This is a genomic window from Microbacterium sp. TS-1, from assembly GCF_000509385.1.
GTDB classification, from domain to species: domain Bacteria; phylum Actinomycetota; class Actinomycetes; order Actinomycetales; family Microbacteriaceae; genus Microbacterium; species Microbacterium arborescens.
Genome location: NZ_BASQ01000002.1, coordinates 337436 through 446516, shown reverse-complemented (window position 1 = coordinate 446516; position 109081 = coordinate 337436). Strand labels below are relative to the sequence as shown.

Sequence of the window (109081 nt, the reverse complement as noted above, 5' to 3'; positions counted from 1 at the left end):
TGCGCTCGCAGTAGGTCCCCGCGACCATGTCGCCCAGTCGAGTCGAACGCGGGGTGAAGGCCGCGACCACGCCCGCGAGCGCGCCGAAGGTGAACCAGATCTCCAGGACGCCGACAAGAGCGCGGATGAACGCCTGGCGGAATCCGGTCGCCCCGCCGTCGGTGCGCACGATGCGGCCACCGACCGCGAGCTTGCCCAGGCTGCGGCCGTGAGAGAGGGTCTCGACGGCGGTCGGGATGACGACGAGCACCAGGACGAGTGCCGACACGACGAGAATCCCCGACAAGCTCTCGAGGCCGAGCCCTCCGACCACGAAGCCTCCGACGAAGAAGAACAGCAGCAGAAGCGCGATGCCGCAGAGGACGTCGATGAGCGCGCCGAGGGCGCGGAGGAAGAAGCCCAGCGGTTGAACGTCGAGCGCCACCGCCTCGCCGGTGAGGATCTCGTCCTGGCGGATCTGCACCGGGGGAGCGGGCGTGGTCATGGGTACAGTTAAGCAAATGGACCTCGACGCCCTGGTCGCCGCGCGTCGCGCCGAGTGGGATCGGCTCGACGCGCTCGGTCGCGCACGCCGCCTGTCGAGCGACGAGGTCGACGAGCTGGTCACGCGCTACCGCGCCGCATCCGCCGACCTCGCCGATATCAAGACCTCCGCGGGACGCAGCGTCGAGGGCGACCGGCTCTCGATGATCCTGTCGCGCGCCCGGCTACGGCTCACCGGAGCCCCCGAGAACGTGCTCCGGCAGCTGCCCCGCTTCTTCGTGCACCAGTTGCCGGCTGCGCTGTATCGCGTCCGCTGGACGACGCTCGCCGTCGCCGTCGCCTTCGTCGTGATCAGCTCGCTCGTCGCGTTCTGGGTCTCGGGCGACCCCGCCGCAGTGGCGGCGCTGGGATCGCAGGCGCAGCTCGAGCAGTACGCGAAGAACGACTTCACCGCCTACTACAGCGAGAATCCCGCCGCGGTGTTCGCGGGCACCGTGTGGACGAACAACGCCTGGATCGCTGCCCAGTGCGTGCTGTTCGGGATCACCGGCCTGTGGCCCGTGATGGTGCTCATGCAGAACGCGGTGAGCATCGGTCAGGCGGCGGCGATCCTCATCTCCTTCGACCGCGGTGACGTCTTCCTTCTGCATATCGCACCGCATGGCCTGCTCGAGCTCACCTGCATCTTCGTGGCCGGGGCGACGGGACTCCACATCTTCTGGGCGTGGATCGCCCCCGGCAGGCGCAGTCGCGGCGAGGCGCTCGCCGCCGCAGGGCGCTCGCTCGCGACGGTGGCGATCGGCCTGATTCTCGCTCTCGCGCTCTCCGGTCTCGTCGAGGGGTTCGTGACGCGTCAGCCCTGGCCGTGGCCGATCAAGATCGGTATCGGCGCGCTGGCCCTCGCGGTGTTCCTCGCTTACATGCTGGTGCTCGGCCGCGCGGCGGCACGTCGGGGGGAGACCGGCGACCTCACCGAGTACGAGGCCGGAACCCCGCGTCTCGTTGCGGGCTGACGTAGCCGTTCACCACTGCTTAATTTGATCTGATCAAAAATGCGGGATACGATCGAGGCATGACGATCGCGACCGCTCCCGAGGCCATCCGCGCCTCCGGTCTGCGTGTGACCGAGTCCCGCTCCGCCGTCTACGCCGCTCTGCGCGCGCGGCCTCACGCCAGTGCCGACGAGGTCTACGCGGCTGTCGCGGAACGGATGCCCCAGACCAGTCGACAGTCGGTGTACAACGCCCTCAACGACTTCGCCGACGCCGGCCTCGCACGCCGCATCGAGCCCGCCGGTCGCCCCATGCTGTTCGAGCTGCGCGTCGGCGACAACCACCACCACCTCGTCTGCACCGCGTGCGGGCGTGTCGAAGACGTCGACTGCGCCGTCGGGCACACGCCGTGCCTGCACCCGTCCGACGACCACGGCTTCGAGGTCGCCTCGGCCGAGGTGACCTACTGGGGGCGGTGTGCGGCGTGCGCCGCATCCGCGGCCCCGGCGGCATCCTGACCTTCTCTCTCTCCCGAAAACCCCCAACGGAAGGATCCCCATGAGCGATCGCGACCAGCAGTCCGCGCCCATCGGCGAGGACGTGACCGACACCGACCAGGCGGTCACCCCCATCGACACACCCGAGGACGAGCGCGCCGACGGCGAGACCCGGCCGCGTTCCAACGACGCCGGCGGCTGCCCCGTCATCCACGGCGGCGAGCAGGGACAGGGGCATGGCCACGGCTCGCACGGCGGACAGCCCCACCCGACGGTCGGCAACGCCAACCACGTCTGGTGGCCGAACCAGCTCAACCTGCGCATCCTGAAGAAGAACCCCGCCGTGGCCAACCCCGTCGGCGAGGACTTCGACTACAAGGCCGCTTTCGAGTCGCTCGATCTCGCCGCCGTGAAGAAGGACATCGAAGAGGTCCTCACCACGTCGCAGGACTGGTGGCCGGCGGACTTCGGTCACTACGGTCCGCTCATGATCCGCATGGCCTGGCACTCGGCCGGCACGTACCGCGTCACCGACGGCCGCGGCGGCGGCGGGGCCGGCCAGCAGCGCTTCGCCCCCCTCAACAGCTGGCCCGACAACGTCAACCTCGACAAGGCCCGGCGCCTGCTGTGGCCCGTCAAGAAGAAGTACGGCCAGTCGATCTCGTGGGCCGACCTCATGATCCTCGCCGGAAACGTCGCGCTGGAGTCCATGGGCTTCTCGACCTTCGGATACGCCGGTGGCCGTCCCGATGTCTGGGAGCCGGACGACGACGTGTACTGGGGCCCGGAGACGACGTGGCTCGCCGACGAGCGCTACTCCGGCGACCGTGACCTCGAGAAGCCCCTCGCCGCCGTGCAGATGGGCCTCATCTACGTCAACCCCGAGGGCCCGAACGGCGAGCCCGACCCGCTGAAGTCGGCGCGCGACATCCGTGAGACGTTCGGTCGCATGGGCATGAACGACGAGGAGACCGTCGCCCTCATCGCCGGTGGTCATACCTTCGGCAAGACCCACGGCGCAGCTCCCGACTCGAACCTCGAGGACAACCCCGAGGCCGCGGGCGTCGAGATGCAGGGCCTGGGGTGGAAGAACAACTTCGGCACCGGCCATGGCGACGACACCATCACGTCGGGCCTCGAGGTCACCTGGACCTACCACCCCACCCGCTGGGACAACGAGTTCTTCCACATCCTCTACGCCTACGACTGGGAGCTGATGCGCAGCCCCGGCGGCGGACACCAGTGGCGTCCCGTCAACGGTGCCGGCGCCGACATGGTGCCGCTCGCGCACTCGAACGGCCGCCGCGAGCCGCGCATGCTCACGAGCGACCTGGCTCTGCGCATGGATCCCGCCTACGACGCGGTCTCGCGTCGCTTCAAGGACGACCCGGTCGCCTTCGGCGACGCGTTCGCCCGCGCCTGGTTCAAGCTCACGCACCGTGACATGGGCCCGATCGCGCGCTACCTCGGCCCCGAGGTTCCGCAGGAGGAGCTCATCTGGCAGGACCCGCTGCCTGCCGTCGACCACGAGCTGATCGACGACGCGGATGCCGCCGACCTGAAGGCCCGCATCCTCGCCACCGACCTGACCGTGAGCGAGCTCGTCTCGACGACGTGGGCCGCGGCCTCGACGTTCCGAGGCAGCGACAAGCGCGGCGGCGTCAACGGCGCCCGCATCCGTCTCGCCCCGCAGAAGGACTGGGAGGCCAACAACCCGGCCCAGCTGCAGCGCGTGCTCGGCGTGCTCGAGAGCGTGCAGGCGTCGTTCAACGACGGCCGTACCGACGGCAAGAAGGTGTCGCTGGCCGACCTCCTCGTGCTGGCGGGCAACGCCGGTGTCGAGAAGGCCGCGCGCGACGGCGGCGTCGAGGTGACGGTTCCCTTCCGTCCCGGCCGCACCGACGCCACCGCGGAGCAGACCGACGAGCTGTCGTTCAGCCACCTCGAGCCGGTCGCGGACGGGTTCCGCAACTACTACGGCCCGAACGCGTTCCTGCCGGCTGAGCACCACCTCATCGACAAGGCGAACCTGCTGACGCTGAGCGCCCCCGAGATGACCGTGCTCGTCGGCGGCCTCCGCGCCCTGGGAACGAACTACGACGGATCGTCGTTCGGCGTGTTCACCGAGCGCCCGGGCGTGCTGACGAACGAGGTGTTCGTGAAGCTGCTCGACCTCGGCGCCACGTGGAAGCCGCTCGACCCCGGCTCGCACGCCTTCCGCGGCGTGAACGCCGAGGGGTCGGAGATCGGCATCGGCACGCGCGTCGACCTGCTGTTCAGCTCCAACTCCGAGCTGCGCGCCATCGCCGAGGTGTACGCCTCGGATGACGCGAGCGAGAAGTTCGTGCGCGACTTCGTCGCCGCCTGGACCAAGGTCACCGAGCTCGACCGCTTCGACCTGCGCTGACCCGCAGCATCCGTGCGAAGGCCCGTCCCGATACCCGGGGCGGGCCTTCGCCGTTGCTGGTGGGATGGGCGCTGTGCTGCGGGGCTCGGGTGGGCGGGCCTTCGAGTTGGCGGGCCTTTGGGTTGGCGGGCCTTGGGGTGGCAGTTGTGGCCCCTTTTTGTGCTGGGTGGGGGCGCGAGCTGCCAGGTGAGTGTGACGCGCGGGTTTGGGTGGGCAGTTGTGGCCCCTTGCAGGCCGGGGTGGGGGCGTGAGCTGCCAGGTGAGCGTGGGGTGCTGCGGCCCGGACTGGGCGAGGGCTGCGGGCCTTTGGGTTGGTTGTTCTGGCCCCTTCGGGGGAGGTGGGGGCGCGAGCTGCCAGGTGAGCGTGAGGCGCGGGTTTGGGTGGGCAGTTGTGGCCCCTTGCAGGCCGGGGTGGGGGCGTGAGCTGCCAGGTGAGCGTGGGGTGCTGCGGCCCGGGCTGGGCGAGGGTTGCGGGCCTTTGGGTTGGTTGTTGTGGCCTCTTTTGGTGCTGGGTGGGGGCGCGAGCTGCCGGGTGAGTGTGAGGCGCGGGTTTGGGTGGGCAGTTGTGGCCCCTTGCGGGCCGGGGTGGGGGCGCGAGCTGCCAGGTGAGCGTGGGGCGCGGGTTTGGATGGGCACTTATGGCCCGTTGCGGGCTGGGGTGGGGGCGCGAGCTGCCAGGTGAGCGTGAGGCGCGGGTTTGGATGGGCAGTTGTGGCCCCTTGCGGGCCGGGTGGGGGCGTGAGCTGCCAGGTGAGCGTGGGGTGCTGGGGTGCTGTGGTGCTGGGGTGCTGCGGTGCTGGGGTGCGAAGTCGGGTCGGCAGCCGCCGGCGCTCACGGCGGAGTCAGAGGCGGCCGGCGGCCTTCAGCGCGAGGTAGTGGTCGGCGACGGCGGGCGGCAGAGCATCGGGGGTCGCGCTGAGAGCTTCGCCCCCGGCCCGGCGGATCGCCCCGGCGACCAGTTCGGCGTCGCGGGTGGCGTGCGCGATGGCGGCCTCGCGGTAGACGTCCTCCGCGGTGCGCTGCACGGGCGCCGGCTCGGGTGCGTCCTGCGCCGAGCCGACGAGCACGGTGGCGCGTTCGGTGAGCGAGGGAAGGGCTCCGAGGAAGCCGCGGGCCGCGTCGGGGGCGTCCTGCGCCGTCAGCAGCACCACGAGCGAGGGCCGCGAGGTCAGGGCACGGACCTCCGTGAGGACGGCGTTCCAATCGGTGTCGATGAGTGTCGGCTCGACCGGCGCCATCGCATCGACGAGGGCGGGCAGCAGCCGCGGCCCGTCGATGCCCGTGACCCGCGCGCGACGCGCACGGTCGAACATGAGCAGATGCACGTGGTCGCCGGCGCGCGCGGCGAGAGCACTGAGCAGCAGCGCCGACTCCATCGCGGCATCCAGGCGCACACCATCCCCCACGCGCGACGCGCTCGTGCGGCCCGTGTCGATGACGATCACGACGTGGCGGTCGCGCTCCGGGCGCCAGGTGCGCAGCATCGTCGTTCCCGCGCGGGCGGTCGCGCGCCAGTCGATGGAGCGGACGTCGTCGCCCCGCACGTACTCGCGGAGGCTGTCGAACTCGGTCCCACGCCCGCGCACCTGAACGCTCGTGTTGCCGTCGAGCTCGCGCAGGCGCGCGAGCCGCGAGGGAAGATGCCGACGCGAGGCGAACGGGGGTAGGACGCGCAGGGCGCCCGGGGCGGGGATGACGCGCTGTCTCCCGGCCAGCCCCAGGGGTCCGCGGCTGCGCAGCGCGACGAACGCCGAGCGCAGCTCGCCCCGGCGCCGCGGGAGGAGCGGCATCGGTACGGCTCGGCGCTCGCCGGCCGGGATGTCGACGGCGGCACGCGCTTCGCCGGCCCCCGCGGTCGGCTGCCACCCGTCGCGGAGGCTCCCGCGGATGCGGCGGCCGCCGCGATTGCGCAGCAGGAGCGTCGTCTCGACCGATTCGCCGGCCCGTGCGCGGGAGGGTATGCGCCGCTCGATCTCGGCGGCGCGCAGCGGCCCCGCGAACACGAGGTCGACGGCGGCGAGGATGAGGCACAGCCCGAGCCACGCGAGCGCCGTCCACGCCGCGTTCAGTCCCGCGGCGGGAGCGAGCACGACGGGCACGACGCCGACGGCGACGAGCAGCACGAACAGGCCGGAGAGGTACACGGCGGCTCAGATCGGGACGCGCGTCTGCTGCAGTACCGAGGTCAGGATCGTGTCGGCGGAGACGCCCTCGATCTCGGCATCCGGGCGCAGCTGCAGCCGATGGCGCCACGCGGGCACGAGCATCGTCTGGACGTGGTCCGGTGTGATCGCCGGGTAGCCGCCGAGCCACGCCCACGCCTTGGCGGCCGCGAGCAGGGCGGTGGCGGCGCGCGGGCTCGCGCCGAGCTGGACGGACGGGGACTGGCGGGTCGCCCGGGCCAGATCCACGACGTAGCCGAGGACGTCGTCCGAGACCTCCACGGCGGCGGCGGCCTGCTGGGCGGCGCGGATCTCGGCCACCGTCACCACCGCCGATACGCCCGCGGTCTCGAGCGCGCCGGGCCGGAAGCCGTCTGCGTGGCGACGCAGCACGGAGATCTCGTCGTCCCGGGCGGGGAGGTCGATGACGAGCTTCAGCAGGAAGCGGTCGAGCTGCGCCTCGGGGAGGGTGTAGGTGCCCTCGTGCTCGACCGGGTTCTGCGTCGCCGCCACGAGGAACGGGTCGGGCAGCGGTCGGGAGACGCCGTCCGCCGAGACCTGGCGCTCCTCCATGGCCTCCAGGAGAGCGGCCTGGGTCTTCGGCGGCGTCCGATTGATCTCGTCGGCGAGCAGCACGTTGGTGAAGACCGGCCCGGAACGGAACTCGAACTCTCCGGTGCGAGCGTCGTAGACCAGCGATCCGGTGACGTCGCCCGGCATGAGGTCGGGAGTGAACTGGATGCGGGCGGTGTCGAGTCCCACCGCCCGGCTGAAGGTGCGCACGAGCAGGGTCTTCGCGACGCCGGGCACGCCCTCGAGCAGCACGTGCCCGCGGCCGAGGAGCGCGATCAGAAGGCCGGTGACAGCGCCGTCCTGGCCGACGACGGCCTTGCCGACCTCGAGCCGGACACGGTTCATCGCCTCGCGCAGGTCGCCGGGTGCGGTCTCGCTCATGGGGTGTTCCTTTCGGGACGGACGGATCGGAGGACGGCGGCTTCCACATCGCGCAGCCGGTCGGCGGCGTCGACGAGGTCGCGGTCGTTTCGGGGGAGGTCGTCGATCAGGATGCCGCGAACGCGTGTGCGATCGTCGCCGATGCGGCTCGCCGCGGCATCGGCGATGGCCCCGGCATCGGCGGAGCCGAGCCCGAGCGCCCGCGAGATGCGGCGCAGAGTCTCACGCCGGAGCTGGTCGAGCGCGTGCACGGGGTCGGCCGACGCCGCGTACAGGCGCGCCCGGCCCTCGGTGGTCTCCGAAGCGCGGACGGTCACCGGCAGGTTCTCCGCCACGAGCGGACCGAAGCGGCGGCCGCGCCAGATCCCGGCGGCCACGGCCGAGCCGAGCAGGAGCAGGATCGCGGGGGTCACCCATGGGGGAGTGAGCTCGCCCAGCGAGGGTGTGCCGGTGAGCGAGCCGTCGCCGATCGACGGCAGGTACCAGACGACGGTGTCGCGAGAGCCCAGCAGGTTGAGCCCGAGCGCGGCGTTCCCGTCGTCGGCGAGCCGCTGATTGACCAGTAGCGCGGTCGCGTCCAGGGCGACGACCCGGTCGGCTCCCTCGCCGGAGGCGACGAGCCCGTACCCCGCTGCGGCCGGATAGCACGCGTGGTCGGCGCCGTCGGCGGTGAACACCTCGCCGGGGCCGACGGGCCCGCTGACGGCGGCGGCGGGCAGGTCGCAGTCGGGCTCCACCGTGGCGCCGTCGGCGAAGCCCGCGCTGCGCGGGGCGCCGAGCAGCAGCCGCAGATCGCGCGTGCGCGGCTCGAGCAGGACGACGCCGGAGGCGGCATCCCGCAGGCCCACGAGGTCGTCGTCGTCGAGCGGTGCGGTGTCGGCGATCGCGAGCGTCGCGTCGCTGCCGTCGAGGGCACGCAGTGCCGCCGAGCGGTCACGGGCGATCTCGACCTCGACGCCTCGGTCGCGCAGCAGCTCGGCCAGCGCCCGCGATCCCTCGGGGCCGGCGGCCTCCGGGTCGAGGAGCCCCTGCGCCGGCATCGTGTTGATGCCGGCGATCGCTGCGACCGCGATGCCCGCGACGAGGAGGCCGGCGCCCACTCCCGCCCAGCCGAGTACCGAGCGCGATCGTCGACGGGCAGCCGATGGTGCGGGGGCCGTGCTCATGCCGGCACCTCCGCTCGCGCTGCCGCAAGCCGCTCGTCGAGAGCCCGCACGGTGGCGTATGCCTCAGCCGTGCCCGGTCGCCGCAGATAGCGCACGTCGTCGAACACGCGGGCCACGCGGTCGAGTTCCTCGCTCTCCGCGGGAAAGATGCGTCCGGCGTCGGCGGCGAACCGATGCACCGTCGTGCCCGGGGCGGGGTCGACGATCGTGCGCTCCGCGAGGCCGCGGGCGAGCGCCCGCACACGCAGGACGATCGCCTCGTCCCAGGCGCCCCGGCCCGCGGCATCCGCCGCTTCCGCGCGCATCTGGTCGGCGCTGCGTGTCTCGTCCTCGCCGAAGAGCGGCACGCTCGCCCGCGAGCGCACGACGGTGCGCGGACGCCCCCAGATGAGGATCGCCACGGCGACCAGCACCAGCAGCACCACGATCGCTCCGACCGCGAGCCAAGGGCCGAGCGTCGCCGGAACCTGCCCGTTGAACAGAGCCGCCAGGAAGTCGACCACGCCACGCGCGAAGCGGTCGATGGGCGTCGGCTCGGCCTCTCGGTAGGCGGCCTTCGAGAGCTCTTCCTCAGCCCAGCGACGGGCTTCGTCGGGGTCGGGGGCGACCGGAGTGGCGAGCAACCTCATGCGCGGTCAGCGCCCGGAGCGGTCCAGTCGGTCGATGACGGGCGATCCGCCGGGGCTGCGGGGGTCTCCCCGGAGGTTTCAGCCGGAGCCGGAGCCGGAGCCGGAGCCGGAGCCGGAGCCGGAGGTTCGCCGGGCGACGGCGGCTGATACCCGGCCGGCGCGGCGTACCCGGGCTGGGTCGCGTACCCCGACGGCGCCGCATACCCCGCCGGTGCTGCGTAGCCCGCCGGTCCGGCGTAACCCGGCTGCCCGGGGTAGGCGGCACCGGACTGTGCGCCGGCGTACGCCGGGGGCTGCTGCCAGCGGCCGTCCAGCACGCGCCCCACATTGCGTCGATAGGGGTCGGGGGCTGCGATTCCGGCGTCCCGCTGGTCGATGTACGACGACAGGTCGAGGTCGAGCCCTTCGCGCCGCATGCGGCAGTCGATGTAGACCAGCGCTCCCGCGGTCGACTGCACGATGACGGCGATGGTCTGGATGAGGGTGACGAACGCCTGCGCCAGAAGAGTGCCGACGAGCAGCGCGATGATCTGGCCGGGTTCGGGGTCGCCGGTCGGCGTGATGACGGATGTCAGGCCCATCGTGACGAACGAGAAGGGAACGCTGATCACCTGGGCCAGGATGCCGAAGCTCATCGAGATGATGACGATGATGCCGAGCGTCGGCCAGAACCGGCCGCGCGTGAGTCGCCACGATCGCGCGACGGCCCCGAAGACCGTCGCCTGCTCGAGCACGATGACGGACGGCACCAGCAGGAGCTTCGTGCTCAGCCACAGGCTCAACGGAATCGCCGACAGTCCCAGGATGATGGCGAGCACGATGGCCGCGGGACCGACGCTCATCGCAAGCCCGACGACACCCGCGGTGAGGATGCCGATGACGACCACGACGATGAGGAACACCAGGGCGGAATACCCGATGAGGCGCCAGGCCACCGGCTTCACGCGATGCCACAGACCGCCGAGGGTGTGCTTCTCGGCGACGACGGCGTGCGCGACCTCACTGACCACGACCCCCTGAACGACGACGCCCAGCGCCCCCGCGGCCAGGGACAGCACGAGCGCCGTCGCCCCGCTGATCGCGATCGAGCCGGCCAGGACGGTCTCAAACTCGTCGGTGCCGGGCCGGAGCGACGCGAGCCGGCCGAATGTGGCGAAGCCGACGGCCACGATGCCCGCGGTCGCGACGAGGATGGCGACGGTCTGCACGACGAGGGCGAAGCCCAGCAGCACCTTCGGATTCTGGCGCAGGGCCGAGAACGAACGCCCCAGGATCACTCCGAACGAGAGCGGGTGAAGCGGGATGATGCCGGGACGCGGCGCCGGCGTCCACGCGGGGTATGACGTCACGATGCACTCCTGGAACAGTCGGCTCGGTCGAACCCATCGTGTCACACGAGCGCGCGGCGTCCGGAGTCGACGGTGCGTGGGTCGGGTACGGTGAGTACGCGCACGTCGCGCGCGAGCCCGAGCCGAAAGACGAACGCCGCCCATGACTTCTCGCATCCTGGTGGTCGATGACGACACCGCCCTGGCGGAGATGATCGGCATCGTGCTGCGCACCGAGGGGTTCGACACCGTGTTCTGCGCCGATGGCGCGGCGGCCGTCGAGACCTGGCGCAGCGAGAAGCCCGACCTGATCCTCCTCGACCTGATGCTGCCCGGCGTGGACGGCATCGAGATCTGCACGCAAGTGCGCGCCGAGTCCGGCGTGCCGATCATCATGCTGACCGCGCGTACCGACACCGCGGATGTCGTGCGCGGGCTGGAGTCGGGAGCCGACGACTACATCGTCAAGCCGTTCAACCCCAAGGAGCTCGTCGCTCGGATCCGCACCCGCCTGCGTCCCGCGGTCGCGTCGGCATCGGAGTCGCTGCGCATCGGCGATCTCGTCGTCGACGTCGAGGGCCACGAGGTGCGTCGCGGAGCCGACGTGATCGCGCTGACGCCGCTGGAGTTCGAGCTGCTCGTCGCGCTCGCATCGAAGCCGCAGCAGGTCTTCTCGCGCGAGATGCTCCTCGAGCAGGTCTGGGGCTACCACTACAAGGCCGACACGCGTCTGGTGAACGTGCACGTGCAGCGGCTGCGGGCGAAGGTCGAGATCGACCCCGACAACCCGCGCATCGTGACGACCGTCCGCGGCGTCGGCTATCGCGCCGGCGCCGTCATCTGACGCTCCGATGCCCATCCGCACCGTCACGACGGCGACGGTCGCGACGCGCGGGTGGCGATCGTGGGGGCGTCGGCTCGCCCGCACCTGGCGGCGATCGCTGCGGTTCCGCACCGTCGCGATCACGCTCGGCGCGACCGCGCTGACGATCACCGTGGCACTGGTGTGGATGTCGCTGGCGATTCAGAACGACCTCTTCGAGTCGCGCACCTCCCAGCTGCTCGCCGAGGCGCAGCGGGCGACGCAGTCGGCGCAGGCGACGCTGGATGCCGCCGAGGTCGGGGGCGACGTGGTCGCCGTCGACAACCTCATGGAGAGCGTGCGCACTTCTATTCAGCGCCAGTCCTCGACCGACCGCATCGCCGCGTTCCGGATTTCGTCGGAACCGTCGGCCATCGCGCCGCAGGACTTCGACTCGGCGGGTCTCCCCGCAGACCGGATCAGCGACGAGCTGCGCGCGCAGGTGCAGAGCGATGACGAGCTGCAGTGGTGGCAGCCCGTCGGCTTCGCCGCGTCAGCAGGAGGTCAGGTGCCGGGCATCGTCGTGGGGCAGCAGATCGTCCTCCCCGAGGTGGGGGCCTACGAGCTCTACCTCGGCTACGACCTGGCCAGTGAGGCGCAGACCCTCGCCTTCGTCCAGATCACGTTGTGGATCGTCGGCGTCGGGCTGGTCGTCCTCATCGGCGCGATCTCGTGGATCGTGCTGCGCTCGGTGACCGAGCCGATCGCGCAGGCGGCCGAAAGCAGCTCGCGGCTGGCGGCGGGCGACCTCGCGGTGCGGCTGCAGGTGCGCGGCGAGGACGAGTTCGCCACCCTCGGACGGTCGTTCAACGCGATGGCCGACAGCATCGAGGCGCAGATCAAGGAGCTCGCCGAGCTGTCGCAGGTCCAGCAGCGATTCGTCTCCGACGTCTCGCACGAGCTGCGGACGCCGCTGACGACGATCCGGCTCGCCTCCGACATGCTCAACGACCGGCGTGAGGACTTCGATCCCGTGGCCGCACGCGCGGCGGAGCTGCTGCACGACCAGGTGCACCGGTTCGAGGTGCTCCTCACCGACCTGCTCGAGATCAGCCGCTACGATGCCGGCTCGGTGCAGCTCGAGAGCGAGCCGACGAGTATGACCCAGCTCGCCGAGGACGTCATCGCCTCGATGGCTCAGCTCGCCGAGCAGCACGGCAGCGATGTGCGACTCGTCGCTCCGGGTGGCTATTCGCCCGTGGAGATGGACCCGCGGCGCGTGCGCCGGATCGTCCGCAACCTGCTGGGCAACGCGATCGAGCACGGCGAGGGACGGCCCATCGTGGTCAGCGTCGACAGCGACGCGCGGGCGGTCGCGATCGGCGTGCGCGACTACGGTCTGGGGATGCGGCCGGCCGACGCCGAGCGCGTCTTCGATCGCTTCTGGCGCGCCGACCCCTCGCGCAAGCGCACCATCGGTGGCACGGGGCTCGGACTCTCGATCGCCCTCGGCGACGCGCGGTTGCACGGCGGCACCCTCGCGGTGTGGTCCGAGCTCGGGCGGGGAACCAACTTCGTGCTCACGATTCCCCGGCGCAGCGAGCCGCTCGACGGTCACTCGCCCCTTCCGGTGGACCCGGGGGAGGATGGCGTACCCTTCGACGATCTGGGGCTGACCCAGCCGATCTCCCTTCCCCGTCCCGCGAAAGGCTCGTCGTGAAGCGTCTGCGCTCGGTCGCCGCCGTCCTCGGGATGCTGTTCGCCCTGCTGCTGGCCGGCTGCACGGGGCTGCCGACCTCGGGCCCCGTCGTCGCGGGAGCGCCGATCGACCAGGAGGCCGGCGCGGTCGACTTCTCCTTCCTCCCCGACGATCCGCCGCCGGGGGCGACACCGCAGCAGATCGTGGCAGGATTCCTCGCGGCGGGGTCGGGACCCCGTGACGACTGGGGGACGGCTCGGCAGTTCCTCGCGCCGGACTTCCGCTCGTCGTGGCAGCCGACGGCCCGGGCCACCATCGACCTCCCGGGCGAACGCGTGTACACCGTCGCGGGCGACGGGACCGTCACCGTCGCCATCACCCCCGAAGCAGCCGTCGACGCCACAGGGGCGATGTCGGTGACCGACGGCGGCTCGATGCCGCTCGACTTCTCCCTCGTCGAGGTCGAGGGCGAGTGGCGGATCTCGAACGCGCCCGACGGCGTCGTGCTCGACCGCGCCCGGTTCCAGGCGGTCTTCCGCGAGTACTCGGTCATGTACTTCGACCGGTCCTGGACCTACCTCGTTCCCGACCGTCGCTGGTTCCCCGCGACCAACGCCGCCACCCACATCACCGAGGCCCTCATCGACGGCGACCCCAGCCCCTGGCTGTCGGGCGCGGTCTACTCGGCGTTTCCCGAGAGTCTCGAGCTCGCGACGCGCGCGGTTCCGCTCGAGGGGGGAGTGGCCCAGGTGCCGCTGTCGCAGTCGGCGCTGGCGATCGTGCCCGAGACCCGCAACCGGATGCAGGCGCAGCTGGACGCGAGCCTGCAGTCAGCCGGTATCCGCGGCGCCCAGATGTCGGTCGACGGCGAGCCGGTCGCCGCCCAGGCGGTCGACGTCCGACCGATCCGCGTCGATGTCCGGCCGGCGGTCCTGACCGAGGACGCCTTCGGATTCCTCTCCGGCTCCGAGATCGAGCCGCTGCCGGGGCTGTCCGCCGTCCTCCCCGATCTCGGGCCGGAGTCGATCCAGCTGGGGGCGGATCGCAGCACGGCCGCCATTCGGACGTCAGCGGGCGCTGTCGTGCGCGTGCGCGACGACGCGACTTTCGAGATCGTCGATGAGCGGACGGGCCTGATCGACCCGACCATCGATCCGCAGGGATTCATCTGGAGTGTGCCGTCCGGTGAGCCGTCGGGCCTGACGGCGACGGGCCCCGACGGCACCGTCGTCTCGATCGCCAATGCGTGGCCCGGGGCATCGCAGATCTCGAGCATCGAGGTGTCGCGCGACGGCACGCGCATCGCCGCCCTGGTGCGCGACGGCTCGCGTCCGGCGCTGTGGATCGCGGGCATCCTCCGCGACGACGACGGTGCTCCGGCGGGACTGGGGGATCGCGAGACCGTGGCGCTGCTTCCCGGCACGGGCATCGACGCGAGCTGGGTCGACGGATCGACCATCGCGGTCCTCGCGGAGGACGGCGATGCCGATGTCGTCATCTCGCAGTCGGTCGGCGGCTTCGGCGAAGAGATCGTCGCGCCGGCCGGTCCCGTCGCGATCGCCGCCACGAACCAGCTGCGTGCCGTCCGTCTCCTCGACGGCGAGGGCGTCCTCTACGCGCAGAAGGGGCAGGCCTGGCCGACGGTCGCGGGCGGCATCCGCGTGCTCGCCACCCAGCAGGGCGCGCCGCGCTGACCTCTCCCCGGCGATGGGCCCGACGCCGTCGTCCACAGTGGCGGGATGACGCTGCCGCTGACGGCGACGTGTCGACAGCATGGGGGCGTGCACCCGGATCCCCTTCGTCGCGGGCCGTGGCGTGAGCACCTCGCCGACGCGCTCGATCTGCTCATGCCCGTCTGGTGCGCGGGATGCGACGCGCCGGGCCGACCGCTCTGCGAGATCTGCGCCGCGGAGATCGCTCGACCGCACCGGCACGATGCCGACGGGCTCGAGGTCCGCAGCGTCGCGCGCTACGAGGGCACGGCCGCCCGTGTCGTCCGTGCTCTCAAAGAAGACGGCCGCACCGGCCTGGCCCGCCCGCTCGGCGCCCTGATGGCGGACCTGGTCCGCCAAGCGGGGTGGGCGGATGCCGTGCTGGTCCCGGTTCCGCCGTCACGGGCGGCGCTGCGCCGTCGGGGGTACGCCGTGCCCGAGCTGCTCGCGCGGCGCTGCGAGGCCCGTGTCGGGCGGTGGCTCCGCTCGCGTGGCCGCGCTCTCGACCAGCGTCTGCTCGGCCGCGCGGAGCGAGAGCGCAACGTCGCGGGCGCGTTCCTCGCGCGTCCGGGAGCGGGCGCCGTCGTCATCGTCGACGACGTGATGACCACGGGAGCGACGCTGCGTGCGGCGCGAAACGCGCTCAGCGCCGCCGGCCGGCGGGTCGTGGGCGCCGTCGTGCTGGCCGACACCCCGCTCCGGGTGAGCGCTGAAGGTATTCCCGGCGGTTCATGAGTGACAATGCTCGCTCACCCCACTAGCGTGGGGGAGACCAAGGCGAACGAAGGTCCGCCCTTGAACCGGGCGGACCGGAGCAAGGAGGTCAGGATGGAAACCAGCATCGTCGGCGTGGGAGTCGGGATCACGGATCGCTTCCGCACGGTGGCTGAAGAGAAGTCCAGTCGCATCGAGACGCTCGCACCTCGTGCGCAGCGCCTCGACATCAAGGTCACGCATCATGCCTACCGCAACGGGCGCATGGATGACGAGACCGTCGAACTGACCCTCACCGGAAAGGGACCGATCGTCCGGGCCGAGGCCACGGACGGCGACAAGTTCGTCGCGCTCGATCTCGCGGTCGACAAGCTCGTCGAGCAGGTTCGCCGCGCCAAGGACAAGCGCGTCGATGCGCGGAACCACCCTCGAGGAGCCAAGCTCGACAAGGGAACCGGCGCTCTCGAGGGCATCGACGTCGAACCCGCATCGGTCGAGGTCCTGCGTGCCGTCGCGACGGGCGAAGTGCCCGTTGTCGGCGACTCCGCCGATGAGGACGACTACACGCCCGTCGTCATCCGAACCAAGGAGTTCGGCGCAGAGTGGATGACCGTCGAGGAAGCCGTCGACCGGATGGAGCTCGTCGGACACGACTTCTTCCTGTTCATCAACGCCCGCACCGACCACCCGAGTGTCGTGTACCGCCGCAAGGGGTGGGACTACGGTGTCATCTCGCTGACCGCGGCCGCTCCGCCGGAGGCCGAGCTCGCGTCCTGATCTGACGACGACGACGGGGGCGGGTGCCATCACGGCATCCGCCCCCGTCGTGTGCCGGCCGAAGCCGGGGCTGTCAGTCGAACATGCCGTCGAGCATGCTGCCGATCACGAGACCACCCAGGATGCCGCCCACCATGTTGCCGCCGTTGCCGCGGCCGCCCCAGCCGCCGCCGTATCCGCCGGGGCCGCCCCAGCCGTCGTTCGGACGCGAGCCGTCGATGTCGCGCTGGGCGAGCTGCAAGGCCTCGCCCGCGAGGGCGGCGCACCGCCGCGCATCGGCGAGTGCCTTCTCTCGGTCGTCTTCGGGGATCGGGCCGACGGGAGCGAGCCCGAGGCGCAGACTCTCGGCCTCGGCGAGCCGCGTGCGCGCGTCGGCGCCGATCCACCCGCGGTGACCGGCGATGACGCTCCGCGCGACGGACAGCTGGCGATCGGCGTCGTCGATCGCGTGCCGGACGTGGCTCTCGGGCGGGATCGGGCGGGCAGCGCGCTCGCGGGCGGTGTCGACGGCGACGTCGAGTGCCGCGTTCTTCTCGCGGAGCATCGACAGCTCCGCGAACGGGTCGCCCGGAGTGCCGGCGGGGCTGACGCGCGTCAGCGCCTGCTGGAGTTCCGCCATCGCCGTGGTGACCGCCGGGGTCTGCGGAGCCGTGCGCGCCGCGACGAGGTCGTCGCGCGAGTCGGCGACGACGTCGGCGAGCGTGGACTGCGCCCGTAGAGCCTCGACCTCGAAGTCGTCGACCGCGTCGAGCAGGGTGCGCGCGCGGCGCACCGCTTCGGTGGCGGTCTCGAGCGCGATGTTCGCGGGACCGCGCTCGCCGGCAGCGCGCCGGCGCTCGGCGACATCCGCCCCGTGCTCAGCGAACTCGAGCAGTCCCGCGGCCTCATCCGCGTTCCCGCTGACCCGGTTGAGCGCGTCGGGGTGGTAGCGGCTCGAGACCCGGTCGATGACGGCGCGGGCGGGGGCGATGCGCTCGCGCAGGGCCGCGACGTCGGCCCGGATGCCGGCGAGGATCTCGGGTGCCCGCCGGGCGCGCTCGATCGCCTCGGACAGGGCCGAGACGCGGTCGTCGAGCAGGTCCTGGGCCCATTCGCACAGCTGGACGATGCGCGCGTTCCGCGTGCGCACCTCTTCAGGTGTGTCGGGGATCTCGTCGTGGTTGAGCTGCTTGAGGTGGAACGCCTCGCCGAGGTGGTGGCGCACTGCGGCGATCGCCTCGCGCAGCGGAGCAGTGGCCTCGTCGCCGAGCTCGGCCTCGGCGAACACCATCTCGTCGCTCGTGACACGCAGGCGCTCGTCCGCTCCGACGAGGGCGATGTCCGCCTCGCGTGCGAGGTTCGCGTCCGCGTCCGCGACATCCTGCTGTTCCCGCTTGCGTCTGCCCCAGAATCCAGCCATGCTCCGATCCTAGGTCTCGCGGTCGTCGCCGGACGGGAGGTCGTCGTCTCTCGCAGGCGACGCCAAGGTCACGGGCCGATAACATGGGCTCCATATGCCCGTGCGCACGCGCGGGCGCGGCCGACGTGGCGTCGGCGCACCCGACAGATGGAGATCCGCTGTGGCCAACCCTCTCGAGAAACTGCTCCGCGCCGGTGAGGGCCGCGTGCTGCGCCGTCTGCAGCAGATCGTCAAGGCCGTGGGCGCGCTCGAAGAGGACTACGCCCGGCTCACCGACGACGAGCTGCGGAACGAGACCGCCGAGCTGCGCACGCGCTACGAGGCCGGCGAGACGCTGGACCGCCTGATGCCGGAGGCGTTCGCCGCCGTTCGCGAAGCTGCGAAGCGCACGCTCGGTCAGCGTCCCTACGACGTGCAGGTCATGGGCGGCGCGGCCCTTCACCTCGGGAACATCGCCGAGATGAAGACCGGTGAAGGAAAGACGCTGACGGCGACTTTCGCGGCCTACCTCAACGCCATCGCGGGCAAGGGCGTCCACGTCATCACCGTCAACGACTTCCTCGCCTCGTACCAGTCCGAGCTCATGGGCCGCGTCTATCGCGCGCTCGGCATGACCACCGGAACGATCGTCTCGGGTCAGACCCCCGAGGTCCGCCGTGAGCAGTACGCCGCCGACATCACGTATGGCACGAACAACGAGTTCGGCTTCGACTACCTGCGCGACAACATGGCCTGGCGGCGCGAGGACCTCGTGCAGCGCGGCCACTTCTTCGCCGTCGTCGACGAGGTCGACTCGATCCTCATCGACGAGGCCCGCACCCCCCTCATCATCTCGGGGCCGTCGTCGGGCGAGGCGAACCGCTGGTTCGTCGAGTTCGCGCGCGTCGCCCTCACCCTCGAACCGGGTGTCGACTACGAGGTCGACGAGAAGAAGCGCACTGTCGGTGTGCTCGAGCCCGGCATCGAGAAGGTCGAGGACTACCTCGGCATCGACAACCTCTACGAGTCGGCGAACACCCCGCTCATCTCGTTCCTGAACAACTCGATCAAGGCGCGTGCCCTGTTCAAGCGCGACACCGACTACGTCGTCATGAACGACGAGGTCATGATCGTCGACGAGCACACGGGTCGTATCCTCGTCGGCCGTCGCTACAACGAAGGCATCCACCAGGCCATCGAGGCGAAGGAAGGCGTTCCGGTCAAGGCCGAGAACCAGACCCTCGCCACCGTCACGCTGCAGAACTACTTCCGCCTCTACGACAAGCTCTCGGGTATGACCGGTACCGCCGAGACCGAGGCGGCCGAGTTCATGTCGACCTACAAGCTCGGCGTCGTCCCGATTCCGACGAACAAGCCGATGATCCGCAAGGACCAGCCCGATCTCGTCTACAAGAACGAGACCGCGAAGTTCGCGCAGGTCGTCGAAGACATCGTCGAGCGCCACGCGACGGGCCAGCCGGTGCTCGTGGGCACGACGAGCGTCGAGAAGAGCGAGTACCTCTCGCGTCTGCTCGCGAAGAAGGGCGTCAAGCACGAGGTCCTCAACGCCAAGAACCACGCCCGGGAGGCCGAGGTCGTCGCGCGTGCCGGTCGCGTGGGCGCCGTGACGGTCGCGACCAACATGGCCGGTCGCGGTACCGACGTCATGCTCGGCGGCAACGCCGAGTTCCTCGCCGTCCAGGAGATGAAGTCGCGCGGGCTCGACCCCGTCGAGACGCCGGACGAGTACGAGGCCGCGTGGGACGAGGTCTTCGCATCGGTCCGCGAGACCGTGGCCGAAGAGGCCGAGAAGGTCGTCGCAGCCGGCGGACTCTACGTGCTCGGCACCGAGCGTCACGAGTCGCGCCGCATCGACAACCAGCTGCGCGGACGTTCGGGTCGTCAGGGCGACCCCGGTGAGAGCCGGTTCTACCTGTCGCTGACCGACGACCTCATGCGCCTGTTCCAGTCGGGCGCGGCCGAGGCGATCCTCGCGCGGACGAACTTCCCCGAGGACGTTGCGATCGAGTCGTCGATGGTCTCGCGGGCGATCAAGAGCGCGCAGGCGCAGGTCGAGGCGCGCAACGCCGAGATACGCAAGAACGTCCTCAAGTACGACGACGTGCTCAACCGCCAGCGCGAGGCGATCTACGCCGACCGCCGCCAGGTGCTCCACGGCGACGACCTGTCGGAGCGCGTGCAGCACTTCATCGAGGATGCCATCAGCGCCGTCATCGACGACCACACGTCGTCGGGTCACACCGAGAGCTGGGACTTCGACGCCCTCTGGACCGAGCTGAAGACGCTCTACCCCGTGGGCGTCACGATCGACGAGGTCGTGGCCGAGGCCGGGAACAAGGGACGCATCACCGCCGACGTGCTCAAGCGCGAGCTGCTCTCCGACGCGAAGATCGCCTACCAGAAGCGCGAGGAGACGCTCGGTGAGCCGGCCATGCGCGAACTCGAGCGCCGCGTCGTGCTCCAGGTGCTCGACCGCCGCTGGCGCGACCACCTCTACGAGATGGACTACCTCAAGGACGGCATCGGCCTGCGTGCGATGGCACAGCGCGATCCGCTCATCGAGTACCAGCGCGAGGGGTACGAGATGTTCCAGTCGATGATGAGCCAGATCAAGGAGGAGTCGGTCGGTTTCCTCTACAACCTCGAGGTCGAGGTCCGCTCCGCCGAAAGCGGCGACGTCGACGCCAAGGGGCTCACCCCGACGCCCGTCGAGACGCAGAAGCTCGAGTACTCCGCCCCGAGCGACACCGGGTCGGGCGAGGTCGAGGTGCGCAACGATCGCGGTCAGGTTCAGAAGACCGCGACCGCGAAGGCGCGTCAGCAGGCGGCCGAGCAGGAGGCCCCCGCCGACGCACCGCGCGGTGCGTTCGGGCAGAAGATGGGCGCGAACGAGGATGCCGGCGACGCGGGCAACCGTGCGGCGCGGCGGGCCGCGGGCAAGAAGAAGTGATCCGGCGAGCGGGCCACGCATCGTCGATCGGCCCGCTCGACCGCCGGATATCCTGATCGGATGAACCGCCGAATCCTCGATCAGTCATCGAAGCTCAAGGACGTCCTCTACGAAATTCGTGGCAGCGCCCTGGCCGAGGCCGACCGACTCGAGGCCGACGGGCATCGCGTGCTGAAGCTCAACACCGGCAACCCCGCCATCTTCGGGTTCGAGGCGCCCTTCCAGATCGTCCGCGACATGATCGAGTCGGTGCCGAACGCGCACGGCTACAGCGACAGTCGGGGCATCCTCTCCGCACGGCGCGCCGTCGTGTCGCGCTACGAGGAGGTTCCGGGGTTCCCTCACGTCGACCCCGACGACGTCTACCTCGGCAACGGTGTATCCGAGCTGATCACGATGACGATGCAGGCTCTCCTCGACGAGGGCGACGAGGTGCTGATCCCTGCGCCCGACTATCCGCTGTGGACGGCGATGACGAGCCTCGGCGGCGGCAAGCCCGTGCACTACCTGTGCGATGCGACGCAGGGCTGGGAGCCCGACCTCGAGGACATCCGCTCGAAGGTGACTCCGCAGACGAAGGCCATCGTCGTCATCAACCCGAACAATCCCACGGGCGCGGTGTACAGCCGCGAGGTTCTCGAGGGCATCGTGCAGATCGCCCGCGAGAACTCGCTCCTCCTGCTCTCGGACGAGATCTACGACCGGATCCTCTACGACGAGGCGACCCACATCCCGTTGGCGACCCTCGCGCCCGACCTCCTCTGTCTGACGTTCAACGGCCTCTCCAAGACGTACCGCGTCGCGGGGTACCGCTCGGGCTGGCTCGTCATCACGGGGCCCAAGGCGCACGCGAAGGGCTTCCTAGAGGGCATCCAGCTGCTGGCCTCGACCCGCCTGTGCCCGAACGTGCCCGCGCAGTTCGCGGTGCAGGCCGCGCTGTCGGGCGTGCAGTCGATCGAAGCGCTGATCGCGCCGACGGGGCGGCTGCACGAGCAGCGGGATGCCGCATGGGAGGGGCTCGAGAGCATCCCGGGCGTGACGTGTCACAAGCCCGAGGGGGCGCTGTACGCGTTTCCACGCCTCGATCCCGAGGTCTACGACATCCACGACGACGGCAAGCTCGTCTACGACTTCCTCGTGGCCGAGCACGTGCTGCTGGTGCAGGGGACCGGGTTCAACTGGCCCGACCCCGACCACCTGCGCATCGTCACGCTGCCCGAGGCGCGCGTGCTGACCGAGGCGATCGAGCGCCTGGGCAACTTCCTGTCGTCGTACAAGCAGTAGGAGCCGGTCACAGCAGGGCGAGCGAGGTCGCCCGCCATCGGCCGTCGAGGCCCTCGAGCCGGAGCGCCACCGCGCGCGTGCGGTGCGGGGTGGTGACGATCACCGTTCCCTCGACGACGCCGTCGGCCGGTTCGCACATCCGGACCCTGACGATCGAGTAGACAGGTCGCGCCGGGGTGACCTGCCGGGCGCTGCGTGCGCGCGCCGCGAGGTTCGCGCGTGTCACCAGCACCCGGAAGGCATCCTCGCTCAGCCACCGGGCGAGCTGCTCGACTTCACGGACTCCGGCGAGAACCTCGAGGACACCGCGGGTCAGGTTGCGCACCAACGGCTCGGGATCCGGGAGATCGGCCGTCGAGGTCGGCTGCGCGGCGAAGTACTCCGCGATGTCGAGCGAGGACCCGATGCGGGGGTACCGGCGGGGTTCACCGGCGCTCATCGACGTCATCGCGCGAACCTCCTTCCATCGGCTCTGTCAACGCCGATGAGTACAGCACACTGCCGAATCCGGCCGGATGAGAATTCTCCAACCTGTGGACAGGCTGCTTCGGGCCGGTGCGCTGCCGATAACCTCGCGGGGTGCGATGGCAGCGCCTCTTCGAAGATCTCGAACACCAGCTCGACTCCGAGTGGGAGGCCGAGCGTGCCGCGCTCGACACCGAGGCCGAACGATTGCGCCTCTCGCGGCTCACACTCCGCGAGCGCCTCGTGGAGCTGGTCGGCCTCGAGATCGCGGTCGATGTCATCGCCGCGGATGCCGTTCGCGGTCGCCTGACCGGCGTCGGATCTGACTGGATCGCTGTCGAGAACACCGCCGGGTCCCGAGCCGCGGTGGTCCCCCTCGACGCCGTGGCCTCGATCGCCGCGGCAGAACCCGATCTGCTCCGCAGCGCTCGCCCCACCCGGAGCCACTCCGCGCTCGCCGAACGCATGACCTTCGGTTTCATGCTGCGCGATCTCGCGCGTCGTCGCGTCGGCGTCCGCGTCGTGGTGGCCGGGGGGACGAGCTGGACGGGCACCATCGACCGTGCGGGCGCGGACCACGTCGATTTCGCCCTCCACGACGCGGGGGAGCCCCGCCGCGCGAGCGCCGTGACCGGGCACCGGATCATCGGCTATCGGGCGCTGCGGACCGTGCACCTCGACGGATCCGCCGGGTGAGGGGTCACTCCGGCCGTCGCTGCCGCGCCCAGAGCTCGGGGAAGCTGGCGACTTGCGATTGCTGCCACAGCGCGGCGCGACGAGCATCCTCGACCTGGGCATCGAGGTAATCCTCGACGCTCGCCGATTCGATGCGCCAGCGGGCGGGCGTTCCCACCTTGGCCCCGACGAGCCGGCCCTCGTGGACGAGCGCGATCACCTCGTCGACCTCGATCTGCAGCGTCTCGGCGACCTGGGACGGGGTCAGGAAGCGCGCGCTGTCGGGGATGGCGGGCATGCCTCCATTATCCGCGCGCGCTCGTTCCTCTGCCCGGCCCTTGACACCCCTGTGGACAACGGCGGGCGTCGTCTCCTCCGCTCGCGCACGATGGGGGTATGGCCGTACGCACCTCCCTCCGCAGCCGCATCCGACGGGCCGACGCACGCGTCATCATCGGCGTCGTTCTCGTGCTGGTCTCCATCGCCGGAGTCTGGTCCGTCGTGTCTGCGGCACGGCAGACCTCGACCGTTCTCAGCGCGGCCCGGACGATCGTCGTCGGCGAACCGGTCGACGCCGCGGATCTGCGGGTCGTCGAGGTGGTGCTGGGGCCGGCAGGCGATCTCTACGCCGCGCCGGGGACCCTCGAGCCGGGCGGGGTCGCGTCGCGGACGATTCCGGCCGGCGAACTGGTGCCGCGCGCCGCGGTGGCCTCTCCCGCGGAGGTGGACGCCACGACGGTCGTCGTGCAGACGACGAATGCCGTACCCGGTTCGGTGACGGCGGGTACCCGCGTCGAGGTGTGGAGCGCACCCCGGCGTGAACGCGACGTGTTCGCCGACCCCCGCATCCTCGTCCCCGACGCGACGGTGCGAGCTCTGCAGAGCAGCGAAGGGATCGTCGCGCAGCAGCGCTCCGCTGCGGTCGAGCTGGTGGTTCCGCGTGATGACGTCGCCGCCGTGCTCGCGGCGATCGGCTCGGGGGATGCCATCTCCGTGATCCCCGCCACGGGCGGCGGACGCTGATGCGCGTCGTGGTGGCGATCCCGGAGCACGCGCCGTTCGTCGAGCGACTGCGCGCGGGCGGCCTCGCGGACGTGGCGGTGCTGGCCGCCGACGACGTGGCCGTTGCAGCACGCGGCCTCTCGGGTGCCGGAGCGGTGAAGGGGTCGGTCCAACGGCCGGGCGCGGCGGACACCGTGGCGAGGGCCGACGTGCTGATCCTGGCCGCATCCCGATCGTGGCTCACGCGCGAGGTCGTGGAACTGTGCGACCGAACGGCGACCCGGATCGTCGCCTGGGCGCGAGGTCCCGCCGAGCGCCGCGCCGCGGAGATCCTCGGGATCGCGGTCGTCGATGCGGGGACGGATGCCCTGGATGCCGTCACAGCGGTGCCTGCCGCGGGGCAGGCCCGCTCGTCGCGCGGACGGGTAATCGTGGTGTGGGGCGCGTTCGGCGCGCCGGGGCGGACGACGCTGGCGATCGAGCTCGCTCGCGAGACCGCACGCGACGGCCGCCGTGTCGCGCTCGCCGATGCCGACACCCACGCACCCGCGATCGCCATCGCGCTCGGCGTCCCCGACGAGGGACCAGGCCTCGCGGCCGCGTGCCGCCGGGCATCGCGGGGCGAGCTGACGCCCGGCGAGTTGGCGCGCATCGCCGAGCCTGCCGGCGCCGTCGAGGTGCTCGCCGGCATCAACCGCCCGTCACGCTGGCCGGAACTCGGGTTCGACCGGGTCGCCCGCGTGCTCGAGACGTGCCGTGACTGGGTCGATGACGTCTTCGTCGATGTCTCCGCCTCTCTCGAGCGCGACGAAGAGATCGTGAGCGATCTCGACGGACCCCGCCGCAACGGGGCCACGCTCGCCGCGCTCGAAGCGGCCGACGCGGTCGTTGCCGTCGCTGCCGCCGACCCGGTGGGACTCTCGCGCTTCCTGCGGGTGTATCCGGACCTGCGGTCGATCGTGGGGGCGGTGCCCGTGCACGTGGTGGTCAACAAGCTCCGCGGCGGCCCGCTCGGGATCGACCCGCGAGGTCAGATCCGTCGCAGCTTCGAGCGCTACGCGGGCATCGAGCGATGCTGGTTCGTCCCCTGGGACCCCCGCGCCACCGACGCCGCGCTTCTCGCAGCCCGGCCCGTCGGGGAAGGCAACGGACGGGGATCGATCCCGGCTGCCGTCCGTCGCTTCGTCGGCGAGGTGATCTCGCCACCCGCCCGCCCGGCCGAGGAGGCCCGCCGGCGGCAGCGTGTGACGGCGGGCGCCGCGGCGGCGGGGCCGGCCCCCTAGTCTGGGATGGTGTCGACCCTCAGCGATCTCGTCCATGCTCAAGGACTGTCCACCGACGCCGATGTCGAGTGGCTGCACCGCCTCGCCGGTGACGGCCAGCTGCTGGCCGATCTCGCGTTCGCGGACATCGTCATCTGGGTGCCCACGGCGGACGACTCGTTCATCGCGGTCGCGCACACCCGGCCCGGGGGAGCGGCGACGCTGTTCTACCGCGACATCGTCGGCGATCGGGTGCGGCCGCAGTGGCGTACGCAGGTGAAGGACGCCTTCACCCAGGCGCGCATCGTCGACTCCGCCTCGCCCGACTGGTTCGAAGAGACTCCGACGCGCGTGCGAGCGGTGCCCATCGTGCGGGAACGGGCCGCCGAGGGGCGCCCCGCGCACGTCGTCGGTGTGCTCACGCGGCACACGAACCTCGGTGAGGCGCGGACGCCGTCGCGTCAGCAGATCACGTTCAACGACTGCGCCGACGACCTGTTCGGAATGGTCGCCTCGTCCGATTTCCCCGACCTCAATGCCCCGACCGCGCCGCGTCGCGGTGCGCCGCGCGCATCCGACGGACTCATCCGGCTCGACGTCGACGGCATGACGACCTTCGCCAGCCCGAACGCGCTGTCGGCCTTCAACCGGCTGGGCTTCGAGGACGAGCTCGAGGGGGAGCCCCTCATCGAGGTCGCGACGGCCATCCTCCCCAGCAAACGCGAGTTCGACGAGTCGCTGCCGATCGTGATGGCCGGCCGTGCACCATGGCGCGCGGACATCGAGGCGCGCGGAGTGACCGTCTCGCTGCGGACGATCCCGCTGCGCGACCACGGGACCCGCATCGGTGCGATCGTGCTGTGCCGTGACGTCAGCGAGATCCGTCATCAGGAGCAGGAGCTCATCACCAAGGACGCGACGATCCGCGAGATCCACCACCGGGTGAAGAACAACCTGCAGACCGTCGCGTCGCTCCTGCGCATCCAGGCCCGCCGGACGCATTCGGAGGAGGCGCGCGACGCGCTGACACAGGCCATGCGTCGCGTCTCGGCCATCGCCGTCGTGCACGACACCCTCTCAGAGGGACTCGCGCAGAACGTCGATTTCGACGAGGTCTTCGCACGGGTGCTCAAGCTCGTCGCCGAGGTGGCCGCAGCCCCCAACACCCGCGCCCGGACCCGGTCGACCGGCCGCTTCGGGACCCTGCCCAGCGAGTACGCCACACCTCTCGCTCTCGCGCTCACCGAGCTCGTGACGAACGCCGTCGAGCACGGGCTCGCCGGCACCGAGGGCGACGTCGAGATCGTCGCGGAACGTTCGGCGGAGCGCCTCGAGGTCAAGGTACGCGACTCGGGAAGCGGACTGCCGGAGGGTCAGGTCGGGCGCGGCCTTGGCACGCAGATCGTTCGCACGCTGATCCAGGGCGAGCTCAGCGGGACGATCGACTGGCACACGCTCGTCGGGAGCGGCACCGAGGTGACCATCGACATCCCGCTGCGTTACATCGAGCGAGACGCGAGCTGAGCGGGGCGGTCGGTCTCGCCGACCGCGGTGTCTCGGCGCCGCGTCGGCGACGCCGAGAGCGGAGAGCGCCTCAGGAGGCGCGGCGTGCGCGTGCGGCGCGGCGCTTCAGTGCGCGGCGCTCGTCTTCGGAGAGGCCTCCCCAGACGCCCGAGTCCTGGCCGGTCTCGAGGGCGTACTGCAGGCAGATCTCGGTGACCGTGCAACGGGCGCAGACGGCCTTCGCCTTCTCGATCTGGTCGACGGCGGGGCCGGTGTTGCCCACGGGGAAGAAGAGTTCGGGGTCGACGGTCAGGCAGGCAGACTTATCGCGCCAATCCATGTGGTGCTCCTTGGGGTGGTGATTCTGTCAGGCCGGACTCGGGTAGTCCGGTACCCTGGTTAAGTGTGCGAGCGGATGCTCGCCCCACTTCGCTGTGGGAGCACACGGCTTGGTCTATCGTCCCATAGCCCGGACAGATGAATCAAGGGTGAACTGCGTATTTGCTCGCCGCCGGGCCGTGAATATCGGTTTCGTGCGGCCCGGACCGAAGGTCGGATGCCATGGCCCCTTCTGCTGTCGAACGCATCGCGGGAGCTGTGCTCGCCGCCGAGGCCGTCGCGCTGCTGGCGGTCGTCGGATGGGAGATCGTCGCTCTCGTCGGCGGCGACACGATCGACGTGCCGAGCTCGGTGGCGCTCATCGTCCTGACGGCGATCGGTGCGGCCGCCCTCGTCGCCTTCGCCGTCTCCGTCTGGCGCCGGGTCTCGTGGGGCCGATCCGGAGGCATCGTGGCGCAGCTGCTCATCCTGGCTGTCGCTCTCGGAGCTGCCACGGGACAGTACGCCGACGCCGGTACCGCTGTGCTCATCGCGGTACCGGGCATCGTCGGCTTCGTGCTCCTCGTGGCCGCCACGCGGCGCGCGGCGCGCGATCGCGGCGAAGCCTGAGGCCGGCCCGCCTCCGTCAGGCCAGGCCGAGCAGCGTCCGGACGCGGGCGACGTGGCCCGTGGCCTTGACGTTGTAGAGCGCGTGCTCGATCCGGCCGTCGGCGTCGATGACGAAGGTCGAGCGGATCACGCCTTCGACGGTCTTGCCGTAGTTCATCTTCTCGCCCCACGCGCCGTACGCCTCGTGGACCGCGTGGTCGGGGTCACTCAGCAGCGGGTAGGTCAGCTGTTCCTGCTCGCGGAAGCGCCGCAGCTTCGCCTCGTCATCGCGCGAGATCCCGATGACCTCGATGCCCGCGGCTCGCAGCGACTCGACGCTGTCGCGGAAGTCGCAGGCCTCGCGCGTGCAGCCCGGGGTCATCGCCGCGGGGTAGAAGAAGACGACCGTGCGCCGTCCGCGCAGGTCCGCCAGCGACAGCGCCGATCCGTCCTGGTCGTCGAGGGTGAATGCGGGGGCGAGGTCGCCCGGTTCCAGACGCGTCATGAATCCAGCCTAGAACGACGTACGGCTGGGTCGACACCGGCCGAGAACGTGCCGAGCAGACGCTGCAGCGAATCGAGGCGGGCCGGTCCGCGTTCTCCGAGCCGCCCCGCTGCGACCGCCTCGATGATGGCGCAGTCGGGTGCGTCGGACAGGTGGGTGCATCCGCGCGGACACTCCTCGGCGACGGCGGCGAGGTCGGTGAAGGCGGCGAGGATGTTGGCCGGATCGACGTGTCCGAGGCCGAACGAGCGCACGCCCGGCGTGTCGATGACCCACCCGCGTCCCTCCGGCCCGCGGTAGCGTAGCGACACCGTCGAGCTCGACGTGTGCCGGCCGCGCCCGGTGACCTCGTTGACGTGCCCGGTCGCCCGAGCCGCGGTCGGCACCAGGGCATTGACGAGCGTGGACTTGCCGACGCCGGAGTGGCCGACGAACACCGTCGCATGGCCCACGAGCCTCGCCCCGAGCTCGGCCACCGGCATCCGGCCCCGTCCGCTCGTGAGGACCTCGAGGTCGTCGACGCCCTCGAAGTGCGCGAGGAACGCCGAGGGGTCGGCGAGGTCGGTCTTCGTCACCACGAGCAGGGGGTGGATGCCGGCATCGAGCGCAGCGATGAGGTAGCGGTCGACCAGTCGCGGGCGCGGCTCGGGGTCGGCTGCGGCCACGACGATGACCATCTGGTCGGCGTTGGCCACGACGATCCGCTCGACCTGGTCGGTGTCGTCCGCGCTGCGCCGCAGCAGCGTCGTGCGTGGTTCGATGCCGACGATGCGGCCGAGGGTGCCTTCGTCTCCCGAGACGTCGCCGACGACTCGTGCCCGGTCGCCGCTGACGATCGGCTGCTTGCGCAGCTCACGCGCGCGCACCGCGAGAGCGGTGTGCTCGTCGTCGCCGTCTTCGTCGATGAGCACGGTGTAGCGGCCGCGGTCGACGCCCACGACGCGAGCCACCTGCGCGTCGCTATGGGCAGGGCGCCGCTTCGTGCGGGGTCGGTTCGCTTTCGGATTCGGACGCATCCGGATATCGGACTCGTCGTACTCCTCGTCGAGGTCGTCGTCGCCGCCGAGCCAGCTCACCCGTCGACCCGCACGTCGTCCGCGAGCATCTCGGCCCACAGCTCGGGGAACTCGGGCATCGTCTTGGCGGTCGTGCCGATGTCGTCGACCTCGACCCCCGGCACGCGCAGTCCGATGATGGCACCGGCGGTCGCCATCCGGTGGTCGTGGTGAGCCCGCCAGAGTCCGCCGCGCAGGGGCGCCGGCGTGATCCGGATGCCGTCTTCGAGCTCTTCAGCCGAACCGCCGAGCGCACGCAGATTGCCGACGAGGGCGGCGATGCGGTCGGTCTCGTGGCCGCGGATGTGCCCGATGCCGTGAAGCGTGCTCGGCGAATCCGCGAACGCTGCCAGGGCGAACAGCGACGGGGTCAGCTCGCTCGCGGCGGACAGGTCGAGATCGACTCCTCGGATCTCGCCGGTTCCGGTGACGGCGAGCACGCCGCTGCGTCGCGTGACGCGCGCCCCCATCTCGGTGAGGATGTCGGCCAGCAGGGCACCCGGCTGGGTCGAGTGCACGGGCCAGTGCGGCACGGTGACACGGCCGCCGGTGAGGACGGCGGCGGCCAGGAACGGAGCCGCATTGGAAAGGTCGGGCTCGATCGTGAGCTCCTTGCCGCGCAGCGGACCGGCCGGCACGAGCCACTCCCGCTCGCTCGGTCGCTCGACGACGACCCCGCGGTGGCCGAGGGCCTCGACCGTCATGTCGATGTGGGGAAGACTCGGCAGGCGGTGGCCGTCGTGCACGAGCCGCAGGCCGACGTCGAAGCGAGGCGCGGCCAGCAGGAGGCCCGAGACGAACTGGCTCGACCCGCTCGCGTCGATCGTGACCTCGCCGCCGCGGACGTGGCCGTGGCCGTGGACAAGGAAGGGCAGTGTCCACCGGCCGCCGTCGTCGATGTCGACGCCGAGCTCGCGAAGGCTGCGGATCATCTCGGCCATCGGGCGGTGCAGCGCGCTCTCGTGAGCGGTGACGGTGACCTCACCGCGGGCGAGGCCCGCCAGGGGAGTGACGAAGCGCATGACGGTGCCGGCCTGACCGCAGTCGACGACGGCGTCGCTGACCTCCTCGCCGAACGGCGTCACGACGAGGTCGGGGCCGAATCGGCCATCGCCGGGCACGGCCTCGATGTGGGCTCCCAGAGCCCGCAGGGCGTCGATCATGCGTGCGGAGTCGTCGGAGTGCAGCGGCGCGATCAGGCGGGAGGGCGTCTCGGCCAGGGCGGAGAGCACCAGCTCGCGGTTGGTGATCGACTTGGACCCGGGGACGGCGACCTCGGCTCGGACGGGGGCATCGGCGACGGGAGCGCGCCACGGCGCGCCGATGTCGGCGGGACGGGGGGAATACGCGGCGGGGGTCATGGGTTTCCACAGTATCGAACCCGTTCGTCCTGTCGAGGATGTTCGAAACACGGAGGAAGGGAGTCCATGATCGCACTCGCCGATCCCACAGTCGTGCCGTGGGACGCCCACGTAGACTGGCCGCTGATGGAAGAGCAAGCGGTCACGGATCCGAGCGCCCAATTCGAGGAGCAGGCGCTCCCGTTCATGGACCAGCTGTACGCGGCGGCCATGCGGATGACCCGCAACCCGGCCGACGCGGCAGACCTGGTCCAAGAGACGTTCGTGAAGGCCTTCGCTTCGTGGTCCTCCTTCACGCAAGGGACGAACCTCAAGGCGTGGCTGTACCGGATCCTGACGAACACCTACATCAACACCTACCGCAAGAAGCAGCGGGAGCCCTATCAGGGCACCATCGACGACCTCGAGGACTGGCAGCTGGGCGGTGCGGAATCGACCACCGCATCCAGCAGTCGCTCCGCCGAGGCCGAAGCGATCGACCACATGCCGGCATCCGCGGTGAAGGATGCTCTGCAGTCGATCCCCGAGGATTTCCGGCTGGCGGTGTACCTCGCCGACGTCGAGGGCTTCGCCTACCAGGAGATCGCCGACATCATGAAAACCCCGATCGGCACGGTCATGAGCCGTCTGCACCGTGGCAGACGCCTCCTACGTGACCTGCTGGCCGACTACGCGAAGGAGCGGGGCATCGCGACGCCCCCCACGAGGAGCAAGAAATGAGTGACTGCGGCTGCGACAAGGCGCGACGCGACCTGGAAGAGTACCTGCGCAACGAGGTCTGCAAGACCGAGCACGCCGACATCCGTGAGCACCTCGAGTCGTGCCCGGCATGTCGTGACGAGGCTCTGGTCTCGCGCACGCTCACCGAGGTCGTCGCCCGCGCCTGCCGGGAATCGGCCCCCGAAGAGCTCCGCGACCAGGTGCTGGCACGCCTCCGGCAGGCCCAGGAGGCCGCGCACGTCTGAGCGGCGCTGACCCCGCCCGATCGGCCGATCACGCCGCCACGGGCAACGTGAAAGGGGCGGACGTTCTTCGCACGTCCGCCCCTTTCGTCAACCCCTGAGTCAGAGGGTGAGCGCCTGCTCGATGAGCTTGGCCTGCTCGACCGCGTGCACCTTGGGCGAACCGGTCGCCGTCGATGCCGCTGCGGGCCGGGTGATGCCGCGCACCGCGCGGCCGTCGAGCTTCGCGGCGGCCTCGAGCGCGATGAAGGGCCACGCTCCCTGGTTCTCGGGCTCGTCCTGAACCCACACGACCTCGGCGTTCGGGTAGCCCGCGAGGACCGCCTTCAGCTCGTCGATCGGCGCCGGGTAGAACTGCTCGAGACGCACCAGGGCGATGGCGGGGTTCGGCTTCTTGTCGAGCTCGGACTTCAGGTCCCAGTGGATCTTGCCCGAGTGCAGCAGCACCCGCTTCACCGCGCTCTTGTCGGAGATCGCGGTGTCGTCGATCACGGGCTCGAACTTGCCCTTCTGGAAGTCCTCGACGGGGCTCGTGGCGCCGCGCAGGCGCAGCATCGCCTTCGGGGTGAACACCACGAGCGGGCGACGCGGACGCGCGTACGCCTGGCGGCGCAAGAGGTGGAAGTACGACGCCGGCGTCGAGGGCCGAGCGACGGTCATGTTGTCCTGCGCGCACATCTGCAGGTAGCGCTCGATGCGAGCGGACGAGTGGTCCGGTCCCTGGCCCTCGTAGCCGTGGGGGAGCAGCAGGACGACGCCCGACTGCTGCGCCCACTTCTGCTCGGCCGAGGAGATGAACTCGTCGATAACCGACTGGGCGCCGTTGGCGAAGTCGCCGAACTGCGCCTCCCACAGCACCAGCGAATCCGCGCGCTCGACCGAGTAGCCGTACTCGAACGCCATGGCCGCGTACTCGCTCAGCAGGGAGTCGTAGACGTAGAAGCGGCCCTGGTTCTCGGACAGGTTCGCGAGCGGGAGCCACTCCTGGCCGTTCGCACGGTCGTGCAGGACGGCGTGGCGCTGCACGAACGTGCCGCGACGCGCATCCTGCCCGGCGAGGCGGACGTTGGTGCCCTCCATCAGCAGCGATCCGAACGCGAAGAGCTCGCCCATCGCCCAGTCGATGTTGCCGTTGCGGCTCATGTCGTGGCGCTTGTCGAGCAGCTGCTTGAGCTTGCCGTGCACGGTGAAGTTCTCGGGGGCGTTGACGAACGCGTCGCCGATCTGCCGGATGACGTCTTCGCCGACACCCGTCGTCTCGGGGGCGCCGACGGCCTGGTCGATCGGGCCCGACAGACCCACCGGGCCGGACGCGCCGGTCTCGGCGGCGTGCGTCTCGGCGAAGGCGACCTCGAGGCGATCCTGGAAGTCGCGCTTGGCCTGCTCGTACTCCTCCTCGGTGATGTCGCCGCGTCCGACGAGCGACTCGGTGTAGAGCCGGCGGACCGACCGCTTCGCCTCGATGAGGTTCGTCATGAGGGGCTGCGTCATCGAGGGGTCGTCGCCCTCGTTGTGGCCGCGGCGGCGGTAGCAGACGAGGTCGATCACGACGTCGCGCTTGAACTCCTGGCGGTAGCGGAACGCCAGCTGGGCGACGTGGACGACGGCCTCGGGGTCGTCGCCGTTGACGTGGAAGATCGGCGCCTGGATGGTCTTGGCCACGTCGGTCGCGTACACCGAGGTGCGGGCGTCGAGGGGGAGCGTCGTGAAGCCGACCTGGTTGTTGACCACGACGTGGACGGTGCCGCCGGTGCGGTAGCCCCGCAGCTGCGACATCTGCAGGGTCTCGACGACGACCCCCTGGCCGGCGAACGCCGCGTCGCCGTGCACGAGGATCGGGAGCCACGAGAACGACCCGATCGGACCGCGGTCCTGCTTGGCGCGGACGATGCCCTCGAGGACGCCGTCGACGGTCTCGAGGTGCGACGGGTTCGCGGCGAGGTACACCGGCAGTTCGTCGCCCTCGTCGCCCACGAAGGTGCCCTCGGTGCCGAGGTGGTACTTGACGTCGCCGGAGCCGCTCTTCGAGCCGATCGCGACGGAGCCCTCGAACTCGCGGAAGACCTGTCCGTACGTCTTGCCGGCGATGTTCGTCAGGACGTTGAGGCGGCCGCGGTGGGCCATGCCGATCGCGGCCCCTTCGAGTCCGGTGCGCGCCGCGCCCTGGAGGACCTCGTCGAGCAGCGGGATGAGCGACTCGCCGCCTTCGAGGCTGAAGCGCTTCTGACCGACGTACTTGGTCTGCAGGAACGTCTCGAACGCTTCGGCCTGGTTGAGCTTGCCGAGGATGCGCAGCTGCTCGTCGTGACCGGGCTTCTGGTACTTGACCTCGACGTTGTCCTGGAACCACTTGCGCTGCTCGGGGTCCTGGATGTGCATGTACTCGATGCCGATCGTGCGGCAGTACGAGTCGCGCAGGACGCCCAGGATCTCGCGGAGCTTCATGACGCGCTTGCTGCCGAACCCGCCGGTGACGAACTCGCGGTCGAGGTCCCAGAAGGTCAGCCCGTGCTGCTCGATCTCGAGGTCGGGGTGCGTGCGCTGGCGGTACTCGAGCGGGTCGATGTCGGCCATGAGGTGGCCCCGCACGCGGTAGGAGTTGATGAGCTCCTGCACACGCGCGGTCTTGTCGACGCGCTCGGCGAGGTCGACGTTGATGTCGGTCGACCACTGGATGGGCGCGTAGGGGATGCGCAGCGCGGCGAAGATCTCGTCGTAGAAGCCGTTCTTGCCGATGAGCAGCTCGTGGACGGTCTTGAGGAACTCACCCGAGCCCGCGCCCTGGATGACGCGGTGGTCGTAGGTGCTCGTCAGCGTGATCGTCTTGCCGATACCGAGGTTGACGAGCGTCTTCTCGCTCGAGCCCTGGAACTCGGCAGGGTAGTCGAGCGCGCCGGCGCCGATGATGCTGCCCTGACCGCGCATGAGCCGCGGAACCGAGTGCACCGTGCCGATGCCGCCGGGGTTGGTCAGCGAGATCGTGGTGCCCTGGAAGTCGGCCGCGGTCAGCTTGTTCTTGCGGGCCCGGCTGACGAGGTCCTCGTAGGCGGCCAGGTACTCGCCGAAGCTGAGCGATTCGGCGCGCTTGATGCTCGGCACCATGAGCGCGCGGGTGCCGTCGGGCTTGGGGAGGTCGATCGCGATGCCGAGGCCGACGTGCGCGTGCGCGATGACCGACGGCTTGCCGTCGACCTCGGCGTAGGAGACGTTCTGGCTCGGGAAGGCCTTGAGCGCTTGGATCAGCGCCCAGCCGATGAGGTGGGTGAAGCTGATCTTGCCGCCGCGCGTGCGCGCCATGTGGTTGTTGATGACGATGCGGTTGTCGATCATCAGCTTCGCGGGGATCGTGCGCACACTCGTCGCGGTGGGGACCGTGAGCGAGTCGTCCATGTTGGCGGCGAGAGTCTTCGGCATACCGCGCAGCGGGGTGACGACATCCTCGCGCTGCTCCACCTCGGCGGCGGGCGTCGTGGGAGCCTGGGCGGGCACCGGCTGGGCGGCGGCGGGACGGGCCGTCGTGCGCGCGACCGGCTGCGAGCCGACCGTCGGCACGGGCGCCGTCACGGGATGGGAGGCCGCGGCGGGCTGCGCGGGGGCCGATTGCGCGGGAGCGGCCTCGGCGGGCTTCGCCGGTGCGGATGCGGCGGGCTGGGAGGCGGCGCCGTTCATGTGAGCCGCGTAGGCCTCGAGCGTCGGCCACCACTCCTTGTCCACCGAGTTCTTGTCTTCGCGGAACTGTTCATACAGTTCCGCGACGAGCCATTCGTTCGCCCCGAACTCTCCGTCGTTCGAGGTTCCGATTCCGGTCGCCTGGCTGGACACGGCAGATCGCCTGCTTTCATCGGTGAAGATCAGTTCTCACGGCGGTGGTCCGCCGCCGCGCACAGTCTCCTAGGGTAGCCCAGATCAACGGGCCGGATGCCGCGACGGCGCCCGTGGTATCGCATCGTGATCGAGCCCGCCGACGACCGGCCGCGGCCGCCCCGGCGCATGCCCGGCTGTCTGCCGGGTCAGCGGCGTAGCGTAGGGAGCATGCGTTTCTCCGGTGCTGAGCCCACGGTCGACCTGACGTACTCCGACGTCTTCCTCGTGCCCCGCCGATCGGCGATCACGAGTCGGCTCGACGTCGACCTCGCTCCCGGCGACGGCACCGCCGCCACACTGCCGATCGTGTCGGCGAACATGAACTCCGTCACCGGTCCCCGCCTGGCCGCCACGCTCGCGCGCCGGGGCGGGCTCGGCGTCCTGCCGCAGGACATGCCGCTGCAGGACCTCGATGCCGCCATCCGCTGGGTCAAGGACCAGCCGGTCGCCTGGGACACCCCGATCGTGCTCTCACCGGATGCCACGGTCGCCGAGGCATCCCGCATCCTTCCCGCGCTGGACGGGCACGGGATCGTCGTCGCGGACCCGTCGGCGGCGACGCTGCGCATCGACGACATCACCGGGATCGTTCCCGCCGCCCGCCTCGCCACCGCGCTGCCGGACGCCCGCCTGGGCGACCTCGTTCGCGGGCGCGCCACCGCGATCGATGCCGACGACGTCTCCGATCCTCGCGCCGCCTTCGACCTCATCGACGCGGCGGACGTCCCCGTCGTCGCGATGCTCCACCAGGGAGCGCTCGTGGGCACGCTGTCGCGCCGCAGCGCACTGCGCACCGCGATCTACCGCCCCGCCGTCGACGGCGACGGGCGTCTCATCGTCGCGGCGGCGATCGGCATCAACGGTGACGCGGCGGCCAAGGCACAGGCGCTCGCCGCCGCGGGCGTGGACGTGCTCGTGGTCGACACCGCCCACGGGCATCAAGAGGGGATGCTGCGCGCGCTGCGCGAGGTCGCAGCGCTCGACCTCGGTCTGCCGATCGTCGCGGGGAACATCGTCACGGCCGACGGCGTCGCCGACCTCGTCGAGGCGGGAGCGACGATCCTCAAGGTCGGCGTCGGGCCCGGGGCGATGTGCACGACGCGCATGATGACGGCTGTCGGGCGGCCGCAGTTCTCCGCCGTGCTCGAGACCGCCCAGGCGGCCGCGGAGCGCGGGGCCCACGTCTGGGCCGACGGGGGAGTCCGCTATCCCCGAGACGTGGCGCTGGCGCTCGCCGCGGGTGCGGCATCCGTCATGATCGGCTCGTGGTTCGCCGGCACGATCGAGTCGCCCGGCGAGGTGCAGCTCGACGAGGAGGGGCGCGCGTTCAAGGAATCGTGGGGCATGGCCTCGACGAAGGCCGTCGTCGGCCGGTTCGGACGCCTCGACGCCTACGAGCGAGCCCGCAAGGAGCTGTTCGCCGAGGGCATCTCGTCGTCGCGGATCTACCTCGACCCGCTGCGCCCGGGCGTCGAGGATCTGCTCGACATGATCACCTCGGGCGTGCGCTCGTCGTTCACCTACGCGGGAGCCGCGACGGTCGCAGAGTTCCACGAGCGCGCGACGGTCGGCCTCCAGTCGGCCGCCGGCTACGAAGAGGGCAAGGCGCTCCCCGTCAGCTGGTAGGGCTCGCCGCCCGCGACGGCCCGCGGCCGGACGACTCCCATTCGTCGCGCAGCACACCCATGACCACCGAGTCGTAACGTCGGCCGCGCACCTCGCGGGCGTCGCGGAAGCGCGCCTCCTCGGCGAAACCGAGACGACGGCCGACAGCGAGCATCCGCTCGTTCCCCGACCAGGTCGCGTAGTCGAGCCGGACCACGGAGGTGGTGCGGAAGAGGTAGTCGGTCCAGATGCGCAGGGCCGCGGTACCCACCCCGCGGCCGCGCTGCCCCGGGTCGTAGACCGTCAGGCCCATCCGACGCCAATCCGAGGCTTCCGACTCCCAGTGCCACGAGACGGTGCCGAGCATCGTCGCCGGATCGTCCGTCGTGACGATGACCGCCCGCGTCAACGGGGCGTGCGCGGCGTACGATCCGTCGGCGATGCTGGATGCGAGCCGCGCGCACGCGGCATCCACCCCCGCGCCGTCGAGCTTGGGGAAGTAGGGGCCGTCCCAGCGATGCCAGTCCTGATCGGGCTGGAGCCATCTCCGGTACGACTCGACATCGGCTGGCACGAACGGACGCACACGGATGCCGCGGCTCTCGCCGATACCCGTCGTTCGGTCTTCCACGTTCCCCAGCGCGCTCGTCGAATCCGTCATGGGTCGATTCTCGCGGCTGCGCCCGGCAGGCCCGACAGGCGTAAGATCGGGCGCACGATGGACGACCCTCCCAGTTGCCGACCCTCGCCCCGCCGACCCCGACCGATCGGGGGTGACGCCTGATGGATTTCGTCATGCTGGGCGTGGGGCTCCTGCTGACCGTCGGCACCGGTCTGTTCGTCGCGAGCGAGTTCGCGCTCGTCAACCTCGATCGAGCTGATCTCGAGGCGCGCCAGGCGGCGGGTGAATCGCGCCTGTCGATGACGATCGCGGCGCTGCGGATCACCTCGACGCACCTGTCGAGCGCGCAGCTCGGCATCACCCTGACGACGCTGCTCACCGGTTACACGATGGAACCGGCGATCTCGAACCTGCTGTCACCCGTGTTCGAGGCGTGGGGCTGGCCCGAGACCGTGTCGCGCCCCGTCGCCGCCGTCGTCGGCGTCTCGATCGCGACGATCTTTTCGATGATCCTCGGCGAGCTCGTCCCGAAGAACTTCGCCCTGGCGATCCCGCGACAGACGGCGAAGCTCGTCATCCCGTTCCAGACCCTTTTCACGACCGTGTTCCGTCCGGCCGTCACGGTGCTCAACGGAAGCGCGAACGGGGTGCTCCGCTCGATGGGCGTCGAGCCCAAGGAGGAGCTGTCGGGTGCCCGTTCGGCGGAGGAGCTGTCGAGCCTCGTGCGCCGGTCGGCGAGTGCGGGCGTCCTCGAGAAGGACACCGCCTCGTTGCTCGATCGCTCGCTCACCTTCGCCCGGCTGACGACGGCCGACGTCATGACGCCGCGTCCGAGCCTGCATGCGGTCGCCGCGGGAGACAGCGTCGAGGACGTCATCCAGCTCGCGCGGCGCACGGGCCACAGCCGATTCCCGGTGTTCGGCGACTCGATGGACGACATCACCGGCATCGTCCACGTCAAGCAGGCGGTCAGCGTCCCGCGCGAGCGCCGCGCCGACGTCCCTGCCGCCGCCATCGCGGAGGAGCCGCTGCGGGTGCCCGAGGCCGTGCACCTCGACGCCGTCCTCGGCGAACTGCGCGCCCGGGGCTACCAGATGGCGATCGTCGTGGACGAGTACGGCGGCACAGCCGGTGTGGTGACCCTCGAGGATCTCGTGGAGGAGATCGTCGGCGAGGTGCTCGACGAGCACGACCGCAACCGCGCCGGCGTCCTGCGGGTCGCCGGAGGCATCGTCTTCCCCGCGGAGCTGCGTCCCGATGAGGTGCTCGACCGCACCGGCATCCGGGTTCCCGAGGGCGACGTCTACGACACCGTCGGCGGCTTCGTCATGAGCGTGCTCGAGCGGATCCCGGTCGTCGGCGACACCGTCGATATCGACGACGGCACGCTCACCGTGCAGCGGATGGACGGCAGACGGGTGGACCGCGTGCGTTTCGAGCCCACCCCCGTGTCCGAGGAAGCACCGACCGCCTCCGCGGTCGAGCCGATGCGGCCGGCCCCGCGCCGCGAGGACGGTGATCGTCGATGAACGATTGGGCGGGACTGGCCTGGCTCGTCGTGCTGCTGGCCTTCAACGCGTTCTTCGTCGCGAGCGAGTTCGCGGTCATCTCGGCGCGCCGCTCGCAGATCGAGCCCCTCGCCGACAAGGGGTCGCGCTCGGCGAAGACCGCGCTGTGGGCGATGGAGCACGCGACCCTCATGCTCGCGACGTGCCAGCTGGGCATCACGATCTGCTCGCTGGTGATCCTCAACGTCTCGGAGCCGGCGATCCACCACCTGCTGGCGGTGCCGCTCGGGCTCACCGGGTGGGGCGAGGCCGTCGTCGACGTCGTCGCCTTCGCCGTGGCCCTCATCGTCGTGTCGTACCTGCACGTCGTGTTCGGCGAGATGGTTCCGAAGAACCTGGCCTTCTCGCTGCCCGACCGTGCCGTGCTGCTGCTGGCGACGCCGCTGCGTTGGGTCTCGCGGGTCTTCTACCCGATCATCGTCGCCTTGAACTGGATCGCCAATCACGCCGTGCGGCTGTTCCGGGTCGAGCCGAAGGACGAGGCGACCTCGACGTACACGCTCGACGAGGTCGCCACCATCGTGGCGACATCCCGGATCGAAGGCGTGCTCGACGATGCGTCGGGAACGGTCGCAGCCGTCGTGGAGTTCACCGATAAGAAGGCGGCGGATGTCGCCGTGCCGTTCGGTGAGCTAGTCACGCTGCCCGAAACGGCGACCCCCGAGGACGTCGAGCGTGCTGTCGCGCGGCACGGCTTCTCGCGCTACGTCATCGTCGATGACACCGACCAGCCGGTCGGGTACGTGCACCTCAAGGACGTGCTGCGAGAGGCGGAGGATGCCGACGGCGCGGCGTCGCGGCCGATCAAGTCCAAGCGCATCCACCTCATGGTGCCGGTCGCCGAGACGACCGACCTCGAGGACGCACTGGCCCTCATGCGTCGGTCGAGCCGCCACCTCGCGCAGGTTCGGGATGCCGAGGGGCGGACGACCGCGGTGCTGTTCCTCGAGGACATCATCGAGGAGCTCATCGGCGAGGTGCACGACGCCACGCGCCGCGCACCTCGCTGGGCCTGAGCCGGGAGGGGTCGGCGACGCGAGCTCAGCGGCGCCGTGCGCGGACGTACTGCGGCGGCCAGATCGCGGCGTCCTCGCCCAGCTCGTCGGCTGCGCGGAGCCCGAAGTGCGGATCGCGCAGCCACTCGCGGCCGGCCATGATCGCATCGGCCGCTCCGGCGGCGAGGATCTCCTCGGCCTGGGTCCCGGTCGTGATCTCGCCGACCGCGCTGACGGGGAGGCCGGTGGTCTCGCGGATCTCTCGGGCGAAGGGCACCTGGTAGCCGGGCCCCGTCGTGATGCGCTGGTGCGCGACGAGCCCTCCGCTCGAGACGTCGACGAGGTCGGCGCCGCGCACGTGCGCCCAGGCCGCGACCGTCGCCGTGCCGGAGACATCCCAGCCGCCCTCGGCCCAGTCGGTCGCCGAGAAGCGCACGAACAGCGGAGCGTCGGGTGCCGCGGCGCGGACCGCCTCGACGATGCGCAGCAGGAGCCGTGCGCGGTTCTCGAGCGAGCCGCCGTACTCGTCGGTGCGCCGGTTCGACAACGGCGACAGGAACTCGTGCAGCAGGTAGCCGTGCGCGGCGTGGATCTCGAGCACGTCGAAGCCGGCCTCGATCGAACGGCGTGCTCCGTCGGCGAACGCGGTGACGAGGGTGTCGATCTCGGCGCGCTCGAGCTCGTCGGGCCGGGCGTAGCCGTCGAAGGCGACGGCCGAGGGGGCGAGCGCCTGCCAGCCGCCCTCCGCCTCCGGCACGGTCCCGCGCTCGGCGGCGAACGGCGAATAGGTCGACGCCTTGCGGCCCGCGTGCGCGAGCTGGATCGCGGCCACCGCCCCGCGGTCGTGGATCGCCGTCACGATCGGGCGCCAGGCGTCGCGCTGCTCGTCGTTCCAGATGCCGGTGTCCTCCGGGGTGATGCGCCCCTCGGGCACGACCGCGGTGGCCTCGGCCATGACGAGTCCGGCACCGCCCGACGCGAACTGCGCGAGGTGGACGTGATGCCAGTCGTTCGGGATGCCGTCCTCAGCCGAGTACTGGCACATGGGGGCGACCCAGAGGCGGTTGCGCACCTCGACGGTTCGGATGGTCAGGGGGCTGAACAACTGGCTCACGCCGGGCTCCTTCGGGGCGCCGATAGGGTGGCGCCATGGTCGAGATCCACGAATGGGATGCGCGCGACACGGTCGCGCTCCTGCGCAAGCCAACTGCCGACGACCACAAGTATTCCCGCGGGGTGCTCGGTGTGCGAACCGGATCGCAGGAGTATCCGGGAGCCGCCGTGCTCGGCGTCGAGGCCGCGTGGCGGACCGGCATCGGGATGGTCCGCTACCTGGGCCCCGAGCGTCCCGCCGACCTCGTGCTGCAGCGCCGACCCGAGACCGTGACCGCGCCCGGACGCGTGCAGGCGTGGCTGATCGGTTCGGGGACGGATGCCGCGACCCGGCCCGCCGCCGAGACCGCACGGCTGGGGGAGCTGCTGCAGGGCGACCTCCCCGTCGTCGTCGACGCCGGGGCCCTCGACCTGGTCCCGGGCGCGACCGCCCCGCTCGTGGTCACCCCGCACCAGAGCGAGCACGCGCGCCTGCGTGCGCTGCTCGGCCTCGACGAGGTGACACCGACGTCACTCGCCGACCGCATCGCTGCCGCCCGCGAGACTGCGGCCGCGGCGGGCATCGCCGTGCTGCTCAAGGGGGCCGAGACCGTCGTCGCGGCTCCCGACGGATGGACCGCCGTCGTCCGGGCCGGCACGGGGTGGCTCGCCACCGCGGGCACCGGTGACGTGCTCGGCGGCATCCTGGGAGCGGTCGTGGCGGCCCGGGGTGCTCAGCACGATCTGGATGCCGCCGCCCTGGGTCCGCTCGCCGCCGCGGCAGCGTACATCCACGGGCATGCCGGTCGCGGTGCCGGTCCCGGCCCCATCACAGCGCTGGACGTCGCTGAGGCCGTACCCGCCGTGATCGACGAGCTGCTCTCCGGAGGAGACCCGGCCGCGCGCTGACGCCACCGGCGGGCTGCGAGGCGCTCACCGTAGGATGTGACGGTGTCGAGACGGGGAACGCTGTGGGTCGCGTTCGCGCTCGTCCACGTCGTGGTCTCGGTGCTCGGGTTCGTGCTGCCGAACCAGCCGATGGGGGATGTCTACCTCGTCTACGAACCCTGGTCCCAGCGGGCGCTCTCCGGTGAGGGCATCGTCGGGATCGACGATGACTGGGTCTATCCCCAGCTCGCGCTCATCCCGCTCGTCCTGGCCCACGGGTTCGCCTGGATCGCCGGTTACACGGTCGGCTGGGCGATCTTCGTCACGGCGCTGGACGCCCTCGCCTTCGCGGTTCTCGTGGGGCGCGCGCGGTCGCGCGGACGCGTGACGGCGGCGTGGTTCTGGCTCGCCGCCATCCTGCTCCTCGGCCCGGTCGGCCTCTACCGGCTCGATGCCGTCACCGTCGCGCTCGCCGTCATGGGCTGCCTGTGGCTACGCGGCCGGCCGTGGCTGGCCGGCATCCTGCTGGCGGTCGCGACGTGGATCAAGGTCTGGCCGGCGGCGATCATCGCGGCCGCCGTCGTGGCGCTCCGGCAGCGGTGGGCGCTCGTCGGTGCCGGGCTCGTCGTCTCGGTCGCGACGCTCGCGGCCGTCGTCGTCGCCGGTGGGCTCGACCATGCGCTCGGGTTCATCGGCGATCAGACCGGGCGCGGGCTGCAGGTCGAGGCGCCCGTGAGCATGTTCTACCTGTGGGGGCAGATGCTCGGCATCCCGGGCTTCTTCGTCTACTACTCGACGGAGATCCTGACGTTCCAGGTGACCGGCACCGAGATCGATCCGGTCATCGCGGCGATGACTCCGATCCTCATGATCGGCGTGGGGGCCGTGGCGGTCGTCGCCGCCGTCAAGGTGCGCCGCGGCGCCGCGGTGAAGGATCTTCTGCCCGTCGCGGCGCTCGCGATCGTCACCGTGTTCATCGTGCTGAACAAGGTCGGGTCGCCGCAGTACCTGTGCTGGCTCGTCCCGCCCGTCGTGCTCGGGCTCGTCGTCGCGCGCCGCGATTGGGCGCGCCCGGCGATCCTGGTGCTCGTCCTCAGTGCGCTCACGCAGCTCGTCTACCCGGTGTTCTACGGGGAGGTGCTGTCGGCGCATCTCCTGGGTGTGGGCATCCTCACCGTGCGCAACGTCCTGCTCGTCGTCCTCGGCGTCTGGATGGTGGTGCGGCTCGTCCGCGTTCCCGTCCGAACGCCCTCGTCCGTTCCCGCCTGATCCGGAGGTCCATCATGCTCATCGCCTTCTCCGTCGCTCCCAGTGGCACCGGCAGCAATCCCGACGGCTCGGTGCACGATGCCGTCGCCGCGGCCGTGGCCGTCGTGCGGGCATCCGGCCTGCCGCACCGCACCACCTCGATGTTCACCGAGGTCGAGGGGGAGTGGGACGAGGTGATGGATGTCGTCAAGCGGGCCACCGAGGCGGTGCTCCCGTTCGGGTCGCGTGTCTCGCTCGTGCTGAAGGCCGACATCCGGCCGGGATACAGCGGCGAGCTCGACGGCAAGATCGAGCGCCTCGAGGGCGCACTCGAATCGATTCGACGCGAGGGCGAGGGCGGCGCTACGCTCCCGGAGTGACGACGCCCGCCATTTCTCGCCCGACCGCCCGCCGGGCCCTGCTCTCGCTCGCGATCGGCAGCTTCGGCATCGGGATGACCGAGTTCGTCGTCATGGGCCTGCTGCCCGAGATCGCCGGCGAGCTGCTGCCCTCCGTCTACGCGGGCGATCCGGAAGGGGCGATCGCCCAGGCGGGGTGGCTCATCACGCTCTACGCCGCCGGCGTCGTCGTCGGCGCTCCGACCATCGCGGGTGTCGTGGCGAAGTACCCGCGCCACCGGGTCATGGTCTTCCTCGCGCTCGCCCTCACCCTCGGCAACGCGCTGACGCTCGTGCTGCCGACGTTCGAGCTCGTCGCGGCATCCCGGTTCCTCGCGGCGCTCCCGCACGGCGCCTACTTCGGCATCGGCGCGCTCGTCGCCGCCGACGTCCTGGGGCCGGGCAAGCGTGCGCAGGGCGTGGCGTTCGTGCTGACGGGCCTCACCATCGCCAACGTCGTGGGCGTTCCGCTCGGCACGTTCCTCGGTCAGCAGTTCGGATGGCGGGCCGCGTTCCTCGTCGTCGCGGCGATCTTCGCGCTGGCCACGGTCGCGATCGCCCTGACGGTCCCGAAGCACGCGGGGGAGCCGTCGCGCACCCTGCGCGCCGAACTGCGGGTCTTCGGTATCGGTCAGGTGTGGTTCGCCCTCGGTATCGGCGCGATCGGCTTCGGCGGCTTCTTCGCGGTGTACAGCTACGTCGCGACCCTCGTCACCGAGGCGGCCGGTTCACCGCAGTGGGCCGTGCCCATCGTGCTCGTCGTGGCCGGAGTCGGCATGACGATCGGAAACCTCGTCGGCGGCAGGCTCGCCGACCGCGACCTGCGCGGAAGCCTCCTCGGCGGTCTCGTCGCCCTCGCCCTGATCCAGGCGCTCCTCGCACTGACTGCCGGCTGGATCGTGACCGTGGGCCTGTTCGTCTTCCTCGTGGGGTTCTTCTCCGCGGCGCTGAGTCCGACGATTCAGACGCGCCTGATGGATGTCGCGGGCGACAATCAGTCCATCGCTGCGGCGCTGAACCACTCGGCCCTCAACATGGGCAACGCGCTGGGCGCGGCGCTCGGAGGGGCCGCGATCGCCGCCGGACTCGGATACGTCGCGCCGGTATGGGTGGGGGTCGTCCTCGCCCTCGCCGGATTCGGGGTCGCCTGCACGAGCTTCGCCGTCGAGGCTCGTGCGCGACGGCGGACGTCGTCCCGCGCACCGCGGCCCGACGCGCCCGCACCGACGCGCTGAGGCGTCAGCCCTCGAGCAGCCGTCGCAGATGGGCGCCGACGACCGGTGTCTCGATGAGGAACGCGTCGTGACCGAAGTCGCTCGAGATCACCACCGCAGCGTCGTCGATCGTCGATCGGATGCCGCGGGCGATGCGGTGCTGCCCCTCGACGGGGAACAGCCGGTCGGAGTCGATGCCCAGTACGAGCGTGCGCGCGGTGACGCGTGCCAGCGCGTCTTCGATCCCGCCGCGGTCACGACCGACGTCGTGCGAGTTCATCGCCTCGACGAGCGTGATGTAGCTGTTCGCGTCGAAGCGTCGCGTGAACTTGTTGCCGTGGAAGTCGAGGTAGCTCTCCACCGCGAAGCGTCCACCGAGGCCGAGCGGGCTCTTGCCCGACTGCCACGTTCGCTGGAAGCGCAGATTCAGCTCGGTCGGGCTGCGGTAGTTCAGCAGAGCCATGCGGCGCGCGAGTGCGAGGCCGCGGTGGGGGCCGTCGCCGTCGGCAGCGTCGTAGTACTCGCCGTCCTGGAACCGCGGGTCGATGCGGATGGCCTCGAGCTGCACGGAGTTCAGCGCGATCTGGTCGGCGGTGTTGACGGGCGGGGCGGCGAGGATGGCGAGTCGCTCCAGGCGGTCGGGGTGACCCACGCCCCACTCGAGCGCGTGCATGCCGCCCATCGATCCGCCGACGACCGCGGCCCATACCTCGACCCCGAGGGCGTCGGCCAGCCGCACCTGCGCGGCGACCTGATCGCGGATCGTGAGGTAGGGGAACCGAGCCGCCCATTCGTAGCCGTCGGACGAGATCGACGAGGGGCCCGTCGAGCCCTGGCACCCGCCCAGCATGTTCGGGGCGACCACGAACCAGCGGTCGGTGTCGATCGCCAGACCGGGACCGACGATGTCCTCCCACCAGCCGGCCGTCGGGTGCCCCGGGCCCGCCTCGCCGCGCAGGTGGCTGTCGCCGGTGAGGGCGTGGAGCACGAGCACGGCGTTGTCGCGTTCGGGTGAGAGCTCGCCCCACGTCTCGTAGGCGAGGCGGAAGCTCGGCAGCTGCTCACCGCTCTCGGTGGCGAGCGGGCCGAACGCGCCGAAGCTCCGATGGCCGACGGGGTCGCCGTCGCGCCAGGCGCCCGTGGCGGGCGGGCGGCCGCGCAGCAGGCGCGCATCGGCCTCCGTGATCGGCGCGCTCGGCACCGTGTCCTCGGAGGTCTGCCAGTCCATGCGAGCCATTCTCCCGGGTGCGGGCGCACGCTGCTCGCGTGTTACGTCACGACCGGAACGGAGACACCTCGTAGGTCGCGCCGTGCTGGCCCGCGAGCGCGACGGGCACCCCGTCGACCGTCTGCACGAAGCTGCCGGTGGTGTCGACGCCCCGCGGCATCCGTCCGTCGATCTCCGGCAGGGTGCCCGCCGTCTCGTTCGAGATCCAGACGACGCGGCGGTTCACCCGTTTCCCGAGGGTGCTCACGAGGTCGGCGAAGCGGCGCCGTTCGTCGGCGTCGAGGTACAGGAGCACCGCGCTGTGGAACACGACGAGCGTCGCGTCGGGAGGGCTTTCGGCCGCGACCGCGGGGAGGCGGTCGAGGATGTCGCCGGCGACGATGCGCGGCGGGTCGGCCCGGGCCACCTCGACCGCTGCCCGCAGCCGACCGACGCGCTCGTCGTGAACGGAGCCCGGCCAGACGAGCGTCTCGAGCCAGGAGACCGCGTCCGTATCGAGCACGTCGATCGGGGCGAGGTCGATGCCGGCGCGCCAGACGACGTCGGGGAGGGAGTCGGGCACGGCGTCGGGATCGTCGATGCGGCAGCGCAGCAGCGGGCGCGGAGCGGCATCGGGTCCCGCGGGCACGATGGTCCGGGGGTGCTCGCCGCCGGGAGACGAGTACTCGTACGCGTACCGATCGGGATAGAGGCAGAGGCCGGCGGCGGTGCCGGTCTCGAGCAGGGCGATCGGGCCGTCGATGCGCGAAAGGGGAGGCAGGAGGGTGGCGCAGCGTCCGACCTCGTTGGTCTGCGTGCGGCGCTCCGCCGTGATGGCGGCGACCCGTTCCCACTCCGAGACCAGGCGTTCGCGCCACGCGGCGAACGGCTCGAGTCCGCAGCCGGCCCAGCGTGCGGCGGCGAAGACGAGGTTCGGCTGACCGCGGCGCTCGCCGAGCAGCGCGATCCGCTCGGTGAGCTCGTCGTCGCCCGCGATCCCGGTGGCCCATTCGGCGTAGATCGGCGAGCTGTCCCGGGCCCAGTCGGCGAACGAATGGTAGCGGCGGGAGGTAGCGGCGTCCATCGCTTCAGAGTAGATGCGCTGGGCGTCACGATCGTCGCGTAAGATACCGCGAAGCAAGGGGAGTACTTCCGCCTGCGGCGCTCTCGTCATTACGGATCCGACGTCGGATTCCGGGACGCCGGTCCCTCCGGGGATGAAGGAGACCTGGCCGTTCGCTACTGTCGACCCCTTGGAGCCTTCGTGGACATCACTCCGCTCGTGTGGATCATCACCATCGCGGTGACCATCGCCTTCTTCGTGTACGAGTTCTTCGCGCACGTGCGCACGCCGCACGAGCCGACGATCGCCGAATCCGCGCGCTGGTCGGCGTTCTACATCGGCCTCGCGCTCATCTTCGGCGTGGTCATCGGCTTCGTGCCGGGCTGGGGCTGGGTGTTCGCGGGCGAGTACTTCGCCGGCTACCTGACCGAGAAGGCGCTGTCGATCGACAATCTCTTCGTCTTCCTCATCATCATGACCGGCTTCGCGGTGCCGAAGAAGTACCAGCAGAAGGTGCTGATGATCGGCATCGTGATCGCGCTCATCATGCGCGGCGCGTTCATCGCCATCGGCGCGGCCCTCATCGACAACTTCTCGTGGATCTTCTATATCTTCGGCGCGCTGCTGCTGTTCCTCGCCTACCGTCAGGCTTTCTCGCACGGTGACTCCGACCCGGCCAACGGCAAGTTCATGCGCTTCGTCCGCCGCCACCTCCCCGTGACCGACGAGTACAACGGCGACAAGCTGACGGTGAAGAAGGACGGCAAGCGGTTCGTCACCCCGATGCTGCTGGTGATCATCGCGATCGGCTTCATCGACCTCGTCTTCGCGGTCGACTCGATCCCCGCGATCTACGGTCTGACCAACGAGGCGTACATCGTCTTCACGGCGAACGCCTTCGCCCTGATGGGCCTGCGCCAGCTGTTCTTCCTCATCGGCGGTCTGCTGGAGCGTCTGGTCTACCTCGCGCAGGGCCTCGCCGTCATCCTCGCCTTCATCGGTGTGAAGCTCGTCTTCCACGCGCTCCACGTCAACGAGCTGCCGTTCATCAACGGCGGCGAGCCGCTGCTGTGGGTTCCTGAGATCCCGATCTGGTTCTCGCTGCTGTTCATCGCCGCCACCGTCGCGGTCGCCACCGTAGCGAGCCTCGCCAAGACCCGTGGCGACAAGGCGAAGAACGACCGCGAGCAGGTTCAGGGCGAGGAGATCACCACGGCCACCGACGCCGACTGACGGCCCCGCGAACGACGGATGCCCCGGCACCACCGCTCACGGTGGGCCGGGGCATCCGGTCGTTCTGAGGAGGAACGATCAGGCGCGCGCCGCCTCGACGACGTTGCGCGCGGCCGCGAGGGCCTGCTCGAGGTCGGCCTTGAGGTCGTCGATGTTCTCGAGACCGACCGACAGGCGGACGAGGCCCGGGGTGACACCGGTCGTGAGCTGCTGCTCCGGGGTCAGCTGCGAGTGGGTCGTGGATGCGGGGTGGATGACGAGCGAGCGCACGTCGCCGATGTTCGCCAGGTGGCTGAAGAGCTGGAGCGAGTCGACGAACGCGCGTCCGGCGGCGACGCCGCCCTTCAGCTCGAACGACAGCACCGCGCCGACGCCCTTCGGGGCGTAGCGGTTGGCAGCGGCGTACCAGGGCGAGGTCGGCAGGCCCGAGTAGTTCACCGACGCGATGTCGTCGTGGTTCTCGAGCCACTCCGCGATCTCCTGCGCGTTCTGCACGTGGCGCTCGATGCGCAGCGACAGCGTCTCGATGCCTTGGATCAGCAGCCAGGCGCTCTGCGGCGAGATCGCGGCGCCGAGGTCGCGCAGCAGCTGCACGCGGGCCTTGATGACGTAGGCGAGGCCGTCGCCGACCGCCTGGGTGTAGACGGCGCCGTGGTACGAGGGGTCGGGCGTCGTGAGGCCCGGGAAGCGCTCCGAGTGCTCGGACCACGGGAAGCTGCCGCCGTCGACGATGACGCCGCCGATGACCGTGCCGTGCCCGCCGAGGAACTTCGTGGCGGAGTGCACGACGATGTCGGCGCCGTGCTCGAAGGGGCGGATGAGGTAGGGCGTGGCGATCGTGTTGTCGACGATGAGCGGCACACCGGCCTCGTGGGCGACGTCGGAGACGCCGCGGATGTCGAGGACGTTGATCTGCGGGTTGCCGATCGTCTCGGCGAAGAAGAGCTTCGTGTTGGGGCGCACCGCGCGGCGCCACTCCTCGAGGTCGTCCTGGTTCTCGACGAACGTGACCTCGATGCCGAGCTTGGCGAGCGTGTACTTGAACAGGTTGTACGTGCCGCCGTAGATCGAGCTCGAGGCGACGAAGTGGTCTCCGGCTTCGGCGATGTTGAGGATCGCGAAGGTCTCGGCGGCCTGACCCGACGCGACGAGGAGAGCGCCGGTGCCGCCCTCGAGTGCGGCGAGCCGCTGCTCGACGACATCCTGGGTGGGGTTCTGGATGCGCGTGTAGATGTTGCCGAACTCCGCCAGCGAGAACAGGTTCGCGGCGTGGTCGGAGTTGTCGAACACGTACGAGGTCGTCTGGTAGATCGGCGTCGCCCGTGCCTTGGTCACCGGGTCCGGTGCGGCTCCGGTGTGGATCTGCTTCGTCTCGAAGCGCCAGTTCTCGGATGCGGACATGCGTGGCTCCATCGGGTCGGGAAGCGGCGACGGTCGCCGGCCTGGGTCGAGCGTACGGAAACCGGATGTGCCCGACAATGCGCGGGACACGCTGCGTAACCTGACGGCTACGGTGGAGGGATGACGCGACGTGCAGTGGTCACAGGTGCGAGTTCGGGAATCGGCGAGGCGGTCGTCCGCGCGCTGAGGGCATCGGGATGGGAGGTGGTCGGCGTCGCCCGCCGGGCCGAACGGCTCGAGGCGCTCGATGCCGAGGTCGGCTCCGCGTCATTCGCCGCGGATCTGACCCGCGAGGCGGATGTCGCCGCGCTCACCGAGCACCTCGCCGCCTCCGGCGACGTCCACGCCCTCGTGCACGTCGCGGGCGGGGCTCGCGGCACCGACCGCGTCGAAGACGGTGCGGCCGAAGACTGGCAGTGGATGTTCGAGGCGAACGTCCTGTCGGCGCAGCGGCTGACCGCGGCTCTCCTCCCGCTGCTCCGACGCGCTGTCGCAGCAGGCGCCGGCCATGCCGACACCGTCTACGTCACCTCGACCGCAGCTCAGACGGCCTACCCCGGCGGAGCCGGCTACAACGCGGCGAAGGCGGGGGAATCGATGCTCGTCCACGCGCTCCGGCTCGAGCTGAACGGTGAGCCCATCCGCGTGGTCGAGATCGCCCCCGGCATGGTGCGCACGGAGGAGTTCACCCTCAATCGTCTCGGCGGCGACCGGGAAGCGACCGATCGCCTGTACGAGGGCGTCGAGCAGCCGCTCGTCGCCGAAGACGTGGCGGATGTCGCAGCCTACGCGCTGAACGCACCAGGCCACGTCAACCTCGATCTGGTGACGATGCGTCCCGTCGCGCAGTCCGCGCAGCACCTGCTGGCGCGGGGACCGCTGCGTCCTCGATCCGCCGAGGCCTGAGGGGGCGTCCCCGCTCAGCCGCGGGGCTGAGCGACCGCGTCGCCCGTCCCGTCCGCGGCTCGCGCCACCGGCGGCTCGTCGGCATCGGCGAACGCCACGCGCGGCACGACGAACAGCAGAGCCGCCGCGACGAAGCCGCCGGCGGCGCAGATCGCCCAGACGGTGAGATAACCGCCGAGGGAGGCGGCGGTCTCGCTCGCGACGACACCCGCACCGGCGGCGAGGACGACGCCGAAGACCGCCGATGAGAACGTTCCGCCGATGGTCTTCGTCGTGTTGGTCATCGCCGACGCCACGCCCGTCTGTCCGCGCGGTGCTGCGGCGGCGGCGGCCGCCGGCATGGCCCCGACCAGGGCGCCGCAGCCCAGGCCCGCGATGCAGAGGTTGAGCAGCACCTGCCACAGCTCCCGGTGGAACGGCAGGAAGAGCGCATAGCCGACGCCGACGAGCAGCGCCGCGACGATGAGCACGATGCGGGGACTCGCGCGGCGCGAGGTGACCGCGAACAGCACGGCACCGACGATGAGAGACACGAGGTAGACCCCGATGATGTTCGACCTGTCGGTGGCGTCGAGCCCCAGCCCGTATCCGAGGGCGGGGTCCGTGCCCGCGTAGGTCGACAGCGGGCCCTGCGCGCCGAGGAGGCTGATACCGACCAGGAACGCGGTGGCCTGCACCGGCCACATCTCCGGTCGGGCGAGCATCCGCACATCGACCGCGGGGTCGGCCTGGCGCAGCTCGAACCGTCCGAAGACGACGAAACCCACGATTCCCGCGAGCAGCAGCGCCCACACCCAGAAGGCCGCGGGGCCGTTCAAGCGGAGGAACGTCAGGGCGCTGGTGACGAACAGCAACGAGACCGCGAGGAGCGCGAAGCCGCGTGAGTCCAGCTGCCGCCGGCCCGGCTCGGGCTGAGACTCGGGCACCCAGAGCCAGATGACGACGGCGACGAGAGTCACCGCCACGGCCGGCACGATCAGCGTCAACGTCATGTCGCCGGCCGTGGCGGCGTAGATCCGGCCCGCGGCCAAAGCGCCCATGATGGCGCCCGCCTGGAGCCCGACGACCAGCAGCCCCGCCGCACGGCGGGTGAGCGAGACCCCGCGGCTCTGCCGTCTGCCGCGTTCGAAGATGAGCGCGATCTCGAGGGGGAGCCAGACGACGTAGAAGCCCTGCAGCGCCCAGGCGATGAGGAAGGTCCAGAAGGATGCCGCGAACGCGAGCCACCAGGTCGCTGCGGCGGTGAGGACGGCCGCGACGAGCAGGATCCGCTTGTGCCCGTACATGTCGCCGAGCTTCGCCAGCACCGGCACGACGAGCGCTGAGAGCAGAAGCTGCGCGGCCTCGAACCAGTTCACGTCCGAGTCGTGGATCCCGAGCTCGGCGACGATGTCGCTGAAGAGCGGGACGTAGTAGCCCTGCAGGATGCCGCTGACGATCTCTACCAGGATGAACCAGCCGATCAGACCCGCGGTGACGCCCAGGGCGGAGGTGCGCAGCGTCGTCGACACGGGGTGAGCATACCGCCGCGACCGGCCTACCCTGGGAGTGTGACGCCGCGCTCCCTCACCGACCTCGCCGCCGACGGACTGGTGGCACCCGACTGGGCCGAGGCGCTGCAGCCCGTTGCGGCCGACATCGCCGCGCTCGGCGACCGGATGCGCGCAGAGACCGCTGCGGGCCGGGGTTACCTGCCCGCCGGTGACCGCGTGCTGCGAGCGTTCCAGCGGCCGATGGCCGACGTCCGCGTCCTGATCGTCGGTCAGGATCCCTACCCGACCCCGGGGCATCCGATCGGACTCTCCTTCGCGGTCGACGCACACGTGCGGCCATTGCCCCGGAGCCTCGGAAACATCTACCGGGAGCTCGAATCGGACCTCGGCATCGCCCCCGCGCCGCACGGCGACCTCTCCGCGTGGAGCGATCAGGGCGTTCTGCTGCTGAACCGCGTGCTGACCGTCGCCCCCGGTGCTCCCGCCTCGCACCGAGGGTGGGGCTGGGAGCGCGTCACCGAGCACGCGATCCGGGCGCTCGTGGCTCGCCGGCGTCCGCTCGTCGCGATCCTCTGGGGCAAGGATGCCGCGACCCTGCGGCCGCTCCTCGGCGATGCTGCGATCATCGCGTCGCCGCATCCGTCGCCGCTGTCCGCGAGCCGCGGCTTCTTCGGGTCGCGGCCGTTCTCGCGCGCGAACGAGCTGCTCGCCGAGCGTGGCGGCGAGCCGATCGACTGGCGCATTCCGGCGCTCTGACCGGCAGTCGTCATCGGCGTGAAACGTGCGCCCCGTAGAGTTGCTGCATGCTCGAGGAGGACTCCAACCGCGACCGTCGACGCCTTCCGCGGCACCTGCGTCGCCCGGCCGAACCCGAGCGGCCCTTCTCGTACGAGATCCGGCCGGCGCAGCCCGGCGACCTTCCCGACATCCGCGAGATCTACAACTACTACGTGACCAACTCGGTCGTGACCTTCGACGAGAAGAAGTGGTCGCTGGCGCAGTGGCGGGAGAAGTACGACTATCTCACCAAGCTCAAGCTTCCGTTCCTCGTCGCGGTCTCGCCGACGGGGCAGATCCTGGGATACGCCCTCGCGTCGCCGTGGAACGGCAAGACCGGATTCCGCTACACCGCCGAGACGTCCATCTATCTCGGCCAGGCGGCGACGGGGAAGGGGCTCGGACGAGCGCTGCTCGAAGCCCTCATCGAGGCCTGCCAGCTGCTCGGACTGCGCGAGATCGTCGCTGTCGTGAGCGACAAGGGCGCGGAGGCGTCGATCGCCCTGCACGAGCGTTTCGGTTTCGTCGAGGTCGGCCGGATGGGGCGCGTGGGTCACAAGTTCGGCCGCTGGCTGGGCACGATCTACCTGCAGAAGTCGCTCGAGCAGCCGAAGAAGGGACTGCGCGGACTCTTCGCGCAGAAGTCCGGCTGAGGCGTCACTCCTCGGCCACGCCCCCCGGCGTCGCCGAGCGTCCCGTCCGGACGGCGTCGACGAGCGAACGCCACGGTTCGTCGAGGTGGTCGTTCAACTCGGCCTGACGCGTCGTCTCGCTGTCGGTGACCGCGATCCGCCAATGGAAGCGGTCGGCCCCGCTCGATCCGGTCTTGCCTGCCGGTGCCGACGCGTCGATCTCCTGCCAGGGGCACCGCCCCACCAGCTCGCGCCAGCCGGCGCTTTCGGCCGGCGCCGGCTCGACTCGCCACGTCCGCGTCAGGCCGGCGAAACCGCCGGTGCGCTCCACGACGATCCGCAGCTCGGCCGTGGAACCATCGTCACGGGTGTCAGGCATCCTCCAGCACGCCGACGCCCTGCCATCCGGCACGCACGGCGGCGACCTCCTCCGTCTCCTCACCGTACTCGTCGGCGGCCTGGTCGATCGTGGCGGCGGCGAACGCAGCGAAGTCGGCGTCGGGGGAGAGCGCCCCCGAGGTGAGCGTGCGGTACCAGATGAGTCCCGCGCGTTCCCAGGCGTAGCCGCCCAGCCGCGTCGCGACGAGGTGGAACGCCCGATTCGGGATGCCCGAGTTGATGTGGACCCCGCCGTTGTCACTGGTCGTCACGGCGTAGTCGCGCATGTGTCCCGGCTGCGGGTCGCGTCCGAGCACGTCGTCGTCGTACGCCGACCCGGGCTCGGCCAGCGATCGGAGGGCGCGCCCCTGGACGGCATCCGTGAAGATGCCCGCACCGATGAGCCACGATGCCTGCTCGGCGCTCTGTCCGAGTCGATGCTGCTCGGTGAGTGCGCCGAAGACGTCGGACAGCGACTCGTTGAGAGCACCGGACTGGCCCGCGTAGGTCAGGCCTCCCGAGAACTCGGTGACGCCGTGAGCGAGCTCATGCGCGATGACGGTCAGCGACCCGGTGAATCCGGTGAACACCTCGCCGTCGCCGTCGCCGAACACCATGCGCTCGCCGTTCCAGAACGCGTTATCGTAGGCCTCGCCGTAGTGGACGGTGGCGGCGAGCACACCACCCCGACCGTCGATCGAATCGCGGCCGAAGGCGTCGAGGAAGAACGAGAACGTCGCGCCGAGTCCGTCGAACGCCTCGTCTGCCGCACGGTCGCCGGTGGGCGGATCGTCTTCACGACGGACGAGGACGCCCGGAAGCTCTTCGCGGCCCTGCGCGTCGGATACGGCCCGGTCGGCTGCGGCGATGCGCTCGGCGACGAGAGTGCCGCCCGGCTCGACGGAGAGACGCAGCTGCGAACGTCCGGCGAGATCGGACGGACGCGCGGCGAGGGTGGTCCGCGCGGCGACCGCGGCCCGCGCGAGGTGGGGCTCGCGAGCGGAGGCCACGCGGGCGAGGAGATACGGGGGGATGATCGCGCGCATGGCCTTACGGTAGCGGCGGTCACCGACATCGGGTGCGGAAGGTGACGTCTAGTCCTGCGCGCGATGCGGGTCGATCACGGGCACCGAGGCGAGCAGGCGCCGCGTGTAGGCGGCCTGGGGCTGGAGCAGCACCTTCTCGGTCGGCCCCTCCTCGACGATGCGCCCCTCGGTCATCACGACGACGTCGTCGCACAGGTTCTGGACCACGCCGATGTCATGCGAGACCAGCAGCAGCGTCATCCCCTGTTCCGCCCGCAGACGACGCAGGACGTCGAGGATCTGCGCCCGCACCGTCACGTCGAGGGCGGACAGCGGCTCGTCGCCGACGAGGATCGCCGGGCGGTGCGCGATCGCGCGCGCGAGGGCGATGCGCTGGCGCTGGCCGCCCGAGAACTCGTGCGGGTAGCGCTCGGCCGCGTCGGCATCCAATCCGACATCCGACAGCACCTCGCGAACGCGCGCTCGACGGTCACCCGGGATGTCGAGCGCCCAGAGCGGCTCGCCGACGATACGGCCCACGCTCATCCGGGGATCGAGCGAGGCGTACGGGTCTTGGAAGACGATGCCGGTGCGGCGGCGGAGCCAGTGCAGGCTGCGAGCCGACGCACGGGCGTCGACCGGACGCCCGTCGATCGTGATCGTTCCCGACGAGGGCGTGTCGAGGCCCAGGAGGAGCCGCACGAGTGTCGACTTGCCCGATCCCGACTCGCCGATGATGCCGAACGCCGAGCCCGACCGCACGTCGACATCGACATCGTCGAGCGCGACGGTCTCGCGCCGCGGTGCGCCGAGCCCGGTCGAACGCATCCGATAGCGCTTGCTCAGGCCGCGGGCCGAGATGAGGGCATCGCCGGTCATGCGTCTCCCTCCGGCCGCCACACCGTGGCGGTGGCATCGCGCAGCAGGCCGCGGGTGACCTCCGACCGCGGAGCGGTGAGCAGGTCGGCGACCGCGCCCGTCTCGACGACGCGACCGCGTTCGAGCACGACGGCCTCCGTCGCGACCTGCGACAGCACGGCCAGGTCGTGGGTGATGAAAAGCAGCGACATCCCGTCGTCGTCGACCAGTTCGCCCAGGAGCGCCAGGATCTCGGCCTGGATCGTCACGTCGAGGGCCGTCGTCGGCTCGTCCGCGATGAGCAGGCGCGGCCGGGCGGCCAGCGCCATGGCGATCGCGACCCGCTGACGTTGACCGCCCGAAAGCTGATGGGGGTAGCGGCGCAGAGCGCCCTCGGGCAGCCGAACCCGATCGGCGTCGGCCTGGGCGCGGGCGAGGGCGTCGCGGCGACCGACCCGGCCGTGGATGCGCAGCGGCTCCGCGATCTGCCGCCCCACCGTCCGCAGAGGGTTGAGGGCGGTCTGGGGCTCCTGGAAGACGATGCCGATCTGCTCGCCGCGCAGGGCCGCCAGCTCGCGATCGCGAAGTCCGAGCAGCTCCCGACCGTTCCATCGGATGCTGCCGTCGACCTCGGCGCCGTCGGGAAGCAGCCCGAGCACAGCCAGAGCGGTCAGTGACTTGCCCGACCCCGACTCTCCGATGAGGCCGACCCGGGCACCGTCGGCGACGCCGAACGACACGTCGTCGACCACGCGGCGCCCGTCGAGCACGATCGACAGGCCCTCGACCTCGAGACTCATGCGACCACCGCCGGCGTGTGCGAGGCGGCGGGGGAGCGGCGTCGGGCGAGCGTCGGGTCGGTTGCCTCGCGCAGACCGTCGCCGAGCAGGTTGAGCCCGAGCACGGTGATCGTGATGGCCAGCCCCGGCCACACGACGCTGAGCGGATGCGCGGTGAGGTACGTCTGCAGCTCGCTCAGCAGCAGCCCCCACGAGGGCTGCGTCGGCGGCGCGCCGAACCCGAGATAGCTCAGGCCCGCCTCGGCCAGCACAGCGACGGCCATGCCCCACGACAGCTGCACGATGAAGACCGGTGCGACGTTGGGGAGCAGATGGCGCACCGCGATCTGCGACGGCGTCAACCCGTTCGCGCGTGCCGCGAGCACGAAGTCGCTGTGCAGCGTGCGGCGGAGCTCCGGCCGCGTGACCCGCGCGATGTTGACGCCGAAGCCGATGCCGACGGAGATCACGACGACCCACAACGAGCCGCCCCACACCGCCGAGATCATCATCGCGATCAGCAGCACCGGAAAGGCGATCAGGATGTCGACGAGCACCGCGACGATCTCGCGGGTCCAGCGGCGGGTGAGCGCGCCGAGGCAGGCGAGTGCGATGCCGATCAGGGTGGCGACGATGCCCGCGCCCGCGGCGACGAGAACCGTCGTGCGCGCCCCCGCGATCAGCAGCGAGAGGATGTCGCGACCCGAGGCGTCCGTACCCAGCAGATGAGGCCAGCTCGGCGGGCTCCACCGCGCCGGGATGTCCACCCGCTGGGGGTCGAACGGCGTCCAGACGAGCGAGACGGCAGCCACGACCCCGATGGTGATGACCACGATGAGCCCGAAACGGCCGGCCGGAAGCGACCACAGCCGCCGCAGCCACGGCATGCGTTCGTTCACGAGGCCTCCCGCTGTCTCGGATCCAGACCGCGATGCACGAGGTCGACGATGAACCCCACGACGAGCACGACGGCCGTGAGCGCCAGGAGCTCGCCCTGGACCTTGGGCAGATCGCGCAGGCCGACATCGGCGACGAGCATGCGTCCGATGCCCGGGAGCGTGAACAGCTGCTCGATCACGACCGCCCCCACCACGATGCCTGCAACCTGCAGGCCGAGGACGCTGATGATCGACAGCCCCACCGTCGGCAGCCCGTGGCGCAGCAGCGCGGCGCGGCGCGTGAGGCCCTTCGCGGCCGCCGTCCGGACGAAGTCCTGGCCCATCGCCGACAGCGTCGCGCTGCGGACGAACCGCATCAGCATCGCGCCCTCGACGACGCCGATGGTGACCGCCGGAAGGATCAGCGCGGCGAAGGCCCGCGCCGGGTCCCCCCAGCCGCCGCGCGGGAAGCCCTGTGCGGGCAGCCAGCCGAGCCAGATCGCGAACACGACGACGAGCATCATGCCCGCCCAGACCACCGGCACGGCGGCGATCGCCTGGGCACCGAACGAAAGCGCCGTGCCGTCGGCGCGACCGCGACGTATCGCCGCGACGACGCCGAACGGGAGCGCGATGATCAGCGCCACCGCCATCGACATCAGTCCGAGGGGAACGGTGACCTGGGCCTTGGCGGCGAGCTCCGCCGCGACGGGTGAGCCGGTCACCAGCGAGGTGCCGAGATCGCCGCGGACCAGCCCCGCCATCCACTCGAGATACTGCGTCGGCAGCGGCACGTCGAGGCCGAGGCGCTCACGAAGCGCGGCGACCTGCTCCGGCGTCGAGGTGGTTCCCGCGATCTGCTGTGCGACGTCGCCGGGAAGGACCCGCAACGTCACGAAGATCAGCACGCTGGCGACGACCAGGCCCAGCAGGAGCAGGGCCAGTCGCGTCAGCGCGTAGCGGATCACCCGTCGCTCTTGGCGATCTCGGCGAGGTTGATGCGGGCGTTCACGTTGTCGATGGGCATGCCCGAGACGTTCGTGGCGACCGCGACCACCGAAGCCCAGTTGTAGAGCCAATCGGCGGCGTGGTCCTCGGACACGATCCGCGCAGCCTTCTTCAAGAGGTCATCGGCAGACTGCTCGTCCGTTGCGAGCAGCGACTGCGCGTAGAGATCCTGCACCTCGGCGTTGTCGTAGGTGAAGTAATAGTCTGGGTTCGCCCAGTTCTCGAAGTCGCGCGGCTCGGCGTGGTTGACGACGCTGAGCTCGTAGTCCTTATTCGTGTACACGTCGCTGAGCCAGGTGCCGAAGTCGACGGGGTTGACCCTGAGGTCGATCCCGACGTCGTTGAAGTTGGAGACCAGGATCTGGGGGACCGTCGTCCCGTAATCCGACGGGATCGTCAGAGTCAGCGACAGGTCGGAAACTCCCGCGTCGCTGAGCAGGGCGCGAGCCGCTTCGGGGTCGTATGACACGACGTCGGACAGATCTTCATAGCCGGGGTCGAGCTCGGGAATCGGACCGAACAACGTCTGGCCCGCGCCAACCGCCTCGACGATGGCATCGTGGTCGATCGCCGAGCGGATCGCCTCACGAACGCGCACGTCGGCCAGGGGACCGGTCGTGCTGTTCATCGCGAGCACGCTCTTGCCCGTTGAGACGCCCGTGTCGACGACGAAATCACCGTTGGCTTCGACCTGCTCGGCGAGGTTCGCGTCGAATCCAGTGAGAACGTCGACCTCGCCGGTTAGGGCGGCGTTGATGGCGGCCTGGGTGTCGGGGATGAAAACGAACGAGACCTCGGCGACCTTGGCTGCGTCACCCCAATAGGCGTCGTTGCGTTCGAGGGTCAGGCTCGCGCCCTGGCGCCAATCGCCCAACCGATAGGGCCCCGTTCCGTTGGCCTTCGTGCTGTAGTCGACCGTGTCGCCCTCTTTCATGATCAGGCCCGCGCGGCCTGTCAGATTCCACAGCAACGACGAGTCAGGCTGGTTGAGGATGAGGGTGATGGTCTGGCCGTCGGCGTTGATGGATGCGACATTCGCGAGGCGTTCCGAGTCGGCGAACTCGGCCGTGTCGCGGTGCGTCGTCAGCGACCACACGACATCCTGCGGGGTAAGCGGCTGCCCATCATGGAAGACGATCCCCTCGCGGAGGGTGAACGTGTACGTCAGCCCGTCCGCGGATACCTCGTGAGATGACGCGAGCCCGTCGACGACCTCACCATCGATCGTGCGGGCGACAAGCCCCTGATACACGTTGTCGATCAGGATCTGCTCGAGCGAGATGCCCGCGGTCTGCCGGATGTCGAGGTTCGAGGGCTCGAGCACCAGGCGGATGTTGACGCTGGCGTCCGGGTCAGGGGCGCCCATGGTGGCGGACGGCCCGGGCTCGGTCGACCCGGTGCAGCCGGCGAGGAGGAGGGTGCCTGCAGCCAGCAGTGCGGCGGCGGTCACGGTGGTGCGGCGGAGCATGTGGAGGAGGGTTCCTTTCGCAAGGGCGGTGGCATCGTTGCTGTCCGATGCGCGTCCGCGAACTCAGTGCGGCATACAGCCTAGGGTCCGCCGCGACCGCGAGACGCATTCACCGACGTCCAGCGTCGCACGGCGACTCCCTATTTCATCGAGAGCGGGCGGTGCGCAGGCTGAGCGGTGTCAGGCGGTGGTGGCGTCGCGGATGATGCGGGCGAGCTCGGTCGGGAGCTCCTCCTGCACATTGTGGCCCGATTCCACCGTGACGATGCGCGCTGCGGGAACGCGCTCGCCGAACCGATCGACGTCGGCATCGGTCAGATAGCCCCGTGTGCCGCGTACGAGCGTGATGGGCGCCGCCACGGCGGCGAAGTCTTCCCAGCCGGATGCCGCGAGGGTGGGCGCCAGCGCATCCTGCCGCTCGGATGCCGCGGCCGCGGCGCCGGGGTCGGCGGCAAGCTGGTTGGCGATGCGTGCGAAGTGGTGCTTCCACTCCACGCGGCCGTCGTCGCGCACGCGCGAGTTGAGGAAGACGCCGCGCTCGGCCGCGGTGCGGTCTCCGCCGAGCCCGAACGACAGTGCACGCTCGACCATCTCCGCGCGAGAGGCCCAGCTGGTCGGTCCGGCGAAGAACCGCCGGATCTGCGACGCCGCTCCGGCGGGGTCGAGCCCGGGCGCGATGTCGACGATCACGAGGGCACGCACGAGCTCGGGGTGCATCGCGGCGAGGGCTGCACCCGTCAGGCCGCCGAGCGACTGCCCGACCACGACCTGCGGCGTCGTCGTCCACTGCGCGAGCGCCGGAGCGATGTCGGCCGCGAGGGTCCGGCCCGTGTAGTCCGCGTCGTTGCGCCAGCCGGAGTCGCCGTGGCCCGGAAGGTCGAACGCCAGCGCCGGCCGCCCGAGCGCGAGGACGGTGCGATCCCATGTGTGGGCGTTGAGGCCGGCCCCGTGGAGAAGGGTCACCTCGGGCTCGCCGTCGCCGAGTCGCAGCGCGCTGATCGGGCGCCCGTCGGATGCGAAGGTGAACAGCCGCTCGGCCACGGGCGCCGGCACACCGGCTTCCGCAGCCTGGACGGGCAGGAACGAGAACTCGTCGAACGTGTCGTCGTGCACGGTGATCCTTCGCATTGGGGAGGGGACCATTCTCGCGCGACGGGGGAGGGCGGTGGATAGGGTTGACGCATGAATCCGGAGCGGCGCATCCATCTCGCCAAGGCGGCTCGTCCGGCCTACGACGCGCTCGACGCGTTCGCCCGCACGGTGGGCACCATCGCGCAGGATGCCGGCATCGACGAGCGTCTGAAAGAGCTCGCGCTCGTCCACAGCTCGCAGCTCAACGGCTGCGCCTACTGCGTGCGTGTGCATGTGGGCCGGGCGGTGGCCGCCGGTGTGACGGCCGACGAGATCGCCCAGCTCGCCACCTGGCGCGAGTCGGGGGTCTTCGACGAACGCGAGCGCACGGCTCTCGAGCTCGCCGAGGCGTATGTGCACATCGCCGACGAGGGCGTATCGGACGAGCTGTACGACCGCGTGGGCGGGGTCTTCTCCGAGGCGGAGTACGTCGCGTTGAGCTGGCTCTTCATCTCGATCAACGCGTTCAATCGCCTGACGATCGCGGGCCGGTACCCGGTGCCGCCGCTCCCGCGTCCCGCCGGATGAGCGGCGCGGCATCGCTCTCGGTACCGGGAGCCCTGAACTTCCGTGACACCGGTGGCCTGCGGGCAGGTAGCACCTCGACCCGGTCGGGCGTGCTCTATCGGTCGGGAAACCTCTTCCGTGTCGACGACGCCGGGCGCCGCGCTCTCAGCGATCTCGGGCTGCGCCGCATCATCGACCTCCGCGACGACGACGAGGTGCGTTCCGAGCCCACGGTTCTCGGCGATCTCGTCATCGCAACCCAGCGGGTGCCGCTGTTCCTGGGGTCGGTCGCCTCGTTGTTCCGCGCCGACATGTCGCTCGAGTCGATGTATCGCTCGCTCGTCGACGACTCGGCTCCGCGCGTGCTCGAGGTCGTCCGCGGGGTCATCGCCGATCAGCCGGTGCTCGTGCACTGCACGATCGGCAAGGACCGCACCGGAGTGACGATCGCGATGATCCTCGCGGCAGCGGGAGTGGACGAGGATGCCGTCGTCGACGACTACGCCCGCACGGAGACGATGCTGCCGGCCGAGCGCAACGCGCCGATCCTCGCGTATCTCCGCGCGCACCACCCCGACGCCCCGCAGCTCGTCGATCTGGCGACGCGCTCGCCGGCGCCGGTGATGCGCGGGCTCCTGGCCGACCTGCGCGAGCGATTCGGTTCCCCGGCCGACTACCTCCGGTCGCACGGACTCGCCGACGACGAGCTCGCCGAACTGCGCCGCATCATCCTGATGTGAGACCTCGGAGGAGGCGTGGGGTTTCGACTGGGTAGGTAAGGCATGCCTACACCGCGGGTATAGTGGAGTCATCATGACCGAGCTCCACAGCGCCGCCGCCTGTCGCGCCTCGAAGCACGTCCGGGTGCAGCACCTGGTGACGGCCGACGAGCACTCGCTCGCCGAGCTCGAGGCGCTCCTCGCAACGCTGCCGCTGTGCTCGACTGGGCGGGTCTTCATCGAAGTGCCCGACGCCGCGTGGATCGGAACCGTATCGGCGCCGGCCCGCATGGTCGTGACTTGGCTCGACCGTTCGCGCCGAACCGGCGCCCCGGGTTCGGGCCGCGGCTGCGGGTCGGGTGAGGCGCTCTCTCGCGCCGTCACCGCGTGGGCCGACGAGATGCTGTGCACGGATGCTGCGAAGGCGACGCGCGTGCACTTGCTGGGCGGGTTCCTCGGCACGGCCGACATCGTCGATCACCTCACCGCGCGCTGCGGAATGGCCGCCGCGTCGATCCACACGCCCGAGCGCTTCGGGCTCGCGACCGCCCGCTGAGGTCTGTCAGCGGCTCTCGGCGCGCCGAGGGATGTAGTTGCCGTCGGCCAGTCCCGCGTCGATCTCGAATCGGTTGCGCAGGGGATCGCGTCCTGCGATCAGGTAGAGAAGCGGCATGAGCATCCCGTAACGCCGCCACTGCCGCGCGTGCACGGCCTCGTGCGTGAGGATCCGTTCGCTCGGCTCGCGGTCGCCGGTGAGGAAGCACGATCCGACGCAGACGCCGCCGCGACCGAACGTCCAGCCCGGCATCCCGCGGAAGACCCACAGCCCGTGGCGGCGCTCGACGCGGCCGGTCGACCACAGCGTTCCCCAGGCGAATCCGAAGGCGGTGCCGATTCGGGCGCCGAACTGGCTGATGGGGGAGTCGAGCAGCACCCGAGGGATGAGCCGATCCAGCGACTCGCCGCGTGCGACCGCGGCGTCAGCTCGCTGCCGCCATCCGGCGGGCGGCATGCGGACACCGCTCACGCCAGGGCTCCGACGACCCGGAGCACGGAACCCATGTCGTCCACCACGGCTTCGGGATGCGGCGGGGCGAACCCCGAGACGGATGCGCCGATGAGCGGGAGGCGTCCGCGCAAGACGCCGATCGCGTTCGTGAGGGTCGGGATGTCGAGCCCGAACGGCACGGCCGCGCTCACTCCCGTGATCGCCGCGGGGTCGAGCACGTCGAGATCGACATGGACGTACACCGATGCCGCGCCGGTGGCCGCCACCGCATCGGCCAGGCGGGCCGGATCGGCCAGCTCGTCGACGCCGAGATGCGTCAGACCCGTCGAACGCATGACCTCGGTCTCTGCATCGTCGAACTCGCGGGCGCCCGCCAGAACGATGCGATCGGCGGGCACCGCGGCATCCGGTGACAACGGGGTCGCATCGAACACCGCGCGCAGGGCCATGCCGCCGAAGGCTCCCGAGGGCGATGACTCGGGAGTGTGCAGATCGCCGTGCGCGTCGAACCAGACGACGGTCGTGTCGGGATGCAGCGAGGCCGCGTGCGCGATCGCCGGCACGGCCACTCCGCAGTCGCCGCCGACGACCACCGCGTGCCCGCTCTGACCCCCGCCGCTCGAGCCGGCCGCGACGTCATCGGCCTCCACGAGGGCAGCCGTGATCAGGTCGCGGGTGCGCTGGAGCGAGCTGAAGCGGCGGATGCCGCTGCCGAGGGCCTCACCGGCCTCGACGGGCACATCGACCCGGACGGTCGCGCTGCGCGGGAGGTCGCCCGCAATCGCGTCAGCACCGTCGATCAGAGTCATCGACCGGGTCGAGGGCGAGCCCTGCCATTGCGGGACCACGATGAATCGGGTCATTCCTTCGTCTTTCGTCGGGCGTTGTCGGCGGATCGAGCACCGACGTCCGGGCGGCAGGGCCGGCCCGGACGTCGGCGTCGGGCGCTCAGCGCTCGATGGCGCCCGCGGCCCCGCCCGTCTTCAGCGCGGCGAGCCGTGCCTCGACCTCGGTGAGCTGACCGACATCCTCGAGGCTCTCGAACTGCGCGTCGAGGCTCGAGGCGGCGAGCTCCTGCTTGCCGGCGGCGAGCGCCTCCTGGCGGCGCACCTTGTCTTCGAAGCGACCGAGCTCGCTCGTCGGGTCGAGCACATCGATCGACTTGACGGCGTCGTGGACGCGGTTCTGCGCCTCGGCGGTCTTGGCGCGCGCGAGCAGCTCGGAGCGCTTCGCGCGCAGCTGGTCGAGCTTGACCTTCATGCCGTTGAGGCCGTCCTTGAGCTTCTCGACGACCTCGGTCTGGGTCGCGATGGTCGGCGCGATGGCGCGAGCCTCGTTCTCCTCGCTGATCTGCCGCTGCAGCGCGACCTTCGCGAGGTTGTCGAACTTGTCGGCGTCGGCGGTGTTGCCCACCGCGCGCAGCTCGTCGGCCTTGCGGCTCGCTGCCAGGGCCTTGTTGCCCCACTCAGCCGCGGCCTGGACGTCTTCCTGGTGGTCGCGTTCGAGCAGGCGCAGGTTGCCGATCGTCTCGGCGATCGCCGACTCCGCGTCCGCGATCGAGTTGGTGTAGTCCCGCACGAGCTGGTCGAGCATCTTCTGCGGGTCCTCGGCCTGGTCGAGGAGGGCGTTGATGTTCGCCTTCACAAGCGTCGAGATGCGACCGAAGATGGACTGCTTTGCCATCGGGGTTCCTTTCGTGGGTGGTCTGGAAGAGGAGAAAGTCGTCAGAAGCGGCCGCCGCCGCGGCGAGAGCGGCCTCCGCCGCCGAAACCTCCGCCGCCGCTGCGACCACGGGAACCGCCGCCGAACCCGCCGCGCGATCCGCCGAACCCGCCGCCCAGGCCGCCGCCGAAGCCGCTGCCGCCGAAGCCCGACGAGCGGCGTCCGGACGACCCGCCTCCGAGGAGCGAGTTCAGCACCATGCCGCCGATCATGGCACCCATCATGCCGTTGGAGCTCGAGCCGGACGACCCTGTTGCGAAGCCGCCGACATCACTGCGCGCCGCGTCGATCGCGAGTCCGCTCAGCTGCGTCGCACGCGTTGCATCGGCCAGTGCCCGCTCGGGTTCGATCTGCGCGGTCGCCTCGGCGCGGTCGAGCGAGGCGCGTGCTTCGGCGATGCGCGTTCGGGCGGTCGCGCCGACGGCGCCGCGCCTCGTACCGATGTAGTCCTCCGCGGCGGAGACCTGGGCGCGGGCCTGCTGCAGCTGCTGTTCGAGCGTCTGCCGTGCGCGGGCGGCCCGCTGCGCGGCATCCCGGGCGCCGGCAAGCGCAGCGTCGATCGCGGAGTTCGCACCCAGGAGCGCGGACAGTGCCGCCTGCGGGCGGCGGTGCTCGCCCGTCAGCTGAGCGCGCGCGGCATCGATCTGCTGCCGCGTGGCGGAAGCGACCGCGGCGAGTGCGCCGTCGGGGTCGGGGACGCCGACCGCTGCAGCGACATCCTGTTCGAGGTCGGTGATGAGCGCAGCGGCGTCGCGCTCGGCGGTGGCCAGGTCGGTCGCGACCTTCTCGACCGAGGCTTCCAGCTGAGCAGCTTGAGCGACAGCTCCCTCGGCTGTGCGCAGCGATACGGCAGCGGCGGCGCCGTCGCCCGCCGCGATCGACTGCTGCGCCGACGCGAGCTGCTCATCCGCGTAGGTCAGGCGGCTGCGAGCCTGCTCGGGGTTGTCGTCGATGGTCGCGAGCTCCTCGGGGGCGTACGCCGATCGCAACCGCTCGAGAGAGGTGACCGCCCCGTCGAGCCCGGCCCCGGCGGCGTTGCGCTCCTGCTGGATGCGCGCGAGCGCCTCGGGAGCGTTCTGCTCGAGGTCGCGCAGACGGTCGAACTCGTCGGCACGCGCGTCCAGCTCGGAGTCGGCGTGCGCGCACAGCTCGAGGATCCGCGTGTGGATGGCGCGGACATCGGCCTCGGTGTCGGGCTGGTCATCGTCCAGGCGCTGCTGCAGCGAGAACGCCTCATCGAGGTCGCGTCGCGCCTGAGCCAGCGTCTCGGCGAACGCAGCGGCTGCGTCGTCGCCGAACTGCGCAGTCGCGAATCCGAGCTCCTGCTCGCTGGTGCGGATGGCGTCGTCGGCTGCCACGAGCGCGCTGGCGGAGCGCCGGGCGAGCTGCTCGATCGGCTCGGCCGCCGCGCCACGGACGGAGGCGGGGGCGGCCCCGCCGCGCCGACGGCGGACGAACACGACGATGACCGCGATCACGGCGCCCACGGCGAGGATCCCGAGGACGATCGTCAGGCTCGAAACGCCCGAGCCGTCCGACGCGCCGCCGGATCCGCCGCTGGATCCACCGACCGCAGCCGCGAGCCCTCCGGCTGCGGCGAACGCTGCGCCGCCCCAATCCTCTGCGCGGAGCTCCGGAAGGATGTCGCGGGTCTCGATCGTGCCCAGGGTGTCGCCGTCGACCGGGCCGTTGGTGTCGCCCGACAGGTAGAAGTTGCGCTGCTCGGTCGCGATCGCCAGCACGTACTGGGTCGTGCCGAGACCGCCGCGCTCGGCGACCGCGTTGGCCCAGCCTTCGGCGTCGGACGGAGTGGTGAAGGCGTCGACGTAGACGACCCACAGATCGACGCCCGCCTCGGAGCTCAACGCGGTGAGCCTCTCGTCGACCGCACGCTCCTCGCTCGACGAGAGCGCATCGGCCTGATCGACGACGCGTCCCGAGCCGAGGTCGACCGGGTCGGTCGCCCAGGCCGCGGCGGAGCCGCCCACGACGAACATCAGGCTCGCCACGATCGAGAGCGTCACCGCTCGGAGCACGCGCATCCGTTCCCCTTCCGAGGTCGGAGGACCGGCCTCGTCTCCACTCTATTGAGGGCGTCGTGTCCGAGCCTATGCCGGGACTGTGAATCAGCGGGCAGCGGAATCGCGGCGCGGATACCCGGCGACAGGAACGGCCGCGGTTACGCTGACCGGCGGCCCGACGGGGCACGAGGCGGGAGGAATCATGGACGACAGATACGGCACCGATGTGCTCGCGAGCGGATGGCGGGACGCCGGACGCAAGGTCGTGCCCGAGGTGCCCGCCGATCCCGATCTCGTCGTCGAGGTCGCGTCGGACGGCTACTGCGGGGCCGTCGTGGCGGTGCGCGGCGGGAACGTCGAGCTCGAGGATCGCCTCGGAAAGGTGCGCCTGTTCCCGCTCGGGCGCGGCTTCCTCGTCGACGGCGAGCCGGTCAAGCTCGTGGCGCCGAAGGCGGCGCAGCCGGCCGGCCGGCTGCGGACCGCCTCGGGCTCGTTCGTGGCTCCGCAGCAGCGGGCGCGCGTGGCACGGGCGTCGCGCATCCTGGTGGAGGGGCGACACGACGCCGAGCTCGTCGAGAAGGTGTGGGGTGCTGACCTCCGCGTCGAAGGCGTCGTGGTCGAGTATCTGCAGGGGATCGACCTGCTGGCGGACCTCCTGCGAGACGAGCCGCCCTCCGCCGAGCGTCGCTACGGAGTGCTCGTCGACCATCTGGTCGCGGGCTCGAAGGAGACCCGCATCGCGGAGCAGATCCTGCGCGGTCCGCACGGCGCCCATCTCAAGATCGTCGGGCACCCCCACATCGACGTCTGGCAGTGCGTCCGCCCCGAGGCCGTCGGCATCCGTGCGTGGCCTCAGGTGCCGCGCGGCATCGAGTGGAAGACCGGCGTCTGCCGTGCCCTCGGCTGGCCCGCCGAGGACCAGGCCGACATCGCGCACGCGTGGCAGCGCATCCTCGGATCTGTTCGCACCTACCGCGACCTCGATCCTGCGCTGCTGGGCAGGGTCGAGGAGCTCATCGACTTCGTCACGGCCTGACCGAACGCGCCGGCTCGGCGCCGCCCCGGCCGGTCGATACCCTGGACTCATGCCGCAGACCGACGCGCCCGACACCGGTGACGAACCCCGCTACCGTGAGCGGCCCGTGTCGTTCGCGCGTCGGAGCGGACGGATGAGCGATGGACAGGAGCGAGCCTGGAACCAGCTCGGCGACTTCTACAACATCCCCGTCGAGCGCGATCAGGCCGTGCTGAGCGTCCGCCCAGGCTCGGAGGTCGATCCTGCGGCGTTGTTCGGCCGCAGCGCGCCGCTCGTGGTCGAGATCGGCTCCGGGCAGGGGCACGCCATCGTCGCGGCCGCGCAAGCCGCGCCCGAGACCGACTTCCTCGCCGTCGAGGTGTTCCGGGCCGGGCTCGCCCGCACCATGCTCGACGCCGATCGTGCCGGCGTGCGAAACCTGCGCCTCGTCGAGGCGAACGCGCCGGAGGTGCTCGAGCACCTGCTGCCGGCGGCATCCGTCGACGAGCTCTGGATCTTCTTCTCCGACCCCTGGCACAAGACGCGTCACACGAAGCGGCGCCTCATCTCGCCGGATTTCACGCCATTGGCCGCGCGGGTGATCAAGCCCGGCGGCGTGCTGCGTCTGGCGACCGACTGGGAGGACTACGCCCGACAGATGCGCGAGGTGATGGGGGATGCCGCGGGCTTCGCCCCCGCCTTCGACGGAGAGTGGGCGCCGCGCTTCGAGGGACGCGTGATGACGGCCTTCGAGCGTAAGGGCATCGCGAAGGGGCGCGACATCCGCGACCTCGCCTACCGCCGCATCGACGCGGCCTGACGGGAGGGCGGACGCCGTGAAGACGCACCCGGGACTGGCCGCTCGTCCGATCGTCTCGGCGAGCACCGTGCCGGCGCTTCTGGTGTGTCTGGCTGCACCCGCCTTCTTCGTGCTGCTGCAGCCCTGGCTCGGGTGGACGCTGCTCGTGCTCGGCCTCATCGCCGCCCTCGGTGTCGACCGGTGGCGCGTGGGCGAGGATACGCGGCCCTCGCTGGCGCGCGATCTCTCGCTCATCGCCCTCGGTCTCGTCGTCGTGAGCCTGATCGATCTGAAGGCCGAGCTCGACAACCTCGCGATGCTGCGCTTCACCCTCGCGCTGGGAGGTGCGGTGCTGTTGCCGTACCTCGTGTCTCGCTTCGTCTACCGCGATCACGCGATCCGCTTCCCCTGGCGTGGCGGAGGGCGCTGGACGACGTTCCAGCGGGTCTGGCTCGCCGCCGTGCTCGTGCTCGGGTGGCTCATCCTGCCCTTCTACTTCATCACCTCGGGCGTCTACACGAACTGGCCGGTCGTCGACACCCCCGATCTCATCGCGCGCCTCTTCATCGGCGTCGGTGCCGTGGGCATCTGGGACGAGCTGTTCTTCATCTGCACGTGCTTCGCGCTTCTCCGGCGGCACTTCGCCGACGTGTCGGCGAACGCTCTGCAGACGATCGTGTTCGTCTCCTTCCTCTGGGAGCTCGGGTACCGCGCCTGGGGTCCGGTGCTGACGATCCCGTTCGCGCTCCTTCAGGGCTACATCTTCCTGCGCACGCGGTCGCTCACCTACGTCGTGACGGTGCACCTGCTCTTCGACGCCGTCGTCTTCGGCGTCCTCGTCCACGCGCACAATCCGGGGCTTCTGAACGTCCTCTTCCTCGTCCCTGCGCCCTGACGCGAGCTACGCTGGAAGACGGGGCCCCGGCCGGGCCCGCGGACGAGGGAGCAGTACCCGCACCAGACAAGACTGACTCGGACAGGTCTGTCATGGCATGGGTGATCCTGATCGCATCCGGCGTCCTCGAGGCGGTGTGGGCCGCCGCGCTCGCGGCATCCGAGGGATTCCGGCGGAAACGACCGGCTCTGCTGTTCGCCCTCGCGCTCACCGCGAGCATGGCGGGACTCGCGTTCGCGATGACGGAGCTGCCGACCGGCACCGCCTACGCCGTGTGGGTCGGTGTCGGCGCAACGCTCACTGTCGTGTGGGCGATGGTCACCCGTCGCGAGCGCGCGTCGACCGCGCGCATCCTCTTGCTTCTGCTCCTGGTCGCCTGCGTCGTCGGCCTCAAGGTGGTGAGCTGACATGACACGTGCATGGACGATCCTGCTCGCCAGCGCGGTCTGCGAGGCTGTCTGGGCGACGGCCCTGGGCGAATCGGACGGGCTACGCCACCCCGTGCCGAGTGTCGTGTTCGCCATCGGTCTGCTGCTCAGCATGCTCGGGCTCGGACGCGCCATGAAGCACATTCCCATCGGTACGGCCTATGCGGTCTGGGTGGGGGTGGGCGCAGCGCTGACCGTGACCTGGTCGATCGCGACGGGCGCTGAGGCGTTCGCTCCGGGCAAGGTGGTCTTCATCGCCGGCATCGTGGTCGCTGTCATCGGCTTGAAGCTCGTTCCGGCCACGAGCAGGACTGCGGCGCGAGCGTCACAGCCGAGCGAGGAGCGCGGGACCGAAGACGAGAGCGGCGGCGATCGGCACGACGAGGGCCGCTAGGGCGATGATGCCGAGGATGGCGATGTTGCCCAGGATCGAGCCGACCAGGGCGCGACCGCGGCCGGCGGCGAGGTGGATGCGGTCGAGGGGAGAGAGGGGAGCGGCGGTCACGGTTCGACGCTACGAAGCGGTGGCCCTGCGAGGCGTCGGTCGATCGGCTGAGAAGCATCCCCCTGCGGGATGATCCGTGCCTCACGCGTGTCAATACCCTCGGTCCGCGCCGGCTCGGTGCGTAGCGTCGCGGTCACGCAACGACGAGAGGACGAACACATGAGCGAGCGAGAGCGCCCCGACATCCCGGGCGACGACATCGAGACCGGAACCGCCACCGGCGGGGCATCGGCCTTTCCCGGGGCTCCGAGCGCGGCGCCCGACGAGCCCGCGCCGGAGGGTCATGGCGGAGATGCCGACACGACGACCGATGACGACGGTCAGCCGCTCGACAACCCCTCGGGCGGTTGAGAGGTCGCGCGACTGTCGCCATCGAGTCGGCTGTCAAGACGGCGACCGAGGGCTGGTCCCGGTGCGAGCCTGGACCCACGGATGACGACCACCCCAGATCGAAGGAGAAACGATGAGTGACAACGAAGACCCCCGCGCGATCCTGGCGGAGCTGCTGCCCGAGTTCCGGTTCGCCATGGTGACGACGGTCGACGAATCGGGGAAGCTCACAGCGCGCCCGCTGACGGTGCAGGAGGCCGAGTTCGACGGAGACCTCTGGTTCGTCGTCGACCGCGGATCGTCCGTCGCGACCCACGTGGCCTCGCGGCCCGCCGTCGGCGTCGCCCTCAGCAAGGACGACGCGTGGGTCTCGCTCGCCGGTGAGGCGACCATCGTCGACGACCGCGCTCGCCTCGAACACTACTGGTCGAGCACTCTCGAGGCCTGGTTCCCCGACGGCCCGGACGATCCTCGCATCACGCTGCTGCGGGTCGACGCGATCTCGGGGGAGTACTGGAGCAGCGCCGGCGGACGCATCGCGACCGCCATCGGCCTGATCAAGTCGAAGATCACCGGTGAGACCTACGAGGGCCGCAACGAGAAGCTGGACCTCTGAGTCTCCGGGCCTCTACGCCACGATGGGCCGTCGCCGCTGCTGCGGGACGGCCCATCGTCGTCGTGCGGAGCAGTCCTACTTCGCGAGGAAGGCGAGCAGGGCGTCGTTGAACTCGCGGGCGTGGCTCACGTTGAGGCCGTGAGGCGCATCTTCGATGAGCGCCAGCTCGCTGCCCGGAAGCTGCTCATGGGTTCGCTTGCCCGAGCCTTCGAAGGGGACGGTGCCGTCGCCGTCGCCGTGGATGATCAGCGCGGGCACGGTCACCGCGGCCAGATCGCGGCGGAAGTCGGTCGTCGCCCACGCCTCCATCGACTTCAGTGCCGCGTGGTGGTCGGCCTGGCGCGCGAGTGCGAGGGCCTCCTGGCGCTGCTCCTCCGTGACCTTGAGCTCGCCGTCGACGGAGAAAAAGGCGGTCGTGAAGTCGTCGTAGAAGGTCGCTTCATCCGCTCGGAGCCCGTTCTCCATCTCGTCGGCGGCCTCCTGCGTGAGCGGGCCCTCGGGATTGTCGGGCGTCTGCGCCAGGTACGGCGGCACCGCGGCGGCGAATACGACACTGTGCAACCGGTCCTGGCCGTGGTTCGCGACGTAACGCGCGACCTCACCGCCTCCCATCGAGAAGCCGACCAGGGTCGCGTCGCGCAGATCGAGGGTGTCGAGGACGGATGCCAGGTCCTGGGCGAACGTGTTGTAGTCGTAGCCCGAGCGCGGCTTGTCGCTGCGACCGAAGCCGCGGCGGTCGTAGGCGACGACGCGGTACCCGGCCGCGGTGAGGGCGGGGATCTGCTCGGACCACGACTGCGCCGACAGTGGCCAGCCGTGGATCAGGACGACGGGGCGGCCCGAGCCGCCGGTGTCGTCGACGTGCAGCTCGATGTCGTTGAAGATGCCCTTGTGCGCAGTGATCTCAGTCATGACGACATCGTCATCGCGTCGGGAGTTTTTCTCGACCCGTTGACGGTTCAGAAAGCCGAGGCTAGGGCCCTGCGGCAGACTGGGGGGAATGAGGTCAGCATGACGCCCGGGGCGATCCGTGCCGGAAGGTGACAGCGTCTTCCGAATGGCGGCCCGGCTGCGGCCGCAGGTCGTGGGTCGCATGATCTCGTCCGGAGAGCTCCGCTCGGGCTCGGCTGCCGGGACATCCCTGGCCGGTTGGCGGATCGCGGGGCTCGAGACCCGTGGCAAACATCTGATCACCTGGCTCGATCCCGGTTTCGCACTCCACACGCATCTTCTGATGCAGGGGTCGTGGACGGTGACCCGTTCGGGACGCACGGTTCCGGTGCGCGTGCAGTCGGCCGTGCGAGTGCGAGCCGAGTTCGAGGGGGGTGTGACGCTCTGGGGCATCGACATGCCCGTCGTCGAGCTGTTGCGTGCCAATAGCGTGGCGACCGCGCTCGGTCACCTGGGGCCGGACCCGCTGCGCGATGATTGGGATGCTGTGGAGGCCGTGCGGCGGCTCGGCGCCCGTCCGGATCGAGCGTTCGTCGGCGCGCTCCTCGATCAGCGCAACATCGCGGGTCTGGGAAACCTCTGGGCCAACGAGCTGGCCTTCCTCTCGGGCGTCCACCCGTTCGATCCCGTCGCCACCGCCGACCTGGATTCGCTCGTCGCACGTGCCGCGCGTGCTCTGCGCCTCTCCGCGACAGTGCCCGGCATGTACCAGGTGACCACCGGCTCCACGCGGCGCGGCAGTGCCCACTGGGTGGCTGGCCGCGCCGGCAGGCCGTGCCTCAGGTGCGGGACGCGCATCCTCGTACGCGCCGAGGTGTCGGGTGATCCGGAACGGCGACGCACGTGGTGGTGCCCCGCCTGCCAGCCCCGCCGAAGCTGAAGGATCAGCCGGTGGGCGCTGCTCCGCGCTGACCCTGGAGACGGGGTGCCGGCTCGACGGAGTCGACGGCGTCCTGCATGCGCGAGAGGAAGTCGATCACGGCTGCGGTCGCCTCGGGCGTGGTCTCGTCGGCCACCTGATGCATACGGTCGTGCATGGCCGACAACGTGGAGCGGACCTCGTCGTCTGCGCGTTCCGTCGGTTCCAGGTAGACGCTGCGGCGATCGCTCGGATGCGGCACACGACGGAGGTAGCCCGCAGACTCCAGGCGGTCGAGCAGGCTCGTGGTGCTGGCCGAGGATATGCCGAGGTACTTCGCGACATCCCCCGGCTTCACGGGAATGTTGCGCGACTGCGCGCGCAGAAGCTGTCGGATGACCAGCAACTCGTTCTCGCCCATAGACATCGACTCGCGGGTCCGGCGGCGCATGGCCGCCTCCGCGGCCTGGTACAGGCGCAACGCCTCGAGCGCGCTGGTCGCACGCCGACGCTCGTCGTTGTAGAAGAAGCCGGTCATCTGCACACCTCCGCGTTCATGGCTGGTGAGTTTTACCTTAGCAGATATCTAACTTGACGAGATACTTGGCCACCTAGTAGCGTTCCGAACAAGTCATCCAGCATCTGTGAGGAGAGCAATCATGGGCCAGCTGTTCTACGGGAACACGTCCGAGTCGATCGAGGTCCCCGACCGCCTGCTCGCGCACCTCAAGGTGCTCGCCGCGACCAAGCTCCGCCGATCGGAGAGCTTCACGCTCACTTGGCGGCACGGGGCCGACGCCGCCGCGGGACGACAGACGATCTGGCTGCAGCCGTCCATCCCGCTCCGCTTCGTCTTCGACGGGCTCGAGGCGGAGAAGCTCGACTCCGCGCTGCTGACGGAGATGGCTCGTGCCGCCACCTCGTCCACCGGCCTCGTCGTCGACTTCGCCGACTTCGACGTCGCTCCCGCGCTTCCGGTCGCGCCCGCTCTGCCGACAAGCGGCGACATCGCACCCGTTCCGGGCGAACTGGCGACCGCAGCATGAGCCTTCTCCAGCACGCCCCTGCACCGACCCGCATCCTGAGCGCCCGGAACATCACCTGGTCGACGGTCGCACCCGGCTTCTACGTCGCCTCGACCGACGGCGAGTTCGTCGGGTCGGTCGACACCTCTTCCGACGGGCACTACATCGCTCTCGACGGCCAGGCCACTCCGATCGGACGCTACGCGACGCTCAAGGAGGCGCAGCGCTCACTTCTGACGACGGAGGCGCCGGGCAATCGTGCGCGGAAGTCCCGCGCACGCCGCAATCTGCGTACGGCCGCCACCGCGTCCGGCGCGCTGGCCGGTGCGCTCGCTCTGACGGCGGGAGCGCTCGCCCCGTTCATCTGAGACCGGACGGCAGAAGCCGTCGACGAAGAGAAGGAGGACGACATGAGCGACGACACCCGTCGTCAGACCGACGAGAACGCCTACGAGGGTCCGGACGTCGAGGTCTCGACGACCGACACGGATAGCGACGGCACGCGTGAGCCGGGTGGTCTCGGCAAGGACGGCACCATCCCGAGCAACCCGGACGGTGTCGCGGCCGGGCACACCGGGACTGCGTCGACCTTCGAGCCGGAAGAGGACGAGAAGTCTTCCTGACGTGCGCGAGAAAGGCCCGGAGACAGGTGCTCCGGGCCTTTCGCGCCTCACGGCGTCATACGCCGTCAGCCGGCTCCGTAGCGGTGGACCACTGCTCGAAGTCGTCCGTGTCCGGGGCGATTCGACCCCAGCTCGCATCGACGGTCATGTCGGCGTTCAGCAGGCATGCGTATTCGAGCGGCGCGTCGACCGTGGGATCGACGACGGGGACGACGACGTACCAGAGGCCGTCGGGGCGGAACGCGGATCGCGCATTCCCCCTCTCGATCTCGGAGCGATCGAGTTGCTCGGACGCTGGGACATTGCCGTCTCTGACCGCGAGTAGGCATGCGTCGAGCAGATCGGACGTCGACAATGACGGTGTCGGCTCCGACGAGGCCGAAGGCGTCGTCGGGTCCGGTGTCACGGACGGCTCCGGCGGGGGCGTCGGCGACGGGGTGGCGCTCGCGGTCGATGAGGGTGAGGGCGTCGAGGTCACCGCACCGCCGACGCCCGGGGTGGCGCAACCCGCGGTGAGCAGCGAGAACATGAGGACGGCGGGCACGCCGATGCGACGCCGAAGGTCGATTCCAGTCATGGGTTCTCCTCGGTCTCAGGTCTCAATGCCCGTGGCAGGAACGCGGAAGCTCGGGCCTTCGTACTGCCACACGTCCGACCACCGCGTGATCACGCGATCCCTCTCCTCGGCGCTCGCGGTGTAGAAGTGATGCCGCGCGGATGGGCTCCAGAACCGTGCCACCGTAACCGTGTTCGGCACCGGCGAATCGGTGGGGTACACGTTGAATGCGACGCCCTCGTAAGCCCAGATGCCTGCCCAGCGCGCTATGACGTTGTCACGTTCGGTGGCATCTGCCGTATAGAAGTGACCGTTGTACAGCGCGCTCCAGAATCGGAAGACCGGTACGGTGCCGGGGGCGCTGGTCGCGAATGCGCGGTAGGCGATGCCTTCGTAGGACCAGATCTGGGGCCAGCGTGCGGCGACGAGATCTCGCTCCTCCAGATCTGCTGTGTAGAAGTGTCCCTGGTATCGATTGCTCCAGAACCGATACACCGGAGTGGCCTCCAGCGCCGAGCTCGGGGGGAGCGGCGCTCCCTCGATGAGCCACGCGGGGTTCCAGACGGTACCGGTGCGGTGGGGGCCCGAGAAGATCGCCAGGTGGAGATGGGCGTTGGCCTCCGTGCGCGGTCGAACGTCTCCCGTGTTCCCGGTTCGCCCGAGCGGAGTCCATCGGAAGACCCGCTGGCCCACGCTCACCAGAGGGCTGCCGCGTTGCATGTGCAGGTACTCCGAACGCACGCCTGCGGCATGCTGGACGACCACGAACACGCCGCGGCTCACGTCGCCGTCGTCACCGACAGCGGTCACGGTGCCGTCGGCGACTGCGAGGATCGTGGTCCCGATGCGGGGGTTCACGTAGTAGTCGGCGCCGATGTGCCCGCTGTACGTCTGCCCGGGGTAGCCGTCGACGCCCGATCCGCGCGTGGCGCGGCTGGCGAAGGGATACCCCCAGACGATGGGAAGCGCGGCATGCTCGGCAGGCGTCTTCACGGTGTAGGTCAAGGCTCGAGCGGGCGCCGCTGAGGCGAGCACCAAAGAACCGGCCGCGACGGATCCGAGCAGCACCGTGCGGCGGCTGAGCGCTCGCGGGGTCTCGTTCTCGTCCGTCGACACGTGAAGAACCTAACAGGATGTCGGGATCCTGCCGAGGGGCGGTCACCCGCCGCTCTCGGTGGCCGGGACCTTTCTCTTCGTGAAGGGGGCACGTCGATAGGGTCGGATGGTGCTCCGTCTGGTCTTCTTCGCAGCTGTCGGCGCGCTCCTGGGGGGCGCCGTGGTCGAGTATGTGGGGCCGCCGGATGCCGGCTGGGCGATCATGAGCATCGCGCTCCCGGTCGCGATCATCAGCGGGACCTTCATCCTCATCGGCCGCTCGATGGCCGGGGGAGTGGCGGTGTCGACGGACGACCTCCGTCGAGCCCTCGACTCTCGACGGCTCGGCCTCGCGCGCGTCGATGCGATCCGGCAGACCGGAACCCAGATCAACGATCAGCCGTTGTGCGAGATCGACCTGACCGTGCGCCCGATTCAGGGGGAGGCGTACGCGACCACCTTGCGCACCGTCGTCGCCCTGACGGAGCTTCCCGCGTTCCAGCCCGGAATCCGGCGTCAGGTCGCCATCCTCCTCGATGGCGGACCCGAGGTCGCATTCGTCGATGGTGAGCTCTCACCGGCCGAGGCCGGCAACCTCACGATCCCCGATCGTTCGTCGGTTCGGTTCGTCCCCATCGCGAGCCACACCCGGATCTCCGGCGGGCGCCGCAAGGGGCCTCTGATCGGCGTGGGGCGACGCGGCCGGCCGCTGCGCCGGCTCGTGTTCGCGGCTATCGCCGTCGCGGTGGCCGTCCTTGTCGTCGCGCCCTATCGCGAGGCCGTTGCGCAGACCGTCGATGCGGTGCTCGACGGCAGGGCGCACGTCGACCTGCGCCAGCCCGGACCGCTCGCGCAGGCCCAGGCCGCTCTCGAACGCGAGATCGGCCACGATCGCGTGAGCTCGATCTACGTCACCCCGGATTTCGTCGTCGTCGAGGCCCCGGTGACCCCCGGCACCGCGCATACCGACAGGTGGATGTACCGAGGCGGTCAGGTCGAGCACTCCGGTGCGGCGTCTATCCAGCCGAAGTCGGCCACCGAGGCCTTCTCGTGGGACGACGTCGATCTCGCGCGCATCCTTCCGACCATGGAGGATGCCGCTGCACAGAGCGGGCTCCCGGTCGGCGACGCGGGGGCGACGGCCGGGCGAACGTGGGGCGGCGCCGAAGCGGTGTCGTCCGGTGAGAAGTCGGGGCCCGTCGAGATCAACTTCTCACTCGAGAACGACTACGAGAGCGCGTCCTTCCGGATGTCGGCTGACGGGAGCGGGCTCAGCCGCGATTGACCTGCAGTCCCCGCGACTTACGGGCGGGCCGCGTCGTTGGACCCAAGGCGAGTCAGCGCGGAACGGAGGCTGCTCTCGACGAGCGCGTCGTCGGGCAGGGTGTGCGGCGGCAAGAACATCCGTGTGATGAGGGGCCCCATCAGCAGGTCGTAGACCTGATCGGCGTCCATATCGGGCCGCTCGATCTCTCGTCGCGCGACCGCGGCGTCGATGACGTTCTTGACGCGCACCCGGCGCGGTCGGATGAACTCGGCGTCAAGCAGTGCCGAGAGGTCGTCGTCCGTCCTCGCGACCCCGACGAGGTCGACCAGGCTGTTTCGGGCGACTGGGTCCGACAGCACTGCGATGCCCTCCTGTTGGAGCGCCCGCAGGTCGCCGGCGAGCGAGCCGGTATCGGGTGCCTGGCCGGGCCCGAATCGGCGAGCCAGCACGATGACGGCGAGGTGGGCCGCGCTTCGGAACCGCCGATAGAAGGTGGGGCGCGTCGAGCCGGCCCGGCTCACGAGCCCGTCGACGGTGAGAGCGGAAAAGCCGTCCTCGGCGAGGACCTGCTCCGCCTCCCGGAGAAGGTCTTCGGTGATGTCCTGCGCGCGCGGACGACCGACCCTCTTCCCGGACATGCCGTCACTGTAGCTGCGGCGTCTTCGCGCACGCTCAGGACCCTTCGTGGTGCGGATCGTCGCCGCAGGTTCCGGTACCTTTCGTGCCGAGCGCCGGCACCGGCCCCGGGTCGACGACGGCCCGCTATCCTGTGAGTGCCCACCCGTGCCCTATCGAGAAAGAACACCCGTGAGCAATCGCCATTCCTCCACCGACCAGGAGGGTCGATCTTCGTACCCCCTCGCTGAGAGAGGGGGTGAATCCGAATGATCGAAGCAGTCCTGACGCTGCTGTTGGGAATTCTGCTGACGCTGGCGATCATCGCCGCCTGCGGCTTCTTCGTCGCGCAGGAGTTCGCGTACATGTCCGTGGACCGCTCCCGCATGGCCGCTCGCGCCGAGAAGGGCGATGCGCAGGCCGCCCGCGTGCTCGCGATCACCAAGCGCACGTCGTTCATGCTCTCGGGTGCGCAGCTCGGCATCACCGTCACCGGTCTGCTGATCGGTTACGTCGCCGAGCCCCTCATCGGCGAGTCGATCGGGACGCTGCTGGGCGGCGTCGGCATCGACCCCGCCGTCTCGGTGCTCATCGGAACCGTCGGCGCGCTGCTGCTGGCCACCATCGTGACGATGATCTTCGGGGAGCTGTATCCGAAGAACCTCGCCATCGCGAGCCCCGAGCCGCTCGCCCGCGCGCTCGCCGTGCCCACCCGCATCTACCTGATGCTCTTCGGCTGGCTCATCACGGTGTTCGACGTCGCCGCGAACGCTCTGCTGCGGCTGCTGCGCATCGAGCCGCTCGAGGATGTCGACGAGAGCGCGACCGCGCGCGACCTCGAGGCGATCATCGAGGAGTCCCGGGCGAGCGGCGACCTGCCCGACGATCTGTCGATCATCATCGACCGCATCCTCGACTTCCCGCAGCGCGACGTCGAGCACGCGATGGTCCCGCGCTCACGCGTCGACTCGATCTCGCCCGATACGACGGTAGGCGAGGTGCGCGCGCTCATGGCGACCGGGCACACCCGGTATCCGGTCATCGGCGACGAGGACGAGCCCGTCGGTGTCGTCGAGCTGATCGACCTGCTGCGGGGCAGCTACGCCGACGACGTACCCGTCTCGACGATGATGCGCGAGGCCGTCGTGCTGCCGACGACGATGCAGCTCCCGGTCGCCCTCGACCGCATGCGGCAGACGCGCAACGAGCTCGCCTGCGTCGTCGACGAGTACGGCAACTTCGACGGCATCCTCACGATCGAGGATCTGACCGAAGAGGTCATCGGCGAGATCTCGGATGAGCACGATCTCGAAGTCCACGAGATCGTGAACGTCGGCGACGACCACTGGCGTCTGCCCGGCGACATCCACCTCGACGAGGTCGAGCGCCTCATCGGCTTCGACCTGCCCCGCGACGACGCCGAGACCATCGCCGGACTCATCATCAGCGAACACGGCGACCTGCTGCCCGAGGGCGCGGTCGTGCGCATCGACCTGCCCGAACGTGCGTCCGAGACCGTTCAGGGGCTGCGGATGCAGCGCTGGCTCGATGTCGAGGTCGTCGAGGTCGCCCGGCTCGTTCCGTCCGAGCTCGTCGTGCGTCTGCACGAGGTGGACCTGGATGCCGCTGAGGCGGGACCCGCGGGCGGCGGCGATGCCGTCGTCGCTGCTGGTGCCGCAGATGAGGAGGTCGCCCGATGAGCTGGTGGGTCGTCACGATCATCACGATCGCGCTCATCGTGGCGAGCGCGTTCTTCGTCATCGTCGAGTTCGCGCTGCTCGCGGCCCGGCGTCACCGTCTGGAAGAAGAGGCCGACCGCAGCGCATCGGCGCGGGCGGCGCTCCGCGGCGTCAACGAGCTGACTGTCATGCTCGCGTTCGCGCAGCTCGGCATCACGGCGTGCACGTTCCTGCTCGGTGCCATCACCAAGCCGGCGATCGACTACGCCCTCGCGCCGGTGTTCGAGCAGTGGGGTCTTCCCTACGTTCTCGCCGACATCATCGCGTTCATGCTGGCCCTCATCGTGGTGACGTTCCTGCACCTCGTGATCGGTGAGATGGCTCCCAAGTCGTGGGCGATCGCCCACCCCGAGGTCGCAGCGAAGGCGACGGGCATCACCGCCCGTGCGCTGACCTGGCCGCTGCGTCCGTTCCTGTTGTGGATCAACCACATCGCGAACCGGCTCGTGAGGGCTTCGGGGGTCGAGCCCGTCGAGAAGGCTGCCGCGGGCGGGCAGGACGCCGATACGATTCGCGAGATCGTCGCGCACTCGCGTGCCGCGGGGACGCTCGAGGAGCAGTACTCCGAGCCGATCGCGCGCGCCATCGCGCTCGGATCGCTGACCGTGGGCGACATCGTGCGCTCCGACCGCGTCCCCACCGCGGTGTCGGCGACGGCCACCGCCGCCGACGTGCAGGCGGTCGCGGCATCCTCCGCGCACCTGCGCATCCTCGTGGGGGAGGGGGCGTCGAGCCGCGTCGCGCACGTTCGTGACACGCTCGCGGTCGCTCCAGAGACTCCGGCGCTCGAAATCGCCCGTGAGGCGCTCGTGCTGGCGCCCGATGCGTCGGCCTACGACGCGCTCGCGCGCATGCGTCGGGGTCATGTTCAGCTCGCGACGGTCGTCGACGGCGACCGGCTGCTCGGTGTCGTCACCCTGGATGACCTGCTGCGCGAGGTGCTGCCCGGCGCCGCCGAGGCCGAGCTGGTGGCGCCGGCGAGTTGAATCGGGGCTCGAGCTCGCTCAGTTGACAGTTCCCGCCGCCTCTCACCTGCTGAGGCGGCGGGGACCGCCAGATGAACGCCCAGCGTCGCAGAATCCCTCTAAGCTACTGTCGGTAACTTAGAGGGAGGCATCATGAGCGAGGGCACGCGGCGGCGGATGCTGCGGCACGAGCGTCGCGCGCAGCTGCTGGCGGTCGCTCGCGAGCTGATCCGCGAGCGGGGCACCGATGAGTTCACGCTGGGCCGGCTCGCCGAGCGCGCGGGGGTGACCAAGCCCGTCGTGTATGACCACTTCGGCGATCGTGCCGGCGCCCTGGCCGAGCTCTACCGAGAGTTCGAGGATCAGCAGCGGGCGGCCCTCGTCGCGGCGCTCGCCGACGCGTCGCTCACGCTCGATGCCGTGTGCGGCGCCATCGCCGGAGCCTACATCGACTGCTCGCTCGCCGAGGGGCGCGAGCTGGCGGACGTGGTCTCGGCGCTCGATGGATCTGCGACGCTCGTCGAGGTGCGGCGCGAGGCGGAGGGGGCCTACCTCGCGCTGTGCGACGACGTGCTCGCCTCGTGCGGCGTTCGTCTCGATGACGCCGGCGCGCAGGCCCTCGTCGGTGCCGGCGATGCCCTCACGCGAGCAGCGCTCGACGAACGCGTGAGCCCTGCGGTGGCACGCTCCACCCTCACGCGCGTCCTGCACGCCCTCGTGACACCAGCCACCGAACCGGAGGAATCATGACCATCTCGCACCAGCCCACGCCGGGCGCCGCTCACTGGGTGCTCGCCCATCCGCGATCGACCTCGTTCAACGCCCGGCTCTTCCGTGACGGTGTGGCGGAGCTGTCGCGAACGCACAGCGTCGCGACATCCGACCTGTACGCGCAGCGGTTCAACCCGGTGTTCCCGGACAGCGAGCTCGACGTCACGCTCGGGCGGGCATCGGGACCCGCCGGAGGCGAGTACGGGCGCGTCCCCTTCCCGGACGAGGTGATCGAGGAACAGCGCAAGCTCGCGGCCGCGGAGCTGCTCGTGCTGCAGTTCCCGCTGTGGTGGTACGGGCCGCCCGCGATCCTTAAGGGGTGGATCGACCGCGTGCTCACCAATGGCTTCGCCTACGGCGACATGGACCCGGAGCTCGGTGTCCCGCGGCGCTACGGCGACGGCGGGCTGGCCGGCCGGCGTGCGCTCGTCGTCGTGACGGTGGGAGAGGACGAACGTTCGATCGGGGAGCGCGGAATCAGCGGCGACCTCGACTCGCTCCTGTTCCCGCTGACGCACGGCGCGCTCTGGTACGTCGGGATCGAAACCCTCGACCTCCATGTCGTCTACGACGCCGACGGGCTGGATGCCGCGGGCGTCGACCGCGAGGCCGAGCGCCTGCGTGCCCGCATCGCCGGGCTCGACAGCGAGACGCCGCGCCGGTACCGAGCGCTCCGCGACGGTGACTACCGCGGCACCCGGTCGCTGCGCGACGACATCCATCCCGGCCGGACCGATCTCGGCATCCACCTCGCCGATTGACCGTCGCCGCGGACGCAGAAGGGGCAGTCGATCAGTCGACTGCCCCTTCTCGCACTGGTGCCCCCGACAGGAATCGAACCTGCGACCTTTGGTACCGGAAACCAACGCTCTATCCCCTGAGCTACGGAGGCGTGCCGATCGAGACTATCACCGCGGAGGCGACCGAAACGACCGTGGGGGAGGTGGCGACGCTCACTTTACAAGTGTTAAAGTCGTTGCATGACGCAAAACAACTTCGCTTACGATGACGCAGCCCGCATGGTCGCCGTCGGGACGAAGGCCGGAAGGGATGCGCGTCGCGCCACGCGATGGTTCCGGGTCTTCGTCGTGGCGCAAGCCGCGTACGCGCTCGCGTTCACCCTGTCGATCGACGTCGCCGGCGTCGGCTACTGGAGGGCGTTCGCGCCCTTCCTCCTCGCCACGCTCTGCATCTGGATCATCGCGTTCCGCTACCAGCGGTCGGTGCCCCGTAACGGACTGCGGAATATGGGCATCGCGATCGCGACGTGGTTCGCGCTGTACACCCTGATGCTCGACCCCGCGCTCCAACTGCTGCAGCTCTCTTCGCCGTGGTGGTGGGTTCTCGCGGGAGTCGTGTCGGTCTCTCCGATCCTCGCCTGCCTCTTCCCGAGCTCACGCCGATGAGTCATCCGCGCAAGGACATCGACGCCCTCATCCACTCGCCTGTGCGGTTCTCGCTGCTGGCTGCCCTCCGCAATCTCGAGGACGTCGACTTCCGCTTCCTCGCCGACCTGCTCGAGGTGAGCGACTCGACCCTCTCGCAGACGCTCACCGTGCTGGCCGACGCGGGGCTCGTCGAGGTGCGGAAAGAAGCCGTCGGCCGGCGGACGCGGACGTGGGTCGGCATCACGGATGCCGGTCGCGAGGCGTTCGCCCGTCACCTGGCGACGCTGCAGGCGATCGTCGAATCCGGGTCGGCGACGCCGGTAGCACCGGCATCCGATCACAAGCAACCCCAGGACGCACCCGTATGACACCTCGCGCTCGCCTCGTCACCGAGAACGAACTGGAAGCTGCTGCCGATGCGCTCGCGGCAGCGTTCGAGAACTACGCGTGGACACGCCACGTGATCCCCGAGGACGACTACGCGTGGCGGCTCCGTGAGCTGCAGCTCGTCTACCTGCGGCACGCGCACGTCCACGGCTTCGTCGGGATCACGGGCCCCGCTGACGGAGTGATCGCCGTGCTCCCGTCGGATGCGCCGGACCCGGCACCGGGCGTCGTCGACCGCATCGTGCAGTTGCACGGCGACCGGCTCGGGCGGCTCGGTGACGCCACTTCCGAGCCGGGCGAGCCGGACTCGTGGCGCATCGAGACGGTCGGCGTCATGCCCGCCCGTCAGGGGCGCGGTCTCGCATCCGACCTCATCCGGTTCGCGCTCGCGGAGGGCGCACGGCGGGGCGCCGGCCGATTCGCGCTCGACACGTCGGACGAGCGCAACGTCCGGCTCTACGAACGACACGGCTTCTCGGTGGTGTCGCGGACCGAGCCGCCCGAGGCGCCACCGGTGTGGAGCATGAGCGCCCTCGCCGGCCCTGCCGCTGCGATGAACGAAAGGACCCGGGCATGACCGCATCCGACACTCTCGCGCGCTACATCGCCGCGACCAACACCCACGACTTCGACGAGGTCGAACAGCTGCTCGACCCGAGCGCGGTGTACTACTTCGGCGATGCCACCTGCGCCGGTCTCGCGGCGGTCCGCACCTACTTCGAGCGGACATGGGCGCTCATTCCCGATGAGGTCTACGGGGCGGAGGACGTCGAGTGGGTCGTGGATGCCGCCGACGCGGCGGTGGCCGTTTACACGTACCGGTGGAGCGGACACATCGACGGACAGGCCCGAAGCGGTCGCGGTCGTGCGACCAACGTCTTCCACCGCACCGGCTCGGGCTGGCGCCTCGTGCACGAACACCTCAGCGCGGGGCCTTCGTAGGCCAGCGGCTCAGGGGACGAGCGGCTCAGGGGCGGGCTCGGCGGCGACCACCGGTGCTTCGGTGATCGCCGCGACGTCGGCCGCCAGGCGATCGGCGAGATAAGCGTGCCCCGCCGTCGAGGGGTGGTCGCGGCCCGTGGCGCTCGTGTCGATGACGTCGCTGTAGTTGGCCTCGGTGATCCAGTCCTCGGCGATGGGGGACAGGTACCACCAGCCCCGGGCACCGGCGAGCTCGGCGAGATCCCGGTCGATGCGGGCCGTCTCGCTCTCCACGGGAAGCACCTGCGGCGCCGGACCGAGTACGACGATGCGCGCTTCGGGGTAGGTCGCCGCGAGGTCGTCCCACGCCGCGTTCACAGCGTCGCGGTACCCGGCCGCACCTTGCCTGCGGTCGTTGATCGACCCCTGAACGATCACGAGGTCGGGATCGAGCGCGGGGTCGAGCGCGGCGATTCGGTCACCGAACGAGGGCCCGTCGATGCCCGGCTTGAGGTAGCCGCTGCCGCGAACGCCGTCGACGATCGTCGTCCACCCCGTTCGCTGAGCGACGACATACGCGTACCCGAGCGTCGGATCGGATGCCGCGGAGCCGTACGTCCACGAGTCGCCGAAGATCAGAACGCGCGCACCCGTGGGAAGCGCGAGCGGCGCCGCCTCGACCCTGACGACCGTGCCGGGGGCGGCTGCCACCGGCGCCGCCGTGGGCGCCGCCCAGGGGCGCAGGAACGCCGTCAGCGCCAGCGCGACCACCGCGGCCGAGATCGCCGAGACGGCCCACACGCTTCTGCGGCGGGGACGGGCGTTTCGGGTTCGCACACGCTGAGGGTACGTCATCCGATCGGGTAGGAAGGACGGGTGACTCCCGATCGCCCGCTTCCCCCCGGCTACACGCTGCACACCACGCCTCCGAGCGTGGCCGATTACGTCGCTCTGCGCACCGAGAGCGGGCTGTCGCCCAAGACGCCGGCGCAGGCTGCGGCTGCGATCGCGGGCACATGGGCGTTCCGACGCGTCGCGGACGCCGACGGCCGGAGCGTCGCGATGGGGCGCATCGTCGGCGACGGCGGGTGGTACTTCCTCGTGGCAGACATGGCCACCCTTCCGGCGCACCAGGGCAACGGCTTCGGGTCGCTCATCCTCGACGAGCTGCTCGCCGAGATCCGTGATCGTGCGGACGAGGGCGCGTACATCACGCTCACCGCCGATCCGCCGGGGCGCCGTCTGTACGAGTCGCGCGGGTTCACCGACGTCGCCCCGGCGCGTACGGGGATGAGCATGGTTCTGCGGACCGTGCGGCCCGAGGCCTGACTCCCTCAGTCGCGGACGGCGGCGACCGCCTCGATCTCGACCAGCTGGTCGTCGTAGCCGAGTACCGTCACACCCATCAGGGTGCTGGGCACGTCGTGGTCGCCGAACGCGTCGCGCACGACCTCCCAGGCGGTGACGAGGTCGGCCTGCGAGCTCGAGGCGACGAGAACGCGGGTGCTGATGACGTTCTCGATCCCTGCGCCGGCAGCGGCGAGCGCCCCTCTCATGTTCTCGATGCAGGATGCCGCCTGCGCGGCGTAGTCTCCGACGCCGACCGTCGACCCGTCGGCGGCGAGCGGGCAGGAACCGGCGAGGAAGATGAGGCGCGCGTCCGCGGGGGCGGTGGCGGCGTACGCGTATTCAGCGGCATCCGAGAGAGACGATGCGCGGATGAGGGTGACGGTCTTCGACATGAGGGCTCCTCGTTTCGTGGCCGACCACCAGCCTGCCATCGTGGGCGATCCGATCACCGCCGGGAGCGGCCCGACGGCGCTTCGCCGCGTGCGAGGATTACCCGGTGCAGCGCATCCTGACGGCCGAACTCGACCTCCAGATGACCGGTCCCGTCGACGTCATCCTGCAGATCGCCGCGTCGCGCGCGGCGTCTCTCCGCGACGAAGAACTGAGCATCACGCTCGCCGGCCGCTCGCTCTCCGTCTCCGAGATCGTCGACCCGCCCGCCTCTCCCACCGGCACCCGCATCCACCGCGTCGCTGGCGAGGCGGGGACGATCGCCATCCGCTACCGGGCAATCGTCGACGGCACCGCCGCCCCGTCGCCGACGAGCGAACTCGACACCATCGCCTATCTGCGGCCGAGTCGCTATGCGCAGTCCGACGAGGTGTTCGCGCACGCGCGCCGACAGTTCCGTGGCCTGCAGGGGCCCGCACTGGTCTCGGCGATCGGCGACTTCGTGGCCACGAACACGACCTACGCGCCCGGCCTCAGCCTCGGCACCGACTCCGCGGTCACGACCCTCGCGACCGGACAGGGGGTGTGCCGCGACTACGCCCACCTCGTCATCGCGCTGCTGCGGGCGATGGACGTTCCCGCGCGCTACGCCGCCTGCTATGCGCCGGGGCTGCGTCCGATGGATTTTCACGCGGTCGCCGAGGCGTATGTCGACGGGGCCTGGCACGTCATCGACGCGACCCGGCTGTCGAACCGCCGCGGTCTCGTCCGAATCGCGACCGGCCGGGATGCCGCCGACTGCGCGTTCCTCAGCTACTACGGCGGCAACGTCGCGCTCACGCATCTTCGCGTCGATGCCGAGGTCGCCGGGGGAGACGCGACCGTCGACGATCCCGCCCGAGACGATCACGAGGCGTTCATCACCCTCGCGTGATGCCGTCGTCGAGACGTTCAGCATCGGGCCTGCGGCCGCCCGCCTAGAATCGGAGGGCTATGAATCCCGATGCTCTCGCCGAAGCCCTCCTGTCCGTCGTCGCCCCTCTCGCCGAGGCGCGACGCCCCGGCTCGAGCGATGGCCTCACCGCCGCCGACTTCGTCTTCGAGCGTCCCAAGAACCGCGACCACGGTGACTGGGCGTCGAACGCGGCGATGAAGCTCGCCAAGCGCGTCGGCACAAACCCGCGTGAGTTCGCCGCCGAGATCGCGGCGGCGCTCGCCGAGACGCCGGGCGTGGCATCCGTCGAGGTCGCCGGCCCCGGGTTCATCAACATCCGGCTGGATGCCGCCGCCGCCGGCGCGCTCGCACGAGAGATCGTCGAGGCCGGGGCCGCCTTCGGCCGCAACGACAGCCAGGCCGGCAACTCGATCAACCTCGAGTTCGTCAGCGCGAATCCGACGGGGCCCATGCACATCGGGCACACGCGGTGGGCGGCGCTCGGTGACGCGATCGCCCGGCTGCTGCTGGCCAGCGGGGCCGAGCTCGTTCGCGAGTTCTACATCAACGACGCTGGCGCGCAGATGCAGCGGTTCGGGCGTTCGGTGCTCGCGAGCGCCAAGGGAGAGCCCACGCCCGAAGACGGCTACCCGGGCGCGTACATCGACGACCTCGCGCGGCGGGTCCTGTCGGCGCGCCCCGATCTGCTGACCCTCGCGCCCGAGGAGCAGGAGCAGGTCGCACTCGACCTCGGCTACGAGCTTCAGATGGCCGACCTGAAGGACTCGCTCGAGAAGTTCAACGTGCACTTCGACGTCTTCTTCAGCGAGCGGCTCCTGCACGCGACCCCCGCCGACGGCGGACCGAGCCTCGTCGACCAGGCCGTCGACCGCCTGCGAGCGCAGGGACACGTCTTCGATCAGGATGACGCCGTCTGGGTGCGGACGACCGACTTCGGTGACGACAAAGACCGCGTCATCCGCCGTTCCAACGGCGAGTACACCTACTTCGCCGCCGACGCCGCTTACTACCTCAACAAGGGCGATCGCGGTTTCGCACACAAGATCTACCTGCTGGGCGCCGATCACCACGGGTACGTCCACCGTCTGAAAGCGCTCGCGGGCGCGGCCGGTGACGACCCCGAGAAGGACATCGAGGTGCTGATCGGCCAGCTCGTCTCGGTCAACGGTGCCCGCCTGTCCAAGCGCGCCGGGAACATCATCGAGCTCGACGACCTGCGCGACTGGCTCGGCACCGATGCACTGCGCTACTCGCTCGCCCGTTACCCCGCCGACTCGCCGCTGACGCTCGATCCGGAGATCCTGCAGAAGCGCACGAACGACAACCCCGTGTTCTACGTGCAGTACGCGCACGCCCGCACGCACAACGTCGCGCGCAACGCCGCCGACTCCGGCGTCACCCGCGACGCCTTCGCTCCGGAGATGCTCGACCACGAGACCGAGTCGGCTCTCTTCGGCGCGCTCCAGGAGTTCCCGCGCATCGTGGCCTTCGCCGCCGAACTGCGCGAGCCGCACCGCGTCGCCCGGTACCTCGAGGAGCTCGCGAGCCTCTACCACCGCTGGTACGACACCTGCCGTGTCACGCCGCTCGGCGACGAGGAGGTCACCGACCTCCACCGCACCCGGCTCTGGCTCAACGACGCCACCGGACAGGTGCTGCGCAACGGGCTCGACCTCTTGGGCGTCAGCGCCCCCGAACGGATGTGACCGACGTGAGCGGTGCCACGCAGCCCACCGTTCCGCTGCCCGAGGCGATCCCCGTGTCGCCGAAGCGACGGCGGCGGGCACTGCCGTGGATCATCGCTCTCGTCGTGGTCGTCGGCCTCGCGATCGCCGCGTGGTTCGTCGCCGAGAGCATCACGCGCAGCATCCTCACGAACACCGTGCGCGAGCAGATCATCACCCGCCTCGCGCTGCCCGAAGACCAGCAGATCGACGTCGGCTTCGACGAGCCGGTGCTGCCGCAGGTCATCGGGGGCCGGCTCGACCGTCTCGACGTTTCCAGTGACGGCATCCCGCTCGGCGACGTCCTGGCCGACGTGTCGGTGCGCGCGACCGATGTCCCCATCCGAGCCGACGGGGGCGACATCGGGTCGGCCGAGGCGACGGTGGTGTTCGCGGAGGACCAGCTGGAGACCCTGCTCTCGCAGGTCTCCGGGGTCTCGGGAGCAGGGGTCGAGCTCGACCCGCCGAACGTGACGGTGCAGGTCGAGATGCCGCTGTTCGCGCTCTCCGTCCCGCTCGGACTCGACCTGACTCCGAGCGCCGTGGACGGTGACATCGTTCTCACGCCCGCCGCCGTGCGGCTCGGCGGTGCGGAACTGACCGGCGACGACCTCCGTCAGCGGTTCGGCTCGGCCACCGACGGGGTATTGCGCGACTACCCGATCTGCATCCGCGATCGCCTTCCCGCCGGGTTGACGCTGCGCGAGGTGCGCGTCGAGCGCGGCGCACTGGTCGCCGAGGTCGACGTCGACGGAGCGATCATCCGCGATCCGGCGCTTCAGGCCGACGGAACCTGCGCCTGAGCCAGCCGCCTCGCCGCGCTCAGTGGCCGTGGGCGAGGAGCAGCGCGATGGCGACCACGGCGACCAGCCCGAGCAGCAGCGCGGATGCGATCAGACGCTGCAGCGCTGTCAGACCCGTGCGCGCGCTGGCGAGCAGCACGACCCCGACGAGCACCGCCGCGTCGGCGATGATCCCGATGATCAGCGCCGTATCGAGGTCGATGACGTCGAGCAGGGCGAGGAGCAGCGCGAGCAGGGGGAGCGACGCGGTTCCGAGGGCGACCACGGCCGTCCGCGCCATGACCGCCAGCTCTCGTCCGCTCGGAAACTGCCGATGCCCGATCTGATGGGCGATGACTTCAGCGACGAAGCCGGCGGCGGCGATGGCGAAGATGCCGACCGCGAGGGCGAAGATCGACTCGGTGACCGTGACGTGCTCGGCGGTGAAGAGGCCCGCGAGGATCGCCAATCCGGTCACGGTGGCGTAGATGCGTTCCTTCAGCGCGCCGATGCGCTCGTCGAGTCGTGCTGCATCATCGGTGTGATTGCCCATGGTCGCCTCCTGCGCCAGGCTACAAGGGTGGAGTGCTCATGACAGCGGATGCCGGCGGTCCGCCTCTTCTCGTCGTCGCGGATGCGGCCGCGTGGCGAGCCTGGCTCGATGTCTACGAGTCCGACTCCGACGGCGTGCGGCTGGTGCTCGCGAAGAAGAACGTGACGGAGCCGACGTCGCTGACGTACGCCGAGGCGCTCGACGAGGCGCTCTGCAGCGGCTGGATCGACGGCCGGCGGAACTCCCGAGACGAGTCCACCTTCCTGCAGCTGTTCACACCGCGCCGCGCCCGTTCGATCTGGTCGCTGCGCAACGTGGGGATCATCGAGCGGCTGGTCGCGGAGGGTCGCATGCGCCCGAGAGGGCAGATCGAGGTCGACCGTGCGCGCGCCGACGGACGGTGGGAGCGCGCCTACGCCGGGCAGGCCGGGGCTGCGATGCCGGTCGACCTCGAGGCGGCGCTCGCGGCGTCGCCCGCGGCATCCCGCCGGTTCGCCGCGCTCCGCGCCGCCGAGCGGTACTCCATCCTGCATCCTGTCCTGAGCGCGCCGTCGGATGCTGCGCGGGCCGCACGGATCCGCCGGGCCGTCGCCCGGCTCGCGGAAGAGGACACGCCCTCGTCGCTCTCGTGAGCGGGCTCACGGCCGTGTCTGTCGCGGGCGGTCACACCGGCGGAGCCCGCACGGCGGGTGTCCTAGACTGGCGGCACCGTCGCGGCCTCGTCTGCCGGACGGTCAGCGTCTCTCCCGATTGGTGTTCCCGTGTCCGCGTCCGACGTCCGCCCTGCCGTGCCGGAATGGCTGCTTCCTCCCGCCGACGTCAACGCACTGGTCGAAGCCGTCTGGCCGCCTCGCGCCGGCCGCGACGACAGCGGCGCGCTGTCGATCGGCGGTATCGCGGCGACCGACTTGGCCGCGCAGTTCGGCACGCCGCTCTATGTGCTCGACCAGGATGCGGTCGTCGCGCAGGCGCGTCGCGTCCGTCAGGCATTCGACGCCGCCGCCGCACGTCACGGCACGACTGCGCGCGTCTACTACGCCGGCAAGGCGTTCCTGAGCACCGAGATCGTGCGCTGGGTCACGGCGGAGGGACTCGCGGTCGACGTCGCCACCGGCGGCGAGCTCGCCGTCGCGCTGGCGGCCGGAGCGGATCCGGCGCGCATCGGGCTGCACGGCAACAACAAGTCACGCCTCGAGCTCGCGCGCGCCGTCGAACTCGGAGTCGGGTCCGTCATCGTGGACAGCCTCGTCGAGATCGACCGGATCGCCGAGATCGCCGCCGCACGCGGGGCGGTCCAGCCGGTGCTCGTCCGCGTCAACAGCGGCGTGCACGCCGAGACCCACGACTTCCTCGCGACGGCGCACGAAGACCAGAAGTTCGGCTTCGCGCTCACGGATGCCGAGGCCGTGGTCGCTCGCATCCGCGAGCTGCCCTCACTGCGTTTCGTGGGGCTCCACTGCCATATCGGATCGCAGATCTTCGGTACGGCGGGCTTCGCCGAGTCGGCGTCGCGGCTCGTGGCCGTCCACGCCCGCCTTCTGGGCGGCGGCGACGTGCCGGTGCTGAACCTCGGCGGCGGCTTCGGCATCGCCTACACCAGCGTCGACGACCCGACCCCGATCGAAGACCTGGCCGACGGGATCGTCGCGGCCGTCGCCCGCGAGTGCGAGGCCCACGGCATCCCGCTGCCGATGCTCGCCTTCGAGCCCGGCCGCGCCATCGTCGGCCGCGCCGGGGTGACCCTGTACGAGGTCGGCACCACCAAGCCGGTCCGCGTCAGCGACGAGCTCGAGCGTCTGTATGTCAGCGTCGACGGCGGCATGAGCGACAACGCACGGCCCGCCCTCTATGGAGCGGCCTATTCGGCACGAGTCGCGAACCGTCGCAGTGACGCGCCCGCTGCGCTCTCGCGTGTCGTGGGTCGGCACTGCGAGTCGGGAGACATCGTCGTCGATGCCGAATACCTGCCCGCCGACGTCACCCCGGGCGATCTGCTGGCCGTCCCGGCGACGGGCGCCTACTGCTACTCGCTCGCCAGCAACTACAACTACGTCCCCCGCCCGCCCGTCGTCGCCGTCTCGAACGGCGTCGCCCGGGTGATCGTCCGCGGCGAGACGATCGATGACCTGCTCGCCCGTGACGCGGGCATCCCCACAGAAGGAGCCGAATGACGGACTATCGCCGCCTGCGCGTGGCCCTGCTCGGAGCCGGCGCCGTCGGCTCGCAGGTCGCCGCCCTGTTGCTCAAGCACGGAGACGAACTGGCCGATCGCGCCGGAGCCGCCCTCGACCTCGTGGGCATCTCGGTGCGCGACATCGACGCGCCGCGAGACGTCGAGCTGCCCCGCGAGCTGCTGACGACCGACCCCGAGCCGCTCCTCGTCGGCTCCGACATCGTCATCGAGCTCATGGGCGGCATCGAGCCCGCGCGCACGAGCATCCTCCAGGCGATCGGTGCCGGAGCCGACATCGTGACGGCGAACAAGGCGCTGCTCGCGACCCACGGACCCGAGCTGTTCGAAGCGGCCGACCAGGTCGGCGCGTCGATCTACTACGAGGCTGCGGCCGCCGGCGCCATCCCGATCATCCGCCCGCTGCGCGACTCGCTCGCCGGCGACCGGGTGCAGCGCATCATGGGCATCGTCAACGGAACGACGAACTACATCCTCGACCGCATGGACCGCGAGGGGTCGGACTTCGCCGACGTCCTGGCCGACGCGCAGGCGCTCGGGTACGCCGAGGCCGACCCGACGGCCGACGTCGAGGGGTACGACGCCGCCCAGAAGGCCGCGATCCTCGCGTCGCTCGCCTTCCACACCGCCGTGCCGCTGAACGCCGTGCACCGCGAGGGCATCACCCAGATCGACGCCGACATGATGGATGCCGCACGCAAGGCCGGCTACGTCATCAAGCTCCTCGCCGTGTGCGAGCGGCTCGCCGACGCCGAGGTGTCGCCGTCGGGCGAGACGATCTCGGTGCGTGTGTACCCCGCGCTCGTCCCGCGCGAGCACCCGCTCGCGAGCGTCCACGGAGCCAACAACGCCGTCTTCGTCCAGGCGGAGGCCGCGGGCGATCTGATGTTCTACGGCGCGGGCGCGGGCGGGGTGCAGACCGCGTCGGCCGTGCTGGGCGACGTCGTCTCGGCCGCCCGCCGCCACATCGCCGGCGGCGTGGGCGTGGGGGAGTCCACCCGGGCGAACCTGCCGGTCGTCCCGATCGGACACGTCACGACGCGCTACCAGATCACACTCGAGGTCGACGACCGCTCCGGCGTCCTCGCCGCGGTGGCGGGCCTCCTCAGCGACGGCAACGTCTCGGTGGCGACGCTCGAGCAGACGATCGTCGCCGACGGCGATGTCCAGACCGCCCGCCTGGTCATCGGCACCCACACCGCCCGCGAGCAGGACCTCAGCGATGCCGTCGCCTCGCTCGGCGAGAGCGGCGTCGTCAAGCGCGTCGTGTCGGTGCTGCGGGTGGAGGGGGACTGACATGGCGCATGTCTGGCAGGGAGTGCTGCGCGAGTTCGCCGACCGCCTCGACGTCACCGACACCTCGACCGTCGTCACCCTGGGGGAGGGCGGCACGCCGCTCGTCCCTGCTCGCGAGCTCTCGCACCGTACGGGCGCCGACGTCTGGGTGAAGTTCGAAGGTATGAACCCGACGGGTTCGTTCAAGGACCGCGGCATGACGGTCGCGCTCTCGCGCGCCGTCGAGCACGGCGCGAAGGCGGTCATCTGCGCCTCGACGGGCAACACGTCGGCGTCTGCGGCGGCCTACGCCGCGCACGCCGGCATCACGGCTGCCGTCCTCGTCCCCGAGGGCAAGATCGCGATGGGCAAGCTGAGCCAGGCCGTCGCGCACGGGGGGCGTCTCATCCAGATCCGCGGCAACTTCGACGACTGTCTCGAGATCGCCCGCGAACTGGCCGACCATTACCCCGTGCACCTGGTCAACTCCGTCAACCCCGACCGCATCGACGGACAGAAGACCGCGGCGTACGAGATCGTGTCGCAGCTGGGTGACGCGCCGGACTTCCACTTCGTGCCCGTCGGCAACGCCGGCAACTACACGGCTCACGCTCGCGGCTATCGCGAGGAGGCCGCCCGCGGGGCAGCGACGCGCGTGCCGCGGATGTTCGGCTTCCAGGCCGCCGGATCGGCGCCGCTCGTCCGCGGCGAGGTCGTGAAAGACCCCGACACCATCGCGACGGCGATCCGCATCGGCAACCCCGCGTCGTGGCACCTCGCCCTCGAGGCGCGCGATGCGACCCAGGGCTGGTTCGGAGCCATCGACGACGAGCGCATCCTCGCGGCGCAGAAGCTCCTCGCGAGCACGGCCGGCGTGTTCGTCGAACCCGCGTCGGCGATCACCGTCGCCGGACTCCTCGACCGTGCCGAAGCGGGCGTCATCCCCGCCGGCTCGACGGTCGTGCTGACCGTCACCGGTCACGGCCTGAAGGACCCGCAGTGGGCCCTCCGCAACGCGGACGGCAGTCAGGCCGAGCCGGTCGTCGTCGACGCGACCACCTCCGAGGTGGCATCCGTGCTCGATCTCGCGCCGGAGGCGACGGCATGACCCGGTCGGTCCAGGTGCGCGTTCCCGCGACCAGCGCCAACCTCGGCCCCGGCTTCGACACTCTGGGGCTCGCGCTCAGCGTCTACGACGAACTCATCGTCACGGAACTGCCGGGCCCGGGCCTGGAGATCACCGTCGCGGGCGAGGGCGCCGCCGACGTCCCGACCGATGCCTCGCACCTCGTCGTGCGGGCGATGGCCTACGCCTACGAGGCGTTCGGGCGGACGATGCCCGGCGTGCGTCTCGAGGCGGTCAACGCGATCCCGCACGGGCGGGGGATGGGCTCGTCGGGTGCTGCGGTCGTGTCCGGCCTCCTCGCGGCGAAGGGCCTCCTCGCGGGTGACGTCGAGATCGGCGCCGATGCGCTGCTGCGCCTGGCCACCGAGCTCGAGGGGCACCCCGACAACGTCGCGCCGGCCCTGTTCGGCGGCCTCACGATCGCGTGGGTCGACGAGCACGGCCCGCAGCACAAGAAGCTCCTCGTCCACCGCGGCGTCGCGCCGCTGGTGTTCGTGCCGGACTTCACGATGTCGACATCCGTCGCCCGAGGATTCGATCCCCTCCAGGTCACCCGTGAAGACGCGATCTTCAACCTCTCGCGCTCCGCGCTGCTCGTCGCGGCCCTCACGCAGAGCCCCGATCTGCTGCTGGCCGCCACCGAGGACAAGCTCCACCAGTCCTACCGGGCGCAGGCGATGGTCGAGACCGATAAGCTCGTGCGCGCCCTGCGCGCCGAGGGGTTCGCGGCGGTCGTGTCGGGTGCCGGCCCCAGCGTCCTCGTGCTCGCCGATGGTCCGGGCCAGCGCCTCGCCGCCGCCGAGGTCGCCGCGCATACCACAGACACCCCGTGGGACGCGCGGATGCTGGCGGTCGATGTACGCGGTGGTATGGTGAGGGACCATACGGAGGGTTCCACACCTTTGTGATCTGAGCCTCCGTCGCAATTCTGCGAATCACCGCGAACACCCCTGATCCATACCCCGTGCCGTCGGCCGGACGCGTGTGGCAGGTGGATGGCGCCCGCCGTGGACGGCGCTGGACGCGGTTCTGACATATCCACCGTTTAAGAGGAGCACTCGTGGAGTCCAACTCCGAGAACCTGACGATCGACGAGACCGTCGACGCCCCGACCGAGGAAGCGGCCGAGCAGCAGGATGCCGTCGTGGAGACGCCCACCGAGGCGGCTGCCCCCGCTGAGGAGACGCGCGCCGAAGCCGCGGCATCTGACGCCTCGGACGTTGCTGCTGCCGAGGCGGACGCCCCGGCGGAGGCCGTGGAGACCGCCGAGGCCGCGGCGCCCGCCGAGCCCGCCGAGGCCGCAGCGCCCGCGGAGAAGCCGGCGAAGGCGCCGCGCAAGCGCGCGCCCCGCCGCGCCAAGAGCACCGATGTCCCGGCCACCGACGAGGCGCCCGCCGCGAAGACCGCTGCGTCCGACGCGCCCGCGGAGACCTCCGCGTCCGACGCGGAGGCGCCCGCCGCGGACGTTGTCTCGGCAGAGGCCGCGTCGACCGCCGACGAGACGGCTCCGGCCGCCGATGCCGCCGAGGCGACCGCCGACGCAGAGACCACCCCGGCGGAGACCACCGAGGCGCCGAAGAAGCCGGCGCGTGGCCGTGGCCGCGGCCGCAACGCGAAGAAGGACGCCGAGACCGAGGCCGCTCCGGGCACCGACGCCCCGGCCGAATCCGCCGACGCTCCGGCTGCCGAGGGCGCTTCCGAGACGCCCGCCGAGCAGGCGCCGGACGCCGAGGCATCCTCCGACGACTCGTCGAAGACTGAGTCCGGAGAGGGCGACGGCGAGTCGTCCGGCCGTTCGCGGAGCCGGTCGCGCAGCCGCAACCGCAACCGCAACAAGGACAACGCCCAGGGCAACCAGGGTCAGGCCGGCCAGAATCAGGGCGGCAACCAGAACCAGGGCGCGGGTCAGAACCAGGGCGGCAACAACGGCCCGGACGACGACGACGCGCCCGGCCAGAGCGGCCGTGGCCGCCAGCGCAACAAGCGGCGTGGCCAGGGCGGGGGCGGCGACGAGTTCGAGACCGAGATCAGCGAGGACGACGTCCTCATCCCGATCGCCGGTGTGCTCGACGTCCTCGACAACTACGCCTTCGTCCGCACGACCGGCTACCTCCCCGGCCCGCAGGACGTCTACGTCTCACTCGGCCAGGTCAAGAAGTACAACCTGCGCAAGGGGGACGCCGTCGTCGGCGCGATCAAGCAGCCCCGCGAGGGCGAGCAGTCGAGCCGGCAGAAGTACAACGCGCTCGTCAAGGTCGACTCGATCAACGGCCTGTCCGTCGAGGACGCCGCCGGCCGCGTCGAGTTCGGCAAGCTGACGCCCCTGTACCCGCAGGAGCGCCTGCGCCTCGAGACCGGCCCCGAGAAGCTGACCCAGCGGATCATCGACCTCGTGGCCCCGATCGGCAAGGGACAGCGCGGTCTCATCGTCGCGCCACCCAAGGCCGGCAAGACGATCGTGCTGCAGCAGATCGCCGGCGCGATCGCGCAGAACAACCCCGAGGTCCACCTCATGGTCGTGCTCGTCGACGAGCGTCCCGAAGAGGTCACCGACATGCAGCGCACGGTCAAGGGCGAGGTCATCGCCTCGACGTTCGACCGTCCCGCCGAGGACCACACCACGGTCGCCGAGCTCGCGATCGAGCGCGCCAAGCGTCTCGTCGAGCTCGGCCGCGACGTCGTCGTGCTGCTCGACTCGATCACGCGCCTCGGCCGCGCCTACAACCTGTCGGCTCCGACGTCGGGACGCGTCCTGACCGGTGGTGTCGATGCGTCGGCGCTGTACCCGCCCAAGCGCTTCTTCGGCGCGGCGCGCAACATCGAGAACGGCGGTTCGCTCACGATCCTCGCGACGGCGCTGGTGGAGACCGGGTCCAAGATGGACGAGGTCATCTTCGAGGAGTTCAAGGGCACGGGCAACAGCGAGCTGCGTCTGTCGCGTCAGCTGGCCGATAAGCGCATCTTCCCCGCCGTCGACGTCAACGCCTCGTCGACGCGTCGCGAAGAGATGCTGCTCTCGTCCGACGAGGTCAAGATCACCTGGAAGCTGCGCCGTGCCCTCGCCGGGCTCGACCAGCAGCACGCGCTGGGCGTCATCCTCGACAAGCTCAAGGAGACGCAGTCCAACGTCGAGTTCCTCGTTCAGATGCAGAAGTCGATCCCGGCGCCGACCACGCACTCGGGCGGGCACGACAACAGCATCCGCTGATCGTGTTCGAGTCGGTCCGAGGGCTGCTCGATGAGCACCGCGCGGTTCAGGAGGAGCTCTCCGATCCCGCGGTGCACGCCGACGCCGCGCGCGCCAAGCGCGTGAACCGGCGCTACGCCGAGCTGTCGCGGATCGTCGCGGCCCACGACGCGTGGGTCGCGGCATCCGACGACCTCGCGGCGGCTCGCGAGCTCGCCCGTGAGGACGACGCGTTCGCGGCGGAGGTGCCGGCCCTCGAGGAGGGGCTGCGCGAGGCGCAGGAGCGCCTGCGTCGCCTGCTCATCCCGCGCGATCCCGATGACGCCCGCGACGTCATCATGGAGATCAAGCAGGGCGAGGGGGGAGCGGAATCCGCTCTGTTCGCCGCCGACCTGCTGCGGATGTACATGCAGTACGCCGCCTCGCGCGGCTGGAAGACCGAGCTTCTCGAGCGCAACGAGTCCGACCTCGGCGGGTACAAGGACGTCCAGGTCGCCATCAAGGGATCGTCCTCCGACCCGTCGCAGGGAGTGTGGGCGCACCTGAAGTACGAGGGCGGGGTGCACCGGGTGCAGCGGGTGCCCGCCACAGAGTCGCAGGGGCGCATCCACACCTCCACGACGGGCGTGCTCGTGTTCCCCGAGGTCGATGAGCCCGAAGAGATCACGATCGACCCGAACGACCTGAAGATCGACGTCTTCCGCTCCTCGGGCCCCGGCGGGCAGTCGGTCAACACGACCGACTCCGCCGTGCGGATCACGCACGTGCCCACGGGCATCGTCGTCTCGATGCAGAACGAGAAGAGTCAGCTGCAGAACCGCGAGGCCGGCATGCGCGTGCTGCGCGCCCGGCTGCTGGCGAAGCAGCAGGAGGAGCGGGATGCCGCGGCATCCGACGCCCGCCGCTCGCAGATCCGCGGGATGGACCGGTCCGAGCGCATCCGCACCTACAACTTCCCCGAGAACCGCATCGCGGATCACCGGACGGGCTACAAGGCCTACAACCTCGATCAGGTGATGGACGGCGCCCTCGGACCCGTCATCGACAGCTGCATCGCCGCCGACGAAGAGGCCCGCCTGGCGGCTCTCGCCGACGACTGACCCTCGCGCTTCCTCGCGCTGGCGCGTCGACTCGCCAGGATCGGCGGGTCCGGTGGCCCCCCCTTCCGCCGTTTCTGGCGAGTCGACGGGAGCCGGCGATCGGACTCAGATGTGGTACTCGGGTGCGGTCAGCACCGCGCGGGTGTCCTCGCCCTCGCGGCGGACACGAGGACGGGCGGGCACGCCGACGAGCACCGAATCGGCGGGGGCGTCCTTCGTGACGACCGCGTTGGCGCCGACGACGCTTCGGGCGCCGATCGTGATCGGACCGAGGATCTTCGCGCCGGCGCCGACGGCGACACCGTCCTCGAGTGTGGGATGCCGCTTGCCGGCGTGACGGGTGCGACCGCCCAGAGTCACCCCGTGGTACAGCATGACGTCGTCGCCGACGACGGCGGTCTCGCCGATCACGACGCCCATGCCGTGGTCGATGAAGAAACGCCTGCCGATCCGCGCTCCGGGATGGATCTCGATCCCCGTGAGCCAGCGGGTCAGCTGCGACCCGGCGCGCGCGAGGAATCGCGCGCGCCGGAGCCACAGCCGGTGCATGATGCGGTACGACCAGACCGCGTGCAGCCCCGGGTACAGCAACGCGATCTCGAGGCCGCTGCGCGCCGCGGGGTCGCGGAGCTTCGCGGCGGCCAGGTCTTCGCGGATGCGTGCTCGGAGCGATCCCATCAGTCTTCGCGCAGATCCTCGAACAGCGGGGTCGAGAGGTAGCGCTCACCGAACGAGGGGATGATCACGACGATGTTCTTGCCCTCGGCCTCGGGACGCGCTGCGACCTGGAGCGCGGCCCAGACGGCCGCACCCGACGAGATGCCGACGAGGATGCCTTCCTTCTGCGCGACCTCGCGCGCGACGCGGATCGCGTCGTCGAAGGTGACATCCTGCACCTCGTCGATGACGCCCTGGTCGAGGATCGGCGGAATGAAGTTCGGCCCGATGCCCTGGATCTTGTGGGGGCCGGGCTTCCCCTCGGTCAGCAGAGGGGAGTCCTTCGGCTCGACCGCGACCACCTTCACATCGGCGAGGCGCTCCTTGAGCACTTGGCCGACGCCGGTGATCGTGCCGCCCGTGCCGATGCCGGCGACGAAGTAGCCGACCTGGCCGTCGGTGTCGCGGAGGATCTCCTCGGCCGTCGTGCGGCGGTGGATGTCGGGGTTGGCCTCGTTGGCGAACTGCTTCGCGAGGACTGCTCCCGGCGTCTCGGCGGCGATCTTCTCCGCCTCCGAGACGGCGCCCTTCATGCCCAGCGAAGGGTCGGTGAGCACGAGCTCGGCGCCGTACGCCTTGAGCAGCAGACGGCGCTCCATCGACATCGACGAGGGCATCGTGAGGATGACGCGATAGCCGCGCGCTGCGCCCACCATGGCCAGTGCGATGCCGGTGTTGCCGCTCGTGCCCTCGACGATCGTGCCGCCGGGCTGGAGAGCGCCGGCCTTCTCGGCGGCGTCGACGATGGCGATGCCGAGGCGATCCTTGACCGACGACGCCGGGTTGTAGAACTCGAGCTTGGCGAGCACCGTGCCCGGCAGGCCCTCGCTGACGCGGTTCAACCGCACGAGAGGCGTGTTGCCGTACGCGGTGGTGATGTCGGGGTGGATGCCGTGGGTGACCGGGTCGGACATGTCTGCCTTTCGGGTTTTCGAGCGGATGCCGCGTCGCGGCGGGATCGTCGCCCCAGCCTATTGTCGCCCCTCGCCGTGGGAGCCGAATGTGACGAATCCGCACTCGTGATTAGGCTTGTCGGCGCCATGAGCACCGCGCCCCCTCCCGCATCGACCCTGACCGAGGTCCTGCGTGCCGCGACCGCCGAACTCGAGGCCGCCTTCGTCCCGACCCCGCAGGTCGACGCCGAGCTCCTCGCCGCGCACGTCCTCGGCATCGGACGGGGCGAGCTGTCGGCCGCGGTCTTCCGCGGTGACTCGATCGGCGAGGAAGAGGCCGCGCGACTGGCCGACCTCGTGGCCCGCCGTGCGGCGCGCGAGCCCCTGCAGCATCTGACCGGGGTCGCACCGTTCCGCCACCTCGAGCTCCGCGTCGGTCCCGGCGTCTTCGTGCCGCGTCCCGAGACGGAATCGGTCGCGCAGATCGCGATCGACCTGCTGCGTGCTGCCGCGGGCCCCGAGCCCGTCGCCGTCGACCTCGGCACCGGGTCGGGTGCGATCGCCCTGGCGCTGGCGACGGAGGTGCCGCACGCCCGGGTCTTCGCCGCCGAGAATTCCGTCGACGCGTTCATCTGGACGAAGGAGAACTTCGCCCTCGTCGGGGCTTCGAACGCCCGCCTCGCCTTCATCGACCTCGAGCGCGCTTTCCCGGAGCTCGACGGCACCGTCTCGGTGCTCGTGTCGAACCCGCCCTACGTGCCCGACGACGCGATCCCGCGCGACCCCGAAGTGCGGCTGTGGGACCCGCCGGCGGCGCTCTACGGCGGCGCCGACGGCCTGGATGTCGTGCGGACCCTGTCGCGAGTCGGGCTCCGCCTGGTGCATCCCGGGGGCAGCATCGTCATCGAGCACGGCGAGCTGCAGGGGGCCGCGATCCGCAGCATCCTGGCCTCCGACGGGTGGTCGGCAGCGGCCACCCATCCCGATCTCACGATGCGCGACCGCACCACGACGGCCGTCCGCTCCTGAGAGCGGCCGGGGTCCGCCGTACACTGGAGCGGTCATGTCTCCCGTTTTCGACTGCCGCGACGAGACCCAGGTCCTCCCCGGCATGCGCCAGGCGCGCCAGGCCATCGGCCGCGGCGATCTCATCGTCCTGCCCACCGACACCGTCTACGGTGTCGCCGCCGACGCCTTCAGCGCCTCGGCCGTCGCCAAGCTGCTCGCCGCGAAGGGACGGGGACGGCAGTCGCCGCCCCCCGTGCTCGTCGCCGGCATCGCCACGATGCGCGCGCTCGTGGCAGAGGTGCCCGAACCGGTCGAACGGCTCGTCGAAGCGTTCTGGCCCGGCGGCCTGACGATCGTCCTGCCGGCCCAGCCGTCGCTGTCGTGGGATCTGGGCGAGACCCGAGGAACCGTGGCCGTGCGGATGCCCGCCGACCGCTTCGCTCTCGAGCTTCTCGAGGAGTGCGGGCCGCTGGCGGTCTCGAGCGCGAACCGCACGAAGATGAACGCCGCCGTCACGATCGACGACGCGGTGCGGATGCTGGGCGACAGCGTCTCGGTCTATCTCGACGGCGGCCCGGCCGCGACCGGCATCGCCTCGACGATCATCGACGCGACGACGCTGGTCGGCTCCGACCCCGCTCCCGTGCGCGTGCTGCGCGAGGGAGCTGTCAGCCGTGAGGCGCTGCGCGACGTGCTCGGAGACCTGCTCGAGCCCGACCCGGAGCCCGAGCACGCCGAGGCGGCGAACCGCACCCCGATGGAGCCCGGCTCCGGGAGCGGTACCGGCGAGGCCGCCGGCGGCAGCGTCGCGTGAGGCTCTACCTGGCCACCTTCGTGGTCACGGCCCTCGTCACCTTCGGGCTGACGTGGCTCGTCCTCAAGGTGAGCCTGCGGTACAAGCTCTACCCCGAGATCCGCGACCGCGACGTCCATAAGACGCCGACGCCGCGGCTCGGCGGCGTCGGGATGTTCCTCGGCGCCACGGCGGTCATCCTGACCTCCTCGCAGATCCCGTTCTTCGCGATCTTCTGGGCCAAACCCGAACCGATCTGGGCCATCCTCGCCGCTACCGCCCTCATCGTCGTGGTCGGGGTCGCCGACGACCTGTGGGACCTCGACTGGCTCATCAAGCTCGGTGCGCAGTTCGCCGCGGCGGCCATCGTCGTCGGTTTCGGGGGAGTGCAGATGTACACGATCCCCCTCGGCGGTCAGACGGTCGTGTCGAGCGCCGCGAGCTTCACCATCACGGTGTTCTCGATCGTCGTCGTGATGAACGCCGTCAACTTCATCGACGGTCTCGACGGCCTCGTGGCGGGCGTCGCGCTGATCGCGAACGGCGTCTTCTTCACCTACACCTACCTGCTCGGCCGCGACTTCGGGGCGAGCAGCTACGCGAACCTGGCATCCTTCCTCGCCGTCGTGCTCCTCGGCGTGTGCGCCGGGTTCCTGCCGCTGAACTGGAACCCCGCGAAGCTCTTCATGGGCGACTCCGGAGCGCTCATGATCGGACTGCTCATGAGCTGCTCGGCCATTCTCGTCACGGGCACCCTCGTCCCGGCCACGGGTGACAACGACGTTTTCGGCCGATCGCAGCTGCTGGGTGCGTTCATCCCCATCCTGCTGCCCGTCGTCGTGGTCCTCCTGCCGCTGCTCGACTTCGGGATGGCGGTCATCCGCCGCATGTCGCGGGGCAAGTCGCCGTTCTCGCCCGACCGCAAGCACCTGCATCACCGCATGCTCGACATGGGTCACAGCGACCGCGACGCCGTGCTGATCTTCTACGCCTGGACGACGGTCGTCAGCCTCTCGGTGCTGCTGATGTACATCGGAACCACCGCCGCCTGGCCGGGGGACTACCTCTTCGGCCTCGGCTTCCTCGTCCTCGGCGTCGCCGCGTGCCTCGTCGTGACCTTCATCCCCGCGCGCCCTCAGCGCCCGGCCGTCCCCGTGAAAGAGCCCTCCTCGTGACTGCGAACACCCCCGATCCCGCCGCTCGCCGCCGCATCTCCAGCACGCCCATCCTGCGCGCAGCGCTCACCTGGGGATTGATCGTCGGCGTCGTCGTCGCGGCGGCGCTCGCGCTCGTCGGCGGACTCGTCGCGGGCACGGAGGGCGCGTGGAGCGGTGTGCTGGGCGCGCTGGTCGGCATCGTCTTCCCGGCGTTCACCGCGCTCAGCATCCTGATCGGCAACCACTGGTACGGGCACCCGCAGTGGCTCCAAATCTTCTTCGCCGTCGTGCTCGGCGGGTGGCTGCTGAAGTTCGTCCTCGTGATCGTCGCGCTGCTGCTGCTGTTCCAGGTGGAGTGGCTCGAGCGGGGGATCTTCGCCCTCGCCGTGATCGTGGCGGCGATCGCGTCGCTCGCCGTCGATCTGGTCGTGCTCAGCCGGATGCGGCTCTCGGGGGCCTCGGATGTCGCGCTTCCGACGCGCGACACGATCCAGGATTAGGTCGAGCCGTAACCTTTGGTAGTGTGGGACTACACTCTGCGGCTGGTGTGCAGTGGCGACACTGAGGCCCCGCTGGAGTTGTTCCCCTTCTAACCCTCACCGAGCTAGTCCTGGCTGGCCCGAGAAGCTGGAGCCAATACGTTGACTCAAGCGACGACGATTGTCGCAGCGGCGGCATCGGACAACGAGTTCCACCCGCCGTCCATCTCCGACTTCTTCCCGCCGGCTCTGCTGTTCGAAGGCACGCCCTTCGAATTCACCCGGATCAGCATGGTCCAGGTCATCGCGACCGTGGCGCTGGTGATCTTCCTGGTGGTCGGCACGCGCCGCCTCTCGGTGGTCCCCGGCCGGTTCCAGAGCGTGGTCGAGTTCGGCTTCGGCTTCGTCCGCGACCAGGTCGTGTACCAGGTCCTGGGCGAGAAGGACGGCCGCCGCTTCCTGCCTCTGCTGACGGCGATGTTCTTCACGATCCTGTTCATGAACCTCACCGGCGTCATCCCCGGCATGAACATCGCGGGAACCTCGGTGGCCGGTGCGCCGCTGGTGTTCGCGCTCGTGGCGTACGTCATGTTCATCTACGCCGGCATCCGCAAGCACGGCGTCGGGCACTTCATCAAGAACTCGCTCGTGCCGAGCGGTGTTCCGGTCTACCTGCTGCCGATCATCGCGCTCGTCGAGCTCATCTCGACCTTCATCGCGCGCCCGGTGTCGCTCTTCCTGCGACTGCTGCTGAACATGATGGTCGGCCACCTCATGCTCGTGCTGTTCTTCGCGGCGACCCAGTTCTTCCTCCTGGGCCTCAACGCCTTCACGCCGCTCGCGGCGGGAACGCTCGCGATGGGCTTCGCCTTCACCCTCTTCGAGATCTTCGTCTCGATCCTCCAGGCCTACGTCTTCACGATCCTCACCGCGGTCTACATCCAGCTCGCGGTCGCGGAAGAGCACTGACGAGCAGCTGACCGGCTGCTCGCCCTACGAAAGGAAAACACCAGTGGACGCAACGACGGTTCTCGCCCAGGTCACCGGCAACATCGCGACCGTGGGTTACGGCCTCGCGGCCATCGGCCCGGCCATCGGCCTCGGCATCATGATCGGCAAGACCATCGAGTCGACCGCCCGTCAGCCCGAGCTCGCAGGCCGCCTGCAGAGCACCATGTTCATCGGTGTCGCGTTCATCGAGATCCTCGCGCTGATCGGCATCGTCACGCCGTTCATCTTCAACGCGCTCTGATCCCGACGCGACCCACAGATAAGGAGACAGGATGCTGAACGCTCTTGTCACGCTTGCGGCGGAGGAGGGATCCAACCAGGTCCCGATCCTCCCGGCGGTCTACGACATCATCTGGTCGGCTGTCTGCTTCCTCGTCATCATCTTCGTGGTGGTGCGCTACGCGATGCCGCGCCTGAACACGGTGCTGGACGCGCGCAGCGCGGCCATCGAGGGCAACATCGCCAAGGCCGATGAAGCCCAGCGCAAGGCCGAGGCGGCACTCGAGGAGTACACCGCTCAGCTGGCCGAGGCCCGCAAGGAGGCCGGTGAGATCCGCGACGCCGCTCGCGAGGACGGTCGCAAGATCGTCGCCGAGGCGAAGCAGAACGCATCGGCCGAGGCCGAGCGCCTCACCGCGGCAGCGCACACGCAGATCGAGGCCGAGCGTCAGGCGGCTGTCGTCTCGCTGCGCAGCGAGGTCGGCACGCTGGCCCTCGACCTGGCCGGCGGCGTCATCGGCGAGACCCTGTCCGACGACCAGAAGGCTCAGGCCGTCGTCGACCGTTTCCTCAGCGAGCTCGAGGCCTCCGAGAAGGCGTCGAACTGATGGGCAGCGCGACCACTCAGGCACTCGTCGCGACGACGGCGGCCATCGCCGAGACCCCCGGGCTCACGCTCGACGTGTCCGGTGAGCTGTTCGTCGCCGCGCGGGCTCTGGCGGACTCGCCGCAGCTGAGCGGCGCGCTGACGGACAACGCGGCCTCGCCGCAGGCCCGCGACAAGGTCGTCGGCGACGTGTTCGGTCCGGCCTTCGCGCCGCAGACCGTGTCGCTGCTGCGCACCGCCGTCGCGCAGCGCTGGTCCTCGGTCGACGACTTCGTCGACGCCGTCGAGGAACTGGCGATCCGCGCCGCGGCGGTCGCCGACCAGGGTGACCTCGAGAACGAGCTTTTCGGGGTGCTGCACACCGTCTCGGCCAACCCCGAGCTCGAGCTCGCCCTCGGCAGCCGGCTGGGTGAGGCCTCGGCCAAGGGAGCGCTCGTCGATCGTCTCCTCGAGGGGCGCGCCGGTGCCGCCACGCGGCTCATCGCGTCGGCGATCGTGCAGCGTCCGCGCGAGCGCCGCGTGCGTCAGCTGCTCGAGCGGGCCATCCGCATCGTCTCGAACCAGCGCGGCCGCGTCGTCGCGAGCGTCCGCACGGCGACCTCGCTCAACGATCAGCAGCGCGCCCGCCTCGCCGAGACCCTCTCGAACCGCTACGGCACGCCTGTCGCGCTCAACCTCGTCGTCGACCCCGCGGTCGTCGGCGGGCTGCGCATCGAGATCGGCGACGACGTGATCGACGCGACCGTCGCCTCCCGCCTCTCCGATCTCCGCCAGCGACTGGCGGGCTGACCCACCTCACCGCCCGCAGGGGCGCACCGGCCGGATGCATCCGGACCCTCAGACTCAGGACCGAAGGAACACCATGGCAGAACTGTCCATCAGCCCGGATGTCATCCGTGACGCGCTGAAAGACTTCGTCGCCGCGTACGAGCCCACCGGGGCCGCCGCGACCGAGGTCGGCACCGTCGTCGACGCGGCGGACGGCATCGCCCACGTCGAGGGTCTGCCCGGCGTCATGGCGAACGAGCTCGTCCGCTTCGACAACGGCGTGGAGGGTCTCGCGCAGAACCTCGACGAGCACGAGATCGGTGTCGTCATCCTCGGCGACTTCGCCGGCATCGAAGCAGGCCAGAAGGTCACCCGCACGGGCGAGGTTCTCTCGGTCGGTGTCGGCGAGGGCTACCTCGGCCGCGTCGTCGACCCGCTCGGCAACCCGATCGACGGTCTCGGCGAGATCGCCACGACCGGCCGCCGCGCCCTTGAGCTCCAGGCACCCGGCGTCATGCAGCGCAAGTCGGTCCACGAGCCGATGCAGACCGGCATCAAGGCGATCGACGCCATGATCCCCGTCGGCCGCGGTCAGCGTCAGCTGATCATCGGCGACCGCCAGACCGGCAAGACGGCGATCGCGATCGACACGATCATCAACCAGAAGGCCAACTGGGAGTCGGGCGACGTCAACAAGCAGGTTCGCTGCATCTACGTCGCCATCGGCCAGAAGGGCTCGACCATCGCTTCGGTGAAGGGCGCGCTCGAGGACGCCGGTGCCATGGAGTACACGACGATCGTCGCGGCTCCGGCATCCGACCCCGCCGGCTTCAAGTACCTCGCTCCGTACACCGGCTCGGCCATCGGCCAGCACTGGATGTACGAGGGCAAGCACGTCCTGATCATCTTCGACGACCTGTCGAAGCAGGCCGAGGCATACCGCGCCGTCTCGCTGCTGCTGCGTCGTCCGCCGGGCCGCGAGGCGTACCCCGGTGACGTCTTCTACCTGCACTCGCGTCTGCTCGAGCGCTGCGCGAAGCTCTCGGACGACCTGGGCGCGGGTTCGATGACGGGTCTGCCGATCATCGAGACCAAGGCCAACGACGTCTCGGCGTACATCCCGACCAACGTGATCTCGATCACCGACGGCCAGATCTTCCTGCAGTCCGACCTGTTCAACGCCAACCAGCGTCCCGCGGTCGACGTGGGCATCTCGGTGTCGCGCGTCGGCGGCGACGCTCAGGTCAAGTCGATCAAGAAGGTCTCGGGAACGCTGAAGCTCGAGCTCGCCCAGTACCGCTCGCTCGAGGCGTTCGCGATGTTCGCGTCGGACCTCGACGCCGCGTCGCGTCGTCAGCTGGCGCGTGGTGCGCGTCTGACCGAGCTGCTCAAGCAGCCGCAGTACTCGCCGTACCCCGTCGAGGAGCAGGTCGTCTCGATCTGGGCCGGAACCAACGGCAAGCTCGACACCATCGAGGTCGAGGACGTCCTGACCTTCGAGCGCGAGCTGCTCGACTACCTCAAGCGCAACACGTCGATCCTCGACACGCTGCGTGAGACCAACGTGCTGGGCGACGACACCGTCGCCGAGCTCGAGAAGGTCGTCGACGAGTTCGTGCTCGAGTTCCAGGGCGGAAAGGGCCAGGCCATCAACAAGCCGGGCCA

Annotated in this window: 114 protein-coding genes, 1 tRNA gene and 1 riboswitch (2 of these 116 cut by a window edge); of the genes, 71 read left to right on the top strand and 44 right to left on the bottom strand. The window is 70.4% G+C overall.

Features of this window, described 5'->3' with window-relative positions:
- Positions 1-484 carry the 5' portion of an RDD family protein gene (locus MTS1_RS14800; protein WP_023955395.1) on the bottom strand. The gene continues 377 nt to the left of window position 1, outside the view, so 484 of the gene's 861 nt are visible here — the first part of the coding sequence; the start codon lies at positions 482-484; its stop codon lies off the left edge, out of view.
- Positions 485-500: 16 nt separating this feature from the next.
- Here MTS1_RS14800 and MTS1_RS14795 point away from each other — a divergent pair, with 16 nt between their 5' ends.
- The 3 genes from MTS1_RS14795 to katG are packed head-to-tail and all read left to right on the top strand — an operon-like array spanning position 501 to position 4379.
- A complete protein-coding gene (locus MTS1_RS14795) occupies positions 501-1496 on the top strand; it encodes a stage II sporulation protein M (protein WP_023955394.1) in 996 nt (331 codons plus the stop codon).
- 59 nt (positions 1497-1555) lie between these two features.
- Positions 1556-1993 (top strand): Fur family transcriptional regulator, encoded by a 438-nt coding sequence (locus MTS1_RS14790; RefSeq protein WP_023955392.1) that lies wholly within the window; start codon positions 1556-1558, stop codon positions 1991-1993.
- Between the two features lie 40 nt (positions 1994-2033).
- The gene (gene katG / locus MTS1_RS14785; RefSeq protein WP_023955390.1) at positions 2034-4379 is read left to right on the top strand and encodes a catalase/peroxidase HPI; all 2346 of its coding nucleotides are present in this window, start codon (positions 2034-2036) and stop codon (positions 4377-4379) included.
- A gap of 842 nt (positions 4380-5221) precedes the next feature.
- Here katG and MTS1_RS14780 read toward each other — a convergent pair.
- Genes MTS1_RS14780 through MTS1_RS14760 form a run of 5 tightly spaced genes read right to left on the bottom strand, consistent with a single transcriptional unit; the run spans position 5222 to position 10639 of the window.
- Positions 5222-6523 carry a DUF58 domain-containing protein gene (locus tag MTS1_RS14780; RefSeq protein ID WP_023955388.1) on the bottom strand — a complete coding sequence of 434 codons (1302 nt, stop codon included), beginning with the start codon at positions 6521-6523 and terminating at the stop codon, positions 5222-5224.
- Positions 6524-6529: 6 nt separating this feature from the next.
- Complete coding sequence (locus MTS1_RS14775; protein ID WP_023955386.1) at positions 6530-7495, bottom strand: MoxR family ATPase; 966 nt, start codon at positions 7493-7495, stop codon at positions 6530-6532.
- Complete coding sequence (locus MTS1_RS14770; RefSeq protein WP_036305936.1) at positions 7492-8661, bottom strand: DUF4350 domain-containing protein; 1170 nt, start codon at positions 8659-8661, stop codon at positions 7492-7494. Before MTS1_RS14770 ends, MTS1_RS14775 begins: the two co-directional genes overlap by 4 nt.
- The gene (locus MTS1_RS14765; RefSeq protein WP_036305934.1) at positions 8658-9290 is read right to left on the bottom strand and encodes a DUF4129 domain-containing protein; all 633 of its coding nucleotides are present in this window, start codon (positions 9288-9290) and stop codon (positions 8658-8660) included. The genes MTS1_RS14770 and MTS1_RS14765 overlap by 4 nt, the downstream gene beginning before the upstream one ends.
- Positions 9287-10639 carry a glycerophosphoryl diester phosphodiesterase membrane domain-containing protein gene (locus tag MTS1_RS14760; protein ID WP_023955380.1) on the bottom strand — a complete coding sequence of 451 codons (1353 nt, stop codon included), beginning with the start codon at positions 10637-10639 and terminating at the stop codon, positions 9287-9289. Before MTS1_RS14760 ends, MTS1_RS14765 begins: the two co-directional genes overlap by 4 nt.
- Positions 10640-10781: 142 nt before the next feature.
- Between MTS1_RS14760 and mtrA the strand changes: the two genes are divergently transcribed.
- From mtrA to hpf, 5 genes are all read left to right on the top strand, one after another.
- Positions 10782-11462 (top strand): MtrAB system response regulator MtrA, encoded by a 681-nt coding sequence (gene mtrA, locus MTS1_RS14755; RefSeq protein WP_023955378.1) that lies wholly within the window; start codon positions 10782-10784, stop codon positions 11460-11462.
- 7 nt (positions 11463-11469) lie between these two features.
- Entirely contained in the window at positions 11470-13140 is a 1671-nt protein-coding gene (gene mtrB, locus MTS1_RS14750) for an MtrAB system histidine kinase MtrB (RefSeq protein WP_023955376.1), read from the top strand.
- Positions 13137-14813, top strand: a complete 1677-nt coding sequence (locus tag MTS1_RS14745; protein WP_023955374.1) for an LpqB family beta-propeller domain-containing protein — start codon at positions 13137-13139, stop codon at positions 14811-14813. Before mtrB ends, MTS1_RS14745 begins: the two co-directional genes overlap by 4 nt.
- Positions 14814-14900: 87 nt before the next feature.
- A complete protein-coding gene (locus MTS1_RS14740) occupies positions 14901-15566 on the top strand; it encodes a ComF family protein (protein WP_023955372.1) in 666 nt (221 codons plus the stop codon).
- A gap of 93 nt (positions 15567-15659) precedes the next feature.
- Positions 15660-16322 carry a ribosome hibernation-promoting factor, HPF/YfiA family gene (gene hpf / locus MTS1_RS14735; RefSeq protein ID WP_023955370.1) on the top strand — a complete coding sequence of 221 codons (663 nt, stop codon included), beginning with the start codon at positions 15660-15662 and terminating at the stop codon, positions 16320-16322.
- Positions 16323-16395: 73 nt separating this feature from the next.
- On the opposite strand, the gene MTS1_RS14730 is transcribed toward hpf, so the two are convergent.
- Positions 16396-17721, bottom strand: a complete 1326-nt coding sequence (locus MTS1_RS14730; protein WP_023955368.1) for a hypothetical protein — start codon at positions 17719-17721, stop codon at positions 16396-16398.
- A gap of 160 nt (positions 17722-17881) precedes the next feature.
- On the opposite strand from MTS1_RS14730, the gene secA reads away from it, so the two are divergent.
- Positions 17882-20671, top strand: coding sequence for a preprotein translocase subunit SecA (gene secA / locus MTS1_RS14725; protein ID WP_023955366.1), 2790 nt, complete (start codon positions 17882-17884; stop codon positions 20669-20671).
- Between the two features lie 60 nt (positions 20672-20731).
- A complete protein-coding gene (locus tag MTS1_RS14720; protein ID WP_023955364.1) occupies positions 20732-21955 on the top strand; it encodes a pyridoxal phosphate-dependent aminotransferase in 1224 nt (407 codons plus the stop codon).
- 7 nt (positions 21956-21962) lie between these two features.
- Here the strand turns inward: MTS1_RS14720 and MTS1_RS14715 are convergent, their stop codons facing one another.
- Complete coding sequence (locus MTS1_RS14715) at positions 21963-22394, bottom strand: Rv3235 family protein (protein ID WP_370576231.1); 432 nt, start codon at positions 22392-22394, stop codon at positions 21963-21965.
- 140 nt (positions 22395-22534) lie between these two features.
- Here MTS1_RS14715 and MTS1_RS14710 point away from each other — a divergent pair, with 140 nt between their 5' ends.
- The gene (locus MTS1_RS14710; RefSeq protein WP_023955360.1) at positions 22535-23116 is read left to right on the top strand and encodes a hypothetical protein; all 582 of its coding nucleotides are present in this window, start codon (positions 22535-22537) and stop codon (positions 23114-23116) included.
- A gap of 4 nt (positions 23117-23120) precedes the next feature.
- Here MTS1_RS14710 and MTS1_RS14705 read toward each other — a convergent pair whose 3' ends face one another.
- Positions 23121-23393, bottom strand: a complete 273-nt coding sequence (locus tag MTS1_RS14705) for a helix-turn-helix domain-containing protein (protein ID WP_023955358.1) — start codon at positions 23391-23393, stop codon at positions 23121-23123.
- A gap of 98 nt (positions 23394-23491) precedes the next feature.
- Here MTS1_RS14705 and MTS1_RS14700 point away from each other — a divergent pair, with 98 nt between their 5' ends.
- Genes MTS1_RS14700 through MTS1_RS14690 form a run of 3 tightly spaced genes read left to right on the top strand, consistent with a single transcriptional unit; the run spans position 23492 to position 26883 of the window.
- Positions 23492-24118 (top strand): SAF domain-containing protein, encoded by a 627-nt coding sequence (locus MTS1_RS14700; RefSeq protein ID WP_023955356.1) that lies wholly within the window; start codon positions 23492-23494, stop codon positions 24116-24118.
- Positions 24118-25380 (top strand): ATP-binding protein, encoded by a 1263-nt coding sequence (locus MTS1_RS14695; RefSeq protein ID WP_023955354.1) that lies wholly within the window; start codon positions 24118-24120, stop codon positions 25378-25380. The genes MTS1_RS14700 and MTS1_RS14695 overlap by 1 nt, the downstream gene beginning before the upstream one ends.
- Positions 25381-25389: 9 nt before the next feature.
- Entirely contained in the window at positions 25390-26883 is a 1494-nt protein-coding gene (locus MTS1_RS14690) for a sensor histidine kinase (RefSeq protein ID WP_036305931.1), read from the top strand.
- A gap of 70 nt (positions 26884-26953) precedes the next feature.
- Here the strand turns inward: MTS1_RS14690 and MTS1_RS14685 are convergent, their stop codons facing one another.
- Positions 26954-27202: a WhiB family transcriptional regulator gene (locus MTS1_RS14685; RefSeq protein WP_023955350.1), complete on the bottom strand. Its 249-nt coding sequence runs from the start codon at positions 27200-27202 to the stop codon at positions 26954-26956.
- Between the two features lie 221 nt (positions 27203-27423).
- Here MTS1_RS14685 and MTS1_RS14680 point away from each other — a divergent pair, with 221 nt between their 5' ends.
- Positions 27424-27810, top strand: a complete 387-nt coding sequence (locus MTS1_RS14680) for a hypothetical protein (RefSeq protein ID WP_023955348.1) — start codon at positions 27424-27426, stop codon at positions 27808-27810.
- A gap of 16 nt (positions 27811-27826) precedes the next feature.
- Here the strand turns inward: MTS1_RS14680 and bcp are convergent, their stop codons facing one another.
- From bcp to aroA, 3 genes are read right to left on the bottom strand one after another with little or no spacing between them, the layout of a single operon-like run.
- The gene (gene bcp, locus MTS1_RS14675) at positions 27827-28294 is read right to left on the bottom strand and encodes a thioredoxin-dependent thiol peroxidase (RefSeq protein WP_023955346.1); all 468 of its coding nucleotides are present in this window, start codon (positions 28292-28294) and stop codon (positions 27827-27829) included.
- Positions 28291-29370, bottom strand: coding sequence for a ribosome small subunit-dependent GTPase A (rsgA, locus tag MTS1_RS14670; RefSeq protein ID WP_023955344.1), 1080 nt, complete (start codon positions 29368-29370; stop codon positions 28291-28293). Before rsgA ends, bcp begins: the two co-directional genes overlap by 4 nt.
- Positions 29367-30710, bottom strand: coding sequence for a 3-phosphoshikimate 1-carboxyvinyltransferase (aroA, locus tag MTS1_RS14665; RefSeq protein WP_023955342.1), 1344 nt, complete (start codon positions 30708-30710; stop codon positions 29367-29369). The genes rsgA and aroA overlap by 4 nt, the downstream gene beginning before the upstream one ends.
- Positions 30711-30836: 126 nt before the next feature.
- On the opposite strand from aroA, the gene MTS1_RS14660 reads away from it, so the two are divergent.
- Together MTS1_RS14660 and MTS1_RS14655 are read left to right on the top strand one after the other, a co-directional pair.
- Complete coding sequence (locus MTS1_RS14660; RefSeq protein WP_197690566.1) at positions 30837-31430, top strand: sigma-70 family RNA polymerase sigma factor; 594 nt, start codon at positions 30837-30839, stop codon at positions 31428-31430.
- Positions 31427-31675 (top strand): zf-HC2 domain-containing protein, encoded by a 249-nt coding sequence (locus MTS1_RS14655; RefSeq protein ID WP_023955338.1) that lies wholly within the window; start codon positions 31427-31429, stop codon positions 31673-31675. Before MTS1_RS14660 ends, MTS1_RS14655 begins: the two co-directional genes overlap by 4 nt.
- A 99-nt stretch (positions 31676-31774) precedes the next feature.
- On the opposite strand, the gene MTS1_RS14650 is transcribed toward MTS1_RS14655, so the two are convergent.
- A complete protein-coding gene (locus MTS1_RS14650; protein ID WP_023955336.1) occupies positions 31775-35494 on the bottom strand; it encodes a multifunctional oxoglutarate decarboxylase/oxoglutarate dehydrogenase thiamine pyrophosphate-binding subunit/dihydrolipoyllysine-residue succinyltransferase subunit in 3720 nt (1239 codons plus the stop codon).
- Positions 35495-35704: 210 nt separating this feature from the next.
- Between MTS1_RS14650 and MTS1_RS14645 the strand changes: the two genes are divergently transcribed.
- Entirely contained in the window at positions 35705-37162 is a 1458-nt protein-coding gene (locus tag MTS1_RS14645) for a GuaB1 family IMP dehydrogenase-related protein (protein WP_023955334.1), read from the top strand.
- On the opposite strand, the gene MTS1_RS14640 is transcribed toward MTS1_RS14645, so the two are convergent.
- A complete protein-coding gene (locus MTS1_RS14640) occupies positions 37152-37802 on the bottom strand; it encodes a GNAT family N-acetyltransferase (protein ID WP_023955332.1) in 651 nt (216 codons plus the stop codon). The genes MTS1_RS14645 and MTS1_RS14640 overlap by 11 nt on opposite strands.
- Before the next feature lie 122 nt (positions 37803-37924).
- On the opposite strand from MTS1_RS14640, the gene MTS1_RS14635 reads away from it, so the two are divergent.
- Complete coding sequence (locus MTS1_RS14635; protein WP_023955330.1) at positions 37925-39292, top strand: hemolysin family protein; 1368 nt, start codon at positions 37925-37927, stop codon at positions 39290-39292.
- Positions 39289-40347 carry a hemolysin family protein gene (locus MTS1_RS14630; RefSeq protein WP_023955328.1) on the top strand — a complete coding sequence of 353 codons (1059 nt, stop codon included), beginning with the start codon at positions 39289-39291 and terminating at the stop codon, positions 40345-40347. The genes MTS1_RS14635 and MTS1_RS14630 overlap by 4 nt, the downstream gene beginning before the upstream one ends.
- Before the next feature lie 25 nt (positions 40348-40372).
- Here the strand turns inward: MTS1_RS14630 and MTS1_RS14625 are convergent, their stop codons facing one another.
- Positions 40373-41440, bottom strand: coding sequence for an NADH:flavin oxidoreductase/NADH oxidase (locus tag MTS1_RS14625; RefSeq protein ID WP_036305928.1), 1068 nt, complete (start codon positions 41438-41440; stop codon positions 40373-40375).
- A 35-nt stretch (positions 41441-41475) separates the two neighbouring features.
- Between MTS1_RS14625 and MTS1_RS14620 the strand changes: the two genes are divergently transcribed.
- Genes MTS1_RS14620 through MTS1_RS14605 form a run of 4 tightly spaced genes read left to right on the top strand, consistent with a single transcriptional unit; the run spans position 41476 to position 45187 of the window.
- Positions 41476-42327, top strand: coding sequence for an ADP/ATP-dependent (S)-NAD(P)H-hydrate dehydratase (locus MTS1_RS14620; RefSeq protein WP_023955323.1), 852 nt, complete (start codon positions 41476-41478; stop codon positions 42325-42327).
- 42 nt (positions 42328-42369) lie between these two features.
- Complete coding sequence (locus MTS1_RS14615; protein WP_023955321.1) at positions 42370-43575, top strand: glycosyltransferase family 87 protein; 1206 nt, start codon at positions 42370-42372, stop codon at positions 43573-43575.
- A gap of 14 nt (positions 43576-43589) precedes the next feature.
- On the top strand, positions 43590-43934 hold the full coding sequence (locus MTS1_RS14610; RefSeq protein ID WP_023955319.1) for a thiamine-binding protein: 345 nt from the start codon (positions 43590-43592) through the stop codon (positions 43932-43934).
- Positions 43931-45187, top strand: coding sequence for an MFS transporter (locus MTS1_RS14605; RefSeq protein ID WP_023955317.1), 1257 nt, complete (start codon positions 43931-43933; stop codon positions 45185-45187). The genes MTS1_RS14610 and MTS1_RS14605 overlap by 4 nt, the downstream gene beginning before the upstream one ends.
- Positions 45188-45191: 4 nt before the next feature.
- Here MTS1_RS14605 and MTS1_RS14600 read toward each other — a convergent pair whose 3' ends face one another.
- Positions 45192-46394, bottom strand: coding sequence for a homoserine O-acetyltransferase (locus MTS1_RS14600; RefSeq protein ID WP_023955315.1), 1203 nt, complete (start codon positions 46392-46394; stop codon positions 45192-45194).
- A gap of 46 nt (positions 46395-46440) precedes the next feature.
- Entirely contained in the window at positions 46441-47457 is a 1017-nt protein-coding gene (locus MTS1_RS14595; protein WP_036305925.1) for a DUF2332 domain-containing protein, read from the bottom strand.
- 180 nt (positions 47458-47637) lie between these two features.
- Here MTS1_RS14595 and MTS1_RS14590 point away from each other — a divergent pair, with 180 nt between their 5' ends.
- On the top strand, positions 47638-48669 hold the full coding sequence (locus MTS1_RS14590; protein WP_023955312.1) for a TerC family protein: 1032 nt from the start codon (positions 47638-47640) through the stop codon (positions 48667-48669).
- Between the two features lie 78 nt (positions 48670-48747).
- Here the strand turns inward: MTS1_RS14590 and MTS1_RS14585 are convergent, their stop codons facing one another.
- Positions 48748-50070: a bifunctional o-acetylhomoserine/o-acetylserine sulfhydrylase gene (locus MTS1_RS14585; protein ID WP_023955310.1), complete on the bottom strand. Its 1323-nt coding sequence runs from the start codon at positions 50068-50070 to the stop codon at positions 48748-48750.
- 120 nt (positions 50071-50190) lie between these two features.
- Here MTS1_RS14585 and MTS1_RS14580 point away from each other — a divergent pair, with 120 nt between their 5' ends.
- Positions 50191-50976, top strand: a complete 786-nt coding sequence (locus MTS1_RS14580) for an SDR family oxidoreductase (RefSeq protein ID WP_199485031.1) — start codon at positions 50191-50193, stop codon at positions 50974-50976.
- 14 nt (positions 50977-50990) lie between these two features.
- Here the strand turns inward: MTS1_RS14580 and MTS1_RS14575 are convergent, their stop codons facing one another.
- Positions 50991-52487, bottom strand: coding sequence for an MFS transporter (locus MTS1_RS14575; RefSeq protein ID WP_023955307.1), 1497 nt, complete (start codon positions 52485-52487; stop codon positions 50991-50993).
- Between the two features lie 39 nt (positions 52488-52526).
- Between MTS1_RS14575 and MTS1_RS14570 the strand changes: the two genes are divergently transcribed.
- Positions 52527-53225: a uracil-DNA glycosylase gene (locus MTS1_RS14570; RefSeq protein WP_023955306.1), complete on the top strand. Its 699-nt coding sequence runs from the start codon at positions 52527-52529 to the stop codon at positions 53223-53225.
- Between the two features lie 47 nt (positions 53226-53272).
- Positions 53273-53899 (top strand): GNAT family N-acetyltransferase, encoded by a 627-nt coding sequence (locus MTS1_RS14565; RefSeq protein WP_023955305.1) that lies wholly within the window; start codon positions 53273-53275, stop codon positions 53897-53899.
- 4 nt (positions 53900-53903) lie between these two features.
- On the opposite strand, the gene MTS1_RS14560 is transcribed toward MTS1_RS14565, so the two are convergent.
- The 8 genes from MTS1_RS14560 to MTS1_RS14525 form a co-directional block, all read right to left on the bottom strand.
- Positions 53904-54257: a protealysin inhibitor emfourin gene (locus MTS1_RS14560; RefSeq protein ID WP_052007907.1), complete on the bottom strand. Its 354-nt coding sequence runs from the start codon at positions 54255-54257 to the stop codon at positions 53904-53906.
- Entirely contained in the window at positions 54250-55302 is a 1053-nt protein-coding gene (locus tag MTS1_RS14555) for a M4 family metallopeptidase (protein ID WP_023955304.1), read from the bottom strand. Before MTS1_RS14555 ends, MTS1_RS14560 begins: the two co-directional genes overlap by 8 nt.
- Positions 55303-55350: 48 nt before the next feature.
- On the bottom strand, positions 55351-56160 hold the full coding sequence (locus MTS1_RS14550; RefSeq protein WP_023955303.1) for an ABC transporter ATP-binding protein: 810 nt from the start codon (positions 56158-56160) through the stop codon (positions 55351-55353).
- Positions 56157-56939 carry an ABC transporter ATP-binding protein gene (locus MTS1_RS14545; RefSeq protein WP_023955302.1) on the bottom strand — a complete coding sequence of 261 codons (783 nt, stop codon included), beginning with the start codon at positions 56937-56939 and terminating at the stop codon, positions 56157-56159. The genes MTS1_RS14550 and MTS1_RS14545 overlap by 4 nt, the downstream gene beginning before the upstream one ends.
- Positions 56936-57805 (bottom strand): ABC transporter permease, encoded by an 870-nt coding sequence (locus tag MTS1_RS14540; RefSeq protein ID WP_036306149.1) that lies wholly within the window; start codon positions 57803-57805, stop codon positions 56936-56938. Before MTS1_RS14540 ends, MTS1_RS14545 begins: the two co-directional genes overlap by 4 nt.
- 8 nt (positions 57806-57813) lie before the next feature.
- Positions 57814-58764, bottom strand: coding sequence for an ABC transporter permease (locus MTS1_RS14535; RefSeq protein ID WP_023955298.1), 951 nt, complete (start codon positions 58762-58764; stop codon positions 57814-57816).
- Complete coding sequence (locus MTS1_RS14530) at positions 58761-60272, bottom strand: ABC transporter substrate-binding protein (protein ID WP_023955296.1); 1512 nt, start codon at positions 60270-60272, stop codon at positions 58761-58763. Before MTS1_RS14530 ends, MTS1_RS14535 begins: the two co-directional genes overlap by 4 nt.
- Positions 60273-60452: 180 nt before the next feature.
- Positions 60453-61400, bottom strand: a complete 948-nt coding sequence (locus tag MTS1_RS14525; protein ID WP_036305922.1) for an alpha/beta fold hydrolase — start codon at positions 61398-61400, stop codon at positions 60453-60455.
- Positions 61401-61454: 54 nt separating this feature from the next.
- Between MTS1_RS14525 and MTS1_RS14520 the strand changes: the two genes are divergently transcribed.
- The 3 genes from MTS1_RS14520 to MTS1_RS14510 all read left to right on the top strand — a co-directional run bounded on the left by MTS1_RS14520 (position 61455) and on the right by MTS1_RS14510 (position 63185).
- Positions 61455-61931 carry a carboxymuconolactone decarboxylase family protein gene (locus MTS1_RS14520; protein ID WP_023955292.1) on the top strand — a complete coding sequence of 159 codons (477 nt, stop codon included), beginning with the start codon at positions 61455-61457 and terminating at the stop codon, positions 61929-61931.
- On the top strand, positions 61928-62650 hold the full coding sequence (locus MTS1_RS14515) for a tyrosine-protein phosphatase (RefSeq protein WP_023955290.1): 723 nt from the start codon (positions 61928-61930) through the stop codon (positions 62648-62650). Before MTS1_RS14520 ends, MTS1_RS14515 begins: the two co-directional genes overlap by 4 nt.
- Positions 62651-62723: 73 nt before the next feature.
- Complete coding sequence (locus tag MTS1_RS14510) at positions 62724-63185, top strand: SIP domain-containing protein (protein WP_023955288.1); 462 nt, start codon at positions 62724-62726, stop codon at positions 63183-63185.
- Between the two features lie 6 nt (positions 63186-63191).
- Here MTS1_RS14510 and MTS1_RS14505 read toward each other — a convergent pair whose 3' ends face one another.
- From MTS1_RS14505 to MTS1_RS14490, 4 genes are all read right to left on the bottom strand, one after another.
- Complete coding sequence (locus MTS1_RS14505; protein WP_036306147.1) at positions 63192-63641, bottom strand: hypothetical protein; 450 nt, start codon at positions 63639-63641, stop codon at positions 63192-63194.
- Positions 63642-63652: 11 nt separating this feature from the next.
- A complete protein-coding gene (locus MTS1_RS14500) occupies positions 63653-64501 on the bottom strand; it encodes an arginase family protein (RefSeq protein ID WP_023955284.1) in 849 nt (282 codons plus the stop codon).
- Between the two features lie 85 nt (positions 64502-64586).
- On the bottom strand, positions 64587-65321 hold the full coding sequence (locus MTS1_RS14495; RefSeq protein ID WP_023955282.1) for a PspA/IM30 family protein: 735 nt from the start codon (positions 65319-65321) through the stop codon (positions 64587-64589).
- A 41-nt stretch (positions 65322-65362) separates the two neighbouring features.
- Positions 65363-67402 (bottom strand): TPM domain-containing protein, encoded by a 2040-nt coding sequence (locus MTS1_RS14490; protein WP_023955281.1) that lies wholly within the window; start codon positions 67400-67402, stop codon positions 65363-65365.
- 181 nt (positions 67403-67583) lie between these two features.
- On the opposite strand from MTS1_RS14490, the gene MTS1_RS14485 reads away from it, so the two are divergent.
- From MTS1_RS14485 to MTS1_RS14465, 5 genes are all read left to right on the top strand, one after another.
- Positions 67584-68417, top strand: a complete 834-nt coding sequence (locus tag MTS1_RS14485; RefSeq protein ID WP_023955280.1) for a DUF3097 domain-containing protein — start codon at positions 67584-67586, stop codon at positions 68415-68417.
- A 49-nt stretch (positions 68418-68466) separates the two neighbouring features.
- Positions 68467-69216 carry a tRNA (guanosine(46)-N7)-methyltransferase TrmB gene (gene trmB / locus MTS1_RS14480; protein WP_023955279.1) on the top strand — a complete coding sequence of 250 codons (750 nt, stop codon included), beginning with the start codon at positions 68467-68469 and terminating at the stop codon, positions 69214-69216.
- A 16-nt stretch (positions 69217-69232) separates the two neighbouring features.
- Entirely contained in the window at positions 69233-70090 is an 858-nt protein-coding gene (locus tag MTS1_RS14475) for a CPBP family intramembrane glutamic endopeptidase (RefSeq protein WP_023955278.1), read from the top strand.
- Between the two features lie 17 nt (positions 70091-70107).
- Positions 70108-70172: riboswitch (guanidine-III (ykkC-III) riboswitch) on the top strand.
- Positions 70173-70182: 10 nt separating this feature from the next.
- Positions 70183-70497 (top strand): multidrug efflux SMR transporter, encoded by a 315-nt coding sequence (locus tag MTS1_RS14470; protein WP_023955277.1) that lies wholly within the window; start codon positions 70183-70185, stop codon positions 70495-70497.
- Position 70498: 1 nt separating this feature from the next.
- On the top strand, positions 70499-70912 hold the full coding sequence (locus MTS1_RS14465; protein ID WP_023955276.1) for a multidrug efflux SMR transporter: 414 nt from the start codon (positions 70499-70501) through the stop codon (positions 70910-70912).
- Here the strand turns inward: MTS1_RS14465 and MTS1_RS14460 are convergent.
- Positions 70844-71023, bottom strand: a complete 180-nt coding sequence (locus tag MTS1_RS14460; RefSeq protein ID WP_023955275.1) for a hypothetical protein — start codon at positions 71021-71023, stop codon at positions 70844-70846. The genes MTS1_RS14465 and MTS1_RS14460 overlap by 69 nt on opposite strands.
- 159 nt (positions 71024-71182) lie before the next feature.
- Between MTS1_RS14460 and MTS1_RS14455 the strand changes: the two genes are divergently transcribed.
- Both MTS1_RS14455 and MTS1_RS14450 read left to right on the top strand, forming a co-directional pair.
- A complete protein-coding gene (locus MTS1_RS14455; RefSeq protein WP_023955274.1) occupies positions 71183-71374 on the top strand; it encodes a hypothetical protein in 192 nt (63 codons plus the stop codon).
- A gap of 112 nt (positions 71375-71486) precedes the next feature.
- A complete protein-coding gene (locus MTS1_RS14450) occupies positions 71487-71969 on the top strand; it encodes a pyridoxamine 5'-phosphate oxidase family protein (protein ID WP_023955273.1) in 483 nt (160 codons plus the stop codon).
- A gap of 75 nt (positions 71970-72044) precedes the next feature.
- Here the strand turns inward: MTS1_RS14450 and MTS1_RS14445 are convergent, their stop codons facing one another.
- The gene (locus MTS1_RS14445; protein ID WP_023955272.1) at positions 72045-72881 is read right to left on the bottom strand and encodes an alpha/beta fold hydrolase; all 837 of its coding nucleotides are present in this window, start codon (positions 72879-72881) and stop codon (positions 72045-72047) included.
- A gap of 118 nt (positions 72882-72999) precedes the next feature.
- On the opposite strand from MTS1_RS14445, the gene MTS1_RS14440 reads away from it, so the two are divergent.
- Entirely contained in the window at positions 73000-73800 is an 801-nt protein-coding gene (locus MTS1_RS14440) for a DNA-formamidopyrimidine glycosylase family protein (RefSeq protein ID WP_036305919.1), read from the top strand.
- 4 nt (positions 73801-73804) lie between these two features.
- Here the strand turns inward: MTS1_RS14440 and MTS1_RS14435 are convergent, their stop codons facing one another.
- Positions 73805-74317 carry a MarR family winged helix-turn-helix transcriptional regulator gene (locus MTS1_RS14435; protein ID WP_023955270.1) on the bottom strand — a complete coding sequence of 171 codons (513 nt, stop codon included), beginning with the start codon at positions 74315-74317 and terminating at the stop codon, positions 73805-73807.
- Between the two features lie 121 nt (positions 74318-74438).
- On the opposite strand from MTS1_RS14435, the gene MTS1_RS14430 reads away from it, so the two are divergent.
- The 3 genes from MTS1_RS14430 to MTS1_RS14420 are packed head-to-tail and all read left to right on the top strand — an operon-like array spanning position 74439 to position 75427.
- Positions 74439-74825, top strand: coding sequence for a hypothetical protein (locus MTS1_RS14430; RefSeq protein ID WP_023955269.1), 387 nt, complete (start codon positions 74439-74441; stop codon positions 74823-74825).
- On the top strand, positions 74822-75172 hold the full coding sequence (locus tag MTS1_RS14425; RefSeq protein ID WP_023955268.1) for a hypothetical protein: 351 nt from the start codon (positions 74822-74824) through the stop codon (positions 75170-75172). Before MTS1_RS14430 ends, MTS1_RS14425 begins: the two co-directional genes overlap by 4 nt.
- 42 nt (positions 75173-75214) lie before the next feature.
- Positions 75215-75427: a hypothetical protein gene (locus tag MTS1_RS14420; protein ID WP_023955267.1), complete on the top strand. Its 213-nt coding sequence runs from the start codon at positions 75215-75217 to the stop codon at positions 75425-75427.
- Between the two features lie 55 nt (positions 75428-75482).
- On the opposite strand, the gene MTS1_RS14415 is transcribed toward MTS1_RS14420, so the two are convergent.
- Together MTS1_RS14415 and MTS1_RS14410 are read right to left on the bottom strand one after the other, a co-directional pair.
- Positions 75483-76004: a hypothetical protein gene (locus MTS1_RS14415; protein WP_023955266.1), complete on the bottom strand. Its 522-nt coding sequence runs from the start codon at positions 76002-76004 to the stop codon at positions 75483-75485.
- 15 nt (positions 76005-76019) lie between these two features.
- Entirely contained in the window at positions 76020-77099 is a 1080-nt protein-coding gene (locus tag MTS1_RS14410; protein WP_023955265.1) for a peptidoglycan DD-metalloendopeptidase family protein, read from the bottom strand.
- A gap of 109 nt (positions 77100-77208) precedes the next feature.
- Between MTS1_RS14410 and MTS1_RS14405 the strand changes: the two genes are divergently transcribed.
- Positions 77209-78363 (top strand): hypothetical protein, encoded by a 1155-nt coding sequence (locus MTS1_RS14405; RefSeq protein ID WP_036306137.1) that lies wholly within the window; start codon positions 77209-77211, stop codon positions 78361-78363.
- 17 nt (positions 78364-78380) lie between these two features.
- Here the strand turns inward: MTS1_RS14405 and MTS1_RS14400 are convergent, their stop codons facing one another.
- Positions 78381-78983, bottom strand: a complete 603-nt coding sequence (locus MTS1_RS14400; protein WP_023955263.1) for a TetR/AcrR family transcriptional regulator — start codon at positions 78981-78983, stop codon at positions 78381-78383.
- Positions 78984-79229: 246 nt separating this feature from the next.
- On the opposite strand from MTS1_RS14400, the gene MTS1_RS14395 reads away from it, so the two are divergent.
- The 4 genes from MTS1_RS14395 to MTS1_RS14380 all read left to right on the top strand — a co-directional run bounded on the left by MTS1_RS14395 (position 79230) and on the right by MTS1_RS14380 (position 83196).
- Positions 79230-80660 carry a hemolysin family protein gene (locus MTS1_RS14395; protein WP_023955262.1) on the top strand — a complete coding sequence of 477 codons (1431 nt, stop codon included), beginning with the start codon at positions 79230-79232 and terminating at the stop codon, positions 80658-80660.
- Positions 80657-81685 (top strand): CNNM domain-containing protein, encoded by a 1029-nt coding sequence (locus MTS1_RS14390; protein WP_023955260.1) that lies wholly within the window; start codon positions 80657-80659, stop codon positions 81683-81685. Before MTS1_RS14395 ends, MTS1_RS14390 begins: the two co-directional genes overlap by 4 nt.
- A gap of 132 nt (positions 81686-81817) precedes the next feature.
- A complete protein-coding gene (locus MTS1_RS14385) occupies positions 81818-82414 on the top strand; it encodes a TetR/AcrR family transcriptional regulator (RefSeq protein WP_023955258.1) in 597 nt (198 codons plus the stop codon).
- Positions 82411-83196, top strand: coding sequence for an NAD(P)H-dependent oxidoreductase (locus MTS1_RS14380; RefSeq protein WP_023955255.1), 786 nt, complete (start codon positions 82411-82413; stop codon positions 83194-83196). Before MTS1_RS14385 ends, MTS1_RS14380 begins: the two co-directional genes overlap by 4 nt.
- Positions 83197-83251: 55 nt before the next feature.
- On the opposite strand, the gene MTS1_RS14375 is transcribed toward MTS1_RS14380, so the two are convergent.
- Positions 83252-83327, bottom strand: a tRNA-Arg gene (locus MTS1_RS14375).
- 88 nt (positions 83328-83415) lie between these two features.
- On the opposite strand from MTS1_RS14375, the gene MTS1_RS14370 reads away from it, so the two are divergent.
- From MTS1_RS14370 to MTS1_RS14355, 4 genes are read left to right on the top strand one after another with little or no spacing between them, the layout of a single operon-like run.
- Entirely contained in the window at positions 83416-83841 is a 426-nt protein-coding gene (locus MTS1_RS14370) for a hypothetical protein (RefSeq protein WP_023955253.1), read from the top strand.
- Positions 83838-84191, top strand: coding sequence for a transcriptional regulator (locus MTS1_RS14365; RefSeq protein WP_023955251.1), 354 nt, complete (start codon positions 83838-83840; stop codon positions 84189-84191). Before MTS1_RS14370 ends, MTS1_RS14365 begins: the two co-directional genes overlap by 4 nt.
- Complete coding sequence (locus tag MTS1_RS14360; RefSeq protein WP_023955249.1) at positions 84188-84787, top strand: N-acetyltransferase; 600 nt, start codon at positions 84188-84190, stop codon at positions 84785-84787. The genes MTS1_RS14365 and MTS1_RS14360 overlap by 4 nt, the downstream gene beginning before the upstream one ends.
- Positions 84784-85152 (top strand): nuclear transport factor 2 family protein, encoded by a 369-nt coding sequence (locus MTS1_RS14355; RefSeq protein WP_023955247.1) that lies wholly within the window; start codon positions 84784-84786, stop codon positions 85150-85152. The genes MTS1_RS14360 and MTS1_RS14355 overlap by 4 nt, the downstream gene beginning before the upstream one ends.
- Before the next feature lie 9 nt (positions 85153-85161).
- Here the strand turns inward: MTS1_RS14355 and MTS1_RS14350 are convergent, their stop codons facing one another.
- Positions 85162-85968, bottom strand: coding sequence for an SGNH/GDSL hydrolase family protein (locus MTS1_RS14350; RefSeq protein ID WP_036306130.1), 807 nt, complete (start codon positions 85966-85968; stop codon positions 85162-85164).
- 39 nt (positions 85969-86007) lie between these two features.
- Between MTS1_RS14350 and MTS1_RS14345 the strand changes: the two genes are divergently transcribed.
- On the top strand, positions 86008-86460 hold the full coding sequence (locus MTS1_RS14345; RefSeq protein WP_023955243.1) for a GNAT family N-acetyltransferase: 453 nt from the start codon (positions 86008-86010) through the stop codon (positions 86458-86460).
- Positions 86461-86465: 5 nt separating this feature from the next.
- Here MTS1_RS14345 and MTS1_RS14340 read toward each other — a convergent pair whose 3' ends face one another.
- Positions 86466-86873, bottom strand: a complete 408-nt coding sequence (locus MTS1_RS14340; protein ID WP_023955241.1) for a RidA family protein — start codon at positions 86871-86873, stop codon at positions 86466-86468.
- Between the two features lie 104 nt (positions 86874-86977).
- Here MTS1_RS14340 and MTS1_RS14335 point away from each other — a divergent pair, with 104 nt between their 5' ends.
- From MTS1_RS14335 to MTS1_RS14325, 3 genes are read left to right on the top strand one after another with little or no spacing between them, the layout of a single operon-like run.
- On the top strand, positions 86978-87805 hold the full coding sequence (locus tag MTS1_RS14335; protein WP_023955239.1) for a transglutaminase family protein: 828 nt from the start codon (positions 86978-86980) through the stop codon (positions 87803-87805).
- Positions 87806-87864: 59 nt separating this feature from the next.
- The gene (locus MTS1_RS14330) at positions 87865-89532 is read left to right on the top strand and encodes an arginine--tRNA ligase (protein ID WP_023955237.1); all 1668 of its coding nucleotides are present in this window, start codon (positions 87865-87867) and stop codon (positions 89530-89532) included.
- A 5-nt stretch (positions 89533-89537) separates the two neighbouring features.
- Positions 89538-90353 (top strand): DUF2993 domain-containing protein, encoded by an 816-nt coding sequence (locus MTS1_RS14325; RefSeq protein WP_023955235.1) that lies wholly within the window; start codon positions 89538-89540, stop codon positions 90351-90353.
- Positions 90354-90372: 19 nt separating this feature from the next.
- Here MTS1_RS14325 and MTS1_RS14320 read toward each other — a convergent pair whose 3' ends face one another.
- On the bottom strand, positions 90373-90885 hold the full coding sequence (locus tag MTS1_RS14320) for a hypothetical protein (protein ID WP_023955233.1): 513 nt from the start codon (positions 90883-90885) through the stop codon (positions 90373-90375).
- Between the two features lie 38 nt (positions 90886-90923).
- Here MTS1_RS14320 and MTS1_RS14315 point away from each other — a divergent pair, with 38 nt between their 5' ends.
- The 7 genes from MTS1_RS14315 to prfA all read left to right on the top strand — a co-directional run bounded on the left by MTS1_RS14315 (position 90924) and on the right by prfA (position 99764).
- Positions 90924-91517, top strand: coding sequence for a YdeI family protein (locus MTS1_RS14315; protein ID WP_023955231.1), 594 nt, complete (start codon positions 90924-90926; stop codon positions 91515-91517).
- 129 nt (positions 91518-91646) lie between these two features.
- Complete coding sequence (gene lysA / locus MTS1_RS14310) at positions 91647-93056, top strand: diaminopimelate decarboxylase (RefSeq protein WP_023955229.1); 1410 nt, start codon at positions 91647-91649, stop codon at positions 93054-93056.
- Positions 93053-94372 carry a homoserine dehydrogenase gene (locus MTS1_RS14305; RefSeq protein WP_023955227.1) on the top strand — a complete coding sequence of 440 codons (1320 nt, stop codon included), beginning with the start codon at positions 93053-93055 and terminating at the stop codon, positions 94370-94372. The genes lysA and MTS1_RS14305 overlap by 4 nt, the downstream gene beginning before the upstream one ends.
- Before the next feature lies 1 nt (position 94373).
- Positions 94374-95459 carry a threonine synthase gene (thrC, locus tag MTS1_RS14300; RefSeq protein WP_023955225.1) on the top strand — a complete coding sequence of 362 codons (1086 nt, stop codon included), beginning with the start codon at positions 94374-94376 and terminating at the stop codon, positions 95457-95459.
- The gene (thrB, locus tag MTS1_RS14295; RefSeq protein ID WP_036305916.1) at positions 95456-96385 is read left to right on the top strand and encodes a homoserine kinase; all 930 of its coding nucleotides are present in this window, start codon (positions 95456-95458) and stop codon (positions 96383-96385) included. The genes thrC and thrB overlap by 4 nt, the downstream gene beginning before the upstream one ends.
- Before the next feature lie 152 nt (positions 96386-96537).
- Complete coding sequence (rho, locus tag MTS1_RS14290; protein ID WP_023955221.1) at positions 96538-98685, top strand: transcription termination factor Rho; 2148 nt, start codon at positions 96538-96540, stop codon at positions 98683-98685.
- 2 nt (positions 98686-98687) lie between these two features.
- Positions 98688-99764, top strand: coding sequence for a peptide chain release factor 1 (gene prfA, locus MTS1_RS14285; RefSeq protein ID WP_023955219.1), 1077 nt, complete (start codon positions 98688-98690; stop codon positions 99762-99764).
- Between the two features lie 105 nt (positions 99765-99869).
- On the opposite strand, the gene epsC is transcribed toward prfA, so the two are convergent.
- A complete protein-coding gene (gene epsC, locus MTS1_RS14280; protein WP_023955217.1) occupies positions 99870-100442 on the bottom strand; it encodes a serine O-acetyltransferase EpsC in 573 nt (190 codons plus the stop codon).
- Positions 100442-101395, bottom strand: coding sequence for a cysteine synthase A (gene cysK, locus MTS1_RS14275; protein WP_023955215.1), 954 nt, complete (start codon positions 101393-101395; stop codon positions 100442-100444). Before cysK ends, epsC begins: the two co-directional genes overlap by 1 nt.
- A gap of 126 nt (positions 101396-101521) precedes the next feature.
- Between cysK and prmC the strand changes: the two genes are divergently transcribed.
- The 9 genes from prmC to atpA all read left to right on the top strand — a co-directional run.
- Positions 101522-102403 carry a peptide chain release factor N(5)-glutamine methyltransferase gene (gene prmC, locus MTS1_RS14270; protein WP_023955213.1) on the top strand — a complete coding sequence of 294 codons (882 nt, stop codon included), beginning with the start codon at positions 101522-101524 and terminating at the stop codon, positions 102401-102403.
- Positions 102404-102437: 34 nt separating this feature from the next.
- Complete coding sequence (locus MTS1_RS14265) at positions 102438-103196, top strand: L-threonylcarbamoyladenylate synthase (RefSeq protein ID WP_023955211.1); 759 nt, start codon at positions 102438-102440, stop codon at positions 103194-103196.
- Entirely contained in the window at positions 103193-104350 is a 1158-nt protein-coding gene (locus MTS1_RS14260) for an MraY family glycosyltransferase (RefSeq protein WP_023955209.1), read from the top strand. Before MTS1_RS14265 ends, MTS1_RS14260 begins: the two co-directional genes overlap by 4 nt.
- A complete protein-coding gene (locus tag MTS1_RS14255) occupies positions 104347-104832 on the top strand; it encodes a hypothetical protein (RefSeq protein ID WP_023955207.1) in 486 nt (161 codons plus the stop codon). The genes MTS1_RS14260 and MTS1_RS14255 overlap by 4 nt, the downstream gene beginning before the upstream one ends.
- A 141-nt stretch (positions 104833-104973) precedes the next feature.
- The gene (gene atpB / locus MTS1_RS14250) at positions 104974-105780 is read left to right on the top strand and encodes a F0F1 ATP synthase subunit A (RefSeq protein WP_023955205.1); all 807 of its coding nucleotides are present in this window, start codon (positions 104974-104976) and stop codon (positions 105778-105780) included.
- A 43-nt stretch (positions 105781-105823) separates the two neighbouring features.
- Positions 105824-106063, top strand: a complete 240-nt coding sequence (atpE, locus tag MTS1_RS14245; RefSeq protein ID WP_023955203.1) for an ATP synthase F0 subunit C — start codon at positions 105824-105826, stop codon at positions 106061-106063.
- Between the two features lie 31 nt (positions 106064-106094).
- The gene (locus MTS1_RS14240; RefSeq protein WP_023955201.1) at positions 106095-106649 is read left to right on the top strand and encodes a F0F1 ATP synthase subunit B; all 555 of its coding nucleotides are present in this window, start codon (positions 106095-106097) and stop codon (positions 106647-106649) included.
- Positions 106649-107437 (top strand): F0F1 ATP synthase subunit delta, encoded by a 789-nt coding sequence (locus MTS1_RS14235; RefSeq protein WP_023955200.1) that lies wholly within the window; start codon positions 106649-106651, stop codon positions 107435-107437. The genes MTS1_RS14240 and MTS1_RS14235 overlap by 1 nt, the downstream gene beginning before the upstream one ends.
- Before the next feature lie 73 nt (positions 107438-107510).
- A protein-coding gene (atpA, locus tag MTS1_RS14230; RefSeq protein WP_023955198.1) for a F0F1 ATP synthase subunit alpha crosses the window boundary here: on the top strand, positions 107511-109081 show its 5' portion. 70 nt of this gene lie beyond the right edge of the window; the window shows 1571 of its 1641 coding nt (coding positions 1-1571); its start codon is at positions 107511-107513; its stop codon lies off the right edge, out of view.

What these genes read in the sequence shown, in the direction of transcription:
- MTS1_RS14795 (WP_023955394.1), top strand. Translation starts at nt 501, where the DNA reads ATGGACCTCGACGCCCTGGTCGCCGCGCGTCGCGCCGAGTGGGATCGG.
- MTS1_RS14790 (WP_023955392.1), top strand. Translation starts at nt 1,556, where the DNA reads ATGACGATCGCGACCGCTCCCGAGGCCATCCGCGCCTCCGGTCTGCGT.
- katG (WP_023955390.1), top strand. Translation starts at nt 2,034, where the DNA reads ATGAGCGATCGCGACCAGCAGTCCGCGCCCATCGGCGAGGACGTGACC.
- MTS1_RS14775 (WP_023955386.1), bottom strand. Translation starts at nt 7,495, where the DNA reads ATGAGCGAGACCGCACCCGGCGACCTGCGCGAGGCGATGAACCGTGTC.
- MTS1_RS14770 (WP_036305936.1), bottom strand. Translation starts at nt 8,661, where the DNA reads ATGAGCACGGCCCCCGCACCATCGGCTGCCCGTCGACGATCGCGCTCG.
- MTS1_RS14765 (WP_036305934.1), bottom strand. Translation starts at nt 9,290, where the DNA reads ATGAGGTTGCTCGCCACTCCGGTCGCCCCCGACCCCGACGAAGCCCGT.
- mtrA (WP_023955378.1), top strand. Translation starts at nt 10,782, where the DNA reads ATGACTTCTCGCATCCTGGTGGTCGATGACGACACCGCCCTGGCGGAG.
- mtrB (WP_023955376.1), top strand. Translation starts at nt 11,470, where the DNA reads ATGCCCATCCGCACCGTCACGACGGCGACGGTCGCGACGCGCGGGTGG.
- hpf (WP_023955370.1), top strand. Translation starts at nt 15,660, where the DNA reads ATGGAAACCAGCATCGTCGGCGTGGGAGTCGGGATCACGGATCGCTTC.
- MTS1_RS14730 (WP_023955368.1), bottom strand. Translation starts at nt 17,721, where the DNA reads ATGGCTGGATTCTGGGGCAGACGCAAGCGGGAACAGCAGGATGTCGCG.
- MTS1_RS14720 (WP_023955364.1), top strand. Translation starts at nt 20,732, where the DNA reads ATGAACCGCCGAATCCTCGATCAGTCATCGAAGCTCAAGGACGTCCTC.
- MTS1_RS14715 (WP_370576231.1), bottom strand. Translation starts at nt 22,394, where the DNA reads ATGAGCGCCGGTGAACCCCGCCGGTACCCCCGCATCGGGTCCTCGCTC.
- MTS1_RS14705 (WP_023955358.1), bottom strand. Translation starts at nt 23,393, where the DNA reads ATGCCCGCCATCCCCGACAGCGCGCGCTTCCTGACCCCGTCCCAGGTC.
- MTS1_RS14700 (WP_023955356.1), top strand. Translation starts at nt 23,492, where the DNA reads ATGGCCGTACGCACCTCCCTCCGCAGCCGCATCCGACGGGCCGACGCA.
- MTS1_RS14695 (WP_023955354.1), top strand. Translation starts at nt 24,118, where the DNA reads ATGCGCGTCGTGGTGGCGATCCCGGAGCACGCGCCGTTCGTCGAGCGA.
- MTS1_RS14685 (WP_023955350.1), bottom strand. Translation starts at nt 27,202, where the DNA reads ATGGATTGGCGCGATAAGTCTGCCTGCCTGACCGTCGACCCCGAACTC.
- MTS1_RS14680 (WP_023955348.1), top strand. Translation starts at nt 27,424, where the DNA reads ATGGCCCCTTCTGCTGTCGAACGCATCGCGGGAGCTGTGCTCGCCGCC.
- bcp (WP_023955346.1), bottom strand. Translation starts at nt 28,294, where the DNA reads ATGACGCGTCTGGAACCGGGCGACCTCGCCCCCGCATTCACCCTCGAC.
- aroA (WP_023955342.1), bottom strand. Translation starts at nt 30,710, where the DNA reads ATGACCCCCGCCGCGTATTCCCCCCGTCCCGCCGACATCGGCGCGCCG.
- MTS1_RS14660 (WP_197690566.1), top strand. Translation starts at nt 30,837, where the DNA reads ATGGAAGAGCAAGCGGTCACGGATCCGAGCGCCCAATTCGAGGAGCAG.
- MTS1_RS14655 (WP_023955338.1), top strand. Translation starts at nt 31,427, where the DNA reads ATGAGTGACTGCGGCTGCGACAAGGCGCGACGCGACCTGGAAGAGTAC.
- MTS1_RS14645 (WP_023955334.1), top strand. Translation starts at nt 35,705, where the DNA reads ATGCGTTTCTCCGGTGCTGAGCCCACGGTCGACCTGACGTACTCCGAC.
- MTS1_RS14640 (WP_023955332.1), bottom strand. Translation starts at nt 37,802, where the DNA reads ATGACGGATTCGACGAGCGCGCTGGGGAACGTGGAAGACCGAACGACG.
- MTS1_RS14635 (WP_023955330.1), top strand. Translation starts at nt 37,925, where the DNA reads ATGGATTTCGTCATGCTGGGCGTGGGGCTCCTGCTGACCGTCGGCACC.
- MTS1_RS14630 (WP_023955328.1), top strand. Translation starts at nt 39,289, where the DNA reads ATGAACGATTGGGCGGGACTGGCCTGGCTCGTCGTGCTGCTGGCCTTC.
- MTS1_RS14620 (WP_023955323.1), top strand. Translation starts at nt 41,476, where the DNA reads ATGGTCGAGATCCACGAATGGGATGCGCGCGACACGGTCGCGCTCCTG.
- MTS1_RS14610 (WP_023955319.1), top strand. Translation starts at nt 43,590, where the DNA reads ATGCTCATCGCCTTCTCCGTCGCTCCCAGTGGCACCGGCAGCAATCCC.
- MTS1_RS14600 (WP_023955315.1), bottom strand. Translation starts at nt 46,394, where the DNA reads ATGGACTGGCAGACCTCCGAGGACACGGTGCCGAGCGCGCCGATCACG.
- MTS1_RS14595 (WP_036305925.1), bottom strand. Translation starts at nt 47,457, where the DNA reads ATGGACGCCGCTACCTCCCGCCGCTACCATTCGTTCGCCGACTGGGCC.
- MTS1_RS14585 (WP_023955310.1), bottom strand. Translation starts at nt 50,070, where the DNA reads ATGTCCGCATCCGAGAACTGGCGCTTCGAGACGAAGCAGATCCACACC.
- MTS1_RS14580 (WP_199485031.1), top strand. Translation starts at nt 50,191, where the DNA reads ATGACGCGACGTGCAGTGGTCACAGGTGCGAGTTCGGGAATCGGCGAG.
- MTS1_RS14565 (WP_023955305.1), top strand. Translation starts at nt 53,273, where the DNA reads ATGCTCGAGGAGGACTCCAACCGCGACCGTCGACGCCTTCCGCGGCAC.
- MTS1_RS14560 (WP_052007907.1), bottom strand. Translation starts at nt 54,257, where the DNA reads ATGCCTGACACCCGTGACGATGGTTCCACGGCCGAGCTGCGGATCGTC.
- MTS1_RS14555 (WP_023955304.1), bottom strand. Translation starts at nt 55,302, where the DNA reads ATGCGCGCGATCATCCCCCCGTATCTCCTCGCCCGCGTGGCCTCCGCT.
- MTS1_RS14550 (WP_023955303.1), bottom strand. Translation starts at nt 56,160, where the DNA reads ATGACCGGCGATGCCCTCATCTCGGCCCGCGGCCTGAGCAAGCGCTAT.
- MTS1_RS14545 (WP_023955302.1), bottom strand. Translation starts at nt 56,939, where the DNA reads ATGAGTCTCGAGGTCGAGGGCCTGTCGATCGTGCTCGACGGGCGCCGC.
- MTS1_RS14540 (WP_036306149.1), bottom strand. Translation starts at nt 57,805, where the DNA reads ATGCCGTGGCTGCGGCGGCTGTGGTCGCTTCCGGCCGGCCGTTTCGGG.
- MTS1_RS14530 (WP_023955296.1), bottom strand. Translation starts at nt 60,272, where the DNA reads ATGCTCCGCCGCACCACCGTGACCGCCGCCGCACTGCTGGCTGCAGGC.
- MTS1_RS14525 (WP_036305922.1), bottom strand. Translation starts at nt 61,400, where the DNA reads ATGCGAAGGATCACCGTGCACGACGACACGTTCGACGAGTTCTCGTTC.
- MTS1_RS14520 (WP_023955292.1), top strand. Translation starts at nt 61,455, where the DNA reads ATGAATCCGGAGCGGCGCATCCATCTCGCCAAGGCGGCTCGTCCGGCC.
- MTS1_RS14515 (WP_023955290.1), top strand. Translation starts at nt 61,928, where the DNA reads ATGAGCGGCGCGGCATCGCTCTCGGTACCGGGAGCCCTGAACTTCCGT.
- MTS1_RS14510 (WP_023955288.1), top strand. Translation starts at nt 62,724, where the DNA reads ATGACCGAGCTCCACAGCGCCGCCGCCTGTCGCGCCTCGAAGCACGTC.
- MTS1_RS14505 (WP_036306147.1), bottom strand. Translation starts at nt 63,641, where the DNA reads ATGCCGCCCGCCGGATGGCGGCAGCGAGCTGACGCCGCGGTCGCACGC.
- MTS1_RS14500 (WP_023955284.1), bottom strand. Translation starts at nt 64,501, where the DNA reads ATGACCCGATTCATCGTGGTCCCGCAATGGCAGGGCTCGCCCTCGACC.
- MTS1_RS14495 (WP_023955282.1), bottom strand. Translation starts at nt 65,321, where the DNA reads ATGGCAAAGCAGTCCATCTTCGGTCGCATCTCGACGCTTGTGAAGGCG.
- MTS1_RS14490 (WP_023955281.1), bottom strand. Translation starts at nt 67,402, where the DNA reads ATGCGCGTGCTCCGAGCGGTGACGCTCTCGATCGTGGCGAGCCTGATG.
- MTS1_RS14485 (WP_023955280.1), top strand. Translation starts at nt 67,584, where the DNA reads ATGGACGACAGATACGGCACCGATGTGCTCGCGAGCGGATGGCGGGAC.
- trmB (WP_023955279.1), top strand. Translation starts at nt 68,467, where the DNA reads ATGCCGCAGACCGACGCGCCCGACACCGGTGACGAACCCCGCTACCGT.
- MTS1_RS14470 (WP_023955277.1), top strand. Translation starts at nt 70,183, where the DNA reads ATGGCATGGGTGATCCTGATCGCATCCGGCGTCCTCGAGGCGGTGTGG.
- MTS1_RS14465 (WP_023955276.1), top strand. Translation starts at nt 70,499, where the DNA reads ATGACACGTGCATGGACGATCCTGCTCGCCAGCGCGGTCTGCGAGGCT.
- MTS1_RS14455 (WP_023955274.1), top strand. Translation starts at nt 71,183, where the DNA reads ATGAGCGAGCGAGAGCGCCCCGACATCCCGGGCGACGACATCGAGACC.
- MTS1_RS14450 (WP_023955273.1), top strand. Translation starts at nt 71,487, where the DNA reads ATGAGTGACAACGAAGACCCCCGCGCGATCCTGGCGGAGCTGCTGCCC.
- MTS1_RS14445 (WP_023955272.1), bottom strand. Translation starts at nt 72,881, where the DNA reads ATGACTGAGATCACTGCGCACAAGGGCATCTTCAACGACATCGAGCTG.
- MTS1_RS14435 (WP_023955270.1), bottom strand. Translation starts at nt 74,317, where the DNA reads ATGACCGGCTTCTTCTACAACGACGAGCGTCGGCGTGCGACCAGCGCG.
- MTS1_RS14430 (WP_023955269.1), top strand. Translation starts at nt 74,439, where the DNA reads ATGGGCCAGCTGTTCTACGGGAACACGTCCGAGTCGATCGAGGTCCCC.
- MTS1_RS14425 (WP_023955268.1), top strand. Translation starts at nt 74,822, where the DNA reads ATGAGCCTTCTCCAGCACGCCCCTGCACCGACCCGCATCCTGAGCGCC.
- MTS1_RS14420 (WP_023955267.1), top strand. Translation starts at nt 75,215, where the DNA reads ATGAGCGACGACACCCGTCGTCAGACCGACGAGAACGCCTACGAGGGT.
- MTS1_RS14415 (WP_023955266.1), bottom strand. Translation starts at nt 76,004, where the DNA reads ATGACTGGAATCGACCTTCGGCGTCGCATCGGCGTGCCCGCCGTCCTC.
- MTS1_RS14400 (WP_023955263.1), bottom strand. Translation starts at nt 78,983, where the DNA reads ATGTCCGGGAAGAGGGTCGGTCGTCCGCGCGCGCAGGACATCACCGAA.
- MTS1_RS14395 (WP_023955262.1), top strand. Translation starts at nt 79,230, where the DNA reads ATGATCGAAGCAGTCCTGACGCTGCTGTTGGGAATTCTGCTGACGCTG.
- MTS1_RS14390 (WP_023955260.1), top strand. Translation starts at nt 80,657, where the DNA reads ATGAGCTGGTGGGTCGTCACGATCATCACGATCGCGCTCATCGTGGCG.
- MTS1_RS14385 (WP_023955258.1), top strand. Translation starts at nt 81,818, where the DNA reads ATGAGCGAGGGCACGCGGCGGCGGATGCTGCGGCACGAGCGTCGCGCG.
- MTS1_RS14380 (WP_023955255.1), top strand. Translation starts at nt 82,411, where the DNA reads ATGACCATCTCGCACCAGCCCACGCCGGGCGCCGCTCACTGGGTGCTC.
- MTS1_RS14370 (WP_023955253.1), top strand. Translation starts at nt 83,416, where the DNA reads ATGACGCAAAACAACTTCGCTTACGATGACGCAGCCCGCATGGTCGCC.
- MTS1_RS14365 (WP_023955251.1), top strand. Translation starts at nt 83,838, where the DNA reads ATGAGTCATCCGCGCAAGGACATCGACGCCCTCATCCACTCGCCTGTG.
- MTS1_RS14360 (WP_023955249.1), top strand. Translation starts at nt 84,188, where the DNA reads ATGACACCTCGCGCTCGCCTCGTCACCGAGAACGAACTGGAAGCTGCT.
- MTS1_RS14355 (WP_023955247.1), top strand. Translation starts at nt 84,784, where the DNA reads ATGACCGCATCCGACACTCTCGCGCGCTACATCGCCGCGACCAACACC.
- MTS1_RS14340 (WP_023955241.1), bottom strand. Translation starts at nt 86,873, where the DNA reads ATGTCGAAGACCGTCACCCTCATCCGCGCATCGTCTCTCTCGGATGCC.
- MTS1_RS14330 (WP_023955237.1), top strand. Translation starts at nt 87,865, where the DNA reads ATGAATCCCGATGCTCTCGCCGAAGCCCTCCTGTCCGTCGTCGCCCCT.
- MTS1_RS14320 (WP_023955233.1), bottom strand. Translation starts at nt 90,885, where the DNA reads ATGGGCAATCACACCGATGATGCAGCACGACTCGACGAGCGCATCGGC.
- MTS1_RS14315 (WP_023955231.1), top strand. Translation starts at nt 90,924, where the DNA reads ATGACAGCGGATGCCGGCGGTCCGCCTCTTCTCGTCGTCGCGGATGCG.
- MTS1_RS14305 (WP_023955227.1), top strand. Translation starts at nt 93,053, where the DNA reads ATGACGGACTATCGCCGCCTGCGCGTGGCCCTGCTCGGAGCCGGCGCC.
- thrC (WP_023955225.1), top strand. Translation starts at nt 94,374, where the DNA reads ATGGCGCATGTCTGGCAGGGAGTGCTGCGCGAGTTCGCCGACCGCCTC.
- thrB (WP_036305916.1), top strand. Translation starts at nt 95,456, where the DNA reads ATGACCCGGTCGGTCCAGGTGCGCGTTCCCGCGACCAGCGCCAACCTC.
- epsC (WP_023955217.1), bottom strand. Translation starts at nt 100,442, where the DNA reads ATGGGATCGCTCCGAGCACGCATCCGCGAAGACCTGGCCGCCGCGAAG.
- cysK (WP_023955215.1), bottom strand. Translation starts at nt 101,395, where the DNA reads ATGTCCGACCCGGTCACCCACGGCATCCACCCCGACATCACCACCGCG.
- prmC (WP_023955213.1), top strand. Translation starts at nt 101,522, where the DNA reads ATGAGCACCGCGCCCCCTCCCGCATCGACCCTGACCGAGGTCCTGCGT.
- MTS1_RS14265 (WP_023955211.1), top strand. Translation starts at nt 102,438, where the DNA reads ATGTCTCCCGTTTTCGACTGCCGCGACGAGACCCAGGTCCTCCCCGGC.
- MTS1_RS14240 (WP_023955201.1), top strand. Translation starts at nt 106,095, where the DNA reads ATGCTGAACGCTCTTGTCACGCTTGCGGCGGAGGAGGGATCCAACCAG.
- MTS1_RS14235 (WP_023955200.1), top strand. Translation starts at nt 106,649, where the DNA reads ATGGGCAGCGCGACCACTCAGGCACTCGTCGCGACGACGGCGGCCATC.